The following is a 115343-nucleotide window of genomic DNA, read 5'->3' on the forward strand; positions in this document are numbered from 1 at the left end:
GTAAAAAAGAATTTTTGTAATTTAGGCGATGTTGCTGTGAAAGCGGATGCGGTGAAATCTACGCCGGCGCGTTCAGGTAAGGAAGGTGTGTAATGAAAGGCCAAGAAGAGCAATTGTCAGCAGAATTAGACTCCGATCAGACGGCCGCTCGACGACGTTTGCGCACCCGTTTATTTATGGTTGTTCCCGTCGTTGGGCTTTTTATTGCCGTGTATTTATTTATGTTCGGTGGGCGCTATATCACAACTGATAATGCTTATATTAAGGCAGACGTGGTGAATGTTGGCTCTGAGATTAGCGGCAATATTGCGTCGGTTCGTGTTAAGGAAAACCAATATGTCGAGGCTGGCGATATTTTATTGACGATTGACGCACGGGCTTTTGAGGTTGAATTACATGATGCGCAAGCAGAGCTTGAGCAGGCTTTTATGCGCATTGATTCCTTAAAGGCGGCGTATATTCAGAAGCAAGCTGCGCTGGCTGCAGCTAAAGATGATTTTGAGTTTGCGTCAAAGCAACAGCAACGGATTAACGACCTGCATAAGCGTGGGATGGCATCGGGGACTTCTTTAGACCAAGCCCAGCGCGACCTTAATGTGGCGCGAAATACCGTCAGTAAATTAATGAGTGATAGCGCTGAAACATTGGCGCAACTCGGTGGTAAATATGAGTTGGATATTGCGCATCATCCCGCGGTAATGGCCGCGCAGGCCGAGCTTGAGCGCGCAGAGTTAAATGTTGAGCGCTGTGTTCTGCGCGCGCCGATTGCGGGTGTTGCATCTAAGGTGCCGCAGCGCGGACAGTACGCGATGCCGGGGTTGCCGCTAATTAGTGTTGTCGCAAATAGTGACCCTTGGATAGTGGTGAATTTTAAAGAGGATCAGCTTGCTAAGTTGGCGCTGGGCGCAGAGGTGGCGGTAGAAATTGATGCTTACCCAGGGGAGCTATGGACTGCGACGGTAGACAGTATTGCGCAGGCTACCGGAGCGGAATTTGCGTTGCTACCGCCTCAAAATGCAACGGGTAACTGGGTGAAGATCGTCCAGCGTTTACCGGTGCGTCTTGCGATTGATCACCATGAGAATGAATCGCCATTACGTGCAGGATTGAGTGCTAGCGTAGAGGTTGACACTGGCGTGCCCGAGAGAATGAAAGCGATATTGGCTTTCTTTGGTGGAAATAGCGATAAGCTCTCTACTGCGAATAATTCCCGCGATAGTGCGTTGATTGCAGGCCAGTTATAAATGCGTGGTGACGCGCTAAAGGCTAGTGCTCCCGCAGTTGCTCTTGGCGCGACGGGCCTGATTACCTTTGGCACCCTTTCTGCAACCATGATGCAGGCGTTGGACACCACCATTGCAAATGTCGCTCTGCCACATATGCAGGGTAGTTTGTCGGCGTCGCAGGAACAGGTGGCGTGGGTGTTAACTTCTTATATTGTCGCTTCGGCCATCGCGACAACACCTACTGGCTATTTAGCTAATCGCTACGGCGTTAAGCGAATATTTTTGATCGCTGTAGCGGGCTTTACTATCGCATCTATGCTTTGTGGGGTGGCGAGTAGTCTTACTGAAATTGTATTTTTTCGTTTACTGCAGGGCGTATTTGGTGCGGCTTTAGTACCGCTTTCACAAACAACATTGTTAGATACATACCCACCAGATAAGCAAGGTTCTGCGATGGCGGCGTGGGGCGTTGGCGTAATGATTGGCCCGATTATTGGCCCCGCCTTAGGTGGTTGGCTAACGGAGTATTATAGTTGGCGCTGGGTTTTTTATATTAATTTGCCGATCGGTATTGCCACCTTTTTTGCATTAAAAACAGCTTTGCCTGACGCGGAGCCGCGCCGTTCTGCGCCGATGGATTTTACCGGGTTTTTATTCCTCAGTGTTGCGATTGCATCGCTGCAATTAATGTTGGATCGCGGCCAAAGTTTGGATTGGTTTCAGTCTACCGAGATCATGGTGGAGTGTGGTTTAGCCATTGCTGCGATGTATTTGTTTGTCGCTCATACCATGACGACAGACAGGCCGTTTATATCGCCTAGCTTATTTAAAGACCGAAATTTAGTGGGCGGCTTGGTCATTATTGCAATGCTGGGCATTGTGTTGTTTTCTACCTTCGCACTATTGCCGCCATTTTTACAAAGACTGCAAGGCTATCCAGTGATTACTGCGGGTTTGGTTATGGCGCCGCGTGGCATAGGCACCATGATCGCTATGCAGATTTCAGGTCATATTTTAAACCGCGTCGACGCTCGACTTCCCATTCTGGCCGGCATGTTGCTTTTGGCTTACGCCCTGTATTGGATGTCGACCTTTAGTGCTGACGTGGGAGCGCAAGAGATTGTGCTCAGTGGCATGGTGCAGGGGCTGGGTTTGGGTTTTATATTTGTACCCTTATCGGCGGTTACCTTTTCAACGCTAGCGCCTGAATTTCGTGGTGATGGCACATCACTGTATAGCTTGCTGCGTAATGTTGGTAGTAGCGTGGGGATTGCGCTTGCCTTTGCCTATCAAGACTACGGTACGAAAATGGCGCACTCGGTATTGGCAGAAAATGTGAATGCCTTTAATCCCGCGCTGATTGAATATGTGAATTCCTCGAATGGCCTTAATGGTGTGAATGCCTTGCTGGGCGTCGAAAGCGAATTGCAGCGCCAGTCTGCAGTTATAGGCATGCTTGGCGATTTCCACTATATGGCTTTGGGTGTCTTGTGCGCTATACCCATGCTTCTGTTACTGCGCCCCGGAAAGGTGGGTGAAAGCAGCCACGATGCCGTAATGGATTAATTGCTTTTTTAAAGCTCTTGCTCTTGCAATGCTTGGCCCTTGATGTTTTTGCATCAGGGGCTTTTTTGTGCATTATTTTAAGCCATTTATAGCCAGTATTTACTGTGGTGCGACGATTTGTCGCATTGGTTATTTGAGCCTTAAGCTCTAAAATTCAGCCACTTTTCTCTGTGGTTTACTAGCTTATGAAACAACTCCCATTTGTGTATATGACGGGCCTATTGGCTGTGCTTCCTGTGGGCGCATTTGCTGATCATGCCGCAAAGCAAATGGAAGAAATGCTAGTGCAGGGGCAGGAGCTAAAGTCTACGCTTCAGGCCGAACAAGTATTAACGCCGGGTGGAGTGTCTATTTTAGATAGCGCATCGCTTATGGAGCGCAATACGGCGAACCTGTCCGACGCCCTGCGTTATATCCCTGGCGTTTGGTCAATGAGCACCAGTGGCAGCGACAGTATTTTCTTTTCTAGCCGCGGTTCAAATCTCGATGCTACGAACTACGACATGAACGGCATCAAACTATTACAAGATGGTCTTCCCGTTACCACCGCCGATGGTAATAACCATAATCGCGTGATCGACCCCTTAGCTAGCCGTTACGCTACCATTGCACGTGGCGCCAACGCTTTAAAATATGGCGCGAGTACGCTGGGTGGTGCGATAGATTTTGTGACGCCCACGGCGCGTAATACTGAGAAAAATGAATTTTTTGTAGGCGCGGGGAGCTTTGGTCAGCAACAGCTTCGGCTAACGTTGAGTTCTGTTTTAAGCGAGTCTTTGGATGGGCTTGTTACTGTAGAGAAAAAGCAGCGCGACGGCTATCGTGATCACAATGAAAGTGAGCGCGAAGGTGTCTATGCCAATCTTGGTTGGCAGCTTAGCGACAATATTGAATCACGTTTCTTTTTTACGTATATCGCCAATGACGAAGAGTTGGCGGGTGCGCTTACCGAGGCCGAGTTAGCTGCTGACCCAGATCAAGCGGGTGCTACCGCTGAATCAGGTAATTTTCAGGTTGATGTGGATACGCGACGTTTTGCGAATAAAACCACCTTCACGCTAAGCGAAAGCAGCAGTATCGAGGTGGGTGTCTATCAGGAAAACCAACATTTGTATCACCCGATTGTTGATAAGGTATTGGTCGACTTCGATGGTGATGGTCCTGATGCTCCAGTTGAAGTTTTCAGTTTATTGATTGATACCGATCACCAGGATCGCGGCGCGATGCTTCGTTACAAACACTCGATGGGTGAACACGCAATTTTGGCTGGTATTAACTGGGGTGAGAACAAGGTTGAAGGTGGTAATTATCGCAACGACGGCGGTTTTAGAAATGGACTCACTACGGTTGTTGATAATAGCGCTGAAAGTCTTGAAATTTTTGTGATGGATCGTTGGCAGTTTAGCGAGCGCTGGACATTGGTCTACGGTGTTCAATCTATCTCAACAGCGCGCGATGTACGCAACACTACGGTAAGTAGTGGCGCCCTGCGTAATCCCTCTGCGGATTACGACAGTATTAATCCGCGTGCGGGTGTTATCTATCAGTTGAGCGACAGTATCGACGTGTTTGCTAATGTCAGCAAGCTCTATGAGGCGCCCACTAATTTTGAATTAGAAGATGAGGCCAGTGCGACAAGCGCGACCTTAAGCCCTATGCAGGGGCAGGTGTTTGAAGTGGGAAGTCGTGGACGTTATGAGTTTACGAGCGGTGGCTTTTGGCGCTGGGATGTGTCGCTGTACTATGCGTTGATTCAAGATGAAATCTTGTCGCAGGATGATCCTTCTGCACCGGGAACCAGCTTAACAAGCAATGTGGACGATACCATCCATGCAGGAATAGAGGCGCTGATAGACGCGAGCTTTGCTGTTTCTCACACGGCCCGGATAGAACCTCTGCTCAGTATTACATTCAATGAATTTTCCTTTGATGGCGATGCAAGCTATGGCGACAATAGCTTTCCCGCTGCGCCGTCCTACGTGGTTCACGGTGAAATAGTGTATCGTCACGACAACGGCTTTTACGCGGGCCCGACCTTTGACATAGTCGATGAGCGCTATGCAGATTTTTCTAACTCCTACACCATTGACGGTTACAATTTGCTGGGCTTCCGTCTTGGCTTAAATCGAGAAGCGTGGCAGGTGTATCTCGATATTCGTAATATCACCGGCGAAGATTATGTATCAGTTCACAGCGTTGTTGACACAGTAGCGGCTAATTCAGCCATTTTTAATGCCGGAGAACCCCGATCAGCCTATGCGGGATTTGTATTCCGTTTCTAACTCTCTGTTAAGAGCACAAGCTAGCCCCCGTATTCTGGATTTTTTGCGCGGGGAGTGGCGCCTAAAACCAAAACCCGCGAACTTCGACGGTTCCCTAAATCAAGCTGAACGTGCAAAATAGCGCGGTGCTTGGCTTGGGGGCAATTGCGTCCATGCTGCAATGAAAAATAGTTGGCGGTAGCTAACATACAATAATCGGCTAATAGCCGAACCTCACTGACAATGAATACACAGGAAGAGATATGGGACCACTTGCAGGAATACGAATTATAGAGCTTGAGGGGCTGGGGCCAGCTCCGTTTGCGGGAATGATGTTTGCTGATATGGGCGCGGAAGTGATCTCCATCACCCGCAAATCAGCCGCCGCAGATGCGCCAGTTGCCAATGTGATTAGTGAGCGCGGGAAAAAATCGATAGCGCTTAATCTAAAAGATCCACGCGGCGTTGAAGCTGTTTTAAAACTCTGTGAATCTGCAGATGCCTTAATAGAAGGCTTTCGCCCCGGTGTGGCGGAGCGTTTGGGTATTGGCCCAGAAGACTGCGCGGCGCGCAATCCCAAACTAGTATACGGCCGCATGACTGGCTGGGGACAAACTGGCCCGCTGGCGCACGCGGCTGGTCACGATATTAATTATATTTCGCTATCTGGCGCGCTCCATGCGATGGGGCGCGATGGCGACAAGCCAGTACCGCCGATAAATTTAGTCGGTGACTTTGGTGGCGGCGGTATGTTTTTAGCATTTGGTGTGGTGTCTGCCATATTAGAAGCAACTCGCAGCGGTAAAGGCCAAGTGGTCGACACCTCTATGGTAGAAGGTTCTGCAGCCTTAATGCACATGGTGTACTGCTTCTTTAATCAGAAGCAATGGAGTGATCAGCGCGGTGTTAACCTCTTGGACACCGGCGCCCATTTCTATGAAACCTACGAAACCAGTGATGGTAAGCATGTTTCTATCGGGCCAATTGAACCGCAGTTCTATCACATATTAAAAGAAAAATTAGCGCTAGATGAAAGCTTTGAAGCGCAAATGGATACCGCGCGCTGGCCTGAGCTGAAAGAAAAGCTAGTCGTTATTTTTAAAACCAAAACCCGCGACGAGTGGTGTGAGGTGTTTGAGGGTACGGATGCGTGTTTCGCACCTATATTGTCGATGACGGAAGCACCAACACATCCGCATAACGTGGCTCGTAACTCCTTTATTAAAGTGAATGGCGAAATTCAGCCAGGCCCTGCACCTAAGTTCAGTCGCACTGTGCCTGCGGTGCAAGCCGGTGCGCCGCGGCCCGGTAGTCATACTGACGACGTACTGTCGTCGGTTGCTGGTTACGATAGCGATACACTAGCCGCGTTGCGTGCAGATGGCGTATTAAGCTAAGTTGCTGCAGTGATTATCAAGGGCCGCTTTTGCGGCCCTTTTTTTGTCTAAAATTTGCTATTGCCAAGATCTGTATTCCGCTTCGAATCGTAATGAGCCTAAGTAAAACGAATCGCTCAGCGACGGAGTTAATCATGATAGATCCAATCGTACTTGCCGAACGTGGTTTGGTGCCAGACGCACTGCTACGTAGGGGTATTCGCCGAGAACTTGCCGACCGTTTGGTACAAGAAGGTGGCGGTGATTTAAGTAATAATGAGGCTCGTCGTAGACAATTTCGAGACGAACTACGCAACTCTAAAATCGCAATTAACACCGGCGAAGCCAATGCCCAGCACTACGAAGTACCGGCTGAGTTATTCGAATTAATGTTGGGGCCTTGTCTGAAATATAGCAGCTGCTGGTGGGGCGAAAATTGCGAAAGCCTAGCCGATGCTGAGCAGGCCATGTTGGAGATATACGCCGAGCGGGCGCAGTTAATTGATGGGCAAAAGGTTTTAGATCTCGGTTGTGGATGGGGCAGCTTTACCCTCTGGGCCGCCGCCCGTTATCCCACATCGCATATTACGGCGGTATCGAATTCATCTGGGCAGCGTTTATTTATAGAAGAGCAGGCTAGGCAACGCGGTTTAAGCAATATTGAAGTCATCACCTGTAATGTAGGTGAACTTAGTCTTATCGAGCGCTTTGACCGCGTAGTTACCGTCGAAATGCTCGAGCACGTTCGTAACTACCGAGACTTGCTAGCCAATGTCTCGCAGTGGCTAGAGCCAAACGGCCTTATGTTTGTGCATATATTCTGTCATGCCTACCTGCATTATCCCTTTGATGGCGGTTGGATGACCGATAATTTTTTCAGCGGTGGTCAAATGCCCGCATTCGACACACTCATGCATTTCTCAGAACATATGCGTATGGTCGACAGCTGGCGAGTAAACGGCGAACACTACTCTAAAACCTTAGAAGCTTGGCTAGAGAAATTAGATGACAACAAAGCGCAGGCGCTAGCGATCCTAAAAGACGCGCCCAACCCTAAAGTGCAATACCACCGCTGGCGCATGTTCATGCTGGCCTGTTCTGAATTGTTTGCATACCGAGGCGGGCAAGAATGGTTTGTTGGTCACTACCTACTAACCCCGGGTCAATTGGCAGATTAAATCAGTACTTTTGGCGTGGAGTGGAATCTGTAATCGGCTTGAATATCAATATGTTGGCGATTTTTTGAACAACTAAATGAAATTCATAATATATTGCTAGAAGTCGTTGACAGGGCAAGCCTGCTTCCATATAGTACGCAGCCTGAAGCGCCCGTAGCTCAGCTGGATAGAGTACCTGGCTACGAACCAGGCGGTCGCACGTTCGAATCGTGCCGGGCGCACCAAACATAAGTCTTTGACTTATATAAAAAAACCCAGATCTTAGGTCTGGGTTTTTTTATGCCTGAAATTTGGCTGTGCCCAAATCGTGCCCATCCAATATTCAAAACTCCCAAATTTGACCGCTTAGCTGCATAATTCGAATGTCCGTAGGCGCTGGTGCCAAGTGGGGCTGGCTCTAAAACATAGTCGGGGGACGGCACTCGTCGGCTCTACCCAATTAACGGGGGATGGCACTCATTAAACCCTGTTAATCACACCGTCCCACCCACAATGGGCTAGAACGCGTAATCTGTAATTTTCAAAGTTTCTAAAACCATACGCTCGTCGTGTCATCATTTCCATTTTGTTGTGGAAGCCCTCAGTTATTCCGTTACTTTTACTAAATCGCCACATGGCCACAATGGGCTTCAACCATGAGCGCAATGTGTTAGCTAGCGATCTTAGCGGGCTCTCAGCTAACTCATCAAGCAATCTCATAAATACCGGCAACTTGATGCTGGCTTTCTTGCGCGTTAGGGTCTTGAGCAACACAAACCGGATCAACCGTTGTTTGGCCACATACAGTGCTTGCAGCACAGGGTAATCAGCCAAATAGTGCATAAGGTTGGCATGCTGCTCATCGCGCAAATTCCACTGATGGCGGCGCATTAAACTGATTAAGCCACGGTTCTTTCTTCCCTCGGGGTCATGCTGCTTCCAGACATTTAAAAAGTGCTGGTTAATAAGTCTGACCACATGGAATCGGTCAGCCACGATCGTGGCATTGGGAAAGTAACGGCGGGCAATGCTGCGGTACGTTTCAGAGAGATCCATCACCACAACCTGAACGCGCTCTCGCCCCTCAAGAGCCTTTAAATAGCGACGCAAACTCAGTTCTGATCGTCCTAGCTAAACATCAAATACATTGTGGTTTTTAAGATCGGTAAGTGTGGTTGCATAGCCCTTTTTATGGATAAAGAAATGCTCGTCAATCCCTAAGGCGCGAGGGCAAAATCGCCGGTCGCCCTCAGAGAGCTTCTGGTTGATATGGTGCTGATACCAACGCTCTAGTTGCCGGACTGATCTGATGGGTTAGAGATAGCTTACGCTCAGTGACGCCCCCATCGTGGGTTTCGAACACTTCCAGCCGATAGGCTTCTGAGGCGCGATAACGGGGACGAATACCGGTAAAAGCGTGACGGAAATAACGCTTGCAAGAGATACAGTGGTACTTGGGTACCCGCAGGTGCAAGGTCATCACTTGATTCCCCTGACGGGTGTGTTTCACCGTCCTGAGATACGTAGCCTTAATCCTCAGTCCATCGCCCTGGCAATGCTTACAAGGCGGCCTGTGCACAGGCTTTGCCCAGACTTCGATCCCTTTCCTGCGAACTACCCGTTCAATCTCAAGGCCAGGTATGCCTATAATTCTTCCTGCGTGGGACATCGGTACTCTCCATTAAATTGATCTTCGCAAAATCATTTTAATGAATGCCGGTGTCCCCCGTTAATGATGAAGAGCCAAAACCTGCCATTTCTGGGGCTAGAAGAATGCCCAGCCTTTGTCGCCTCGTACGCAGGCTTCGTAAGCATCGGGTTCTAGGGGTTGAAGAATTCCAGTGCTGATTTCGTCGCCGCAGCGGATAACGCAGTGGTGCTCGTTAAGGCCAGCCAGCGCGATACGGTTTTGGGGATCATTAAGATCGTATTTATCCCCTTCAACTATGTCGTCGCCGACATACTCGCCTTGGAATACCCCGTTGGGGCTACCTCCGTAGAGTCCGCATTTCATGAATGCGGTTTGCTGTCCGAGCTTACTAAAGTGCACTCGTTTTATCTCGCCGCTGTCTAGTGTGTAGTCTATTTCCGCTTCGCACATCAGCTTGGTGTTGTCCTCAAAGCGTATGCGACGCTCGGTTTTGATAACTTTACCGTAGCCGGTGCGGGCATCGCCGTAGCGATACAATACAATATTTCCCCATATGGCAAAGTCTTGAAACTGAATCCAGTTACCGCCGATCCAGCCTGCTTTGGGGGCTTTGCCGTTGGCTTGGTATTTGGGGCCGCCCACGCCGCGGCCTATTCCCCAGTGGCGGTCGCGAGTGCCGCGCCCAAGGTGCCGAGGCAGTTCAATGCGCTTACCGTCAAATTCAACCCAACCTGCAACTTCGCCAAAGCTCTCGAAGCCCGAGGTTACATGGCGTTGGCTGCCTGGTAGCTCGCCCTTGGTCAGCGAGCTGTGGGAGGCTCGGTACATTTGCCGGTGGGTGTCGTACCAGTCTAGTTCGTAGCGTATACCCCAGTCGTTTTCCTCTAGGCTGTGGTGCCAGTGGCGCAGGCCGGAGACGATGGACGGTTTGATAGGGCCCGCGTGAATATTGCTGCGATCTTGACCAATGCGGCGAAAGGCCCGCACGGAGCGCTGTACGCCTTTATGGGTAACAATCGCAAAGGCTTCCATGGTGTCGAGATTGGGGTAAATGCTACCGCCAGTGACGACGAGCAGCTCTCCTGCTTGGTCATGGAAGACGTTCCAGTGGCGCTCGAAGAAGCGTGGGTCAGTGGTGTAAGCCACCCTGACGGGGTCTGGGGTTTGGTGAATGAGATAGTCGTCGACCGGCGCCAGCGGAAATTGCTCAATGAGGAAGTCGTCATTTTCAGGCATGGCGCTATTTCAACTTAATCGGTAGGCGGGTGGGGCCGCGAGTTACCATGGAGTTTATCCACGGAATATTGTTTACGTCTTCTTGCAGTTCAATGCTAGTGAAGTGCTGCAAAAGTTCCTCAAATGCAACCTGCGCCTCAATACGTGCCAGCGGGCCGCCCATACAAAAGTGTCCGCCCTTGCCGAAGGCCATGTGGGGGTTGTCTGTTCGGGTAATGTCGAGGCTGTTGGGCTTGTCAAAAATTTCTTCGTCGCGGTTGGCTGCCACGAGCATGGTGAAAACTCGCTCACCTTTAGTGAGCTGCTTGTCGCCGAGCTCTACGTCTTCGGTAACAATGCGCCCCAGAGAGAGAACCGGGCTGTCGTAGCGCAAAAACTCATCTACCGCACTCGGTACAAGGTCGTGATTATTGACGAGTAGTTTAGCTTGCTCGGGATTTTGGGCTAAGGCTAGCATCGAGTTGCTGAGGAGGTTAGCGGTGGTTTCGTGGCCACCGTTAAGCACCATCATCATGCTGCCCACTAGCTCTTCATCGCTCATGCCTTCGCCGTTGATTTTCGATTGAATTAACTGCGACAGTATATCGCCGTTGGGCTCGCGGCGGCGGTCGGCAACAAGATTTTGAAACAGAGTGCCCATTTCTCTTGCCCCGCGTTTGGCGCGTTCATATTTGTTTTCTACGCCACGCGATGAGCCAATGAACAGCATCATGTCATCTGACCAGCCTTTCACTTCAAGCAGGCGGCTGCGATCAATACCAAACAGATCCATAATTACCATGCCCGGCAGCATGATGGCGAAGTCTTTCACAAAATCGAAGGTTTCGCCTTTGGGCAGTTCGTTGATCAGTATGCGGGTGATGTCTCGGACGCTCTCGCGCATGGCCTCAAACACTTTGGCATTAAGCACCGTGGCCATATGGCGGCGTAGGCGAGTGTGGTCAGGTGGGTCTCTGAATACCATCCAGTGATCTAACCATTTCAATATTTCTTTGGCGGTGTCGGCGGCGCCGATGGGAATGTGGTTGCGGATTGGTGCAAGGCGCTCGGCTGAATAAATGTCGCTGCTAATCAATACTTCGGTAGATAAATCGTAACTGGTCACAATCCATGCAGACATTGCCTCGCTCCAGTGAACGGGGTCTTCGACCCGTAGTCTGGCGAATATTGCATGCGGGTTTCGCAGTATGTCTGGGTTGCTGGGGTCGTATATTAATTCGCTGATTATTGCTTGATTATTCATATCGGCTCCGATATTTGGTCATGGTCCGAGGGCGCAGCTTCACTGCTGGGCTCTGCTAGCTGTCCTAGTTTTGCTCTTTTCTCAGTCGGAAAAAAATAAGTTTGAGGTGTTCCTCAAGCACTGTTGCCTTGTCCATATCTTTCATAACGTGGCCCTTGAGTGCGCGCATATGGGCGAGCAGTACAATTTCGTAAGCCAGTAATTTCTCGTCGACTGGTCGGAAGGTATCAATAAGTACGCCAGCCCGTATGATGTCGCCAAAGAAGGAGGCAATTTTCTTTTCTTGGTTTTTGTAACGTTCTTTTGCCTCTTCGGACAAAGATTGGTACTCCCTGTAAGCGATAATGATTGCGGGAGCTACGTCCCAATGTCGCTCCCAGTAGACCCGTATTGCCGCGTCGAGCTTGCCTTCGATACCACTGTGTTTGGCGCTAACTTCTTGGATTTCTTCCAAGAGATCCAAGTTGATCTCGTCGCAAACCATCTCAAGTAAATCGCTTTTGGTTTCGATATGTCGATATAGGCCGCCAACGCTCATCGATGCTCGTTTAGCGACTTCATTAACAGAGACCGCGTCGAAACCCTTCTCTTGAACCAGCTGAACAACAACATTAGAAAGATGCTGCCGACGTTTAATAGACCGAGCTTGGCGTGGGCGCTTTAGGCCAGAAACTTTCTCTTGAGGTATGTCAGTCATGTGGGTGAGTGTTCCTATTGCTGGGGTGGAGTTCTTGGTGCGTGCAATGAGTGGTTGCTCGCTTTATGTGGGAATGTTCTCAGAAATAGGGTGGTCAGTCAAGGCGGCATTGTCGAGGTGGTTCTTATTATATGGTGCTATAAGTGGATGGATAAAACACTTAGGCGTTCTTGACAAGCTTTGCTGAGAGGCGTAATAATTAGCGAATGTTCACTCGCTTTTGTTTGAAAAATAATAAGGATGGAGACTGAGATGTCTGTAGTACCGCTATACGAGCATGATCATTTGTGCGCACACGTGATATCTAAAAATGCTGCTCTGTATAAAAACCGTACTGCCGTTGTGTGTGGGGCAAGCAGGCTCACCTGGCAGGAGCTGGATCTTAAGACGAACCGTGTAGCTAATGCGTTGCTCGGTTTGGGGTTGAGAAAAGGCGATAAAGTTTGCACCTTTATGCCTAATTCCATAGAGGCCTTTTTACTCTTCTGGGGAGCTATTAAAGCGGGCTGCGTTATCGTACCCCTTAACGTGATGTTGGATGCGTCTACCTTGGCTCGTCTGACTGTAGCATCTGATGGAGTCATTTTTTTTGCGGCGCCAGAAACTATGAGTACTGTGGCTGAAGCGCGATCGCTGATTTCCTCTATTAATGAGGGTCGTTACTACCTGAGTGGTGATGCTCAGTCTGGCTGGAAGAGTTTGGAGATGTTTGTTGGGGAGGCGAGTGATGCGCCGCCGGCAGTGTCGTTGAGTCCCGAAGATACTATGACGGTGATTTATACGTCGGGAACAACCGGTACGCCAAAAGGAATAGAGCACAGTCATTTTGGTCGTCTGAACTATTGCTATGGCTTTGGTGCCGGTCTTGGCATCAATCGTTATTCGGTAGCGGTGTGCGCTACGCCGATATACGCCTCTGGGACTTGGATTACGATGCTGCCCACTATGTATTACGGTGGAAAGGTTGTATTACTGCCTAAATTTTCGCCTGAAATATTTCTGGCTGCGGTGGCGGAAGAAGGGGGGACGCATACCTTTATGGTGCCAACTCAGTACATTGCCATTCTACAAGCTCCGCAAGATGCACGTTCAAGCGACTCCCTTCAAGTTATGGTCAGTGCGGGGCAATTATTGAGTCCAGTCACCCGTAAGGCCTTGGCGACTAAATTTACACAATCAGCTTTGTACGAAGTGTATGGCATGACCGAAGGCTTCTTCACTATTGCCATCCCTAAAGATCGTGAAAGCGGCAAAGACAATACCGTGGGTAAACCGGGATTTCTTGAAGACATTCGAATCGTTGGCGACAGTGACGAGGAGTTGGCTGTCGGTGAGATTGGTGAAATTGTTGCGTATGGCGCAGGCATGATGAAGGGTTATTACAATCGACCTGACCTTACCAGCGAAACGGTCTGGCAAGCGCCTAGCGGTCGTACATATTTGCGCAGTGGAGATCTGGGGCATGTGGATGAGGATGGCTTTCTTTACGTCAATGGCCGTAAAAAAGACATGATTAAGTCCGGTGGCATTAATATTTTTGCCGTAGATATTGAAGATGAGCTTATGAAACATTCCGCTGTGAGTGAGGTGGCGGTAATTGGTCGTCACGATCCTAAGTGGGGGGAGACCCCTATCGGTATCGTGATTTTAAAGAGTGGAAGCGCTGTGACGCCAGAAGAGTTGAAAGTTTGGGTTAATGAGCGAGTCGCAAAATATCAGCGCTTAACTGATCTTATTGTTCTGGAAGATTTTCCTCGTGCAACCTATGGAAAAATACAGAAAGAGGCACTGAGAAAAATTTACTCGGGTGAGCCGATAGCTTGATTGGGTAGGAAAAAATAACGTCCAGAAATACCGGTCGGATAATAAAAAATGAAGCAAACAGGTGGTGAAAGGCAGGTTTTTGTGTGAGAAGGGTTCGATAGAAGCCCTCCCGCGAGCGCCGTGAATTTGTTGCTGATAAATATAAAAAGGTGATTTATGGAATTAAAATATAAAGTGGTAGGAGCCTTGTTAGTAAGTTTGGCTTTGCCCTTTGCGGGTACTGTACTTGCCCAGTCGGAAGAGGGGGCGAGTAATAAAAGAGCAAGTAGTCGAATGCTTGAGGAGGTAGTTGTTGTTGCTCAACGTCGCGAGCAGTCAATTAACGATGTGCCTATTGCAGTATCGGCCTTGAGTGGCGAGAAAATGAAGAATCTCGGGATTGTTAGTCCGAAGGATCTCAATACCGTGGTGCCGGGTTTTACTTCTTCTGATGGTGGTTATGGTACGCCGGTATATACCTTGCGTGGCGTGGGTTTTAATGACAATAGTCACTTTGCGACGCCAGCAGTCGCGGTTTATCTAAATGAAATTAATTTACCTTATTCCATTATGAGTAAGGGGCCTAGTTTTGATATGGATCGATTGGAGGTGCTAAAGGGGCCGCAAGGAACATTGTTTGGTCGCAGTAGTACTGGTGGCGCAATTAATTTTATAGCCAAAACACCTAGCGAAGAATTTGAGGCTGGGTTTACTACTTCTTACGGTCGATTTGAAACGGTGGACGTAGAAGGTTATGTGAGTGGCCCGATTAGCGATACTCTACGTTATAGGGTGTCGGGACGTACTATTCAGCGAAATGAGGGCTGGCAAAACAGCGTTACCGATGATCGAACGCTGGGTGAAAAGCATTTGTCTGGTTTGCGAGGCATTTTCGATATAGATGCATCTGAGGATCTGACATTTNAAGTCATCCTAAATGGTTGGGAAGATACTAGTGACGCGCAGGCGGGGCAGCCAACAACATTCTTGCCGAATAATCCCTTTGCTAACGACGGCTTTATACCTGGCTCAACGGCAGCGCTATCGTCAGAGAAAGTGCGTAACTACCCGTTTATTCCAAATACAGATGACCCTCGAGCTGCAGAGTGGTGTAAGGGTGATCCAAGTTGCACGGACATTAATGGTAACCCCTTGGATTTTAAAGTAAACGATTCACTTTTGCAGGCGGCTTTAAAATCAAAGTGGATACTTGGCGAACGTATGGAAGCCAATTTTCTTGCATCGATAACTAAGTTCAAATCTGATGACTCACAGTTTCCCACTGGTGCGCAGCCTGAGAAACATTCAGAGTTGCAGGTCACAATGGAAATGACAGTGATCGATCTTGAGGCGAGGCTTAGTGGGAGTAGTGAGAGCGAAGACGTTCATTGGTTGGTGGGCTTGCATGCCACGCCGAAGGATAGCGCTGAGCAATTGTTGATGATTAATTATGGTGAGTCCGCTAGCGTTTTATTCCCGATAAATATTCCGTTGATCGGTGATCTGGGGATATCGGCATTCGGGCAGTATTTCCCCTCTCCCGGTGAGACCGAATACCAGTCTATTGCGCCTTACTTTAATGCTGATTGGCAGTTTTCTGAAGAGTTTAAGCTAACAGTCGGTGCCCGTTATACGGAGGAGGAGCGCGAGTATTCGGGCTGCTCGGAAGCGGAGGCGGGTAATCCAATATTTTTAGTATTTGAAGCTTATGCTCGATTACGTAACCCGTTGACTACTCAAGGTGCGCCAATTCTTGAGGGTGGGTGCTTGACTGTGTCGCCAGAGGGTAATATTGGTCGCCATAATGAAACCTTGAAGGAGGATAGCTTTTCTTACCGCGTGGTGTTGGATTGGGCGCCCAATGATGATTGGTTGTTCTACCTCTCGCAGAGTCGAGGCTTTAAATCTGGTAGCTTTCCTATCAACTCAGCATCTGATACGCGTCAGTTGGCTGGCGTAAAGCAGGAGCAGGTTGATGCCTTTGAGGTTGGTGCCAAGATGGATTTTTTGGACGGCACTCTTCATGTGAATACAGCGGCATTTTATTATGACTACAAAGATAAGCAGTTGCTTTCTCGTTATGACGATCCCGTTTTCGGGCCACTTCCCGCATTAGCTAACGCGCCTGAGTCTGCGGTTCAAGGTGTTGAAATGGACTTTAATATTATTCCCATTGACGGTTTATATCTAAGCGGCGCGATCGCTTACATTGAAACTGAAATTAAGGAATTTATTGGTTTTGATGTTGAAGGGAATCAAGCTGATTTTGCCGGTAATGAATTTAATTTCTCTCCAAATTTAACCTACTCTTTGCTAGCTGATTACAGCATTCCAATTGGCGATGATTACGAAGTCGGCATTGCGATGGATTATAGCTATAAAGGCGAAACTAACTCTTCCTTGGATAATGATCCGCGATTCGCTCATAACGATTTTGCCTTTACTAATGCGCGGCTGCGTTTTGGTAGTGCAGATGGTAACTGGACGCTGACGGCCTGGGGTAAAAACATCACCAATGAATACGCCATCGATAGTGTTTCTCCTTCGGTGGGTGATGTTAAGTATCGCTATGCACTGATGCCGGCGACCTATGGGCTTAGCTTTGATTATAAGTACTTTTAATAGCGAGGAATCTCGCAGCAATATTTCCTTTTGGAAATTTTTAGGAGAAGTATCATGTTAATAAGAACTGTTTTGCTGATTGTATTGGGGTTTTCTAGTGCCGGGCTTCGGGCTCAGTCTCTTACCCTTATTGCGCCGGGCTATTTTGATTCATTGGGACTGAATGTGTTGTCAACGGCGGTATTGCTGCCAGTGGGTATTGCGGGTGATGCGCCGGTGCCCGGCATTGATGTTGTTGTGGGCGGTATTACCCAGATTTTTGGCGTAGGCGGGCCGATTGAAAGTTTAGGGGTGGCTGTTCAAGGGCTAACTACGGGCGGGCCGCTCGACCAAGGGCTAGATCAAGTTTATGCGTTACTGGGCGGTGACGGGATATTTAGTTTATTGCTAGCGCAGAGCCCGATTCCATTTCCGTTATCTGATCAGTCAGTATTGGGTGTGGTCGGCTTAGATAGTTTGTTTTCTGTGGATACGCTCACCTCGCCGCTGTCTGGCTTGCCTAGCTTACCAGGCTTGCCTGGGGTCGGTATTTAGCTATTTGCCCTCACGGCGAGGGCTATGTGGTCACTACCTTTGGGGCCTTGCGGCCCCTTTTTTTACCCCGCAGACCAGCCGCCGTCGATTAACAGGTCTATTCCGGTAACAAATTTGGCTTCGTCGCTCGCTAAATACAGTGCGCCGTAGGCGATGTCGTTAGGTTCGCCAATTCGGCCTAGGGGCGTGGCTTCGCCAATGGCGAGGGCTTGTTCTGGGGTGATACGGGCTAGCATTTGGGTCTGGATCTGACCGGGAAGAATGGTATTTACCCGTACATTGCTGCCCGCTAACTCAAGCGCTGCAGCCTTGGTCATGTGTCGAACTGCGGCCTTGGTGGCGTGATAGCTGATGGCGTTGGGGCTGCCCACCCAGCCGTAGAGTGAAGAAATGTTTACTATGCTCGCGCTCTCTGATTTCGCCAGCTCGGCTTGCATCGACTTCATGCCAAAAAACACGCTGCTTTGATTAACGGCAAGCATCTTGTTCCACCCCTCTAAGCTCTCGCTGGCGAGGTTGCTGGGATGGTACATACCTGCGTTATTTACCAAGGTATTGATGCCACCAAAGTGGCTAATGGCGGTTTCTTTTATGGCTTGCCAATTGTCGTAGTTGCTCACGTCGAGGTGGGCGAACTCGGCGCTGCCGCCGGCATTGCGAAGTGCTTGGGCTAGCGATGTCCCCATTTCCTCGTTGATGTCAGTAATTAATACCTTTGCGCCGTGTTGGGCGAATAACGTTGCTATGGCTGCGCCAATACCGTTAGCGCCGCCGGTAATGATTGCTGTTTTGTTGTGTAGGCGTTTCATACTATCTCTCCTTATTGTGGTCTTCGTTGTGTATTGATTTATTACGCGAGTAATCAATCGCTTTTAACTTTAATTGAATGTACCGAAAAAGTCGCCTGTTGGGCCCTTAATTTCTGATGAATTTTGGTATCTTATCGCTTTTAAATAGACGTTATTCCAGTATTTCTCCTTATTGTTGGGTGCTGGAATTAGTTGTTGACAGCTATCGGTGAAGTTGGTAAATTTTATTGCGAGTGATTACTCGCAATAAAGATTTCGAATCACTCGAGTCAGTGTCACACATAAAAATTAATAAGGAGGTCGGTGATGTCGTCATCAGTCAAACCCAGCGCGGCTGGTCAGCACGATGAAGCCCATTTTGATGTTCTCGTTGTGGGCGCCGGTTTTGGTGGCTTGCGCATGCTTCACGAGGCTCGGGAACTGGGTTTGTCGGTAAAAGTACTGGAGTCCGGCGGCGATGTCGGTGGCACGTGGTATTGGAATCGCTACCCTGGTGCGCGCACCGATACCGAATCTTGGGGTTACTGCTTTTTCTTTTCCAAAGTGCTCAATGATGAGTGGAATTGGCCAGAGCGTATGCCAGGTTGGGAGCAGGTTTATCAATACATGCGCTTTGTGGTTGATCGTCTCGATATGCGCAAAGACATTCAGTTTGAAACGCGGGTGACTGCAGCCCATTACGATGAGCGTAAAAAGCGCTGGCAAATTACTACCGCGGCGGGCGAGCATTTTACGTGTAAGTATTTTTGCAGCGCGGTGGGCTGGTTTGAAGTTCCCTCCAAACCAGAGTTTAAGGGTATCGATAACTTCCGCGGGGAATGGTACCTGCCTAGCCGCTGGCCAAATGAAGCAGTTGATTTTGCCGGCAAGCGGGTTGGGATTGTCGGTTGTGGATCGACGGGGGCGCAAATACTGACGGCTGTTGCGCATTTGGCCGAGCACGTTAGCGTTTTTCAGCGCACGCCAAATTATGTTCTTCCTGGTCGCAATTACCCCGTTGATGAATTTGAAAATAGCAGTAAAAAAGCCAATTTTGAGGCAATGATTGAGCAAATTCGGAATCAGGTTTACGCCTTCCCCATGCAAGACTCCACCTTGATGTTCAACGACCTAACGCCTGCAGAGCAGCAGCAGGTTTTGGAAGCGGGTTGGGAGGCGGGTGGCTTCCGTTATATTTTCCAAACCTTTGCCGACATTCTCGTCACCAAAGAGGCTAATGAAGCTGCCTGTGAGTTTGCGCGCAATAAAATTCGCAGCATTGTGAACGATCCCGCCACTGCCGAGCTTATGTGCCCGAATTACCCCATAGCTTTGAAACGCCCGCCAGTGTGTAACTTCTATTACGAAAGCTTTAACCGGCCAAACGTTGAGTTGGTTGATGTGAAAACTACGCCAATCAGCGAAGTTACCGCAGACGGTCTGCGTGTGGGTGAGCAGGAATACCAGTTCGATATTCTTATTTTTGCAATGGGTTACGACGCCGTGACTGGCCCATTAATGGCCATGGATATTCGTGGCCGCAATGGTCAGCGCATTCAGGATAAATGGGCAGCTGGGCCGCGCACCAATTTTGGTATTGGCATGGATGGCTTCCCCAATATGTTCATGATCACTGGCCCGCAGACGCCATTTGCCAATGTGCCCCCTGTTGTTGAAGCGTCAACAACGTGGATTGGTCAGGCGATTCGCTACATGCAGGCAGAAGGCTACGATGAAATAGAAGCCGATGCAGAGGCTGTTGATGCGTATTGCGGGCAAATGAAAGAACTCGTCGATGCAACTTTAATTCGCGACGCGGCATCGCAGGGGGCATGGTTTATGGGTGCCAATATTCCAGGCAAGCCAGTAGCGGTGCTATTCCATTTTGGTGGTGCGCCCAGTTATTTCAATGCGCTTGCCGAAAATGCCGACACCGGTTTTGCTGGTTTCAAATTTTTTAGTATGGCTCAGAGCAATCAGGTCGCAACTGCTTAACAACCCTTTTTTAATTTTGCGCGAAGCTGCTGGCTATCTAGCAGCTTCGCCGTGCGGAGAGTTTCTGTGACGAAAGAATTTGAATACCCCAATTACACATCTTTGAAACTAGATTGGCCGCTTGAGGGCGTGCTCCGGGTGACTATTGCGCGGGGCGAGATGAACTCGATGGACTACGAATTACATCATGATCTCGGTGGTATTTGGCGCTTGATTGATGCCGACGATCGCGTGAGTGCGGTCATTATTACAGGGCAGGGGCGGGCATTCTCTGCGGGTGGTGATTTTGACATGGTGGATCAAATCATTAACGACCACGAGTTTCGTATGAAAATGTGGAAGGACGGTCGCCAGCTGGTTGAGAACATGCTGAGCTGCGGCAAGCCGGTGATCTCGGCGATTAACGGCGCGGCGGCCGGCGGTGGCCTTGCCATAGCCCTGCTGGCAGATATTTCTATTGCCGCCAAAACCGCTAAATTGGTGGATGGTCACACCGCCCTAGGTGTGGCGGCAGACGATCACGCGGTGGCGATTTGGCCATTGCTGATTGGCATGGCCAAAACCAAATATTTTCTCATGACTAATGAACCCATCACCGGCGAGCTGGCAGAAAAAATGGGCATGGTTAGTCTTTGTGTTGAAAAAGATCAGCTCATGGAAACCGCATTGCGGGTGGCCGGCAAAGTAGCTAACGGTGCACCTGAGGCGATTCGTTTTACCAAACACTCACTCAATAACTGGGTTCGCAGTGCATGGCCAGCGTTTGAGGCCTCACTAGCCTTCGGCATTCTCGGCTTTTGTGGGCCAGAAGCGAAAGAAGGTTTGGCGGCGCTTAGAGAAAAGCGTGCGCCTAATTTCCCTAAAAAATCTGCTGTATAAACATTTGGAAGCGCAATTATGAACAATGAAACACGAACCTATATTGTAACCGGCGCCGCTGGCGGCATTGGCGGCGCAACCGCGCGGCGGCTATTGGCAAAGGGTGCCAATGTACTTGGCGTTGATATTAGCGCTCGTCGCTTAGAAGCGCTGCAGGCGAATTGCGCAGAGCTGCCTGGCAAATTAGAAGTTTGCCGAGCAGACCTGTCCTCTGAAGAAGCGGCCCAGGGTGTGGTCGAAAAATGCTTGGCAGTATTCGGTGAGCTACACGGCATCGCCAATGTTGCTGGCGGCATGGTGGATATCGAGGCCGATTCTATGGACAGGCCGCTGGCGCAGATTGGTCTCGATTATTTCCGTCGTACTTTTGCGTTAAACGTAGACACTGCCTTTTTAATGGCGAAGCACGCCGAGCCGCATTTTGAAGCTAAGGGATACGGCAAAATAGTGAATGTAGCTTCCTTGGCTGCTTTTGCCAATCGCCACGAGCTTGGCGATACCGCTTATAACCCCGCTAAAGCGGCCGTAGTTGGCTTAACCCAAACGCTGAGTTTACTGCTCGGCCGCAAAGGTATTCGCGTTAATGCAATTGCACCGGGCTTGGTCATGAGTGACAAAGTTCAGGAAACTTTTGGTAAGGCGTATGTAGACCGCCACCTAGCAGCGACCGCCTTAGGTAAATTAGCGCGAGTGGAAGACGAGGCCGAGGCCATCGCCTTTCTTTTGGAGCCCCAGTCCGACGCCATCAGTGGCGAAGTGCTGCGCGTGGCGGCAGGGGTTAGGTAATGAGCGCTGGCGAGAATGACGCAGCAATTCAGCCGCGAATTGTCGAATGGCTCTGCGATGTAATGCCGCAAGCGACGGCGTTAAGCATCAGCGGTTTCAGTCGAATTTTCGGTGGTAATGCGCGTATCGCTTGGGCGTTTGACTTGCACTGGACTGAAGCAGGTCAGAGCAAATTTATGCCCTGCATTATGCTTAGTCAGGTAGCGGGTCGTCATGTTGATTCCGACGTAACCGCGGAATACCGCCTGCTTAAAGCCATTACGGGTTGCGGTTCTCGGGCGCCAGCGGCGTTGGCACTGGATGCGGAGGGCCGCGTGAGTGGCGGCCCAGCGATTGTTTTGCAGCGCCTAGAGGGCGAAGCCAGCGCGGTGGCATTTCTTAATCATGCAAATGAAGAAGAGGCTCAGCAGCGTTGCCGCGATCTGGCTGTTGCCAGTGCCGAGCTGCATCGTATTGAGGTGGCGCAAGTAGGCTTGTTTACCGGTATAGCGCCGCGTCAGGCGGCGCTAGATCAGATTTCTCATTGGGAACAGCAATTCTTGGATCATCGCCAAGAGCCCTTGCCGGTCGTGGTCCATTTGTTTTCTTGGCTCAAGCGCCATTGCCCAACGCCGACGCGCTTATGTTTAGTACATGGTGATCTTCGCCCAGGTAACTTTCTGTATCGCGGCGCCGACGTGACGGCCTTACTTGACTGGGAAATGGCCCACGCGGGTGATCCGGCAGAAGACATTGCCTGGATATATCGGCCGCTTTGGAGCCCAGAAAAGTTTATGCCCATAGAGGAGTTTGTGCGGGTTTATCGCGAGCGCGCCGGCTTTGATATTGGCATGGAGAACCTGCGCTTTTATCAGGTTTTTAGTGAGATGAAGTTTGCAGCGCTGTCGCTAACCGCCTCGCATTCTGCGCTTAGCGGGCAGAGTGATAATTTGCGCCATTTAGATCGGGCGGCAAAGGTAGCGGCGAGCCTAGCGCGTTGCTTTGAATTGATAGATGGGCTTTATCGGGAGGCAGTCGATGTTAGTGCCTAATACGGGGGTTTTATTGGGGCGTTTACGCGGCATTCTTAAAGAGAATGTGCTCACAGCGCTGCCCGCCGGTGGTCCTCAGCGGCAGCTTAAAGCGGCGCTGCACTTGCTTGGCCGCTTGGAAAAAAGTTGGGACATCATGCCATTTTATGTGCAGGCCGATAACCGCGATATCGAATCGGTGTTGGCTGAGATTGGCAGCGCTTGGCAGGGGTCAGCGCAGGCGCTGGGAGACTGGCAGGCGAGGCTTGCCGCGTCGCCGCATACTGAGCGGCTGGCGGGCGTGAACAGTTTGGAACTGAGCGCCTTGATGAATCGCAATCAGTTATTACAGCAAGTGTTGCTAGAAGTAGATGGCCTGCTTGGGGCTATGGCGCCGTCGTCGGTGGTGGAGGCGCAGCTGGCCTGCTTGGCGGCGCTGTACCGGCGAATGGCTGGGCGGCAATCGGTATTGGTGGGCGATTGCCCAGTAACGGCGCAGTCTTTCGCTGTTGATGGAATATGAGGTAGATAAAATGACATCAGAATCTTCTGCAGTTATCTCTGATGCGGCGCCGCTTACCGCGCCGGTTATGGAAGAAATTCGCGCTAGGGTCAGCTTGGTGTGTACCGAAGCCGAGGGCGTGGTGTCGCTGGAATTTGTGCCAGAAGATGCCGACACGTTTCCCGACTGGCAAGCGGGTGCACATATCGACGTAGTTATGGGTCCCGAGCTGGTGCGTCAGTACTCATTGTGCAGCGATCCCGCCGACCGGCACCACTGGCGGATCGCCGTATTGCGCGAGCCGAAAAGCCGAGGTGGCTCTGAATTTATTCACACCCAAATAAACGTCGGCGACGTGCTGGTGTTGCGGGGGCCGCGCAATCATTTCCCGCTGCTGCCGGCGCAGGAATATGTGCTGGTTGCTGGTGGAATTGGCATCACGCCAATACTAACAATGGCAGAAGAGCTTGAGCGCCAAGGTAAAAATTGGAAGTTGCTCTATGGTGGTCGCAGTGAAAATTCGATGGCCTTTACCAAGCTGCTAAAGCGCCATGGCGAGCGAGTGTGTATACGCCCAGAAGACCGTTTCGGTTTGCTTGATTTAAAGTCTTGGGTTGGCGAGTCGCGGGCTGAGTGCCTAGTGTATTGCTGTGGGCCTGAACGCTTATTGCAAGCGCTTGAACAAGTGTGTGCAGACTGGCCCGAAGAGTCGGTGCAAATAGAGCGCTTTAGAGCTGCGGATGAAGCCGCACTGGTTCAAGATGGCAGTTTTGATGTGATTTTGGCCAAGTCTAATATGACGGTGCATATTGACGAGGGTAGGGCTATTGCCGATGTCTTGGAAGAGGCCGGCGTGTACATTCCTCGATCCTGCAATGAAGGCAGCTGCGGCACCTGTATTACTAAAGTGCTTGACGGTGAGCCAGATCATCGCGACTCTTTCCTTAGAGGAAAAATGCGCGAAAATAATAAGCACATTATGGTGTGCTGTTCGCGCGCTAAAACAAAAACAATAACACTGAACGTTTGAGGGATTTTTATGATGAAGGCTAGGGATCGCTTGGGGCAGTCTGGTCGTGAAATTGACGTAAAGCAGGGGTGGTCGATCGCAGCGTTGGTGGACGCTAGTCGTTTAGTCGGGGCCAATGGTATTCGCTGCGCGGCCGACGGTCACCTTTATGTTGCCCAGGCCTTTGGCGGACAGCTCAGCCGAGTAGATCTTAGCGACGGATCAACGTCGATAGTGTCTCCTGCAGATGGCCACATTGTTGCACCCGACGACTTGGCCTTTGACTCCAAGGGCAATATGTTTGTCACCGAAGTGATGAGCGCCCGCGTGAGTTGTTTGCGGCCCAATGGCCGAGTAGACGTGATTGCCGGTGACGTGCCAATTGCCAACGGCGTGACCGTACATCACGACCGTATTTTTATGAGCGAATTTCGCGCCGACGGCAGAATTCTAGAACTCTATGACGATGGTCGCTCGCCTCGGCTTATTGCCGATCAAGTCGTTGCGCCCAATGCGCTATCGATGGGCCCCGACGCCTGTTTGTATTTTCCGCTGGTGCCCTTAGGCGAAGTGTGGCGGGTGGCCGTTGATGGCGGCGCAGCAGAAAAAGTGGCAGAGGGCTTCGCCATTCCCACCGCCGTTAAATTCGATCCGCGTAAACCGGAAAGCTTGGTGGTAGTGGAATCGGGAAGTGGTGCAGTGACTCGGCTCAATATTGTCACTGGCCACAAAGAGCTTATCGCTCGCCTCCCGATTGGTATCGATAACTTGGCTTTTGCAGATGATGGCCGTCTGTTTATCTCGTATTTCACCGATGGCAGCATTATTGAAATATCGCCAGATGGCAGTACTCGCCCGCTGCTTGAGGGGGCTATGCTCGGTCCCTTTGGCTTGGCGGTAGATAACAATGGGAGCTTGGTGGTGGCCGATGGCATGAGTCTCGCCACCATTGATCGCGGCGGCCTAGTGCGGCGACCTGCCATGCTCTTAGAACACGGCTTTCCTGGCTATGTACGTGGTGTCGCGGTGGCTGCAGATGGCAGTTTAATTTGCAGCAATAGTGCGGGCGTACTTGCCCGCTATACCCCAAAGGGTGAGGCAGAAGTGATTGCCGATGGCCTGAATCAGTTAATGGGTATTAAGCTCACCGCCCAAGGCGACATTTTAGTTTGCGAAGCCGGTGAAGGCCGCTTGCTGTCGATCACTCCCGAGGGCGATATCACCGTTCTGGCCAGTGATTTATCCTTTCCAACCGGCTTATGTGTGGCCGAGGATGGCAGCGCCATTGTTACCGAGGCAGGGGCAGGTCGAGTGCGGCGGATTGCCAAAGGGCGGAGCGAGGTACTGATCAGTGGGCTTACTGAACCCGCCGGTGTGGCGCTGCAAAATGGCGATTTATATGTGCTAGATCGCGGTAGCCACAGTTTATTCTGTCTTGAGAAAGGCCGTAGCGTGCCAGTTGTTGTCGCCACTCAGTTACCGGTGGGTGGGTGGGAGGTTCGTGCCAATACTCTGCCAGGCATTGCCGACCTAATGGATGGGCCGCTGTTGCCCTTTGCCGATCTTGTGGCACTGCCAGATGGGCGTCTGTGTTTTTCCTGTGATGTTGATGGCAGTCTGCGGATATTGAGTAGGCTCTAGTCGCGGGTGCATTTAAGCCATCGGTTTCTTGCCGTTCGGTTAAGTGAAGCTTTGGTAGTTCTATTGGTTTAAATTAGGGGGCACGTAAGTGCAACGCAAGATATTTTCGGAAGAGCATGAACAATTTAGAGAGGCTTACCGTCGGTTTTTAGAGCGCGAGGTTCTGCCGTACCGCGAGCAATGGCGAGCAGCTGGGTTTGTGCCCCGAGACATGTTTAAAAAAATGGGTGAGCAGGGTTTTTTAATGACCTGGGCGCCCGAGGAGTTTGGCGGTTTGGGGCTGCGCGATTTTTGCTTTCAGCAAATCATGATCGAGGAAGATGCGCAGTATGGTGAAGTAGGATTTTTCCATACTGTCCACAGTCGATTGATTGGCCCCTATCTACAGCATGTAGGTTCGCCTGAACAGCAGGCGCGGTTTATTCCTAAATGCGTTAGTGGTGAGAATATACTCGCTATCGCCATGACCGAGCCGGATGCGGGTAGCGACGTGGCGGGCATAAAAACCCGCGCGGTGCGCGACGGCGACGATTGGTTACTGAACGGCTCCAAGACCTATATCTCTAATGGTATTCAAGCGGATCTTATTATTGTTGCCGCTAAAACCGATGCAGAAAATCCCCGTAAAATAGGTTTGTTTGTTGTTGAAGCAGGCATGGACGGATTTGCTCGTGGTCGCAACTTAAGCAAGTTAGGGCTTAAAGCGCAGGACACCGCCGAACTGTTTTTTAATAATGTGCGTATCCCCGCCAAGAATGTGTTGGGCGACCCAAGCAAGGGCATGCATTACTTAATGCAGGGTTTGGTCGAGGAGCGCCTGATTGCCGCATGTATATCTTTGGCAGCGGCGCAGCGCGCTTTTGATGTTACTCGCAATTATGTAAGCGAGCGTCAGGTGTTTGGGCAGAGCTTGTCGCATATGCAAAATACCCGTTTTAAAATGGCCGGCCTGCGTGCCGAGCTGAATGCCCTGCAAGTATTTGTGGACTACTGTGTTACGGCGCATAACGACGGCGAGTTGACCGTGAGCCAAGCGGCCGAAGCCAAGTTATTAACTTCTGAACTTGAGGGGCGAATGGTCGATGAAGGCGTTCAACTACATGGCGGTGCTGGTTATATGACGGAATACGAAATATGTAATCTATACGCCAATGCGCGAGTTGCCCGAATTTTAGCCGGTAGCTCAGAAATCATGAAAGAGATCATCGCGCGCAATGTGTTTGATGCCTAATTAATGTGATGCTGTGCGCAGCCCCTGATAATGAAGGGGTTGTGGTATTACAACTGCTTAGTTGAGTGAGTTAGTATGGCCCGCGTTCACATTCCACTTCCCGACCAGTTTATGTTTTCAACCGATATTGCACTGCATGTTAGTCATATGAATTGGGGCGGTCATCTGGATAGTGCCCAATTGCTTGTCGTCGTTTCCGAAGCAAGGGAGCGATTTTTTGTTTCGCTTGGTTATTCCCAAACCAATATAGAAGGTTTTAGCCTTGTGATGGCCGATGCTGCGCAACGCTATTTGTCAGAGGCTTTTTACGGCGACGTGATGATTGTGGAGATTGGAATTACTGAATGGTTTGATAAAGGCTTTGACCTAAGCTGGCGAATGATAAATGGAAGCAACGATTCTGTTGTTGCTTTGGGTAAGTCGGCGATGTTGTTTATGGATATGACAGTAGGCAAGCCGCAATCCACTCCCTTAGCATTTCGTGAGAGATTGTCACTGCATGCTCTTCTTTAAACTCACTTCGCCGCCACCACTCAATATTATGACCAAACTTATAGTGTTGATCGTATATTGTCGGGTATCCATACTGTTTAGTTTAGTCGAATACTAATAAATTCAGGCTGAATATTTGCCATCGCCTGGCCATATTGTTTTTCGAATTCGTCTGGCATTCAATATTTCAATTCAAGCAGTGGTATATTGGTTGGATTTACGCTAACCATGGGTAGAGTTGAATGATTGATGTAAGTTCTGCGCGGCTGACGCATATTGCAGTGCATCGGGTGGGAAGCAAGGCGCGTGAAGAGGGGATGCGTCTTGCTGAGAAGGAGTCGACGGCTGATGAGTCTTTGAGTGAGTTGCTTATTAAGCACTACTTACTCCCGCTTTCTAAGCAAAGCGAGATATACGATTTTTTTCATGAGTCAGATATTTCCTTGAATACTGTGGCAAATATTGCTGGAAAAATATTCAATGCATCTGGTGAATTTTTGAACAGCACTCAGGCTATTGCAAAGCATTTGTATGCCACGTCTACCCACCAAAACATTTCGGGCGGTGATCTGATTTTTTTGCAGTTTGCTGGGATAAAGTATAATGAGATTGAGTTGAATGCACTTGTCTTACTAAAGGTTGAGAATAAGGACAATTTTATCGAAATTGTGGAGTCATCAGATTCATTTGATATGTTTGAGCGCAGCGGTATCTCTCTAAATAAGATACAAAAGGGCGCATTAATACTTCCCAATGCTCAAGGCGTGTTTGTTGTCGATAATCTTGGTCAAAAAACAAAGTATTGGATAGAGTCGTTTTTGAAAGTATCGCCAAGGGCAACATCAAAATCTTATGCAAAGTTGAGCGGCTTAATTTTGAAGGGGGTCAGTTCCAAAATAGAAGATACCCAAGATATTGCCGAGCTGAATAAGGAGATTACCGAAAAAATAAAGTCTGCGGAACTTACCTCGATAGCTGAGCTTAAAAATATCTCCTCGCAGTATATTGATTCTGAAGCGCTGTCTGAGGTGATATCTGGCGTGGCTAGTAGCACTGGGGTTGATATAGTCGACGATTATCAAATTAAGCCAAAGGATTTTGCAAAGCAGGCAAAGCCGATAACCAGCCGAGTGAGAGTGAGAGCGGGTGTGGGCTTGGTGATTAGTGATGCTAAGTATTCGGTATCTGATATGTCGATTACCGACAATCAGGATGGATTTCAGGCGGTGGTGAACATTAAAATGAGAAAAGAGAAGTAGAAGTTTGTCGCTTTGATTTTATCTGGAGATTTAATAATGTAAAAAGCCGCGCTGAAGTCATTCAGTGCGGCTTTTTTTATTGCTCGAACCTTAACTTGCCATACGTTCCGCGTTTGCAGTGATGTTTGTAGCTTGTACTGAGGCATTTAGCACTGCCTGTAGTGAAGCTGAAATAACATCGCGGTGTTTGGCAACACCAATATAGCGTTGGTTATTAATCGACAGGTGAACGTAGGCGATAGCCTGTGAGTCTGTGCCTGTACCTAGCGCATGTTCGCGGTAGTCCAGTATTTCAATTTTGTCACCAAACTCGTTTTGCCATGCATCAACCAAGGCGCTGATGGCGCCGTCGCCACGCCCTTTGAGTGTGGTGCTACCTCGCTGGTCGTTAAAACTCAGGCTTAATACGTCCTGACCAGCATTTTCAGAATTATCCTGACTGACTGAAAAATTCTGAATACGAATATGCTGGTTTGCCTGGAGATAGTGGGCGTCGAATAAATCCCATATTTGCGCGGACGTCACCTCACCAGAAATTTCTTCTGCTCGAGCTTGCACCATACGGCTGGCGTCTATTTGTAGCCAGCGCGGCAGTTGCAGGCCGTAATCATTTTCTAATACCCAGCTAACGCCGCCTTTACCGGACTGGCTATTGATGCGAATAACCGCCTCGTAGCTGCGTCCCAAATCAGCGGGGTCAATCGGCAGATAGGCGACCTGCCAGTGCTCATCATCCTGCTGCTTGCTCAAGCATTTCCGAATAGCGTCTTGGTGACTGCCCGAAAACGCCGTAAAGACCAGTTCGCCCGCGTAAGGGTGACGAGGGTGCAGTGGAATGGCGGTGCAGTGTTCTACCACGGCAATGATTTCATCCATATCTGCCAGATTCAGACCGGGGTCTACGCCTTGGCTGTAAAGATTCATCGCCATGGTGACAATATCCATATTGCCGGTGCGTTCGCCATTACCCAGCAACGTACCTTCAACCCGATCTGCGCCCGCCATTACCGCCAGTTCGCCAGCGGCGACACCGCAGCCGCGATCATTGTGGGTATGCACAGACACGGTGATGTCTTTGCGGTAGCGAGTGTTGCCGCAGAACCACTCAACTTGGTCTGCAAATACATTGGGGCTAGCGCACTCTACCGTTGCGGGCAGATTAATAATGATGGGGTTGCCGCTGTCGCGCCATTCGGCAATGACGGCGTCGCTAATTTCTACTGCAAACTCAATTTCAGTGCTGCTAAAACTCTCTGGTGAATATTGGAAAGACCAGTTGGTTTCTGGCTGGCGAGCCGCGTACTCCTTCACCCATTTCGCGCCTTGCACGGCAATGTCGACAATGCCTTGTTTGTCTAGGCCGAACACCCGTTCGCGCTGTACTGGGCTGGTGGAGTTGTATACGTGCACAATGGCATTTTTCGCGCCTTTCAGTGATTCATAGCTGCGGGCAATCAATTCCTCACGGGCTTGGGTCAGCACTTGAATGGTGACGTTGTCGGGAATGCGATTGCCGTTAATCAGTTCGCGAACAAAGTCGAAGTCCGGCTGTGAGGCGGCGGGAAAACCCACCTCAATTTGGGTGAAACCGAGTTTGACTAATAGGTCCCACATACGCAGCTTTTGCTGCACGTTCATGGGCTCAACCAAAGCCTGATTGCCGTCGCGTAAATCGACTGAGCACCATTGTGGTGTTTGCTCGATAGCGTTGTTGGGCCACTGACGGTCTGGGATGGCGATGACCGGCGTGGGTCGATATTTACTGTGGTTGAACTCGCCCATGATCTGATTTTCCTTAGTCTTTAATTGTGTTGTTGAGGGTAGGGCCCGGGGTGCCGGGCGTTTTACCGTGTGTCTGTGCTTCCCTTTTTATAAAAGTTGCTGCATTTGTGCGTCCTGATCGCGGGGTGTTGCGGTCGTTTCGACAAAGGTAGTGGAGTGGTAACTCCACGGTTCCCAGTATAGGGGGGGAGGGCTGGCATAAGATTGCGAAGTTTGGCTTGAATTTGGCTTTACATGGATTTTTATTGCTTATAATTTATATTTAATGGCATATTATGCCTTTAATATCTGCATGGTTGAAATTTAAATGAACTTAGACGGCTATGATAGACGAATTCTAGAAGCCCTACAGGAAGATGGTCGCTTAAGTAATCAGGACCTGGCGGACCGCATCGGATTGTCGCCGTCACCGTGCTTGCGACGGGTTCGCCGCTTGGAAGAGGCGGGGTTAATTGGGGCTTATCGGGCCGTACTTAACGCCCGCGCGCTGGGTTTGAATTTAATGGCGTTTATTCAAATTAGCATGGACAGGCACACGCCGGAGCGCTTTGAAAATTTTGAGCGTCATGTGGGTGACTATCCAGAAGTGTTGGAGTGCCATTTGATCACGGGCCAGTCGGCGGATTATTTGCTGAAAGTGATTGTTGCCGATATGGACGGCTTTCAGGCTTTGTTGCTTAACAAGATCACTCGAATAGATGGCGTTACCGGCGTACACTCTAGCTTTGTGATGAAGTCTCCGGTGAGTAAAACCTCGCTGCCCTTGTTGTCGTCACAAAATGCTTGAGGATGTTAATAACTGACGAACTGGGGGCGACAATGGAAAGGATTTTTGCAGCAAATCTAGACGAAATTCAAAACGACACCTTACTAAGTAAAACCGTTAATGGCACTAAAGTATTATTGAGCCGAGTGAATGGGCAGCTTTGTGCGGTAGAGAATCGCTGTCCCCACTTGGGCTTGCCACTGGCTAAGGGCAAGGTTTGTGACGGCGCAGTGGTGTGCCCTTTCCACGGCTCCAGTTTTGATTTATTGAACGGCGAGAATATTGATTGGACTAATGCATTTATTGGAATGCCAATGCCGACCTGGACCCACAAATTAATTGCTTTGGGAAAATCACCCCAGGCATTAAAAACCTTCAAAGTAGAGTGTGACGACGAACAAGTTTTTTTACATCTGTAAGGCCTGCTATAGACGGCCTTAAATTAGGGAATAAAATGGCAGTAGATATTGAGGTCGTCACCATTACCCACGCCATACAGCAGGCGGTTGCACCGGTATTCTTGCTGGCGGGTATTGGTGGAATTTTAAATGTATTGACTAATCGTTTAGCCAGAATTATTGATCGCAGTCGCAATCTGCATCATCGGCTAGAGACAGTAAGCGAAGAGCGGAGTATGGTGATTCGCGATGAATTAAGCATGCTTACCCGCAGGGCGCGAGTGGTGCACCGAGCAATAGGTTTTAGCACTGCCAGTGCGCTGTTAGTTTGCGTGGTTATTGCGTTGTTGTTTTTGAGTGCGGTTGTCGGTTGGAATAGCAGCCTTGTGGTGGCGGCTTTATTTGTACTGGCAATGTGTTTTTTGATTGTGGCGTTAAGTGGCTTTTTACGTGAAGTCCAGTTGGCAACGCGGATCATGTTAAACGGGCCTTAACAATGTGCATAGGTGATTTGCCACGGAGGCAATATGATTACCTTATATGGATTTGGGGAAGGCTTTGGGCTAGTAGATGCTAGCCCCTTCGTTTTAAAAATTGATGTTTATTTGCGCATTGCGGGCTTGGAGTTTGAGCGCAAGTCTGAAATTGCAAACCTGCGTACCGCCCCTAAGGGCAAACTGCCGTATATTGTTGAGGGTGGTAAAACCATCGCTGATTCGGCCTTTATACTTGACTACCTAAATAGCAAACCCGGCGTGAGCTTGAGTTCAGATTTAAGTCCAGAGCAGCGCGCTCAGGCGTATTTAATTGCTAAATCGCTAGACGAGAATTTATATTGGTGTTTGCTCTATTCACGCTGGATTAGTGATCAAACATGGCCACTGACTAAGACAACATTTTTTGGCTCATTGCCATTTCCAATGAACCATATTGTGCCGACTATAGTACGTAGGAGTGTGCGTTCGGCGGTTTTTAAGCAGGGCCTAGGCCGACATTCCGACTCAGAGATTCAGCAAATATTTATATATAGCCTCGACAGCCTCTCGGTCCTTTTAGGGAATAAAAGCTATTTCTTTAACGATAAGCCGAGCGTGCTTGACGTATGCGTTTTTGGCTTTTTAGCGCAGTTTATTTTGGCTGATATTGATAATGACTTTAATGATATTGCGCGGCGTTATGAAAATCTCGCTAGTTTTTGTCGCAATATCCATAAACGTTATTACAGTCAGGCGTAGTGGTACGGCTTATGAATATTGGTATTTACTGTTATGACAATGCCGAAATTTTAGATTTCGCGGGCCCCTTTGAAGTGTTTTCTACGGCATCCCGCGTGAGCGATGATCAGCCGTTTACTGTGTTTTTAGTTTCTGAAACGGATGGCCCTGTATGCGCTCGCGCAGGGTTCACGGTTATTCCCAATTACCACTTTGGCAACCATCCACAAATAGATGTGCTTATTGTCGTGGGCGGCGTCCATAACCGTGAGATATCTAAGCCCGCGGTGTTGTCGTGGATTAGCAGGCAGGCCAAGCAGGCGAGCTTGACGGTATCGGTTTGCACTGGCGTATTTTTACTTGCCGCTGCAGGTGTTGTTAGCGACCACAAAGTCACTACTCACTGGGAAGATATTCCGAGTCTTAAGGAGTGTTTTCCGTCGTTACAGGTGTGCGAGAAGCTGCGCTGGGTAGACAGCGGGGGAGTGGTCAGCTCCGGCGGAATTTCTGCCGGTATCGACATGAGCTTATACTTAGTGGCACGTTTGCATAGCGTAGATTTGGCAATCCGAACGGCTCGGCAAATGGAGTTTGATTGGTCTATGTCGATGGACAAAACATAGCCTTGAAAATAGAGTATTTTCCGAATTTTTTAAGCTAAACGCTGGCGCTGACAGGCTGCTAGCGTTACCCTTAGTAACATGTTTTCCGCTTATTATTCCTGACACCCCGCAGTGGCTCAAGTCGCTTACATACATTTTTTGGGCTAGCTAATCCTGCTGTCTGCCAGAGTCGAATTGCGTTCTCATTTCTGTATCAGAAAGACGAGAGAAGTCGTTTATGAGTACTCCCAACTTCGTCGGATTTTGGATGCGTATTGACGCGTTATATTCCGCCCCCATCATATCTGATCGTACTTATCTCTTGTTAGCTTTACAAAATGCCGGTGTCGGATGGGTGACGGATCAAAAGAATTAATGTTATGTAAATGAGGTGTATATGAATATTGTGGTTGTTGGTGGCGGTGCAGGAGGCTTACCGCTGGTTACGAAATTAGGAAAACGTTTAGGTAAACGCGGCTTGGCAAATATTACTTTGGTGGATGCGAGTGCGAGTCATATTTGGAAACCGCGATTTCATGAAGTCGCCACCGGTGCAATAGATTCAGATTTGGATGCGGTAGATTACCGTGCTCATGCCCACCAAAATTATTATAATTTTTCTAAAGGTCGTATGAGCGGCTTAGATCGCGACAAGAAAGAAATTATTCTTGAGCCCGCAATCGGCTCTGGCGGAAAAGAAATACTTCCTGAGCGCCGTATTCCTTACGACTACCTTGTTATTACAGTGGGTAGCCTAGGTAACGATTTTAACACCGAGGGTGTGCGTGATCATTGCTTATTCCTAGATACAAGGGAGCAGGCAGATCGTTTTCACGAGCGCTTTTTAAATCATTGTCTCAGCGCAGATTTTTATCGTGACACGGTTTCGGTTGCCATTGTGGGCGGCGGTGCAACCGGCGTAGAGTTGGCGGCAGAAATCCATCATGCGATAGCACTCCTTAAATTATATGGACACAAGGAACTAGATCGCAGTCGTTTACAAGTACACGTTATAGAGGCGGGGCCACGCCTGTTACCCGCCTTGAGCGAACAAATTGCGAGCGCAGCGCAGACTGAATTAGAAAACATGGGCGTAAAAGTGCATACCGGTACCATGGTTAAACAAGCCGATGAACAGGGTTTTATCACCGGTGACGGCGAGCGGATTGACGCTGAGTTACTGGTATGGGCCGCCGGAATAAAAGCACCCGATGTGTTAGGAAAGTGGGGGCTAGAAGTGAATCGGATCAACCAATTATTGGTTAATCCCAATTTACAAACCGCAGACAGTGCCATTTTTGCGATCGGCGATTGCTGCGCCTGTGAACTTACTGAGGGCAAAAACGTACCGCCCCGAGCGCAATCTGCTCAGCAAATGGCAAATCATACCGCCGCCAATTTACAGCGCATGGTGAAGGGGCAGCCCTTAAAGCCCTTTAAATATCGTGACCACGGCTCCCTAGTTTCCCTCTCTGAATACTCAGCGCTGGGTAATTTAATGGGCAGCGTTCGCGGTGGCAGCTTCTTTATCGAAGGCTGGATGGCGCGGATGATGTACGTCAGCCTATATCGTCTACATCAAGCGGCGATCTATGGCTGGCTGCGTACTTTAATGCTGCTAATGGCTGGTCGGTTTAACCGCTTATTACGACCTAGGCTGAAATTGCATTAAGGGATTACCCCAGCCGAGTATTGTTGGCATATTCGATTGGGCATCTATTTTGACTTCTTATGAATTCTGCGTTGTTTATAGTAGCCATTTGCGTTTTCGCATAGATTTATTGTGTGCTTGAATAGTTTAAAGTGCGTGAGGGAAAACCTTGAGAATAAATAAGCCCTAGGAGGGTGGATGTCGTCAGTTGAGCTTGAGTTTCACGCGATTAATGATTGCGTAAATCAAATTATTCATCGCCTAGGCAAAGATTTGCGCGTCGCTATGCCACTGGGTTTGGGTAAGCCCGTAGAGCTGATCGATGCCTTGTATCGCCGAGCGTGCGAGGATCCTAGTCTTTCATTGACGATTTTTACCGCGCTTAGTTTAGAGCGCCCGCGTGAGAGCGACCCTATTCGCGGGCGCTTGCTTAATCCAGTTTTTGACAGATTGTATGATAATTACAGTGAACCGCTGTATCTGCAGGATGAGCGTAAAGGTGATATGCCGGCGAATATATCTCTCTGCGAGTTTTACTTTAAAGCGGGGAGCCGTTTAGGTCATGCTGCGGCGCAGCAGAATTACATTAGTTCTAATTACACCCATGCCGCGCGTGATGTGGTCGCCAGAGGTAGCAACCTTGTTATTCAATTACTAGCGCGTGAGGGTAATAAGCTTAGTATGAGCTGTAATCCCGACACGTCAGCGGAGGTGATTGCGCGTTTAAAAGACGAGGGTCGAGATTATGTGGCGGTGGGGGTGGTGCACTCCGATTTGCCCTTTATGTATGGCGACGCTGAAGTTGATGCTGATCGGTTTGATTTTTTAGCGACAACAGATAGTGGGCTGCACGGTCTATTCCAAGTGCCGCGTTTGCCGCCGATTCCTGATACTGACTACGCTATTGGTTTACGGGCGAGTGCGTTAATTGCCGATGGCGGAACCTTGCAGCTTGGTATCGGCGCAATGGGCGATGCGATAGTTCAATCAGTATTGCTCCGGCATCAGCGCAATGAAGACTATCGCGAGTTATTGAAAAGATTTGATGTTGATGAGCACTGCGCGCAGTTAGTAGAAACCGTTGGCGGACGCGGTGTATTTGAAAAGGGCTTGTATGGCGCGACTGAAATGTTTGTAGAGGGATTTCTGCATTTATTTCAGGGTGGCATTCTACGCCGTCCGGTCTATGATTTTTGGGCCTTGCAGCAACTTATCAATCTCGGCCAGTGCAATCCAGATCAACTAAAGCCAGAGTGCTTAGTGGCAATGGCAGAGCTGGGAGTGCGTGAGCTTAGGGGTAAAGACTTTGATGTCTTGCAGTATCACGGATTTTTTAGAGACGATTGTAATTATAAAGAAGGGCAGTTGTTTTCGTCGTTAGGTACATCTTGTCCTGCAAATATGGCTAACCCCACTAGCCAGAAGTTTATGGCAACGCATTGTTTAGGGTCGCAGTTACGTAATGGCAAAGTCATGCATGGCGGTTTCTTTTTGGGGAGTGATGCATTTTATCGTGCGCTTCGCGATATGCCAGAAGACGATCGCCGCAAATTAGCTATGTGCGGCGTCGATAAAATTAATCAGCTAGATCAAAATCCACGCTTGTATAAGGCGCAGCGCCAAACAGCTCGGTTTATTAATACCGGTCTGAATGTAAGTCTAAACGGCGCAGTAGCATCCGATACTTTGGAGAATGGCCAAGTATTGTCCGGTGTAGGAGGGCAGTATAATTTTGTGGCGATGGCGCATCAGCTTGAGGGCGGGCGCTCGGTATTGATGATTCGCGCTAGTCGCGTACAGGGTGGGAAGGCGCTATCTAATATTGTCGCTAGCTACGGCGCATGCACTATTCCTCGTCATTTACGGGATATTGTCGTCACTGAGTATGGCATTGCAGATTTGCGATCTAAAACCGACGAAGAAGTTTGTATCGCCCTAATAAATATTGCTGATTCGCGTTTTCAAGATGAATTGCTGGCGGGGGCGAAAGCCTCAGGAAAACTATCAATGTCATACAAAGTGCCATTGCAGTTTAGGAATAATCTTCCCCATGTAGTCAGTGCCAACGTTGCATGGGCGAGAACAAACGGTATGATGCCGGCATATCCTTTTGGCTGTGATTTTAGCGACGTAGAATTAGAGGCGGCGAAATGCTTAAAAGCAGTCGCGGATTTGAGCTTTACTCGGAAGTTAACCGCCATATTTAAGGGTGGCGATACAGCGGAATCGGGGAGCCGTATTCTGTCGGTATTAGGGTTTAATGAACCCTTGNGCTTCAAGGATAAATTGATAAAACGCCTAATACAGAGCGTGGCAAGATAATAATTTCAATTGAATGGTGTCTAACGACTTAAATATATTGCGATGACTGTCACAAAATGAGTTATTTGTTCGTCTTGTCAATATGCTAAAAAATATCGATATGTCTTTGTTTTAATTGATAATAAAAATATGTTCTGCTGTTGTATAGGGGATATACGCACTCCCAATTTGAGTGATTATTAACTATTGTACATGTCAGGGTTAATGTTACCTCTGTATTTGGATCAGTATTTTGAGCCATTTGGCGGTGACGCATTTAGTGCAATAGGTGTAACGTGAATAAAAAATTAGCAAGCTATGCATTCTGTTCAATATTTTGCGCGTCGGCATCCTCGGTGTTTGCAGAGTCAGAAAGTTGTTTAGATTGGGACGTACAGACTTTTCCCGCTAGCTCAGAAAATTCCAGCTGTTCTTACTTTAACCACGATAAAGTATCAACACGATTTACCGTTCATAATGTGTGCGATACCAAGGTGAGTGGCGTCTTTAGTTACTACAAAGAAGATATGAATAATAAATCTGTGATGAGCGTGCAGTCCTTTGCTGTCAATCCTGGCGCTAGCCAAGAAATTGCCAACCCTTGTGGCTTGCAAAGTAGCGCGGCTTATCAAGTGTCGCAAGTTACTTCTTTTGAACGTGATTTGAGCGTTAAATAACTACGCCATATTATGCGCATGTTTTTAGATATTGATGAGGGGTGGGCCGGAACTAGGTATCGCTCCGGCCCACCTGCTTAGTTACCAATCACATTGTTGCCGTTAATTGACAGGCTAACGATGACGTTCTCGGTGTCGCCCGCAACAGATTTAACAAAGAACCCATGATCAACTGAAATCCACGTTGTACTCATATCGCCATTGTTTCCATCGAAGCTGGTCGATTCCGTAAATTTACATGTTTCAAATGTTCCCGCCGGTACGGTAATAGACTCACGGCCTACGTAAGTACGATTATCTACTACGTTCGACGTGATCGTTTGCGTAGGCAATGGCGTGCCGCCAAACGAAGATTTGATTTCCGTAGTTTGTTCATAGCTGTAAGAGTAACTTTGCCCAGTCGTAAGATTAAAACGATCTTCTATTGGAGGGTTTTGCGAGATAGTCGACTGCACTGTTACCCCGCTTTCTGTTGTTGCATCGGTTACAACGCCGTACACCAGTGCGGTGGTGTTATTGTCAGTCAGTCCGGTATAAGTATAGGTAACTGAGTCGGAGTTAATCTCAGGATTAGTTGCTGAGCGAGCCTGCACAACCGATTTGCTTTCAGTTGCTTGGTGTCCTTTGAATGTCACCTTTCCAAGTACGTCTGTAACCGCTGTTGTCAGCAATGTTACGCCCTGCGAATTATTCGTTGAGTTGTAAACGTGCTCAACATGTGTGCCGGTCTTATCAATTAGTGGGTTTAAGCAGGCTACCGCAGAACCGCCGCTGCTAACGCCACCGTTATCACCACCGGTATCTCCACCCGTGTCTCCGCCAGTATCGCCACCGGTATCACCACCCATGTCTCCGCCAGTATCGCCACCAGTATCACCACCCGTGTCTCCGCCAGTGTCGCCACCGGTATCACCACCCGTGTNTCCGCCAGTATCGCCACCGGTATCACCGCCTGTGTCTCCGTCAGTATCGCCGCCTGTGTCTCCACCGGTATCGCCGCCTGTGTCTCCACCGGTATCACCACCCGTGTCTCCGCCAGTATCGCCACCTGTGTCTCCACCGCCTGTGTCTCCGCCAGTATCACCACCGGTGTCGCCTTCGTCAGCTCCACTTAAATTTGTGGTGCTTGGGTTGTTGTCAGCCGCATTCCCTTCATAGCCGTAATCATTTGCAGCACTTGATAGTGCCGCACTCATGTCGCTGATAAAGTTAGTGTAAGGAGTAATGATGTCTACTCCGTTCGCTTTACCGTCGATTTTTCCATCAACTAAGTCTTCAACTAGCTTCTTGGTGATCGCCAGTGCCGGAGTGCCCGATACGTCATCTTTTCCGAGTTCTGCCAGTGCAGCAAGAGTTAAGGCGTAGTTGCCTGCGGCATTTGTTGGTATTGAGCTTGTAGAACCGTCAAGTAAAAGAGGCGCAGCTAATATGCTAGTAAGGTTGGGAGCAAGCGCTGCTTTAACTTTATTATTTATGTCAATTACAGCTGAGCTTGTTAAGGGTAAGGTGGTTTGCTGGATAGCTAATTGGTAAGCAATTTCGGTCAAGGGAGTGATTGCCAATGCCTTAACACTTTCAGCTATTGCGTGGAGTTTTGTCCCAGCTGGAACGCTAACAAATGTGCCGAGAGCTTCATCGTAATAGGTGGTTTCTGCAGTTGCGGTGAGCACAGCGATAATAGGACCAGTATATCCGTCTATTGCAATATCGAGTAAACCACTGTCGCCAATTGTTCCGCTGGCTAATTTTGTAGTGCCATTGGCTGCAAAAATTTCTGCTGCCGCATTCATTACAAGACCTAGTGAAGGTGTGACGGCAATGGTTGATGTCGGTGCGGGGTTTGGAATTGGTGAAGCGGTGTTCGCGGCCTCGTCCTCAAAACATGCAACTAATAAACTTGCACTTACCACGGGGACTAGTGTTTTAACTATCCATTTCATTTGAAGCACTCCTGAGATCAATTTTTGATTTCTAATAATTGGCATAGCTACGTCTCATCGCGTAATACGCATCCTAGTGATGTCACTGCACGTCAGATTCTCAGGCCTTATTTCAGTTAGAAGAGCCCTGATTTGATGACGTCCCATTTTGTGACAATGGAAAAAGTATTACGGAGATGTTTTGCTTTTAATACGTAAAGTTTGAGCCAAGGAGCAGTATTTATGAATGGCGATATGCTCGCTACCCCCTGAATAGGGGGTGATTGTGCGATGAGGTGCTACTGATATGGGATGTGCGCGGTAAAGCCGGTAGATAAGGCCCCACAGCAAACTTGCTTGTGGGGCGAACTTGCTTAACGCGCGGTAAAGCGATCTAACGACATGGCCATTACGCTGTCGGTGCTGCTATTCATGCAGCCAGCGTGACCTTTGGCGCGGGGCAGTAGGCGAGAGAAGTAGAACTCAGCGGTTTCTAGCTTCGCTTCATAAAATGCCTTGTCCTCTCCACCTTCAGCCAGTTTATTTGCAGCGACTTCGGCCATCATTGCCCAGTAGTAGGCCATAGACAAATAGCCGCTGTACATCAAGAAGTCATAAGACGCAGCGCCAACGGCGTCGCGGTTTCTTGAGGCGCGGGCAACCATTTTTACGGTGTGCCAATTCCAGGCCAAGGTGTAGCCGATTAATTTGGCTGAATAGCAGCGGCGCTTACCACTGATTAAATTCTTAAAGCCGAATTTATATAATTTTTTGCAGAAACCGCCGTAGAGTTTGAATCCATCTAGTACAACTTTGCGACCGATAAGATCCATGGCTTGAATGCCGGTCGTACCTTCATACATGGTGGCAATACGGGCGTCGCGATAAATTTGCTCCATGCCGTGTTCTTTAATAAAGCCGTGGCCGCCAAATACCTGCATAGCATTGCTGGCAGACTCTAGGCCGGTTTCGGTTAAGAAGGCTTTTAGGATGGGAGTTAAAAATCCAAGCTCGTTTTCTGCAGCGTCGCGATCTTCCTGTGACTCTGCTTGTACCATACGGTCTGAATATTTTGCTGCATCGTAAATCATGGCGCGCCCACCTTCCGCAAAGGCTCTTGCGGTTAGTAACATGCGACGCACATCGGGGTGGTGAATGATTGCGTCGCCCGCTTTATCTGGGTTTTTTACGCCAGAGAGCGAGCGCATTGAGTAGCGGTCTAGCGCATAGGGCAGGGCATTTTGATACGCCAATTCAGACGCTGCCAAACCTTGAATAGCAGTACCGATACGGGCGGTGTTCATGAAGGTGAACATCGCATTCAGGCCTTCGTTCTCTTGACCAAGCATATAGCCGGTTGCATCGTCGAAGTTGATAACGCAGGTTGCGTTACCGTGAATACCCATTTTATGTTCAATGCTGCCACACTTCACACCGTTGCGGTCGGTGATCGTGCCGTCTTCGGTGGTGTTGAATTTGGGGACGATGAATAGCGAAATCCCTTTGGTGCCTTCTGGTGCACCAGGGGTACGGGCGAGCACAATGTGGATAATGTTTTCGGCTAGATCGTGTTCACCTGCAGAAATAAAAATCTTGCTGCCAGTAAGTTTATAGCTGCCATCAGCTTGGGGCTCGGCTTTGCTGCGCATTTGGCCGAGGTCAGAGCCGCAGTGGGCTTCTGTCAAACACATGGTGCCGGTCCACGTTCCTTCGCATAATTTGCTTAAATAAAGCTGCTTTTGCGCTTCGGTGCCGTGCACATAAAGGGTGTTCATCGCGCCTAGGCTAAGACCGGGATACATTCCCCAAGACCAGTTAGCGGTGCCGACTAGTTCAGATTTAATTAGGCCCATAGACATAGGTAGACCTTGGCCGCCGTATTCAACGGGGTGAGACAGACCTTGCCAGCCGCCTTCAACCCACATTTGGTAGGCCTCTTTAAAGCCCTCTGGCGTAGTCACTTCACCATCATTCCATTGGCAGCCTTGCTCGTCGCCAACTTGGTTTAGTGGTGATAGGACTTCTTCTGCGAATTTTGCCGCCTCGAGGGTAATGGCTTCTACCATGTCGGGCGTTGCTTCAGCGCCAGCGGGGATGGTCTGGTAGTGGGCGTTGAAGTCCAGTAATTCGTTAATGACGAAATTGATGTCGCGTACCGGAGCTTTATAAGTAGTCATAATGTGCCTCTGCTGTTCCCGTTTATCGGGGATCAATTACGGATTGAAGCATAACGGATGCATGTAAGGGGTAAATTGGCCGCTTTGAGTCAGAAAGATGACGATTCGGTCAATGCCTCTACGGCACAAGCATGTGCAACAGGGTAGCGCTATCACTTGTCAGAGTTGTTACGTTCAATCTCAGGCTGTGCAGTAGTTGACGCAAAGGCTTGAGCCACATGCGCTGCAGCGCGATACTGGACCTCGTCCGCAAGGAGAATGCTATGCAAGTTGAATACGCCGTATGTTTTGAAAGGCACCCCTTACCAGCGGGTGGGTATTTAGCCCAGCTTACACTGAATGTGCCAGGTCGTTTGAACGCATTAAGCCTTGAAATGGTGACCTTGCTTCATCGCTTACTATTAGAGATTCGAGATGATTCTGAAGCCGTGGCGGTATTTCTAGACGGCGCCGGTGAGCGGGGCTTTTGCGTAGGCGCCGATACCCTGCGACTTCGTGAATCGGCCCTTGCCAACCCTGGTGGTGCGGCGGTCGAGGCAGATGCATTCTTCGCCTATGAATATGCTGCGGCACATTTAATACACCGATTTCCCAAACCCGTGATTTGCTGGGGCGGAGGGATTGTGATGGGCGCGGGGCTGGGGCTCATGGTCGGTGGTAGTCATCGTATTGTTACTAATAGCAGCGTACTGGCCATGCCAGAAATCAGCATAGGTTTATTTCCCAATGTAGGCGCCAGTTGGTTTTTGGGGCAAATGCCGGGTGTGACGGGCTTGTTTACCGCCTTAACGGGTGCGCATTTGTCGTCGGCCGATGCCTTGTATGCGGGGTTGTCGGATTATTGCTTGCGCGACAACAGTAAAGAACAGGTTTTGCGCAGAGTTATAAATTTGGACTGGTGCGATGATCCTGAGTGGAACGCCGAGCATTTAACCGAGCTTCTTACCGATATTGAAGCCGAGCAGGGTGTGATACTGCAGCAAGCGTCACTGAAAGATCACCGAACATGGATAGATGATATTTGCAGCCTAGCGTCGCCATCGCTTGTAGAGAAGGGCATTTGTGGCTATTCCGGCAATGCCGAGTGGCTGCAGCTAGCCGCGCAGGGTTTGGCGCGGGGGGCATCGAGCACCGCAAAACTTATCTTTAGGCAGCTAGCTGTGGGGCGCGGTTTAAGTTTGGCTGATGTGTTTAAGATGGAATTGGTATTGTCATCGAATAGGGTGCGAGACCCCGAGTTTGCCGAGGGCGTGCGAGCACGCTTAATCGATCGAGACCGCGATCCGCACTGGTGCTATAAGAGTATTGCAGAGGTACCCGACTCAGAAACCGATGCATTATTTTTGTCGCCGTGGCCGCAAAGCCCCTTGGATGATTTGTTTGAATTGTAGGTTTCTTTCACTATAAATAGATCGCGTTAAGTTTTTCAGCCACTGTGCTGTTTGGGGTTCTATTTAATTTAGCGAAGGCAAAATATCGCAAATATCTACAGCAGTTCGTCTAGAAATGCATCTAGCTTCGGGTGCTCATGTTGTACACGCCTGACGCCGCTGGCGAGAATTTTGTCGGCGCGTACGGGGCCGATATTTTCGCAGAGCAAGACGTAGTATTGGTTTAGTAATTTTTGTAGCAATGCCGGAGAGGCATTGCCCAACTCTAGGGCTTGGCGGTTACCCAGCCAACGCTGCAAGGCCTCTAAGATGGGAAGCGGCAATTGCCGCTGGCGTAATGCGGCAAACAGATCGATACGCAGTTTGTGCTGCAGTTCGTCATCTAATTGGCTCATCATTGCCAGCATTAATTCTGCGAAGGCTTGGCTGGCGGAAACGGGGTTTATGGTCATATTTTCCGCATTACTACCGCGAGGATCGGCTAATAGCGTGGCGCTGTCTTGGCTCATCGCCTTGATTAAACTGCGTAAAATAGCCGAGCGCTTTTCCTTAAGATCCTGCGTCTGGCAAATATCTGCTACAAAGCGCTGTAACGCTAAACTTGGTTGATCGATATAACGGTTTTCCCAATGTTTTACCGCTTTTAATACCGTCGTTTCGTCCATAAATTCCTGTAGGCCGGTGTATATAGCGCGCCGGCGGTCACTGACGCTGCGCTGATTCATCGCTGTAGATCCATATTGCTGGCGCGATCTGCGGTATAGGCAATATCGCCGGAGTTAAATTCTGGATAGCCAATTTCGGCGTGTTCGCTTAGATCCAGCCCCCGTTGTTCGTGCTGGGCGGGTGCGCGTAAGCCCATGAATATATCAATGACAAAGTACATGATTAAGGCGCAGCTAAAAGTCCAAATAAAACAGGCGCCAATGCCGATGAGTTGAACGGTAATTAATTTTCCATCAAACATATTTCCCGTGAAAAACATGCCGGCAGCGAGGGTGCCCCATGCTCCGGCAAAGCCGTGTACCGAAACTGCGCCCACCACATCGTCAAGTCGCATTTTTAGCATCACTTGGCTACCTAACATACAAATAATGCCGCCAATACCACCGGTAACGACAGCGTACAGCGGTAGCATTGAGGCGCAACCCGCCGTAATAGCGACGAGGCCCGCAAGGCTGCCGTTAATCGTATCGGTTAGCAGGATAGGTTTGCGCATGAGCACGGCCAATAGCATGCTAGCGCAGGCGCCTGCAGCAGCGGCAAGTTGGGTATTTAAATTGATTAGGCCAATATCGACTGAGGCGCTTAAGGTCGAACCGCCGTTAAAACCAAACCAGCCGAACCACAATATGAAGCCGCCCAAAGCGACGAGGGTGAGGCTGTGGCCCCGCAGCTCGCGGGGTTTGCCGCTTCTATCAAATCGTCCCAGTCGGGGGCCAAGTATGATGACGCCCGCAAGCGCGCACCAAGCTCCAACAGAGTGAACGACGGTAGAGCCTGCAAAATCTATGAAGCCCATTTTTGCGAGCCAGCCATCGGCGTTCCATACCCAGCTGCCAAAGATGGGGTAGATAGCGGCGGTGATAATTACTGCACCAACTAAGTAAGCGTCAAAGCGAGTTCGCTCTGCCATTGCGCCACTGGCAATGGTGACCGCAGTGGCGGCAAACATGGTTTGAAATAATAGGGTGCCGTAGGTTGTGGGGTCGCTGTCGTTAATTAAAAACAAATCGGTGCCAATCAAACCACTGGGATTGCTCCCGAACATGAGACCGTAGCCCAGTGCCCAGAAAATAAGGGTGCCGATGCACACATCCATATAGTTTTTCATCACCACGTTTAGGGAGTTTTTGCTCCGCGACATGCCAGACTCTAATAGGGCAAAACCAGCCTGCATAAGAAAAACTAAGGCGCTAGCCGTGACTAACCAAACCATATTGGTGGCGGCGCTTAAGTCGGCAATGTCGTCGGCAAACGCTAGCGAGGAAAAGAGAAGCGCAGAGAGCGTTAGGGTAATGCGTGCTGTTTTCATTCGGACCCTTCGTCTAATTATGGCGGCGCACTGAATCGGCGCAGCGCTAAGGTCCAGTGTGCAACTGCTGTGCCATAAGTGGATGATTAAATATAAGGAGTCCTAAATATGGCGCTGGAATTTGAAGGCCTGTAGGAGATTTGAAATAAGTGAAGCACCGAATTGGTTCTTGGCAGTAATTTGTGATCTTTGGTGGTGCGTTTTAATGGCGTTGATAGGTAGTTTTTGTGATAGCTAAAATCAATTGATGTAAGTGGAACAATTAATTTTATATATCAAATAGTAATCATTATCATTTGCTGTAAATCGCTTAGCAGCTCATAGGGGGCTCGCCGCGAAAACAAACCATGTGTGAATGAAATGACCGAGGAGGCCATTATGAAAAAGACAATCAGTTTCGCCGTGATGCATTTCTGTGTGGCTTTTTCCGTTGCTTATATTATGACCGGTAGTGTGGTGGTAGGTGGGATGCTGGCTTTGATAGAGCCAGCAGTGAATACGGTGGTGTTCTACTTCCACGAGAAAGCCTGGACACGCTTTGATCGTCCGCCACGTGCTTTGCGTGAAGATGCTGCAATGGCGGTGATGTGAATAAGCCCTGCATAGCAAAAATCGCTACTAGGTATTGCTCATTGCTCTAAGTTGGGACTTGCGTGGCGACATCCACAGAAAAACTGCGGCGGCGACCAGCAGGCTGATGTTGATACCTAATGGCGCGGCTTGAAATGATTTGCTGCCGAACAGTATGCCGTAGGCAAGTACCAGCCCAATCAAGCTTGCGGCATTGAGTTTTAACAGCAGCGTTTTTGCCAATAAATCATTATTGATTGTTTGAGCCAATGCGGAGCAGGCGACCAAGCTCAGCCAAAACAAGCCCAAAGAGTGGAATTGAAACAGTAGTTGAATGATGGCGCTTGCGCTGAGTGCCAGTGGTGTGCCCCATACCAAGCCCAGCCACAGGTTGTTGAGGGCGTCGCGACTTTTGCGGCGGGCAAACCAAATATTAATCCCGCTGACAGAGACAACGGTAAGCGCTAAACCAAAGATGCCGTACAAGACTTTTACGAAAAACCCACCGTAATGCCCAAAATGCAAACGGTACACCGAGAAAATTGCTTGGCTGCCAACTTCGCCATCTGAAAAGCCTACTTTATCAAGGTAGTTGCCGCTGCCGTCGAAATGATATTGTTCAGAATAAATCAGCCGATCGTGATGTTGGGCGCCCACCACAATGTATTGTTGTGCACTGCCAACGTCTTCCACGGTGATATAAAACGGGCTGGCTTCAGGCGCGATGCTCGGCATTTGCGCAAGGGCTTTAGCAACTTCGGCGGTATGCAATGTCTGATCTAATTCCGGTTCAGCGCCAAATATGGCCGGAATAATGGCCTTGGTGTCGCCGTCAAAGAAAGCGGGGGAAACAACTAGGCTGATTAATAAGGCAAGGCCGAAATAAGCGCCGGTAATGGCAATCATTAAATGAAAAGGGGCGCCCCACACGCTTAAGCGATTGTGAATATCAGCTTGTTCTAAGTGTTTGGAGCCTTTTAATCGCAGAATAAAAGCGTCGCGGAATATACGCGGATGGGCGAAAAAGCCAGAGATAATGAGACCACACAATAGTGCGCCCAGAATACTAACGACGATTACCCCAAAGTCTTCAGGCAGGTGCAAGAAGATATGCAATTCCGTTAAAAGATGGGTCCATTCATGACTTACTTTTTCCCCCAATGAACCGTCGCTATTTAAGAACCAACCGCCGTCGTCATTCGAAATCGATACCCGCGGCATACTTTCTGACGGCAGTGAAATATACATGTGATGGGTGTCACCACTTTTGGCTAACACCTCCTCGTAGGCGCTCTGCAATGAATCTTGTGGTAAGGCCTGAAACTCATCTACCAGCGGTTGTTCCCAGCGCTCAAATTCCTGATAAAACACCGCCAAGGTGCCAGACAGACAAACTAGGTACATCATGACGCCAACTAAAAGGCCTAGCCAAGAGTGGCTGGACAGTGAGTTTTTAACCAGCGTGGGTGACAGTAGTTGCTTCATGATTCTGCTCTGTTTTGAGTTTGTTATGGCAAAGAGGTTATACAACTTGGGGCTGCAAACTTAATTACTGGCTATACACAATAGCGGCACCGATGAGTCCGGCAATGCTAATCCCCAGTGTCGGGCGGTAGCGGGTTGGGTCGGCGCAGGCCCACCACGCGGCTAAGCCCCACACCAGCGGAGCAATCATCACCACCAATACCACGGCATTGACTCTAGACCAGGGTAGGAATGTGGCTAGGGCCACACTTATATAAGCGGAGGCCGCGCCGGAGAGTGGAACAACAATAAAAAATAACGCTATATGCCGGAGCATCGTTCGAGTCGCAGGCACAACAAATACAACATTTTCCGTGGCCCGTTGATTTTTGCGCTTAATTTCTAAATTGAATAACACCATTAGCCAGGCCAGTAGTGGTAGCAACATCAATCCATAAGCGACACCAAACTCGCCGCCGTAGCCGCGAATTAATAACACACAGGACGCTAGGTTCAGCAGCCATCCCATCGGCATTAGCCAGACTTGGCTTTGGGAGCGCTTTTGCCAAGAGAGGTATAGGCAAGTGATACCGGCAATAGCTGTAGCAATACCTAGAAGTCCATTTATCATGTTTTGTTATCCAGCACTTTTTGCGTGTTTTTTTGAGATTAAGCGTTTAGTGGGTGTCGGCCTTTGCGATTAAGGAGGTACTTCTACGAGCAAATAGCCGATGCTAAGAAAACGTGTTTTGGTATCTCGCCAAAGAGACGGTATGTATTTTTCAAGGCCTCGATGCATGACGCTGCGAGGATAGGTCGTCCTAGATATTTGTCTAGCGTGGGTGGAGAAATACGGGGTAAATACTAATGAGAGCGATTCTTAAATGCAAGTGAAGCTGCTGTAACAATTGGCATCATCCTACTGTTAGGGCAGGAGGGGTCGGCATTTATGTGTTTGATTTATGCTCGGTTCCTTCACCGGGGGTAATGAATAGAACCTTGGCTAACGCACTGGTTCGAGCGGTATGCCATGTATTTTTGGGGATCACAATGTAGTCGCCAGCGTCACTTAAGTGCTGGCTTTGTTCACCCGCTGCAGTGTCCAGCACCAGTGTGATTTCACCTTCGATCAGCATGACCATTTCGTCACCCTTGGGGTGAATCTCCCAGCTCGTCCAGTCACTCTCAAAGGTATACATGGCTACTAGGCTGTGTTGCTTAAATTGATTAAAGCGCGAATCTAAATCTTGATATAGCGACGGACTTACCGCGACAGGTGTTGCCGTTTGATCTGGGCAGAGCACTAAAAACTCATTAGTTATTTGGTGTTTTTTCGTCATGCTCGACCTCGCTTCTGAGGAAGTGAAATTTACGACATAAAGGATTTAAACAGCGCCAGAATCAACAATAAGCCGACCAGCGGTAAAATCCAACGCCTAATTTTAGACTGTTGTTCTGGTGAGGGCCGCGGGCCGAATTTTTCTATGAGTGGTACTAATACAATCAATGCAATAAATAGGAAGGCCAGTATTGTTAGCAGATTTCCCATGGGGCAGTGCTCCGTATATAAAGTTTGAACCGCCGAGGTCTTAGCTGATGTGTGCTGAGAGAACAGGGGCTGATGAGCATCAGCCCCATATTAACAATTAACAGTGAGGATTGCTGTGTACTGAAATCTCCAGCGCGGTGACCGCATAGCTCTCGCTGCAGTTTACCCGCACAGTAGCCTGCTTAGATCGAAAATCGTTGCAAGCATGTGTGCGGGTGGCCAATAAATAAATTTAAAAAAATCTGAAAACTAACAAAACGGCAAGTAAGGTCACCACCAAAGCTACCATACTGCTGATTGAGATGGCGCGGGAGAAAATTCCGTTGCCGCTATGAAGAGTGGCTAAGCGCTGCTCAAATGTATGGCCCATGACGGCGATGCGACGGCGTAGGGCTTCATCTGTCTGGCGCACAATGGAGCCACAAGCTTTAATGAGGCGAGGAAGCGGACGCCGATACAGCCAATCGACGTCTAGGTTGGTTGAGGGTAGTTCCGGTGGGTACAGGCCTTTCAGATTTAGCCAAACAAATGCCAATGCCGAGAAAAACAGCAACTGTGTTTGGGTGAGAATATGGCTCACATCATAGGCGCTGTAGTCGGTCGCAAAGGGCAGGTGTTGATAGAGTAGTTCTGGGAATATGCCAATCGTCAGGCATAGGGCGGCTGCTATAGACATTGCCAGTAGCATATTCCAAGGCGCCTCTTTACAGCGTATACCCGAGTCGTGTGCAAAAAAGGCGAAGTAGGGAATTTTAATACCTGCGTGATGGAAAACCCCAGCCGAGGCGAACAGCAATAGTAGCCATACCACATCAAAATTGTCTTTGAGTGCTGCTGACATGATCATCGATTTACTAACAAAGCCACTGAACAGCGGGAAGGCTGATATAGACGCTGCGCCGATGATACAGAGCACTGCCGTCTTGGGCATTGATTTATAAAGCCCGCCGAGCTCTGAGCCGTTGATACGGCCGGTGCGGTATAGCACAGCCCCCATCGACATAAACAATAAGCCTTTAAAAATAACGTCATTGAAGGCGTGCGCGACGGCACCATTGATACCTAGTTCGGTGCCGATACCAATGCCCACCATCATAAATCCGATCTGGTTGATTAAACTGTAGGCAAGAACTCGGCGCAGGTCATTTTCAATGACCGCAAAGAAAATGGGGAAGCAAGCCATTGTAGCGCCGATATAAACCAGCATTTCGGTACCCGGGAAGCCTCTGGCCATGGCGTATACCGCCACTTTTGTGGTGAAGGCGCTGAGGAATACGGTGCCCGTTGGTGTCGCTTCGGGATAGGCGTCTGTCAGCCAGTTGTGGAAAAATGGAAATGCGCACTTGATGCCAAATGCGATAAAAATAAACCAACTGGCGACGGAGTCTAGGCCGATTTCGGTAAACATCAGGCTGGACTGATGTTGGTAATATAAAATGACGCCCACTAACAGCAGCATTCCCGAGATGACCTGAGTCATCAAGTAGCGCATCCCGGCGTGGTAGGCCATGTCACTGCGCCGCGCCCAAATTAAAAAGACCGACGTCACCGCCAGCATTTCCCAAAAAACAAACAAGGTTAGTAAATCACCGGCGAAGACTGCACCCAAGGCACTGCCTGCATAAAGCATGGCTGCAACTTGCTGCATTTTATCTTTGACGTGTAGGGAATAAATTACGCTGATGAGCGCGGCAATATGAAACAAATAGCCGAACAACAGGCTTAGCCTATCAATGTGGATGGGCTTAAGATCCATGCCCATTAACTGCGTTTCGACGCCGTAGAACGCCGGTAGCTGCCAGAGGTTTAGTGCACTCAATACAATGACCACAATCATTGCAGGCCCGCGCCAAGTCGCGCCACCAAGCAGGGCGATTACAGCTCCTAGATAAAAGAGCAGGAAGGGCGGCAGTTCAATCCCCACCATTGGCATTCTCCGTCTTGGTTTCGCGAGCTTGCTGATAGTAGTCTTCTTCGCGCATTAAGATTTTGCGCATCCACTTAGCAACCAGTACTAAAATCACACAGCCGATAAATCCGTAAATAGGATAGAAGCCATACAGGCCCTCCCAGGGGTGTTCGGTGTGCCGATGGATCACAAAGTCCAAGCCAACTAACAGCGCGCAAATGACGTAAAGACTGTTGAGAATAAGGCGCAGTGTTGCGGGGCGATCAAAAAAGTCTTGGGATTGGCTCATGGCGTTCCCTCGGTAAAAATCTGCGAGACCAGCTCAAATAGCGGGTTTGGAAAGAAAAATAGCAATACGCATGCGCTAGCAGTGGCGCATATTGCAATGAGTGCCGCCGGTGGCGCCTCGTGAATAGCCGTAGCTTGCGCGTCAGCTTGTTTTCCTGGGAAGAAGGCGCGCAACGGGATTGGTAGTAAGTAGGCGATATTTAGCAGCGAGCTGAGTATTAGTACTGCCATTAAAATCAGGTGGTCCGTCTCTAAAGTGGCGGTTAGTAGCCACCACTTACTCCACGTTCCCGCGGTGGGCGGTAGCCCGATAATACTGAGTGAGGCGATAAAAAATGCTGCCATGGTGATTGGCATGCTTCGACCCAGACCGGCCATCGAACTAATCTCACTCTTGTGGCTAGCCACGAGTATTGCGCCAGCGCAGAAGAATAGGGTGATCTTGCCTAGCGCATGGGTCGCGATATGCATTGCGCTGCCCATTACACCGCTTTCAACGGCAAGCAAGGTTCCCAAGGTGATATAGCCGAGTTGGCTAATGGTGGAGTAGGCGAGGCGGGCTTTGAGATTGTCTTGGCGTAGTGCTACTAGTGAGGCGAGCACTACACCGGCGCCGGCTAGATAAAGGAGATAGTCGGTCGCAGGTATTTGTTGCAGCGTATCTAGGCCAAAGATAAAGACCAGAATCTTGATCAAGCTGAATACCCCAGCTTTCACCACCGCTACGGCGTGGAGTAGCGCGCTAACCGGAGTAGGAGCCACCATCGCCGCCGGTAGCCAGCGGTGAAATGGCATGACCGCTGCTTTGGCGACACCAAACACAAATAGCACCAACAATAGTGACAGCAGTGCTATAGGTGTTTGCTCAGGGAAAATACCACCTTGTTGGAAGTCTAAGCTACCCGCTACCAGCCACGTTACGATAATGGCCGGCAAAAAAAAGGCAATTGACGTACCCATCAATATTCCTAGGTAGACCCTGCCGCCCTGTTTGGCTTTTTCGGTACCCGCGTGAGTGACGAGGGGATAGGTACACAGTGAAAGTACTTCGTAAAAAACAAACAGCGTGAACAAGTTCTCTGCGTAGGCGATAGCCATTACCGCTGCGATTGCAATGGCAAAACAAACGTAGAAGCGAGTTTGCTTGTCCTCCTTATGGCCGCGCATGTAACCAATGGCGTATAAGGTTGTTACCGGCCAGAGCAGGCTAGCCACTAAGCCAAATAGCAGACCTAGGGCATCGACTCTGAAGCTCAAATTAAGTCCGGGTAGTATCTCTAACCAGTGTCGAGACAGTGCTTCACCCTGATTAAAACTGGCGTACAGTTTTAAATTGATCAATAAGAGAACCGCACCGGCGATGAGGGATACCGCCTCGCGCATATTTGGTTTCCGGCTGAACGCAAGTACGCCGACTATTGCAATAAGAGGCGTGAGTATGGCGACGTCAATAAGCGAAGTTGTATTCATTAGGGACGTCCCTCCACTAATGCTGTCGCTGCTTCAGAGCTGATCGATACCGGTAAACGAGTATCGATACCGAAATAAACATTGCCTAACACCAGCAACCAGAGAGCCAGCAACATTGCAAATGGGGCTTCTTTCACGGGAGAGTTATCTGCGGCAGGTTTGAAGTAAAGCGCTTCTACCACTCGCCATATATAGACGATAGCAAGCAGTGAACCTAATAGAATTAAAAATACCAATGGCCAGCGGCCCGTTAAAGCGGCGGCTGATACCAGATACCACTTGCTGATAAAGCCAGCAGTTAGGGGAACGCCAATTAAGCTGAGTCCACCGACGACAAAACCAAAGCTGGTCCAGGGCATTTTTCTACCCAGCCCCTGCATCGAAGTTAGGGTAGTGGCGCCTACGCGAGCAGCAATTGCGGCCAGAGCCATAAATAGGGTGGCTTTCATTAGTGCGTGGTTAAAAACATGAATCAAGGTCGCTTGCAGCCCCAACACACCGCCAATCCCCAAGCCGATAACCATATAGCCAATCTGGGCGATACTGGAATAGGCGATGGCGCGTTTTATTTCTTCTTGATAAATCGCCACAATCGACGCGCTGAATACTGAGAGAACGCCTAAGGCAACAAAGATATCCGCCAGTGGTATAACGAGCTGGCTAAACTCGCTTGGGAAAATGGTGTAGGTAAAGCGGATTAATAGATAAAGGGCTACCTTGGTGGCGCTGGCGGCCAGGAAGGTTGTCACAATCGATGGTGCTTGGCTGTAAGCGTTCGGCAACCACAGATGCAGTGGAAATAGCGCGAGTTTTAAACTGATACCGACCAGAATAAACGCATAGGCGGCAAATACAGTAGAAGACTCGCTCGCTGGCGGCAGGCGTTGCGCGAGATCCTGCATATTGAGGGTGCCGGTCATGATATACATGAGGCCGATACCGATAAGGATAAAGGTCGCGCCAATCGTGCCCATAATTAGGTAGCGAAATGCAGCCCATAAACTTTTTCTATTGGGTCCTAAGGAAATAAGTGTGTAGGTCGACAGCGATGAAACTTCCAAAAAAACAAAGACGTTAAACGCATCTCCTGTTGCTAAAATTCCCAGCAAACCGGCGAGACAGAGTAGCCACGCCACATAAAATAAGCCCTGCTTATCTAAAGAAATCTCGGTGCTAATACTGCTCTGCGCCGCTAGTAGAGAAACCGTACTACTGGCAGAAACAATGACGAGCAACCACGCATTGAGCAGATCAATTCTGTACTCAATTCCCCAAGGCGCTTGCCAGCCACCTAAGGCATAGCTAATTACGCCATGATTGTAGACCGTAGTTAGCAGTATGGCGGCGATGCAAAAACTAAGGGCGCTGACAAGCAGGGCGAATAGCCATGCCAGTTTGCCCCTGCCTAAGATAAGACAGGCAGGTGCCCCGAGCAGGGGCAGAATAACTTGTAAGATCGGTAAATGGCTTAACACGTATGGTCTCGCTGCTGAATTTCGGACTCTTCAATTGTGCCGTAGGCTTTTTTGATTCTTATTACCAATGCAAGTCCTAATGCCGTGGTAGCGATGCCGACAACGATTGCGGTGAGAATCAGTACATGGGGTAGGGGGTTAGAATAGATCGTGATCCCGTCTTGTAGAATCGGGGCGCTACCGCCAGTAACTTTTCCAGAACTGATATAAAGTATAAAAACCGAGGTCTGAAAAATATTTAGTCCCACCAGCTTTTTCACCAGATTGCCCTGTGCAATCACGATGAAAAAGCCGATCATCATCAGCGCGACAACAATCCAATAGTTGTAATGGCTAAGTAGCAGCGTCATTCGTCAGTCTCCGCTGAGTTGTTCACCTGACTAGCGAAGCAGTAGAAGATCATTACCATGACGGCTGCAACAGTGATTCCCACACCAAGCTCAATAATAATAATGCCGATGTGTTGGCCGGTAACTGGATTTTCTGCCAATACTGAATAGTCAAGGAAATCGCCGCCGTTAAGCATTGATACCAGACCTACTGACCCGTAAAGCAATACACCGAAGGCGGCGAGGATTCTGAGTAAGGCTGAGCTCACTACTTGTTGCGCGAGATCGACGCCGAAAAACATGGTGTACAAAATAATTGCTGCAGCAAAAATCACCCCTGCTTGAAAACCGCCACCGGGCCCATATTCCCCATGAAACTGCACATAAAGTGCAAATAAGAGAATGGGAGGGATTAAAATTTTACTGACGATGCGAAGAATTTTGTGCTTGTGCGCGCCGCTGATCACGGGCGTTTGACTGCCGCTAGGTTTTAGCATGAGCAATGTTAAAACACCGATACCGGCGGTGAAAACGACCGCCACTTCGCCGAAGGTATCGAAGCCACGGTAACTGGCTAGTACCGAGGTCACAATATTTGGAATGCCGATCTCGTCAGCGGATTGCCCTATATAGCGCGGGCTCACATGGGTGTTGGCAGGCGCATTGGCAGAGCCAAATTCGGGCATGCTGAGTGTGCCGATCACTAACAGCGCACCGGTAATTGTCACCAATATTAAAGCGGGAATATTTCGGCTGGGACTGTGCTTTTCCCTGCGTCCCACCAGTGCCACCGTTAGTAGCATCAGCAGGGGAGAAATTCCCGACCCCACGGCGGCTTCGGTAAACGCGACGTCTACCGCGTCCATCAGTACAAAAAAACTCGCTGACAAGAATCCATAAATTCCACTGAGCATGATCACGGCAAGTAGGTCGCGGCTTAATACGATTCCCAATGCGGTGGCTAGCAGCAGGCTTAGCAGGCTGATATTGATAAAGAATTCTATGGCGATATCCTCCCCGCTGTATACTCATAGCGGTCACGTTTAGGCGTCATGGGATTCCTCCCTGAGCGTCTCGTGTTGTTGATGGCGCCAAACGGCTTTTGCCAAAGCGTGGCTTGCCGTGGGACTGGTGAACAATATAAACAGTAAAATCATGATCAGTTTGAGAAGAACCAAACTCCATCCGGCCAGTAACATTAGTCCAGAAAGAAGTAGGGTCGTCGCGAGGGTTTCAGTCACTCCCGCAGCATGCATACGGCTGTAGATATCTGGAAATCGCAAGACCCCGAGTGTGCCGGTGAAAATCAAGCCGCTGCCGGTCAGCAACAGAATGCCGCTAAGAACTTCCAGCAAATTACTCATGAGTAGAGCTACCTTTCTCCGCTTTTTGGGTGTGCTCAAAGTATCTTAGAAGTGCGATCACGCTGATGAAATTCATTAGGGCATAGATCAGCGCAATATCTAAAAATTCAGGTCTGCCGAATAAAAAACCAAGGACAGCAATAAGCAAAACAGTTTTGGTTCCAAATAAGTTAGCGGCTAGTACTCGGTCGAATATCGTAGGGCCAGCAAAGCCCCTGACCATTGCCATGGCCATAACAACTAATAGGGCAAAGGTAGTGACAGCGAGCATCATTACTCCAGTCTATTTACTCGACGGCTCATCGCACCTGCGTCGAGATCGTCGAGATTGGATTGGGTGAGGCCATGTACGAGCACCTCGTTGTCTGAAAGCTCTACCGCAATAGTTCCAGGGGTGAGGTTGATTGAGTTGGCGTAGATAACCCGACCGATATCGGTTTTCTGACTCACCGGAAAACGCCGCATTCCAGGGCTAATTGTGCTGTTGCCAGACCAAATACGTTTGGCCACATCTATGTTGCTGACAATGATTTGTGCCGTTAACCAAGCATAATATCGAGGGAGATGACGAGTTAAGTGGATGGGCTGGGATTCATGATCTACGACGTCCATTCGGTGACTGATCCATACAACTAGTGCAACCGATGCAGCGCCAAAGCCTAGCAATAGGCCAGAATAGTGCCCCGAGTTGGCTAACCAAATAATGGCTAAAAGGGCAGAAATACTAAAAGTGTGCTTCATAAGTTTCTCTGCTAGGTTTGCTGTAATTTGCTATGCATACTTGTTGGCGTCGATAACACACTCACGCTACTGAAGGCGGCCCACTATCAGCATTGATAATGTGCTTTTAGAACCTGCTTCATCAGGGCGCTTGCCAATTGATCTTTCTTTGTAACGCTGGCATTGGCAATTTGACCGGCAAGTTGCTCAATACTGGTATTGGCGGGGAGGCAATAACGTGCACCTTTTAATGAGTCGATTTCAATACTCCCACCAGGGGCTCGGGTTCTGATAGCACGCTGCGTGAAGTCAGATTGCTCGTCATTGGCTAACACTATTTGGCTGCTGCCTGACACAAAGCCCTGCAGATAGGCACTGCAAATTGTGGCGTCTCTATTTGCGGTTTCTGTAATATATTCGACACAACTACGTTGCAGTTTATTGGTGTTTAGTGTTTCCACGGCAACGGCTGTGGTGCTGCCCAAAAATCCGCAACAGACTGCCAGAGTTAGCTTAAAGTACCGTTTATAAACAAGCATTTGCCCTCTCCATTTATCTGTATTATTGGGCTTACTTTCGCATCTAAAGTGTGAAAAGTGTTGTCAGAAATGTAAAAAAGTGTGTCAGTCATGTGTTGATTTATCAGGTTATTAAATTAATTCTTGCCAAGCTGTCGCAATGTTCGCGAGAGTGTGACAAGAATTTACATTCTGATTTTGTGCTGCGTGAAACTTCTGCTGTTCTGAATGAATTGCGCTGTTATAGTTTGGTGGCGCTGAAATGCTGCAATGTGACGTGGGAGTCTTTAATTGAGACGTGTGAGCTCGGTCATTAGTGGTTTTAAGGAAGCGCGCGTGGACTTCGAATCGTATAGAAATTGGTGGTAAACATAATGGTAATAGACGCAAGGCTATGTATTCTTGTTGTCGACGATAACGAAGATATATTGCAGTTGGTGTCTGAACTGTTGACGGCAGAGGGCTATCAGAGTTTGTCCGCCGCAAACGGCGAAGAGATGTACGCGGCACTCACTCAGCAACGGCCAGATTTGATTTTGTTAGATGTGATGCTGCCCGGACGCGATGGCTTTGAGTTGTGTCGCCAGCTTCGTGCAGATCCCGAAAGCCCGCCGGTTATTATGCTTAGCGCCAAAGATCAGGAAATAGATCGGGTGGTGGGGCTAGAGTTAGGTGCGGATGACTACATTGTTAAGCCGTTTGGGCGGCGGGAGCTGATTGCTCGCATAAAAGCCGTTTTACGTCGTAGTGGAAATGTTGCGGGACGGCGAGCTCAAGGAGTTTACTGTTTTGACGGGTGGCGATTCAAACCGGCGAGAATGGAGCTTATCGACAGTAATTCTACTGTTATTCCTCTGTCTACTAGCGAGTCTGATTTATTGTTGGTTTTTGTACAAAACCCTCAAATTCCAATGTCGAGAGATCGTCTGTTGGCTATGACGAAGGGCCGCAATAGCGCTGCTTTTGATCGAAGTATCGATTCTCATATTAGTCGTTTGCGGCGCAAACTAGGAGATAGTGCCAAGGCCCCAGAAATCATTAAGACTGCATGGGGTGCCGGTTACCAGTTTACATGTGCCGTCGATCTGATATGAAACGAATGCTGCCAGATACCTTGAAGGCAAGAGCCATACTGTTGCTTACTTTAGTTTTTATTGTCTCTCACACCCTGAGCTTAATGATTTATAAAGCAAACCGTGATCAGAGTGTTCTTCTTATTGAAGCCTCTGATTTGGCTGAAAGAATCATTGGTATTGTTGATTTGGCTTATAAATTTCCCGCCGACCAGCGCGAGAAAATTTTGAGCGCGGCGCAAACACAATTCTTAACTAGCTATCCTGACTTGGTGCCTTTAGATGTGGTCGCGTGCCAGGATGGCGATGTTTTGGCAGAGATATCGCAGCGTATTCTTGATCTTTTTCAGCAGCGTCCGGCTTACCAAATCGATGTTTGCGTTCGTCGTTTTGGCGGTTTTCAACGACTTCTTGATCAGCGCTCAGATAACAGTGTGGATATGCTGGTCAATATTCACTTTCCAGATGATGAGACTGCCTCTTTCCATGCGGAGCTACCTGAGGCCAGTTCTCTGCTTTATGAGGCCGCCACACTTTACCTATTGGCCGTTATCACTATGGCGTTACTCATTGCTTGGTATCTCATTACTAAACTGATTTCACCCATTGATAAATTAGCAAAAGCTGCGGAACAAATTGGGGTTAATCTCGACGTTAAAGCTCTTGATGAAATAGGGCCGAAGGAGGCTCGTGTTGCTGCCCGTGCATTTAATGAAATGCAGGCGCGATTACAGCGCTTATTGCATGGTCAAACGGAAATGTTTGCAGCGATTTCCCATGACTTAAAATCGGCTGTAACTCGCCTACAATTACGCTGTGATCTTTTAACTGATCAAAAAGAGCGAGAGGGCTTGCAACGAGTCGTGCAGGATATGCGAGCTATGATTGCGTCTATTATTGATTTTGTCCGCGGTGATGGTTCAGATGAACCGCTGCGACGAATTAGTATCGGCGATCTGCTCGAAAGCCTGTGTGAAGATTTAATTGAAGAAGCTTTACCCATTGAATACCAGGTTGATCAAACGGCGTATGTGCAGGCGCGACCCGCGCAATTGCGGCGCGCCATACAAAATTTAATTGATAATGCTTGCAAGCACGCTGAAGGTGCATTTGTTCATTTGCAGGTAGAGGAGTCAGGGGTATTAATTAATGTGGATGATAACGGGCCCGGTATCCCAGATGGTCAGTTAGAGGCGGTTATTCGGCCATTCGTGACGGTTGATCAGTCACGTAGCCATTCAGGAGGTGGGATGGGGCTTGGATTAGCAATCACGCAAAAAATCATTCTCAGTCATGGCGGTACACTTACCTTGAGTAATATACCTAATGGAGGTCTACGCGCGCAGCTGTGGTGCCCCTTTGGGTCTTTTTAAAAAGCCACTTCAATGAAATTCAGTTTTTCAGGTCTTTGTTTGAATATTTGCCATGCTTTGTTTATAGAATTTAGTTGCTGGTTTACGTGCGGACATTTTTAAGAGCTTGGGGCTGATAGTTGTCAGCCCCAAGTTGAATAATTGGCGGCTATTTTTTCAGAATTACCGAGGAACCGTGACCAAACAGGCCTTGGTTGGCGGTAATGCCTACCTTTGCATTCGCTATTTGGCGCTCACCCGCTTGGCCGCGCAACTGCCACGTTAACTCGCAGACCTGCGCTATAGCCTGTGCCGGCACGGCTTCGCCAAAGCAAGCTAGGCCACCGGAGGTGTTTACCGGCAGGCGGCCGCCAAGTTTGGTGGCGCCTTCACGAACCATTTGAGCTGCTTCGCCGCGTGGGCACAGCATGAGGTCTTCATACCAATCTAGCTCCAGTGCCGATGACAGGTCGTAAACCTCGGCGAGACTAACGTCCTCTGGTCCAATACCGGCTTGTTCATAGGCTTTTTTCGGTAGTGCTGCGCGAAAGCTGTGGGCCTCAACGCCTGCAGCGGCGGCCGAGTCAGTGGCGATGTCTGGCATTTCAACGACGGCACTGGCGAAGGTGGGGGTTACCGTTGAAACCGCCGCGACCTTCACCGCATTGGCTTTACCGATACGCTTTGCGTATTCCATGCTAGACACAATCATTGCCGCGCCACCGTCGGAGGTTGCGCAAATTTGTAATAGGCGCAGTGGATCGGCGACCATGGCAGAATTTAAAATTTCTTCCATGGTGAATTTCTTTTTATAGCGGGCATTGGGATTGGTAAATCCGTTTTCGCTATTTTTAATTTTTACCAAACCAAAATCTTCTTCGGTGTCGCCATATAAATCCATGCGGCGACGGGCATACAGTGCAAAATAAGTGGGGTTGGTGATGCCTAGATAGAAGCGCAGCCAATCTGGATCTTCTGGGCGGAAGCCCTTGGCGGGGGCTAAAAATCCCTTGGGCGTCGTGTCGGCGCCAACAACCAAGGCCACTTCACATTCACCGGCTAAGATCTTTGCTCGTGCTGCCGCTAGAGCTTGTGATCCTGAGGCGCAGGCGGCGTAAGAGGTGTTAACTTGCGCGCCTTGCCAGCCCAAGGCTTGAGCGATGGTGGCACCCGCCACGTAACCGGGGTAGCCGCAGCGCATGGTAGCCGCGCCAGAGACAAATTGTACGTCTTGCCATGGAATACCCGCGTCTTTGAGTGCTTCTCGCGCCGCGTAAACGCCGTACTCGCTAAAATTGCGGCCCCATTTCCCCCAAGGATGCATGCCGACGCCCAATACTGCAATATCCTGACTCATGCTGATTCTCCCTGAGCAATGGGTTGCCATTTCCAAGTGACTTTTATGGCATCGTCGTCTTCGTGCAGGGTTTCTAGCACGAGCGTGGCGGTTTTCCCCACTTTCATCTGATCAACATCCACGCCTTTTACAACTTGTCCGAGAATGATCATCTGCTCCTTTTCTAATTCCACTGCCGCAATGGCATAAGGTACAAAGGGTTCGTCGGCCACAAAGGGCTCTGGTGGCTTATAGCAGGCATTGGTGTAAGACCAGATTTTTCCTTGGCGGCTAAGTTCTACTTCATTAAACGTAGTGCTGTCACACGCGGGGTTTTTGCAGAAGCTAAGTGTTTTAGGAAAGTAGTAAGTCCCGCATTTCTCGCAGCAGGCGCCGATGAGATGCGGGGTATCCGTGTCGAGTGTGAACCAGCCTTCTATGGCGGCTTGCACGGGCTTGTTGTTCATTGTGAATCTCCACCGAATGGACGGGCGACGCCGAAATTAGTTAAATCTTATGGGGCGAATCGCTCTTATATAAGGGCTAAATCATCGCAAGATCAGCTACTTACTACTATCGTCTGAATGGCTGATAAGTGCTGGCGACAGCACCTAGCGAGTGACGTGAAACCCTGATTGCAATTGTCACTGGGGTGAGTGAATTTGCAATTGTTGTCACAGGGTCAAAGCCTATGATTAGCATTAGCAAAACCCATTATTTAGACCACGACCTTAGGGGATGGCAATGAAAGTTGAGTTTACCGCGGCGCAAGATGCCCTGCGCAAAGAACTGCGGACCTATTTTGAAAATCTGATGACCCCAGATTTGAAAGCCGAGTGCGACGAAGCGATGGGCGAGGGTGGTGGTCCACTCTGGCGAGAAGCCCTAAAAAAGATGGGTAAAGACGGCTGGATAGGCGTGGGATGGCCAAAAGAACTGGGGGGGCGTGGTATGAGTCCCATCGAACAATTCATTTTTGTTGAAGAGGTGATGCGAGCCGGTTACCCATTTCCTTTTCTTACCACCGAATCTGTCGGCCCGCAGTTGGCTGAACACGGCAATGAGCGCCAGAAGCGGGAGATCGTCCCCAAGATACTTGCCGGCGAATGTTTAATTGCCATCGGTTATTCCGAGCCCGGTGCAGGTACCGATCTTGCCAGCTTAAAAACCACCGCAGTGAAGGATGGCGACGGCTGGCTAATTAACGGCCAGAAAATGTGGACCAGTCTCGCGCATTTTTGTGACTACGTGTGGCTGGCCTGTCGCACAGATCCTGAGGCCGCAAAACCCCATAAAGGTATTTCTATGTTTATGGTGCCGACTAGCGATCCGGGTTGGAGCTGTAGTCCCGTACATACCTTGGGTGAAGTGCGAACCAATGCGACTTTTTACGACAATATTCGCGTCGCCGACGATGCCATGGTCGGCGAATTACACGGCGGTTGGAAGCTCATTACCAGCCAGTTAAACCGCGAACGTTTGAGCTTGGTCAACTTCGGCCCTACTGCGGAGATGTTCAACAATGTGGTGCGCTGGGCGCAGAAACTAGATTTGCCCGACGGCGGGAAATTAATCGACGAAGCGTGGGTGCAAATCAATCTTGCCAAGGTGCGCGCCGGTGTCGAGGCCCTAAAGCTGGTTTGTTACAAGCAAGCGTGGGCAATGACCGAGGGCAATCTTGAAATGGCCGACGCCTCTGCAGCAAAAGTATATGGCTCGGAGTTTTTTATTGAAGTGTATCGCCTCTTGGGTGAGGTGATTGGCGAGGCATCTTTAATTAGTCGGAGAACCGAGGGCGCGAACCCTATTGCCTCGCGTATCGAACGCCTATACCGCACCGCATCCATTATTACCTTTGGTGGCGGCACCAATGAAATACAGCGCGATATTATTTCTGCTGCGGGCCTGTGGATGCCCCGTGCATCACGCTAAATCTGCCATTACGAATTAGAGGATTAGATCATGGATTTTGGATTTTCTGAGCAGCAGCGCGATGTGCAGAATTTGGCGCGGCAGATTTTGAGCGACAATGTTACTGCAGAAAAACTTAGCCAGTATGACGATTACAAAGCTGAGCGCTTTGATCGGGAACTGTGGCAAAAACTTGCTGATGCAGGCTTGTTGGGTGTGGCCATTGATGAAGAATTTGGCGGTATGGGGTTTGGGTTTTTTGAGCTTGGACTGTTGGTAGAGGAAGCGGGGCGAACCATCGCGCCGCTGCCTTTGATATCTCATCTCATTTCTGCGGCGTTGCCTATTCAGCAATTTGCTAGTCAGACGCAAAAGCAGGTGTGGCTGCCGAAAGTCGCCAGCGGTGAGATTTTGCTGACAGCGGCATTAAGTGAAGCCTATAACGATGACCCCGCGCAACCATATCTAACATTGGCAAAGGCGGATGGCAGCGATCTACTGCTTAGCGGAGAGAAAACCAATGTGCCCTTTGCGCACATTGCCGATCGAATATTATTGGCGGCAAAAACCAGCGATGGTGTTGCTGTGGTATTACTTGATCCTAAAGCAGATGGCGTTAGTCTTAGCGCTCAGCAGGTCACAACCTATGAGCCGCAGTATGTGGTGAGCTTAAACAATGTACGCATTGGGGCGGGCGATATTTTGGCAAGCGGCACTGAGGGGCAGGCGTTGATGCAATGGATTGCCGAGCGCACTACCGTCGCATTGTGCGCGCATCAGTTGGGCACGAGTGATAAGGCCATGCGGATGTCGGCGTCTTACACCGCGGAGCGTAAACAATTTGGGGTGTTAATATCGACTTTTCAGGCCGTCGGGCATCGCGCCGCCAATTGTTTTATCGATGTTGAATGCCTGCGCTTGAATACTTATCAAGCGATTAGCCGCTTAGATGGTGGTTTAGATGCCACCAATGAAGTGCAGATCGCCAAGATTTGGGCCGGTGATGTGGGGCACCGTGTGAGTTACGCGGCCCAGCATTTGCACGGCGGCACCGGCATCGATCGCGATTACCCGCTGTGGCGCTACTGCACCTGGCTGCGTCACAACGAAATGGCCTTGGGTAGCTCTGCAAAGACCTTGGCCAAGCTGGGTAAACGCATTGCAGCCGGCGAGGCGTTTTGTAGTTAGCGAAGAAAAATACCTAGATATGAAGCCGCCTCCGGGCGGCTTTTTTGTTGTGGCTATTTGAGTGACAGAACACTAAAGCTATCTATACTAAATATCATGAAGTCGGATCTACTTAACAAGCATAGATAATGGGTGTTAGCATCGCGCTTATAAAACGTGGGCAGCACTAGCTTAGCTCGGACTAAAATAAAAATAGGATAAGAGCAATGACTTCAATACGAACTATTGCCGCATGTCTGTTTGCCGGCGGTTTTATCAGTATGGCGGCTGCCACTGAGACGGGCAATATTCGCGGTGAAGTTGGCTTTGTGGACGAAGAAACTGGTGTCACGGTTGAGTCTGTAGAGCGTGGCGAAAAATCGGGTGAATATCGCGTGTTAATCTCGGTGCCACGTAAAGGGGATTCACCCGCGATGGAGATTGAGGAAGTTCTGGTTACCGCGCCGGAATTAAAACCGGATGATGAAGCTGTTCCCTCGCGTTACGAATTTGTAAAAGACTATAGCAAAGATCGCTACGGTTTTTATGTCTACATTGGTAAAAGCCGTGATTGGCCTTTCCGCATTTATTTTAAAGATCATGACAGCGATGTACTTCATAACCGCTAGTTCAACCGTATCGAATTTCGCCGGCTACGTTCTCAATAATTTAAACTTTCAATAGTGGTCGATCCAACACCATTTTCTGTTATAACACGTTAAACCACGTTTAAGGTGTTAATTGCATGGAATGGACACGCGACCGAATTGCGGTAAATGAGGGTGTAGAACTCGCCTATGAAGAAATCGGTGCGCCAGATGCGCCGGTCATTCTCCTCATCATGGGCTATGCCAGTCAGTTAATTGTATGGCCGGAATCATTTTGCCAACGTCTAGCCGACGCCGGCTATCGCGTTATTCGTTTTGATAATCGCGATGTGGGTTTGTCGAGCCAAATTGATGCTGGTGTGCCAAATATAATTGGTTTGAGTCTGCGTCAAAAACTTAAATTACCGCTAAACGTGGCTTATACCTTAGACGATATGACGGCCGACTCAGTGGCATTGCTAGACGCACTCAGTGTCGCTAGCGCCCATATTGTTGGTGCGTCTATGGGAGGTATGATCGCGCAGCTAATGGCGGCAAATTATCCGGAACGGGTGCGTTCCTTAGTGTCGCTGATGTCTAGCTCTAGCTACGGAGGAATGAAGCCTAAGATCCTCTGGCATATTTTGAATAAAGCGCCACCACAGCGCGATGCGCAGATAGCCCATTCCTTAAAAACCTGGCAGTTAATATCTAGCCCTGAATTGGGTGATCCAGATCAACAGTTGCGTGCACGCATTGAAGCCGCGTATGACCGTGGTAATTATCCAGCGGGTAAAGCACGGCAAATGGCGGCGATAATGGCCAGTGGCAGTCGTCAAAAATTACTGCCTAAAATTAAGGCGCCAACCCTAGTCATACACGGTGATCAAGACCCGATGTTGCCGTTAAAAGGCGCTAAAGACACGGCTCGCCGTATCCCGAATGCACGCTTGGAAGTGGTGGCCGGTATGGGGCACGACATTCCGGAGGCGTTGCTAGATGAATTAGTGGGGCTGATTTTGGGGCACGTCGGCGGGAAAACCAATAAATAGCGTAAGCACAATTAGTTCTCGCGCTTTTATAGCAGGCCTTTTTCTACTTGTCGCTTAATCCACCTTGCCGAATTCGCCGTCGCGTTTGCGCCGGTTTGCTCGGCTACTAAATCTGCAGCGAGTACGAGCTTGGCTAAGTCGATACCGGTTTCAAAGCCCATTTGATTGAGCATTAGCACCACGTCTTCGGTGGCGACATTACCAGAGGCGCCCGGCGCGAAGGGGCAGCCACCAAGGCCGCCGATGGAGGAGTCGAATTTACGTATTCCGCATTCGACTGCGGCGAATACATTGGCGACACCCATGCCGCGGGTGTCGTGAAAATGACATGACAAACGCTGTGCGCCAAATTCTGCAACAAGCTTGCTTATTAATGATTTCACTTGTGCTGGCGATGCCGCGCCAATGGTGTCTGCCAGTACCACTTCTGGTGCACCAGCGGCGAGTAGTTCACCGCATAAGTCGATGACGGTTTTTTCTGGGATCAGGCCTTCAAAAGGACATTCCCACGCTGTGGCAATACAGGCGAGGGTGGTGAAGTTGTCTGCTTGGCCGCGGCCCAATACGTCTTTTGCAAAGCTGAGAACTTGAGCATTGGTCATGCGGATATTTTGTTCGTTCATGCTATTGCTGGCGGCGATGACAATACTCACTGTGTCGATGCCAGACTCTTTTGCTAGCTCATAACCTTTGAGGTTTGGGATGAGTGCAGAAAAGTGATAATCGCCCTTGGGTAGCGCCGCGACGACAAGATCGGTGCCGCGCATTGCCGGCACGGCGACGGGCGACACAAACGAACCCACTTCAATATGCTTCACACCCGCATCTATTAAGGCATTAATCAGGGCAAGACGTTGCTGTGGCTCTAAAATGACAGTTTGATTTTGTAAGCCATCGCGCGGGCCAACGTCGTTGATAATGATTTTCTCAGCCATAGCTTTTCCGTCGTTTAATCATTTTTTAAGGCATTTCAGGCAATGATACCAGCGGCTCTCAGTCTAGTGGTATCTGCGGTGGAATAGTTGCTTAATTCCGCCATAAGTTCGTCGGTGTTTTGACCGAGTAGCGGCGCAGGGGAGAAGGATTCTTCATTGCTACGCGATAGCTTGATGGGGTTGCCCGGCCCCTTAGTGCTTTTACCTGAGGGGTGTTTAAGCTCAACTACCATATTGCGGTGCTGTACCTGCGGGTCGTTTAAGGCTTGTTCAAAGTTATTGACGGGCGCTACGGGAATTCTTGCCGCGTTTAATTTGGCCAGCCAGTTTTTAGTAGAGTCTAGGCGGAAAATATCTGCCAAGGTTTGGTCAATAAACGCCTTGTCCGCTAGGCGGCCAGGCTGGGTGTCGTATTCAGATTTATTTAAGACGGGGCAGTTCACCAAGCCTTTTAAATTGTGCCAAAAGTTATCGGTGAGCACGCAAATAACAATATGGCCGTCGGCAGTGGGATAGCTATTGTAGGGTACATGCACAAAATGGCTATTGCCGATGGGGTGGGGATTCTGCCCCGACAAAAAGTGCATTGTCGCCATATAATTTAATAGCGATATTTGTACGTCGAGCATCGATATATCGACGTGCTGACCAATTCCTGATGTGCCCCGTTCGATGATGGCACTTAGCACACCCATAATGCCAAACATGCCGCCGCCGAGATCGCCAATAGGAATACCTGCACGCATCGGTTGGCTGGCGTCGGTGCCGGTGATCGACATGCCACCACCGTAGGCTTGAGCTACTTGGTCAAAGGCAGGGCGGTTTGCGCCGGGGCCGTCTTCACCGAATCCGGTGATTGAACAGGTAATGATACGTGGGTTTACGTTGGCTAAATGCGCGTAATCGATTTTTAGCTTGGCGGGAACACCAGCGGCAAAGTTATTAATCACCACGTCTGCGGTTTTAACTAAGTCATAGAAAACAGCCAGTCCTTCGGCGTTTTTTAAATCGATAGCAATGCTGCGTTTATTGCGGTTTAAGGTAATGAAATACGCGCCCATGCCAGCTAAAGAATTACTGGGATCATTGGCGAGTAGTTTACGGGTGCCTTCACCACGTAGCGGTTCAACTTTAACTAAGTCTGCGCCTAAGTCCGCCAGCGTCATGGTGCAAAAGGGGCCAGACAGCATATGAGTTAAATCTAGTATGCGAATGCCCTTAAGAGGTTTGTTCATAGCTGGCTCTTATTATTTTGGGGATGGGCAGATTTATCCGGCGCTGATGACCGATCCGCCATCAATAACTAATAGTCCGCCCGTCATATACGATGAGGCGCGTGAGCATAAATAAATAACTGTGCCGGCGGCGTCCTCCAATGACCCGACGCGGCCCATGGGAATGCTGTTGTTTAGGGCTTCTTCGTCTTCCATTAAGAAAGCGGTCATGCTGCTGGGAAACATGCCGGGTGCAATGGCGTTTACATTAATATGATCTTTAATCAAGCTGGCGGCTAATTGTTGAGTAAGCTGTATGACGGCGGCTTTGCTGGCTGAGTAAGAAAAAGTGGGTTGTTGTGAATAGCGCAGCGCATAAACCGAGGATAGATTAACGATGCGCGCGGGATCGTTTTTTGTACCAGATTGCCGCAACAGTGGTAGTAGCTTCTGGCTTAGGAAAAAGACGGACTTAACGTTCAGGTCCATCACTTTATCCCAGCCACTTTCTGGGAATTCGTCGATGGGTGCACCCCATGTTGCGCCGGCATTATTGATGAGAATATCGAGTTTGCTTTCTCTGTTTGCCAATTCCGCTGCGAGCTGATTAATGCCTTCCAATTGTGATAGGTCAGAGGGTATAGCAATACATTCCCCCAGCTCAGATAGCCGTTGCTGTGTCTCTTCAAGCTCTTTAACTTTGCGTGAAGTGATATAAACCTTGGCGCCTGATCGTAGAAAACCCTCGGCAATCATAGCGCCAATACCACGAGAGCCGCCGGTGACTAGGGCTACCTTGCCGGCAACGGAAAATAAGTTCTGCATAAAACCTCCTATTCGCGATCTGGATTAGCGTTTGCGATATTGCTCTTCGCCAAAGGAATAAGACCATGTTTTTTCGTCTAACTCCATTTTGAAGTTAGGCGGCAATTGGTAAACCCAGCCATGAATTAAATCTTTACCGCGCTGCACAGCTGACCGCTGTTCTATGCGTTGAAACCACGCATAAAGATTGGGAAAGTCTTTATCTAAATGAATGTCGATTAAGGGCAGGGCGCGCAGCCAAGGCCAGCAGGCGATGTCGGCAATTGAATAGTCGCCGGCGAGGTAGTCCTTTCCTTGCAATTGGCCTTCTAATACGCGGCATTGGCGCAGGCTTTCATTTACATAGCGTTCGCGTGCGTAATTCTGTTCAACTCGCGCATAGCGAATAAAGTGATGTGCTTGGCCTTGTAAGGGGCCAACACTGGCGACCTGAAACATTAACCACTGAATTTGTTGAAAGCGAATACTGATGTCATTCGATATTAGTTTGCCAGTTTTCTCGGTCAGATAGAGCAGTATGGCGCCGGTTTCAAAAATCACCATGGGCTCGCCGCCTGAAATGGGGTCGTGGTCGACAATTACTGGCAATTTATTGTTTGGATTTAGCGCAAGTAACTCCGGTTTAAATTGATCGCCGACGCTGATGTCATAAGGAATAACATTATATTCAAGCCCCAGCTCTTCTAAGGCTATCGATATTTTATGGCCATTCGGGGTGGGTACGGTATGCAGGTCGATCATGGCGCAACGCTCCTTATGTTATTGTCAATTATGTTGACATTTTAAGGCGGGGCTTGTCCAGCGTAATTTCTCAGCTTTACCGTGTGATTACAGCGTTCAGACAGCACTTGACGGGGGCTGGGTGACGCGCTAATAATGTAAACATAATTGACAATATGGCGGCGTGTGACAATTTGGGTTTCGCGCAGGCCAACAGCCGGTGGCATACTTTGTGTCGGCTATAAATAATAATAAATATAAGGTGATAGAAATGCTGTTCGCTCAAAAGAGAACTTTACTGGCTACTGCGCTATTGGCTTGCACGGCGCAAATAGCCTATGCAGAAGTTACTGAAAGCGCGGTGAATAACGAATCGACATCTCGCCGGATACTAGAGGAGGTGGTGGTCAGCGCGCAGAAAGTAGAGCAGTCTTCACAAGATGTTCCGATCTCTTTAACCGCAGTAAGCGGTGATTTTATGCGCGAGGTCGGCGCGACAGGTTTGCAAGATATTGCGCCGTATATTCCAAATGTGCGCTTCTCTTCAGATACAGATCCGGCATTGGCGCAAATTAATATCCGTGGTTTTGGCTCTAATCCGCTTAATTCGGCCTTCGATAGTTCCGTTGGCTTTGTTCAAGATGAAATATTCTTCAATCGCCCCTCTTACTACAACGAGGCGATGTTCGATATTGCTAGGGTTGAAGTACTGCGCGGCCCGCAGGGTACCTTGTTTGGGAAAAACACCATTGCAGGGGTGTTTAATGTGACGACCAAGGGGCCAACAGAGGAGCTGGCAGCGGATTTTCGTATCAATAAAACTGACCCCGATGAAGTGAGTTATGAGGGTGGCATTGGTGGCATGGTCACGGACTGGTTTGGCGTGCGTATTGCTGCGCAGGATATTAGCCGCGACGGCCAGCTGCATAATCAGTTTTTGAATCGTCAAGATGACGAGCATGAGCAAAATGCGCAGCGTATTAAATTATTGTTTCTACCGACAGAGAACCTGTCAGTAGAATTGATGGGCGTGGCCTCAGAAACCTCAGCAAATTACTGGGGCCTGCAGTTAATGAATCTGGACGAAGGCTCTAGCGCATTTTTGAGGAATTACGACGCTAATATCGAAGACGATCCCTATAATTTTACGAGCTCCTATGATCAGGATGGATTTTTAGATAAAACCTCTGACACCCTTGGTCTTAAGACAGATTGGGATATCGGCCCGGTTGGCGCTTTGAATAATCTGAATATGGTTTTGGTTTTGGCTGATACTTCCTTAACCATCGATAGCTTGGTTGATTTAGATACCTCACCAGCCGATCTCGCCGCGCTAGAAGTCGTATCAGACTACGAACAACAATCTGCAGAGCTACGTTTTACAGGAACGGCAGACAGCTTGTTCGGCATTGGCACGGGGGTCGAGTTTGTGGTCGGTGCGTATGTATTTGACTCACGTTTTAGCCAGCGTACACAAATCACAGCGGGCAGTGACTTTGGCGCTTACTTGACGACCGACGACGCCTTGCAATTGGTCTCAGGGCAAACCAGTGTATCGAGCGGTGGTTTACTCGGTGGTTTGAATTTAGCTGGTATTGGATTAATCAGCGATATCACTGGCGCGGCAATTGGTGACGATTACTTACAGCTAGATTATCTTTTAAATGTAGACGCGCAGGCTATTTTTGCGCAAATGAGCTGGGCGCTAACAGATCAGTTTATTATCACTCCGGGTATTCGTTTTAGCAGAGAACATAAAGTGGCCGACGCCAGCGGAAAAGGGGTTTGCCAGACTGCCGTATTAGGTACACCTTGTTTAATGGAGTTGGCGCTTAGCGCCGAAGATTATGACGAACGCGGACTTAGTCGCAAAGAGACTGATGTCTCGCCAAAGCTGTCATTTCAGTATTATTTGAATAGCGATAGTAATATCTTTTTGACTTATTCGCGGGGCTATAAAAGCGGTGGATTCAACGCCTCGTCTTTTGGTGGTGAAGACTTGAGCTTTGAGCCGGAAGAAGCGGCGACGGTTGAAGCGGGTTTTAAAGGTGAGTTTTTTGATAACACCTTGCGCTTGAATGCCGCGGTGTATCAAACCCAATTTGATAATTTACAGGTGCTCGCGTTTAACGGCGCCTTCTTTGATGTAACAAACGCCGCGTCGGCGATATCTCGCGGTTTGGAAATGGATTTTATGTGGTTAACGCCGTTTGAACCGCTAAGTGTTGCGGGTTCTTTGGGCTTACTTGATGCCAAATACGATAGCTACCCAAATGCGCCGGCGCCGGTCACCAGTGGTTTAAATTCTAATCAGGACTTGAGCGGTAAGCGCATTGCCTTTGCGCCGGAACAAAGCGCAAGCCTTACGCCGACCTTAACACTGCCAGTATTCGGCTTGGCCATGCGTGCCAGCGTAGATTTTCTGTATCAGGGTAATCAGTATACCGACGGTGATTTAGACCCTAATAGCTATTTGAAGGGCTTCTCGCAAGTGTCTGCACGAATCAGCGTGGGGGCGTGGGATCAGCGTTGGGCGCTAACATTGGGCGGTAGTAATTTGACCGATGAGAAAGTCTTGAATCAGGTCTTAGATACCGTGTTTTTCCCTGGCTCATATAACGCGCGGCAAAAGTCTGGCCGTAAAGTCTTCGCGTCTTTGTCGTTTGCTTGGTAAAGAGATTGAGGGGATAAGCGCATCCCCTCAATCTTTTTCGTTAGTGATATTAGGCGCGTTTAATAAGCCGAATAATATAAATTAAAATAACGGCGCCGGCGGTCGAGGTGATAATAGAGCCAATTAAACCGCCAGCTGCAATCCCTAAAAAGCTAAATACATAACCGCCGACAACGGCACCGACGACACCGACAATAATATTGCCGACTAAGCCAAAGCCGCCGCCTTTCATGATCTTGCCTGCTAGCCAACCCGCTAACGCACCAATCGCTAAGAAAATAATCAATCCCTGTGCATCCATTGTGTCACCTCTGGTTTTTGTGATTTTGCTAAACACGCTCGTAGTGTTAGGTTTCTAAATACAATTTTTGTTCAACATTATGATTAGTCTAAAAAGCCACTTTACGCTATTTAGGCTTGTTTTGTTTTTTAGCATGTCCATCTTTTGCCGATTCTAAGATTGATGAATCTACCTAACTGCTGGAATCTGAATTGCAGTGGCTGCATTTAGCCCACTCTTCTTGAACGACGTTTTCCAGTAAATCACGGAGCCAAATTAAGCCGGGATCTCGATCTAATCGCGTGTGCCATACAAGGTAGACGGGGCTAGGCTCGATGCTCAGCGGCGGATCAGTTATCCAAAGTTCTGAACTAAAATGCGTGCCACCGGCCACCATTTGAGGAACCACCGCGATTAAATCACTGTGACTTAACAGCTTGGGAACAGCGGAGAAATGATTAACGGTCATCGCCACTCGCCGGCGTTTCTCTAAGCGCTGCAGAGCTTGGTCAACATTGCCCCGTGGGTCACCAGACTGAGAAACCAGTAAATGCTTGGCCGCGAGGAAATCATCCATAGTGATTGGCTTGCCTGCCAAGGGGTGGTTTTTGCGCATAACCAGTTTGTAGCTGTTTTGATATAACGGAATTGAGCGCAGGCTGCGGTCGTGTTGGCTTAATGGGCCCAGGCCAATATCAATGCGCGCTTCGCGCAATTGTTCGATGACACCCATACGCGTGTAGGGCACCGCATATAAATCAACATGCGGTGCCTGCTCCGCGACCTGACAGCTAAACGGTAGCCAGTATAGGTCGACAGATAAATCGGCAATGGCAATACGGAACTGGCGGTGGGATTGTGCTGGGTCAAAGCCGCGTAACTCAAGCGCCGACGCGAGTTGCTGCATAGGGTCGCGCACTTGAGCCCACAAACTTTGGGCAAAGGCGGTGGGCTCAATCTGGCGTCCTTTCTTTATAAAAACGGGGTCTTTCCAAATATCGCGCATCCGTGCAATCGCATTCGATACCGCAGGTTGGGACATGGCCAAACGATGACCGGCTTGGGTCACCGAGCCTTCGGTCATAATGGCGTCGAAGACTTGTAGCAGCGTGAGTTCTTGGCTTTTCATCCTGACGGCTCTTAGCGGGTGATTGCTCTACTGTAACTCATCACAATTTATGATGTTTAGTATATCTAGAGACAATTTTTCTTCTGTGCGGTGGGCGCCCATAGTTAATCCCGTCAGCAAAGACCTTAAATAACGGCAGGAGAAATACAATGTCATTAATACAAAAGCTGCAAGAACAGAACTTTAACGAGGCGATCAGCAATACTAAAGGCCCAGTGCTAGTCGATTTTTGGGCGGAGTGGTGCGGGCCGTGCAAAATGATGAATCCCGTACTTGAGAACTTGGCTGGCGAACTGGACGGTAGTGTCGCTATTGCGAAGCTCAATGTAGATGAGAGCCCAGATATTGCCCAACGCTATAATGTCCGCGGTATTCCGACTCTATTGCTGTTTAATAACGGTGAGCTTGTTGCGCAGCGCACGGGTGCGGCATCGCAACAGCAAGTGAAGGCGTTTATTGAGCAGTCTTTATAATGGATCAGCTATTAGGGCCTGTTCACACTAATCGGATTAGTGTGAACAGGCCCTAGGTCGCAAAACGACCTAATAGCTGTATGCAAAATTATTCCCCAATCAGAATCAGTTTGCCGGTCTCTGGATCGCGGTAAACCTGTCCCAATGCTTCATAGCCATCGCCGCTTTTTAGTTTGTCTTGCACGGTTTTTGGCACTGTTGGCAGTTCTTTACCTAAGCGAATATCTTTATTGATTTTTTCGGTGCTGAAATGTTGCTGTAAATCTGGGCTAAACGACACCAGGGCGGCAATTAGACCGCAGGCAAATACCAAGATGATATCGACCAAATTTGCCATTGGGCCGAGTGGGTCTTCGTCGGATTCGAGAAATTCACTATCGCGCCATTTGTCCATATTAGCGACTCTCCCCTTGGGATAGAGCACTGAGCTGCTGAATAGCTTGGTCGTACCAGCGTCTGCGCAGGCGACCTAATACAAAGCCGATCATCCCCGCCAGCAAGCCGATGACGGTGGTGTCGAAGGCGACTGTCATGGCGGTGGTGAGTATGCGTAACTCACCGTCGCCTAGCGCGGCGAGTCCGGGGCCGAGGGGGATTAGTGTTCCCATCAGGCCTAGCATGGGCGCTAGACGGGTGAGGAAATCAGCGCGTTCTATGCGGCGCTTGCCTGCATGTATTAGTGCATCACGATTTCCGGCGTCGCGTAGATGACGAATTCCGCCAAAGCGTTCGCCAATGCTAATGCCAATTTCGTATATGGCGAGACCGACAAAAAACAGCAGTGCCCAAATAACCGGCGTTAAAAGTAGCGAGGTAATCTGGTGCATGATGCCCAGAGAAATTCCTGAAAACATTATTTGCTCTCCTTATGTGGTCGCCGTATAGCTATTTATTTGCCAGCTTGGCGACCGCGCCATAAACCACCGAGCATAATTAAAATACCAAAAGCGATAAGCCACGGCAGATAATTTGATATCTCGGTTTGGGTGGATTCGGCACTGCTTTCGGCGTCGTTGTTTGTTGCAGAAGAATTTTGCGCCGCAGTCTTGGTGTTACTGTCTGCATTCACCGCGTCTAGTGAAATCTCTTGTATGTGGCTCGGCGATGTTTCACTGCTGTTAGTCGCATTGATGTCGGCGTCGGCCATGCGGCTTTTGGCTAATACAGATTCTAACTGCGCGGCTTTCTCGGCAGACAGTTGTGACTTCACAAGAGCATACATAGGATGACGAGCGTGGGTGTGACCGCTGCCGGGGTTGCCGTGCTCTATAATATTGTCGGCAAATTGCTGGGCCAGTTGCTTGGTGGTTTCTGCGTCGGCTTGCCAAAAATCTTTGTCGATGGCGACTAACATCACCGCTAAAATATTGGTTTGCACGTAGCGGTTATTGTCATCTGCGAGAAAGTTATCTAAGCCAAGGTTTTGGGCGTCGTCGATGTAAACGGATTTCACTTCTTCCCACACGCGGTCATTGATAATGTTTGGGCTTGTTACCTGCCAGCCCCACAAATACTCAATAAATTCGCTACCCATGGTGCGCGCACCGGAATAGCCTTCATCCATTAAGGGTTTGATCCACTGCGGGTTAAAAAAGCGACCGCGCAGTTCAGAGAGTAAGGCATCGTGAAGTGCGTCGATTTGCAAATTGCGATTATCGGCGTGATTGATGACCGCGCTGGCCGGTACTTTGCCGCTGACGGTTTCTACTGCCAGATTAAAGCCGCCTAAATAGTCAAAGGCATCGTTATTGTCGATTAAGCCATAGAGGTTGCTGGCGCGACCCAAAAAGGTTTGCGACACGCTTTTAAGTTGGCGTTGAAACACATCTTGGGCAGATTCGCCCTGCATCCCTGCGCCGTAGGCGTGGCCCATACGCTTTATAAATACCTCGGCCAATTCACTGCGGTCTTGCCACGCGCCGCTGCGTTCCACTAAGCGGTTAATTCCTGCGCCGTAGCCGCCGGGGGCAATACCGAAGACCCGCAGGCTGGCTTGGCGACCCAGTTGCTCGGGCTGCATGGTCGGGTTGGCGGCCAGTAATTCGCGGGCCTCGTTAGCCCAGTTATTAGCAAATTGGTTTTGTTCTAGGGGTTCTTTACCGCCTTGCTCATCTGAACCGAGCGGGGCGAGTGCTTCATGCAAAGCCAAGCTAAGGGCGGGGTAGTCGTGACTAATGCGATCACGACTGGCGTCCAGCGCCATTAGGCCGGCTTTATCAAGCAATAATAAATGTTCGCCGTAAAGGTCTCTGAATAGGCCCGAGGTGGTAAATACCACGTCTAAACGTGTCGGCTGATCTGGGCCAAGCGGTATGCGCTCTAATCCTTTGATTATGCCGCGACTATTCCATATTGGTTTTACGCCGAGCAGCTTCATACCAAAGGCAATCATGGCGCCTTCGTCGCGCACCGCGTCAGAGGCCCACAAAATAATTCCCTGCTTGTTACTGCTGGTATCCACATTGGCAATCGCCACGCCAGACTCGCCGCTAAGTACTTTGGCTGCCAGCGCATTGCCCACATCGAAGCCCACACGGGTTGGCAATAGGCTGCCGTCTAGCGCATAAAAATTGCGACCAGTGGGTAGCGACTCCGGCGTACGAATGGGGTCATTGCCCTTGCCGGGCGCGACAAAATGCCCGTTAAGGCCGTTGAGTAATGCACGCATTTCTGCGGCGGGTGAGGCGACGAGCTTTTTACGCCAGTCGATTTCACGCTGTTTAATTTCTTGGGTATTGCCGTTGTTGTCACCCTGCAGCATGGAGCTAATCATGGTGTCGACGGCGTCGCCTTGCCAGTCGCGACCAAATACATGCAGGCCGAGTGGCATAAAGTTTTCTTGTAATTTGGTGAGATAGTGACCCACCTCATGGAGCAGGAAACCGTCGTCGGTTTCTTCAAAGCCAATGCCGCGCACTTTTAATTCTTCGTCCATGCTGGCGATGAGCTCGTCGCGCAAATTGGTCTCGTCGATTTTTTCGCGCAGTGCTTTTACGGCGCGGGCGCGGGTGTCGGCGTCGCTGGCGGCTTCGGCACTTTCTATAAGTTGGCGTATTTCTAATAAGGCATCGTAAAGCTCGGTGGCGGCCAGTGGTGGAGTGAGGTGGTCTACCATTACCGCAAGGCCGCGGCGTTTAGCTTGTATGCCTTCGCCAACGCCATCGACGATATACGGGTAGACACTGGGCAAGTCGCCAACGGCAATACTCGGGTAGTCGTTTTCGCTTAGGCCCACGCTGCGCTTTGGCAGAAATTCGTAGGTGGAGTGACGGCCAACGTGGACCAAGGCATCGGCTTTAAACACGTCTTTTAAATAATGGTAAAAGCCTAAATATTGGTGTGGCGGCGGGAAGGACATATTGGCATGCAATAGCTCTTCGTTAATTTCCCAGCCGCGCGGTGGCTGCGGGCCTAAAAATACATTGCCGAATTGCACACCGGGAATCAGCATTTTATCTTGCCAAACCATTACCCGCCCCGGTGCATCACCCCAACCGCGAATACCTTCAATGCCCATATTAATTAAGGCTTTTACCAGCGTCTGGCTTGCCTGCCAATCGGGTTTGCTGCCGTCGGCACTGCGGCTAATAAGCGCGGTATATTCAGCTTCGGTTTGTGCAAGTAAATCTAAAGCTCTAACACGGCCGGCGTCGCGCACACCGTCGAGGGCGTGTTTTAAATCGCTGATGGTGTTGCTCATACGGGCGCTAATTAATGCTAGTTGGGATTGGCGTTCTGTTACCGAGGGCAGGGCAGTCGCTGCGCCGATTTGCTCTTGCAGCCATGCCTGCAGTTCACCCAAGGGGCCGTTGACCATTTCAGCTTGCACACGCTTCGGTAAAGTGGCGAACCAACGCTGGTAGTCTTGGGCGTTGATTGTGTTGATCTGCGTAGACATGGCCGCCATTGCAGCGCGGTCATCCGGCAGGTTCACGCCTTTTGCTTGTAATAGATCTAGAAGTTCGGCGGCGTCTTTAGGTAGAGGGCCGGTTTTATATCCTGCGGCTTTCATCGCCCGCAGCATTTCCAATAAGCTTTCGGGTACATTGAGATTATCGGCACCGATATTGTGGCGACCCGGAGGGTGATTGTAATACACCACGCCAATGCGTTTTTCGGCATTGGATTTTTTTTGCAGATCCATCCAGCGCGCTAGGCGTTGGGTTTGGCGTTTGACTTCGCTGCTGAGTGGTTTGCTGCGGTACACGCTGCCGCCGGTGAGCGGGTCTATGCCGCTAGGTTCAGCTAGGGCTAATACTTGGGGTTGGGACACACCTTGAAGCTCTGGCATGGCCACGCGGTAGTGAACGGAGTCTCTGGGAATACCTTCGGGCGATAAATCCCACTCAGCCTCTGACCATTCACTTAGGCGAATGGCTTTTAATATTGGTAAGTTCAATTCGCCCAGTAATTGAGTGACGGCCTCGCGACCTTCGCCGCCGCCAATAACAAAATCTTGTATCGCAACAATGGCTGCTGGTGTGCCCGCCAAGGGGCCGCGCATAATGCCATGAATCTCCTGTACGGCATTCACGCTTGGCTCACCCCAGCCGGCGAGAATAGATACGCACTGCCAATGCTTGGCTTGGCAAAGTTGTTGATGTAATTCCCAGTCGCCAGAAATATCGCCACCGTCGTGATCGAGAATCCATAGTGTGCGGCGCATAGGCTTTAATGCTTTGCTGAGTGCCTCGGCACTGAGCCAATGTGCTGCTTTATTTTGATATAGGGCGAAACGTACCGGAGCGACTTCTCTTACCGGCGCGATCTCTTTGCCGCCGCTGAGAATAAAATTGAACAAGCTTGCGGTGTTGTCCACCGAGCGATTAACCCAGTAGGAACGCGCTTGCAGCCAGTCTGCATAGCGTGGTGCAGATTTTTGTTTGGCGGCCAATGAGGCGGCGTCAATCACACCGTCGCGGTCACCAACGATTTCCTCTGGCATATTCTTGGCAAAAATAGCGCCGTTGCGATCCCGTTGCAGTGCCATTAACTTGCGGTCGCTGTGGAGTACGGTACGCATTTGGGTGGCGGGAAAACGCTGGCTTAAAAGGCGGTCTACTGCTTCGCCAAAAACCGCGATCATTACCAGGCTTTGGCTGCTGCTGATAAGGCTTTGCAGCTGCTCGTCATCCATCGCGATAACTTGGCTGACAGTGCGAATTCGAATTTCTATGTCTTTATGTTGCTGCAGTAGTTGGTGAGCACCGGCAATTAAGGTCGGGGCCGAGCGGTCAGACACAATCGCAGTAAGTGCGTTAACCTTACTTGCAGCTTGAGCAACGCTGGCACCGAGTAAGCTAAAAAAGGCGCTTAGCAAAAATACAATGGAGTAGAGCTTGGATCGTGCAGCAAAGGGCTTTGCTGTCGCTAACAAAGTAAACATAGAGTGCTTCCCGCCGCTGCTCGCCCGCATACGGCTAATATGGCCATTGACTAATAAATGCGGGAAGGTGCAGGCTCAGCCGTGGCTGAACAAAGCGTCGACACCCCGTCGCGTTTATCTTGCTATTTCAGGCCGGTCTCCGGACTCACAGAGTGCTAATGACATCAGCACGATCAATTCGCCTTCCCACGTAAAACGCAGTGGCTGCTCGCTTTGCTAAAAGCTAGCGGAACGATCATCTCTGTTTACCGTTGCGGGGGCAGTACAGGCATTGCAATGCTGATTAGCAGCGCGCACCTGTTTCCCGTTTCACCTCTGTGTGCAGAAACACACGCGGGCACCTGAAACATCGGCGCAAAGCATACCCGCTGGGGGTGTGGAGTCAAGGATTTCGGGGTTTTACCCATAACGTGGCTACTGTTTTACCAATGTATCGCCAGAACGTCACAAGAGCGGTCAATCGCAACTTTCGCGTAGTCGAAACAAGTGAACAAAAGCGTGCTTCCCATTAACACTTGGGGAAGCACTTAAGCGATTGAAATTTATAAAAAACGAGATATGATCAAGAGAAGGGAATATCTGGCAGAAATAAAGGAAATTAGTCTTCGTTTGTAGGGCGCTCGCGAATGGCGAGGTCGCTGTATCATTGAATTTCCTCGAAGCGCCCAGACAGCGTAAAAGCCATTTCCTTTATAAGTGGGCCAAAGAGATATGTGGCCAGTGTCGTTATAACTACACTGTTAGGCTCGTTTTAAATCATAAATATGGAAATTGATATGGATAAAGTAGAATGTCGTTCCTGTGGAAAAAGCTGTATTCCTAGGTTATGGAATATAAAACCTTTTTTATCTAACTTATCATTTATTCCTTTACGATACTTAAAATCTCAACATGTGTGTCCATTTTGTGGAATTTGTATGTATGAGACTGGAGGAGAGCTCACAGTTTGGGCAAAGTTGCTTTTAGGTTTGGTTGTACTGCCAATCATTTTTGTGACAGTTATTCTTGGTGACCCTCCAATGAGAAAAGTAGAAAAATATATGTTCTTGTATTACATATATGCGGTCATATTTTTGTGGTTTTTGTTGAAGAACAAAATATCGAACTGGTCTAGTAAGTAGTGCTGATGATAGGCCTAACAATCGCGGCAATCGTTCCCGTTGGTCACTGGGGAAATTACTCGCTGCGCGCGTAATTTCCCCTGCGCTCAGCGTTAAAGCACACTAGGAGATCGAGTGGCTAAGAAGAAAAAAGATGACATGGATGCTTTGCTATTTATTGATACAAATATCCTTCTAGATTTTTACAGGGATAGAAAATCAGATATAAGCTTAAAGTTCCTAGAACAAATAGAAGTGTTTCTTGCGTAGTTAAATATTCTTGTATTAAATATTGGCCGTTACAGATTTTTACCACAAGCTGCCCTAAGCGCGCAGCGTCGGAGTGAGTCGTCACAAGGAGTAGCTATGCTAAATGGAGTTAAGGTAGGAATACGGCCAGTGCGATCAGCTGACTTGCCTTTCTTGTATGAGAAGTTAAATGATTTAGAGTCAATTGGTGATTATCTGCCCGGTGTTTTTAAATCTTATCCTGAGCTTGTTTCCGAGTACGAGCAGGGCGGATTTTTAAGTGAGTCATTGTCGAGATTGTTAGTGGTAGACGAAAAAGGTGATGTTATTGGTCTAGCATGGTTTTTTACGTCAGTTCCGTATTTTGATGCGCTTGAAGTCGGTTATAGAATTTTTGATGTTAGTCATCGGCGGAAGGGCTACGCAACCGAGGCTCTAGGTCTATTGTGTAAATATATTTTCGAAGGCTTTAGGGTGAATCGGATAGAAATACGTGTTGCTACAGAAAATACAAGCTCAAAGAAAGTGGCGATTAAGTGTGGTTTTGAGCTAGAGGGAACCCACCGACAGGCCGCTTTTTCGAAAGGGAGCTTACATGATATGTATAGTTTTGCACTTCTGCGGGACGACTGGGCTAGTGGTAAATAGCGATCTCGAAAAATAAACGGGCATATTTTTAACCTTATAAAATTACTCTGATAAAGCGAGTCCTCAGCTAAGCCAGTTTACTTACCCACACCCCTACATCGAGCGTCGATTCCGGCTCCCCGATGAATGATCCAGCAATGGGTGGCACTGATTTAGACAGTCGCGCTACCGCAACGGGAATATGATCTGTGCCAGCCATTTCTCCGATGGTGGGGTCGAAGCCTTTCCAGCCTGCACCGGGTAAATAGACCTCTGCCCATGCGTGGGTTGCGCCAGCAGCATCTAGTCCCGGTGCGTGTAAATAGCCGGTAACGAAACGTGCGGCAAGTCCCATGCATTTTGCCGCGTCCATAAATAATTGGGCAAAGTCACGGCAGGAGCCGGTATTGCACGCCAGTGTTTCTTTGGCGGTTTGTACGCCGGGCTCTTCCCTTAATTTGTAGGTGAAGCTTTTATAAATGTGGCTGGCGATGCGTTGCAGGGCGGTATAGGTCTGAATGTTGTCGTCTGTTTGCCAGAGCTGCTGTGTCCATCGTTTGATTTGTTGTTGGGTGTCTTGGTCGGGTAATTGCATATAGGGATTGAGCAAGACTTGATCGTCTTGGGTGTAGTTAAACGGGTAGTGAACAGCGTAATCGGCAACCATAAAATTAAGCGGCGCTTCATTGTATTGCTGAATGATGAGTTCACTTTCAAATATCAGTTGCTGGGTGGTTTGCTCGAAGGTCGCGGTGGCGACGGAATTGCCCTCGGCGTCGCGGTGCCAGAGTAGGGTGGCATTGGGTGTGATATTGAGCGAAAAGGATTCTATGCGCAGCTCGTAATCTTCGCGTGGTCGCAGGCGCAGAAAATGTGGCCCAAGCGTTACCGTGGACGAAAAATTATAATATGTGCGGTGGAGAATTTTATAACGCTGCATAGTGTGCCCAGTATTGGATCGAACCTAGAGGTTTTGATTAATTGACGACGGAGCTTTCGCTAATGCGCTCTACGCTAACCACTTGGCTGGACGGATATACCCCGGGGCCGAATTGATTGTAAACCGCAACGTCGGCGGCATCGCGGCCGTAGCCAATGGCGACGTAACCGCCTTTTAAACTAGGCTGAGTTGCGTCAAAGGTATACCAGCGGTCGCCCACATAGGCTTCAAACCACGCGTGTAAATCCATGGGTTGTAGACCGTATAAATAACCAACCACCATCCGGGCGGGAATACTTAGGCTTCGGCACAGGGCGATGCCAAGGTGGGCCATGTCGCGGCATACTCCCCACTGTCTGGTGTTGATTTCTATGGCGGTCACTTGCACGTCGTTGGCGCCTGGGGTGTAGCTAATTGTATTGCGCAACCAGTTTTCAATGGCGGCGACTTGGTCGTAGCCCAAATATTGACCGTAGGTGATTTCTAGCGCTAGTTGACCGAATCGGTCGGATTCGCAGTAGCGGCTAGGCAGTAAATAATTAAGTACCGAATCCGGCAGGTTTTGAATTTCTACAAAGGGCGCGCCGGGAGCTTGGTCTAAAAAGTCGGCGGTCTTGGCTTCTGCGCGGGTATGAATTGAAAAGTAACCGGGCTGAGCAACTAATCGCTGACAAAGGTTGCCGTAGCCATCGGTAAATTCGAAGGCAGGTACGCTGGGCGCTAATTTGTATTGCTCGCTGGCTATCCATTGTTGAGCGCCGCTGCGGGGTCTAAGCATTAATACAAAGGGTGTTGGGACTTCGATATTAAAGGATAAATCGCAGCTCGTTTTTAACCACATACGTCTACTCCTGTTGGATGAACGGCCTGCAGAGCCGTATATATCAATTTCGACTTGGGTTTTACGTTTGCGTCGTCGGATTGGGAGCGTGTTGTGTTTGGTTTAGGGCTTGTTTGAGATGTGTCGCGCTTTGTTACAAAGGTATACCACGATTACGACGCTATTGTGAAACTGATAGCGCTTCCGCGTAGTAATTCACACACGCCTAGGTTTACGACCAGAATGAGGCATTTAAGTTTATGTCTAATTCGTTTTTGCTGACGGGGTGGGTAAAACGTAAGCGCGATGCGTGTAGTAGGAGTCGGCCGGCGGCCGCCTTCGCCTTGGGGTGGGCGTAAAATTCGCAGCCCAATATGGGGTGGCCAATACTCGCGGTGTGTACCCTAAGCTGGTGGGAACGACCGGTGATGGGAATTAATAAGAGTTTACTGTGGCCATCTTCTGTCAGGCCGCAATTTTCAAAATGAGTTTGGGCGTGTTTGCCGTAGTCAAAATTGAGTTCTTGGCGGGGGCGATTGGGCCAGTCGCAGGCAAGGGGCAGGTCGATAAAGCCTTCTCTGCTAGTGACGTTGCCGAACACCACGGCTTGGTATTCTTTATAAATTTTACGGTCTTGGAATAGCCGGCTCAGGGCGCGATGGCTATCAGCGTGGCAGGCAATAATCATGAGGCCTGAGGTCGCCATGTCTAGACGATGAACAATGCTGGCGCCGGGGTAGTCTTCGTTGATGCGGCTAATCAAGCAGTCTTTATTGTCGGGGTGGCGGCCGGGGACCGAGAGCAGACCAGCGGGCTTGCTTACGATCAGTAAATCCTCGTCGCGATGCAGATAGCGAATGGCTTCAGCGCAATAGGGCACAATAAAATCGGCGCCGGTGCTTGGCGGGTTTTCTGTTGAGCTATCTGACATAAACGCGATTTGGCTGCGGCAATAGTGGGGCGCAAGTATACCGGATATTTGCGCCTTAATTTTTGCTGCGTAAAGAACTGGGTATTAACGCAAAGAAGGAGTCGAGGCGGTCGTTTTCATAATACCAGCCGAGTTGCTCTGTGCAGTGTTCGCAGTGGGCGTATTGCCAGCGATAGCCCTGAAACCAGCAGTATTGCGCGGTGGCTCCGCCATTGATGATGGTGCCGGGTGCAGAATGGAAACAGCATACATCGTAAATAACGCCATCGGGATTGACGAAACGGTGGTGGTGTTGGTCGTTAATGCGGGTGCGGTAATTATTGGCGGTAATGGCCTGGCGGCAGTTGAGGCAAGAGATAAGTTCAGAAGGCTCGCTGTCTTCAAGCTGAAATAAAACGTCGTGTACCAACTGCTTAATGGGCAAATTACTCATAGGCTTCTCCGATTCTATTTGGCGCAGATAAGGGCGTGCGCCGAAAAATCCAGTAAAATGCTGAGCTTCACGGGTTTAACATATAAGGGTTCCGGCTTTGCAGCAAGTGCTTTCATCCATCGAGAATGAACATTCCCTCGGTAGTTTATTACAAGAGTTTTTACCTTCAGCAAAGGTGGTGAGTACGGCCTTGCCCTTGGTGCCAGAAATGCAGTTATTTCTGTTGAGCGCCGATTTTCCTCAGCACGATTTAAGCCCTGAGCAAACTCAGCGGATTATGAATTACCCCGCGTACTGGTGTTTTTGCTGGGCCAGTGGGCAGGTGATAGCGCGCCATATTTTTGATAATCCAGAGTTGGTTCGCGGTAAACGAGTCTTGGATTTTGGCTGCGGTTCTGGTGTCGCTGCTATTGCAGCTAAGCTGGCGGGCGCTGCCGAGGTGATTGCTTGTGATCTTGATGAAGACGCGATTAAAGCCAGTCGGGCGAACGCCCAGTTAAATAGTGTGGTGTTGGATTACAGCGGGGATTTTTTCGCCAGCGACGAGCAATACGATGTGATTTTGGTGGCAGACGTTTTGTATGATCGCGCAAATTTGCCTTTGTTAGATGCGTTTTTACGCCGCGCGCCGGCGGTGTTGGTGGCAGATTCACGGGTAAAGGATTTTCAGGTAGATGGCTACCGTTGGCTGGCTTTTCAGCGCGCCACCACGGTGCCGGATCTCGCAGAGTCTGAGGAGTTCTCTCGGGTTAATCTTTATCTTGCTGGGCCTTAGCCAATTTGTCGCTGATGGGTTTGGGTGGTAGCAGCGCCAAGAAATTATCGCGGGCGACTTTACGTGCAGTCTCCTTGCTTAAGGCGTCTAAAAAGGGCGCGTATTCATTTAAGGTTTTGGCCATTTTGTCATAGCTGCCTAGGGCGTCTGAGCCGATCATAAACTGGCTTGGGTATTGTTCTACTAGCGCAACCCAGCCCGCCACGGCTTTATGGTCTTTATTCAGTAAATAGGGTTCGAGCACCGTCCACGATAAATCGATATAGAGGTTTTTGTGGCTAGCCAAGAGTTTTTCGAGTTCTGTTAATAAGAAATCCAATTTGTCTTGATAGCGATGAAGCGTAGCGCTGGTGCCGGCGTGGGCCCAAATAAAATCCACATCGGTGTGAGCGGCAAGGGCGTCTTTAATTTCGCTAATGTAAAGTGGATTGCGTTCGCGCTTTGAGGTGATATTGCTGTGCAGCAATACCGGCAAACCGAATTCTGCCGCCACCCGATAAACACGGTACATGGCCTCGTTGTTGGCTCTTGGGGTGTNGTCTTGGGTGAGGGCGGTAAGATCGTCGTGACGTGTTAATACTTCGCCTATGCCCTGCCAAACATCGGGGTAGGTTTCTAGCATTTGCCGCAAATGTTTGTCGGCATTTTTGTCGGTGGGATTAAAGCCGCATAAAAAGGGATGTAGCCGCGCTTGCTGGTCTTTGGGGAGTTTACGATAGGCTTCGGCCACGTAGCTGTCGGTGGCGCTATACCAATACATACCGGCGTCGTCGCCTGCGTAGTAGCGTGGCCGCTTGGGTTCGCTCTCATGCCATTTTTTCATGAGCGGAATGCCGCTGATCATGGCGTGGCCAATATTGCCCTTGTCCATGGCGCGAATAAGTTCTGGCAACGGTTCGCCTTCTTGGAAAAAATCGACCACGTGGACGTGGGCATCACTGTAATCGTAGTTATTCGCGCTTGGCTTTTGTGGCGATTCTGCCATCGACCACGGTGTGTGTAATGTCAGTAAAAGACAGGTGATTAGGCTAAAGCGGGCGCTAGGACGGCCTTGTCGTAGTTGATCCATTGTATCCTCGGTAGCGGTATTGCCTGCTTTCTGACCGGCACTTGCCGCTGAGGTTCATTGCGAGTGTTGCCCGTGTGTTAGCCCGCTCGATGTAAAAGATCGTGAAAGGCCTTGGTTAGCGGATTGAGATGTTTGCCACGCGGGTGAACTGTGCACCAAGAACGCCGAATGGGAAAACCTAGAACGGGTAGCGAGATTAGGGTGCCTGCGGCGACCGCGTCACTAATCATCGCGGTAGGTAGTACCGCACAATTAATGCCGCTATTAAGCGCGTGTTGAATGGCGGTATTGCTACCCATTTGCCGAATATGTTGAATGACGCAGCTCTGTTGCTGGCAAAAGTGCTCAAAGATTTGGCGGGTGCCTGAGCCGGATTCTCGCAGCAAGACCGGATATTCCAATAACTCTATTAAGGTGATGCTGCTTTTTTGGCTGAGTGGGTGGCTTGGGTTTGCGACGAGCGAGAGTTTATGTTCCGCAAAGGGGGTGTAGGTGAGTGCACGACCATCCGGTACTTGGGTCATGATGGCGAGGTCGTCGAGATTATCCCTTAGCCTTTCCAGTAAGCGCTGATGATTGACGACGTGGAGCACCACTTCAACGTCGGGGTGCTGTTCGCAAAAAGCATTGATATACGGCGGTAGAAGGTGTTCGGCGCTGGATTCAATCGCGATATTCAGACTGCCTTGAAGGCGGCCGTGTAAGTCGGTGAGTTCGATTTCTAGGTGAACTAGACGCTGTTTTAACTCGCGGGCCGCCCGCAGCATCACATCGCCGGCGGCGGTAAGGAATAGCTGTTTGCCGATGTAATCAAATAAGGCTTGGCCGACGACCTCTTCCAAACTGCGTATTTGCGAGCTAACGGCGGGCTGGGTAAGTGACAGCTGTTCGGCTGCTTTTGAATAGCTGCGATGCAGGCATACCGCGAGAAATACGTCTATTTGACGCAGGGTGAGGCGGTTTAAATAGCTGACTTCCATGCGGGGCCTTGGCAAAATTTAATCATGTATAAGTAATACCTTATTCTGACTAAAATAAATATTAATTTTTTATTGTTGGTGTTTTTCTGTACGGTTGCGAAGTAGCTGTTTACAGGCTGGATGGCCTGAGCGGAACTGGGCGAACTGCCCCTCATGGAGATTCACGATGCTGAAGAAAATCCTGATCGCCAACCGCGGTGAAATTGCGGTGCGAATAGTGCGGGCCTGTGCCGAGATGGGCATACGGTCGGCGGCTGTTTACACCGAGCCAGACCGGTTTTCGTTGCACGTTAAGCGCGCTGATGAGGCCTATAACGTCGGTGCCGATCCGTTGGAGGGGTATTTAAACCCTCGTAAATTAGTGGCCTTGGCGGTAGAAACTGGTTGCGACGGTTTACATCCGGGCTACGGATTTTTGTCTGAGAACGCAGAATTGGCGGAAATATGCGTTCAGCGTGGGATTACCTTCATTGGGCCCAGCGCAGAAGTTATTCGTCGCATGGGAGATAAAACCGAAGCCCGCCGTGCGATGACAGCTGCTGGCGTGCCGGTAACGCCCGGTACAGAAGACAATTTGAAGGGTATTGAAGACGCCGTTACCGTTGCCGAAGGTATTGGCTATCCAGTGATGCTAAAAGCAACCTCTGGTGGCGGCGGCCGTGGGATTCGGCGTTGCGATAGTGAAGCGGATCTGCGGCGCCAGTATGATCGCGTGGTATCCGAGGCGACCAAGGCGTTTGGTCGTGCCGAGGTTTTTCTTGAAAAATGCATAGTGAATCCACGCCACATAGAGGCGCAGATTCTGGCCGACAGCCACGGTAATGTGATTCATTTATTCGAGCGCGATTGCTCAATCCAACGCCGCAACCAAAAGCTGATTGAGATCGCGCCATCGCCACAATTAACGCCGGAACAGCGTGCTTATATCGGTGAGATGTCGGTGCGCGCTGCCGAAGCCGTTGGCTATGAAAATGCCGGCACGGTGGAATTCTTACTCGCCGACAATCAAATCTACTTCATGGAAATGAACACGCGGGTTCAGGTCGAACACACCATCACCGAGCAAATCACGGGGGTGGATATTGTTCGTGAGCAAATACGCATCGCCTCTGGCTTGCCGCTGGGTTATCGCCAACAGGATATTTCCTATCGCGGTTTTGCCATGCAGTTTCGGGTTAATGCGGAAGATCCTAAAAACGACTTTCTACCCAGTTTCGGTAAAATTAGCCGTTACTACGCACCGGGTGGTCCCGGCGTACGGGTTGATACCGCTATTTATACCGGCTATACGATTCCGCCGTATTTCGATTCTATGTGTCTCAAATTAATTGTTTGGGGTTTGACCTGGGAGGACGTGCTGGATCGTGGGGTGCGGGCGCTAAACGATATGCGCTTGCAGGGCGTGAAAACCACAGCGACCTATTACCAACAAATTTTAAAACACCCTGATTTCCGTTCCGGTCATTTTGATACCAGCTTTGTAGAAAGCCATCCCGAATTGACCCAATACTCGGATAAAAGTCGCCCTGAAGATATCGCACTCGCGGTGGCTGCTGCCATTGCTGCCCACGCTGGTTTGTAAGAAAAAGGATTAGATGATGAGCCAAGAAAAAGCTGTTCTGATTACTGATGTCACTCTGCGTGATGGTCACCAATCGCTACTCGCAACACGTATGCGTACCGACGATATGTTGCCGGTTTGCGCCCAGCTCGATGCCATTGGATTTTGGTCTTTAGAGGTTTGGGGGGGCGCGACCTTTGACGCTTGCGTGCGTTTTCTAAAAGAAGATCCGTGGGAGCGTTTGCGCAAATTGCGTGAAGCGCTGCCAAACACCAAATTACAAATGTTGGTGCGGGGCCAAAACCTACTGGGTTACCGTCATTATGCCGACGATGTGGTTGAGGCGTTTATTCAAAAATCCGCCGATAACGGCATGGATATATTCCGCGTATTTGACGCGATGAACGACGTGCGCAATTTACAAACCGCAGTTGCTGCAGTTAAAAAATCTGGTAAGCATGCGCAGGGCACAATTTGTTATACCACCAGCCCAGTGCATACCACGGCCAAATTTGTACAACAGGCCAAGGACATGGTGGCGCTTGGGGTAGACTCCATTGCGATAAAAGATATGGCCGGTCTGTTAACGCCAACGGCGACGTCTGAGCTGGTCAGGGCGCTAAAAGATACCGTCGATGTTCCGCTGGCTTTGCACTCCCATATGACTTCGGGTCTTGCCGGCTTGTGTCAGTTAAAAGCCATAGAAGCAGGTATCGATATTATCGACACCGCCATGTCGGCCTTTGCCAACGGCACTAGTCACCCAGCCACCGAAACCATGGTTGCCGCACTTAAAGGCACGCCCAGAGATTCGGGTTTAGATTTGCCAGCATTACAAGAAATTGCGGCTAAGCTCTGGGAAGTGCGTAAAAAATATCACCAATTTGAAAGTGAATTTACCCGCGAAGACGTGAGCGTACAGATTAACCAAGTGCCCGGCGGCATGATGTCTAATCTGGCTAACCAGCTAAAAGAGCAGGGCGCGTTGAATCGCATTGGCGATGTATTTGCTGAAATTCCTGCGGTCCGCAAAGACCTGGGTTATCCGCCCTTGGTAACGCCAACCTCACAAATCGTTGGCACCCAAGCGGTGATGAATATTCTAGCCGACAAGCGCTATACCACCATTACCAACGAAGTGAAGCGCTACCTGCAAGGCCATTATGGCGCGGCACCGGCTGAGGTAGACAAAGACCTACGGGCCCGCGCGATTGGTAGCGAAGACGTCATCGACGTACGCCCTGCAGATTTACTGGCACCAGAATTGGCGAAGCTCCGCAAGGAAGTTGGCGAGTTGGCTAAATCAGAAGAAGACGTACTGACCTATGCCATGTTCCCAGATTTAGGGCGCGCATTCTTAAGCGAGCGCGAAGCGGGCACTCTGGTTCCCGAAGTTCTTGAGCCTATTGGGCAATCTGCCCGGCCTGTGAGTGAAGGCGGGGTGCCCACTGAGTTTGTTATCGACGTGCACGGCGAGAGTTACCAAGTTGCGATTACCGGTGTGGGTATTAAAGGCACTGGCAAGCGCCACGTGTATATGACGCTGGATGGTATGCCCGAAGAAGTGGTGTTTGAAGCCCTGAATGAATACAAGGCTGACGGCGCGAGTGGTCGCAAATCCGCCAGCAAACCAGGCCATGTCAGCACCAATATGCCGGGTAATATTGTCGAAGTGTTGGTTGCTGTCGGTGATACCGTTACAGCGGGGCAGCCAGTATTAGTCACCGAAGCTATGAAAATGGAAGCCGAGGTGCAGGCGCCAATTAGCGGCAAAGTCGTCGAGATCTTTGTTAAGAAAGGTGACCGTGTGACTCCGGGTGAGGTGCTTGTAGAAATTGAGGCGGGTGTATAAACATTGGGTTTATATTTTTAAAGAAAGTCTTGTGTTTTTAACTGATAATCATTATCATTTAAATCAAGTCAGAGCGGTGCTCAATGTGAGCCCCCATTTACACAGTGCCTCCCTGATTCTCTCCGATTTGCCCCGCATTCTGCAGTGAATGCGGGGTTTTTTTATGCTCATTATTTTTGACGGTTATGAGTTTATGCATGTTCGCTAAAGATTAAAATTGTTCAGCCCATTAATCGAAACCGTAAACCACGTTTCATTCCAGCGTATCCGTTTATCGTTACGACTTAAATTCTTAGGAGATACGTCTACTGCTACTTGCAGTAATTTAGGGTTAGCGAGCAGCGCGGTATTGATGGCACCTTTGAGGCCGGTGGGGAATGCGTAAACAACGGCAATTAAGGCTTGGCAGTGGGGGCAGCTTAAAAATGACGCTTGCTCTGAACCTTGTTTACTAGCTCTTAGCGTTACTGAGGAGGTGATATCAAGGCGGCCATTTGGGTCAGACAGGTAAGATGCATTGTGATGCCTACAAAAATCGCAATCACATTTTCGAGGACGATAGTGTTCTAGAGCTTGTGGCAGTGTCACAGAGAAATTTACGTTTTCGCAGGGGCAGGAACCTAAGCTCTTATAGCTCACTGTAAAGACTTCCCTAGGTGCTTCGTATGGTGGCGAGGAACTGCGTTCCTCGCTGCACTTGGATTAGTTGCGGTAAATAGTTTGGATGAGGTGGTAGCCAAACTGGGTCTTAACGGGGCCATGGACGTCTAAAACAGATTCCTTAAACACCACGTCGTCAAAGGGTTTTACCATTTGGCCGGGGCGGAATTCGCCGAGATCGCCACCTTTTTTGCCTGATGGGCAGTCAGAGAATTTCTTAGCTAAATCACCGAAATCAGCGCCTTTGGCAATTTGGTTTTTTAAGTCTTGGGCTTGTTCTTGAGTTTTTACCAGAATGTGGCGTGCACTAGCGACGGTCATATTGGAGTCCTTGTTAGGTGGTTTTTGGCGATTATAGCAGGGCTTATTCGCAATCGTGTAGGTAATGACTTTCACTGTGCAAGGCGTGTTTACTTACCGGGACTGCCTCAGCTATTGAAGTGCCTTGTATACGGTTGGCTTAGTGTACGTTATTACTTAATTCAGGCCTGCTGCAATTTGGGGGCTCAAATGCGAGTCTTAATTGCTGTAGTGGATAAGGGGTGTTTTTGTGATGTTGATCATGCTTACTATATGCAAGGTTGTGTATTATGATAATCATCTCAATGGTCAACAATCTTAGTTGAGCTTAGGGAGCAATAATTTTAAAACATCAATATGTGGGGAAAGTGATGATTAAGAATAAAGTTAAGAAATTTGCGGTAGCGGCGGCGTTACTGTCGTTGTCTTCGTTAAGTGTGGCCCAAGGGCCTTTGGCACCTGTAACTGGTCTTTTGGGCGGAGTGGGTGGAGTTGGTGGAGGAATGTCGGGTTTAGACTCCTTACCGATAAACGTCTCGGCATTGCTTGGAGGTGGTGGGAATTTGGTCAGCCTTAGCTCCTTACCGGTTAGCCCATTCGATTTAATTAGTGCATTTCAAATGATTCCGGTACAGCCGGTATTGGATTTGTTAGATGTCTTGCCTCTTTCCCCTGTGATTTCATTAGTAGGTGGTTTTGCGGACGTGAATTCTTTGCCAATTAACCCACTTGCCTTGCTTTCTGGAGGCGGCTTGACAGGTGTTCCTGAGTTTCCGTCGTTATTATTAGTGGGTGGCGGCGGATTACCTGGTCTAGGGATAATTCCCGTTGACGCTCTTGATCCGATCTTAGGCGCTTTGCCGATAAATATATTAAGCATTATTCCTATTTAACGACGTATAGTGGAAAGCATTATTGCGATGTTAGCCTGAACACGTATGTTAAGGATTTTTGATTGGAGCGGCTGCCTAGGCAGCCGCTTTTCTATGCATAAATTAGACGTTTGCCTAGCAAGGATTAAGTACGGTTTTAAACGATTGTCAGCATGAGTGGGTTCTGCCCTGTCCTGAAAAAGGGCTGCATACTGGAGGTTTATCAACGGGTGTCTCTGTAATCTTGTATCGTTAGCCATCCAATGTCATAACTTATTGAATTTTGCATCTTAGTTTTTGACGCATCGAAAAGGAATTTACCCTACCTGTTATTTTCTCCTGCATAGGGAGTTGCGCAGTAGTGAAGGGGCGTCCACCTAAAACTTGTCGTCGTTATGGCATATAGCAAGTGCTAATACCTGCCAAGGTAATGATGTTCGAGTCGGTTTGTTTCATAGGAGGCGTTGGCTTGCTGCTGATGTAAGGTGGGTGGTTTAAATTAGCAGTGATATTTTAACGAGAATTAGACTCTGACTTTTATTGCGTCATTCGTTATCGAGGCAAGCTTATTTCTGCGCAAACACCGCCAAGAACAGAGTCTTTAAAATCAATTCTCCCGTCATGGCTGTGAATAATGTCACCGACAATGGCTAGCCCTAATCCTTGACCTTGTCCATATTGGTCACCGCGCATTCCCCGTTGTAAAAGTTGTTCACGACTTTCCGCCGAAATTCCGGGGCCGTCATCTTCTATATAAATAAGGGAATGTTTTTCTTTGTTTTCTGCGCGGATACGTATTTTACTTTTACAGGCCTTGCTGGCGTTGTCGAGTAAGTTTCCAAACAGCTCCATAGCGTCTTGCTCGTCTATGGCGATGAGGTCTTGGGCATTTAGCGAAATGTCGAAAACAAGAGCTTTGTCTCGGTATACCTTGGTCAGCGTATTACATAAGCGTTCAATGATTCCCTGTAGGGGAATGCGTTGATTAAGGTTTTGTTTACCGCTGCTTACTGCTCGTTTTAGCTGATAGTTGATGATGTTGTCCATGCGGGTGATTTGCTCAGCCACCGCCATATCGTCGGTGCTACTGCCTTTAAGTATCGCAAGCGGGGTTTTTAAGCTATGGGCAAGGTCGGCTAGCGTATTTCTATATCGTTCGCGCTGTTTTTTTTCTTTTTCCAAAAGTTGGTTTAGATTGCGGGTGATGCCCTGTAGTTCGCGGGGGTAATCTGGGCGTAGTTTTCCGGTGTCGCCGCGCTCTAATTGTTCCAAATCGCTCGCCAGATCTCGCAGAGGCCGCAATCCCCAAAATAAAATCAGTGCGGTAACAAAAAGTGAAATCGTCAGAACCAAGCCTAGCCACAGACTAAGTTGATGTTGAAATTTATTAAGCTCGTTAAGAAGAGGCGTTTGACTAGAATATAAAGAAAAGATGAGGGGGATTTCTCTATCGTCGTCGGTTTCCCATATAGCGTGATACTGGAAAACAAAAAAGGGCTCCTTATCTACCTTAATTTCGCTAAATAATTCCTGTCCGCCGCGGGGGGTATTTTTGGGGATGGGCAGTGGTATGGTTTCACTGGATACCGACTGCCACAGTGGCGTAGCGTTCCGCAGTCTAATTTGGGCATATAACCCGGAGCGAAATTGCCAGAAGCGCGGTTCTTTTAAACGATCCCCCATATCAACGCCGCCGTCTTGCCACTCCATTGCGCCTAGCAGGCCAAAAAACTGCAGGCGCAGTTGGTCTTGCTCAGCGCTGATGAGGCTGGAGGTATGCGCTTTGTCTATCGCAATGCCCGTTGCCGCTAACAGCAGTGCCATTAAGCTAAGGCTGGCGATGGTGAGCCGCCTAGTGATTGATTTGCTGCGCGGTGCTCGCATAGTCAGTGTTGGGTTTCGCTTAACTCAAAGCGGTAGCCGCGGCCGCGCAAGGTGGAGATAGGCTTTAATTTGTTTTCGGGGTCGAGCTTTTTGCGTAAGCGGGCAATAAATACTTCGATAACATTGCTGTCTCTATCAAAATCCTGATCGTAAAGATGTTCGGTAAGATCGGTTTTTGACACCACTTGGCCACTGCGCATGGCAAGATACTCGAGGGCATTGTATTCGTAGGCGGTTAGATCGATTGGGTTGTTGTTTAGTGACGCGCGTTTTGCGCCGGTGTCGATGGTGACGTATCCAAACTGCAAGAGCGGGCTGGCGAAGCCGGCAGAGCGGCGAATAAGGGCATTGGCCCGCGCCATGACTTCTTCAATTTGAAAGGGTTTGGCGACGTAGTCGTCTGCTCCGGCTTCAAGTCCTTCAACCTTGTCTTGCCAGCGGTCGCGCGCGGTAAGTATTAAAACGGGAAACTTGCGACCTTCGCTACGCCACTGTTTGATGACACTAATACCGTCAAGGCTGGGTAAGCCTAAGTCTACGACGGCGAGGTCGTAGGGATTTTCTTGGCCGAGGTACAAGCCCTCGCGGCCGTCGGTCGCGGAGTCGCAGGCATAACCTGACTCGCTAAAACTGCGATGTAATTGCTCAAGTAAAAGGCTTTCGTCTTCAATTAGCAGTATGCGCATAGGGAAATTCGCTCAATCATTAATAATGACGTTTTTAATTTTGCCGTTGTCTTGCAGTATGCGCACGCTGTAAGCCGAGCCATTGCCGCTACGAATTTTCTTTGCGCCTACTGCGCGGCCGCCGTAGCGTCGCTCGGCGATAGAAATCGCTTCGTTGACGCTCAGGTTGCTGCGGGCGCGGTTATCTAAACGCTGTTCGGGCAGGGAACGATCGGGCAGACTAATGCGCCCGCCAGATAAATTACCTAGCGGGTTAGCATGGCTCTGCACTGCAACGCTGGTAGCGAACACTAAGATTAATACTCGAAGTAGGGCGCTAAATTGCGAAGTAAGCTTCATAGAACTCCCGGATATCTGCATTAACCACGAGGTGTGACGTTGACCTCAATTTCAATTTCCTTACCCGGATTATAGGGTAAGCGAGTGTGATAAATCTCGCCCTGATAACGATAGCTTACATCATAGCCAACTACTTCATCTCGCCATTCTTGCCTTTGCTGCACTTCGCAGCGATTTACCGTTTCGTAATGGCCGGAGCTGCGTTGGCGAGATATATCAGCGGCAACGGTTGCGCCAAGTACCGCACCGACCACGGTACCGACTCGCTTATTGCTTTTGCGATGACCCAGTTCATTACCTAATGCGCCACCAAGGATGGCGCCGAATACTGGCACGGAGCTGTTACGCTGGCGAGACACAGTTTCTTGCCAACATTGTTCGACAGGTGCGTTGAAGGCAATGCGTTCGTAAATTGGCTGAACATGGGTAACCTTTGCATACTGCGTGTGGCTAAAGCTGCTGCCACGGTGATCAGCAAACGCTGCCGAAGAGCAGGCTAGTGTTAGCGGTAATATGACGTGTTTCAACATAGCTTATACTCCTAAACTATTGGTAGTATCTAGTTTATGAGTTTGTGCCTTAACTAAAGCTGAACCATGTGAGCGGCGCGATAATTTAAATAATCTTGAGGAAAATGCGGTGAAATTATATACCTATGCTGTAGCGCCAAACCCACGTCGAGTGGGCCTGTTGATGAAGCACAAGGGGATTGAGTTAGAATCTCAAGAAATTGATTTGGCGGCTAAAGAGCAATTCTCTCCTGCGTTTAGTGCGATAAATCCGCGATTAACTTTGCCGGTCTTAGTTTTGGCAGATGGAACGGTGTTAACGGATACGATTGCTATTTGTGTGTATTTGGATGAAATTTTTCCTGAAAAGCCGATGTTTGGTAAGACCGCTTTAGAGCGCGCACAGATCATTAGTTATTGCCATCGTATATTTTTTGAGGGTTTTAGCGCGGTAGCTGAAGTGCTTAGGAATAAAGGTGAGGCATTTAAAGACAGTCCTATTCCTGGCCCCTTAAAAATGCCGCAAATTCCAGAGTTGGTTGAACGCGGAAATTTGCGGATACGCGCATTTTATGCGGCGATGGATGCGGAAGTGGCGGGCAAGCAATTTTTAGTGGGTGATAGCTTGTCGCAGGCTGACATCGATTTATATGTGGTGTTCGGATTTTGTGGTTGGGTTCGCCACTCTATTCCTAAAGAGTGCGTGGCATTGCAGGGCTGGTTCGACGGTATAAAATTGGTGTTGGGAGAATAAACTCGCAACACACTTTTTAAAAAGGCGGAGCTTTAACACTCCGCCTTTTTATTTTACAGACCAAGAAACACCTTCACACGGGTATTATACGCGGGCTGATAGTGGTGGCCGCAGTGGCGATCATGCACATGGCGAGCATAGTAATGTTGGTCATAATGCCTATTGTTCTGTCTTGTGTAGTAGTTGCTGTAGTAGCGGTCGTAGTCTCGATGTTTATTAACATGCTTGCGATGATTTTGGTGCGCGTTGTGATGCTTGTGATAATGAGCGTCGACGTGCTTAGCACTGCGATGGTCGGCATAGGCACCACTTGCGGCAAGGCCAAGGCTAGCGAGTAGAATCAAAGTTTTGCTCAGTTTCATGATGACACTCCTATAGTGAATACGCTGTCATGGTTACATGACTAGCCTGAACGACTCCTTAATATGGGGGATGGTAAATATGGGATTGCTCCGCAATAATAGTCACGCTATAAAAATAAGGATAAGTTCATCATGCAGCGTGTGGCCCATGTAAATATTTCTCGGTGTTTTTCTGTGTTTTTGAAGGGCTTCGGCGGTGCTTTTTGCTTGGTCGTTGCTACCACGGTATATGCCGCTACAGAGCAGGATTCTGCTCTTAAAGCGTCGGTTTTTGAGGAGCATCGGGAACCCTGCGCAAATACAAATTCCCAGCGCCAGGTATTTTTTGGCGATACCCATGTTCATACCAAATACTCCTTAGACGCGAGTACTCAGGGCACTCGTACTTCACCAGCTGACGCATATCGTTTTGCCCGCGGCGCTGAAATTGGTGTGCAGCCGTGGACCTCCGACGGTCAGCCACTGCGTTATTTACGTTTAGATCGCCCCCTGGATTTTGCTGTGGTGACAGACCACGCGGAATTGTTTGGCGAAGTGGAAATGTGTCAAACACCAGGCATGGAAGGCTACGATACGTGGCAGTGTAAAATTTATCGCAAACTTCCCCGCGCGGCGTTCTTCTTGTTCAATACCCAGTCTTCGCGGGCGAAGCGATTGGGTATGTGCGGTGATGATGGCGAGCTGTGCCGAGAGGCAAGTTTGCGGCCGTGGCAGGAAATTCAGCAGGCCGCAGAAGAGGCCTATGATCGAACGGGTGACTGTGAGTTTACGACGTTTATTGCCTATGAGTGGACTGGGGCCGCCGCTAACTTAGCGAACCTGCACCGGAATATCATTTTTAAAAACACTCAGGTGCCTAAATTACCGCTTAGTTTTATAGAGACGCCGTCGGCGCCGTTATTGTGGGATGCCCTAGATCGCGATTGTGTTAATGCGGGAACCGGTTGTGAAGTGCTGGTGATTCCCCATAACTCTAATTTGAGCGATGGCTATATGTTTAGTTTGGCGCGGGATGATGGAGAGCCAATCAGTGCAGAAGATGCAAGCCAGCGCGCCAGATTAGAGAGATTGGTCGAGGTAATGCAGCACAAGGGAAGTTCGGAGTGTTTTTACGATCCCTTGAATAGTGCGGATGAGCTGTGCGGATTTGAACAGCTACCCTATAGCAGTTTTACAGATAAATTTGTCGGCAAGATTCTGCCCTTTATGAGCAAGCCCGCTGGGCCCAAGTCGGGTTTTATTCGCGATGTCCTCCGCGACGGCCTGGAGCAAGAGCAGAAGCTTGGTGTAAACCCCTTTAAATTGGGTTTTATCGCTAGTTCCGATACCCATATTGGCGCGCCAGGTGCGGTATCTGAAAGTGGGTTTTTGGGACACGGTGGTGCAGGGGTGCCAGTTGGTGACACGGTGCCAGAAGGTTTGTCCGATGATTTGGAATTTAATCCGGGAGGTCTGGCCGCAGTTTGGGCGGAGGCAAATAATCGCACGGCCTTGTTTGATGCTATGCAGCGCCGCGAAACCTACGGCAGCAGTGGGCCGCGTATTACACTACGCTTTTTTGGTGGCGATGAATCATTACCTGAAGATATTTGTGAGCGCACAGATTATGTGGCGCTGGGTTATGAACACGGGGTGCCGATGGGGGGCGATTTAGCACTTATAGAAGAGGGGGCTTCGCCGGTGTTTACGGCGTTCGCAAAAATGGATGGCGGGCGCAGCGGTCATTCCGGTATGCCTTTGCAGCGTATACAAATTATTAAAGGTAGTGTTGATGAAAATGGTAAGCGCGCCGAAAAAGTCATCGATATTGCCGGCGACTCAGGCAGTGAAGCAGGGGTAGACCTAAACACCTGCGAAACCTTTGGCAGTGGTTACCCGCAGTTGTGTGGTCGTTGGCAAGACCCACACTTTGACCCAAAGGAGCATGCATATTATTACGCGCGGGTATTAGAAAACCCCAGCTGTCGCTGGAGTCAGCAAATTTGTGTGGCGGCTAAGGTTGATTGCGACAATCCCGAAGCCATAAAACCCGGCTACGAACAGTGCTGTAGCGCGGCACATCGCCCAAGTATTCAGGAGCGGGCGTGGTCATCGCCAATTTGGTATTCACCTGCCACTAATTCTGTTGGCGGGTTATTACCTTGAGGCGTTTTTTATCGTCGCGGCTGCTGCATTTCTTTTTGCTTGGGCTAATGCTGTATGGCATTAATGTGCGCTATGAAAGATATCAGCAGCGCGTTGTTAGTTGCTTAAGCCAGTCTCAGCTGCAGGTTTTGGCAGCCGATTGGGCGCGCAGCACTGGTCGTGTGGCAACATCAATAGAGTTAAGTCGCTTGACGGATGCCGCATTAGATGATCAGCGACTTGTAACAGAAGCTATGCTGCAGGGACTGCATAAATCCGATCCCGTCATTATTCAACGCTTGTTGCGAGATGCAGAGTTTTTGGGATTTGAGGGCAGTGCCNGCGAAAAAATTGACGCGGTTTTGACAATGGATATTGCAGCGGGTGATGAGGTTATTCGGCGTCGATTAATACAAATATTGCAGCATAATGTTGCTAATGCTGATGACAAAATCGACGCTAGTGCTGATCAATTACAGGCGATCTTTACTGAAAATATAAATATTGGTGCAGTACCCGCCCGCCTTAGTTTTGAACATGTTTTTTTCGATGTGAGAAAGGCAGACGCCAAAGCGCGTGCTGATTACGCTTTGCAGGAGAAGTTATTTGATGCATCTACGAGTGATGTGTTTTTAGAGGGCAATCATTTTTTTGCGCTAACGCCAAGCTCATTAAGTTCGAAGTTTGGTCACGATTTTAGTGTAGCGCTGAATCAAAAAGATACGCCGATAGGGGAGTGGTTCGGTCCGCTGCAATCGGCTTACGGTTTTCATTTGGTTCGTCTTACTGAACGGCAAGCTGCTTACCGGCGGCCTGTTGCTGAACTTGGCCCAGAGCTTGATTCTATTTGGAAAAAAGGGCAGCAAGCACAACATTGGCAAGATTATCTTGAAGACCTGCGTCATCAATATCGAGTGGAATGCCATGCGCCTAATTAGTAGCTTGTTACTATTGCTATGCCTGAGTAGCGTGGCCAGCGCTCATAAATTAGCGCCATCATTGCTTGAGTTACGAGAGCTACCCAGCGGTGTATTCAGTGTGATGTGGCGAACACCTTTGTTGGCGCCTACACCGCCGACGGTGGTATTCCCCGCAAGCTGCCATGAGATGGGTCAGCTAGAACAAACCGTGCAAGAGGGGGCAATTGAACAGCGCTACTCAATGTTATGTGCGGGGGTGGGGGATAAATTAAGTGTGTCTTTTAATAATTTAAGCGCTTCCCGTTCTGTCGCATTACTGCGTTGGTATGGTGTTGAGGGTAGTGAACAGCAGGTCTTACTCAGTTCAGATGAGGACACATTTTCACCAAGGGGACAGGCAAGCGGGCAGAGCCCCATTTTGCAATTTACCGGCTTGGGCATTAAGCATATTTTGATCGGTAGCGATCATTTGCTGTTTGTTTTAGGTTTGCTGCTCATAGCTGCAAGCCGCAATCGCCTACTTGTGTGGATTAGTGCATTCACCGTGGGGCACAGTATTACGCTGATGCTAGTGAGTATTGGTGTGATTCCACGCTGGCCTGCTTTGGCGGAGTTATTAATTGCCGCCAGTGTGTTGGTTATGGCGCTATATGCAGATCGGCAGGGGCAGCGAGTACAGGGCAAGGCGTTTGTGGTCTTGGTGGCGGCTTTTGGTTTGCTACATGGTTTAGGGTTTGCCTCAGTATTAGATGAGCTTATGGTCACCAGAGGTAATCTTTTGCCAGCGCTGCTTGGTTTTAATGTTGGGATTGAATTAGGGCAAATAGTATTTATTGCGGTGATTGTTTTGTTGCTAATGGCGGTGAATCGCATGTTGGCGTCCCAGCCAAATTGGCGGGTACCTTGTCTACTAGCGGCGCGCACTGCAACGATTTATGTGATGGGCGCAGCGTCGACGTATTGGATGATTGATCGTGGCCTCACGTTATTTGAGGCCACGTTTCGCGGTGTGTACTAGAACTACTGAGCGGCGTCTACCTCAGGGGCCTTTGTCGTAGACGGTGCCTTGCCTGGATAGTTTTTCATGTTGATTAGCGGGTGAAATGCGATCTCAATCCCTTCTTCAATATTGTTTTCACGGCTGAGGATCTTTTTACGTCTAACGAAGCTGTTATCAGATTTACGTGAATCAATGCCGTGTAAGGTATCTATGCCGCCACGGCTAGAGAATAGCGGCTTACCTTCAGTGGTGTAAATTGTCACCAGCAGTGATGCGCCCTTAATAATTTGCGTCCAGTTGAAATCGACTGGTACGCTGGATGTTGTACCTTCGGTAGCGGGTTCACGGGTTACACCGTACCAGCGCGCATAATGTTTCATGCCTGGGCTGTGCTGCACATCGTGCTCGATGAGATCGGTAAAAACGACGGCATCAATGTCCTTCTGAGCTTGTAAGCTCGACAGGGTTAAGGACATCACTTTTTGCCAGCCAACACGGTCAACTTTGCCGGTAGTTGGATCGTAAAAATTGCCATGGGTTAGCAGTGCTTGCTGCCAGGCATTATTGAATAAATGGTTTGGTGCAATGCTAATGCCGTTTGATTTTAAGTAGTCTGCGACCATGCCGTCGACTTTGTCGACACTGTCACGCAGCACGGAACGAGTGGGTTCGCCGCTGACATTGACGGTGGCAATAATGACTTTTTTAAGTGGTTTTTGTTGTATGTCTTCACGACTGATAAAATAGTCGTAGGCTGTTGGGTTGTAGCCAGTTGAGCTACAAGCAGTAGTAAGTACCGCACCAATTAACGTCAAGATAAGCAGAGAAAGTCGCACAATAACTCCTTTTTTATTGAAAATGCCAGCGCATTCTAGCAACGGCTATAGATGATGAGAAGCAAACATATGCCCAGAACAGTGAGATTGCATACGGAAGTCAGTGGTAGCGGGCCTATTAGCGTGATTTTATTACATGGTTTGTTTGGCTCCGCCAGTAATTTAATGTCGGTGGCGCGCAGCTTAGAAAGTCATTTTACCGTGATTCGTATGGATCTTCGGAATCATGGGAAATCTGCCCATAGCGATCAAATGGATATTTCGGTCATGGCGGAAGATGTCGTTGCTGCAATGGACGAGTTAAATATTGCTAAAGCACATATGCTTGGTCACTCGCTTGGGGGAAAAGTTGCTATGCAAGTGGCCATCACCCAGCCAGAGCGTGTTAAGCGTTTAATCGTGGCGGATATAGCGCCTGTTCGTTATGGTCGTGGTCATGACGCTATTATTACTGGTTTATTAGATTTGGAGTTGCGCTCATTAAAGAGCCGAGAGCAGGCGGATCAGCTACTAATGAAGGCGGTACCGGAAATTGCAATTCGCCAATTTCTTCTTAAAAACCTTATGCGCGACGGCAAAGACGGTTGGGCTTGGCGAATGAACTTGGCCGTGATTGCGGAGCTTTACGACAATCTTCGGGATGCACCTTCGTCAGACTCCTTCAGTGGGCCTACCTTGTTTATTCGCGGTGAAACTTCTGGCTATATTCGTGATGAAAATCGCGCGCCCATGATGCGCCAATTCCCTGATATGTATTTTGAAACTATCCTCAAGGCCGGCCATTGGCTGCACGCAGAATACCCGACGATTTTTAATGATCTGGTTGGCGAGTTTTTGCGTGCTGATAAGGGCGTCTGAAAGGGGGCGTAATTAAGGGTAAGATAGTTTCGGTGAAGGAGTATTGTCATCGACCTGTGGTAAATATGGCGGATGTTGAGGAGTTATTATGATAAGTACCATCACTGAAGCCTTGTTTTCTGAACCACCACAAGAAACCTTATACCACTACACCTCCTTAAGCGGCGTGCTTGGCATTATTGGTAGTCGCACCCTTTGGGCCAGCGATATTCGTTATATGAACGATTCCGCTGAGCTACGCCACACCGCCGACCTCGTCGCCGACGAGGTCGCCAAACGGATAAATGAAGGGCATTCGCGGCCGCACTTACTGACCTGTTTTTTAGATTGGGTAAAACACCGTATTACTAATGGCCATATATTGTTTGGCGCCTCGTTTCGCGCTAACGGCAATTTATTGAGCCAGTGGCGTGGTTATAGCTCGGTGGGTAAGGGGGCGAGTTTGGGTTTTAATCCCCGTACGGTTGTTGCCTGTGCCGAGAAGCAGCACTTTAGAATGGGACGCTGTATATACGATCGCGTGGAACAGCAGGCCTTAATTGCGCAAGTAATTGATTCGGTCGAAGTGTTGGCGGAGGCCATTGAGGACGGTGTTGAGCGGGCGATTTATCATCAGCTTTTTGAACATCTCGAAAGTGATTTACTGCGCTTGGCGGCGATTTTGAAGCACCCCTCTTTTGAGGAGGAGCAGGAGTGGCGCTTAGTCTCGCCGGTGGTTTCTGACTACCGCCACGCTGGGGTAAATTTCCGCGAGGGGCGCAGCATGTTGGTTCCCTATATGCGGTTTTCGCTGGTTGCTGAGGATAAGGACGCCGTCGATTTAGATCATGTTTATTTGGGGCCGACGCCCAATATTAGTTTGTCTATGAACTCTATGAAAATGTGTTTAGCCAAACATAATATTCGCCCTGTTAATGGCATAGAGTATTGCCAAATTCCGTATCGGCAAAATTAAACGCTGATTCTTTTTCTTTGAGTTTTTAAGACCCAGCCTCGTTTTCACCCAATATAAAATCTGCGCAGCGCTCTCCTATAAGTACCGCTGTTGCATTGGTATTTCCTGAAATAAGGCTAGGCATAATGGATGCGTCCGCGACCCTTAAGCCCTCAATGCCGTGTACTTTTAGTCGGTCATCGACAACGGCCATATCGTCATTACCCATTTTGCAGGTGCCGACGGGGTGATAAACCGATTCCCCAGTGTTGCGAATAAATTCTAAAATATCCTCATCGCTCTGTACTTCGGCGCCAGGAACGAGTTCTTCGCGACGGTTATTATCAAAGACCGGAGACTCAAAAATAGCGCGGGTTTTACGCACGGCAGCGATCATTCGTTTGCGGTCTTCTTCCTCTGCCAAATAATTGTGGATAAATGCCGGTGCGTCATTGGGATCATTACTGCGAATATGCACATAGCCACGACTTTTAGGACGCAAAAAGCACACGGTGGCGGTGGTGCCCGGGACGGTAATCATTCGTCCTTTTTCATCTTGGGTACCTGCGGCAGGGGTGAAATGAATTTGCGCATCGGCTCGGGTTTCGGCAGGGTCAGTTTTAAAGAATACCCCTACCTGTGAAGCGGGGTGCACCATCATACCTTTGCGTTTAAAAGCGAGTTTTGCAAAGGTAGCTAACATCGCGAGAGGGCGGGAATCTTCGTAGAAAGTTTTCAATCCCTCGAAGGAACGCTGAGTATTCACCGTGAGGTGATCTTGTAAGTTTTCGCCCACACCCTTTAGTGCGGTGTGAACCTTAATGCTGTGTTTCTGTAATATTTCGGGATTGCCAATACCCGACAGTTCTAATAACTGCGGCGAGTTAATTGTGCCGCCACATAAAATAATTTCATGTCGGCAGCGGGCAGTGAATTGTTTGCCGTTCTGGGTGTAGCGCAGGGCAATGGCGCGATTCCCTTGAAACTCAATTCGGCTCGCTAGCGCGCGGGTAAGCACCTTTAGATTAGGGCGTTGCATGGCGGGCTTTAGATAGGTTTTTGCCGTGCTTTGACGTAGACCATTGCGAATATTAACCTGATAGAAGCCCGCACCTTCTTGGCTTTCGCCATTGAAATCATTATTTGCTGGAATACCAGATTCTATCGCCGCCTGAATATACATGCCTGAAAGGTCGTATTTATCGCCTACATTATCAACCCAGAGCTGGCCCTCACTGCCGTGGTAATCGCTTTCACCACCGGTATTGTGTTCGCAACGCTTAAAGATGGGAAGTAGGTCGTCATAGCCCCAGCCGCGGTTGCCTAAAGCGGCCCAGTGATCGTAGTCTTCACGTTGGCCGCGGATGTACACCATGCCATTGATCGAGCTAGAACCGCCTAAGAGCTTGCCTCTAGGTTGGTCGATGCAGCGATTATTCATGTGTGGTTCGGGATCGCTTTTATAGCACCAGCTAAATTGTGGATTCTTCATGGTGAAGACAAAGCCGAGGGGAATGTGAACCATTGGGTGGCTGTCTTTGCCTCCGGCCTCTAGCAGGAGTACCGAGTGCTCACCGCTTGCCGTGAGGCGACTGGCTAGCGCGCAGCCAGCGGAGCCCGCGCCAACAATGATGTAATCGTAATGAGTGGCCATACTTAATCTTCCGCTTTAGCCCGTGTGGCAGCGACTGCGCTACGGGTATCTTGTTATTGCGCCTACCATACGATTCAGCGGAGAGAGATGTAAGTTATAATTTTGTAACCTTTTTAAAGCCCCATTCCAGAGGAAGTAAGTCCTGCCAAGAAAAGCGCTGTAGCAAACCGGCAAAACAGGCGTCTATAGGCGCATTGATGCAGAGCTCGGCGCCGCTTACCGGGTGTTTAAAGCGTTGTTGCGCGGCGTGTAGCAGCAATCTTGGGCATTCAAGTTGTTCAGCAAAATAACGATTATGGCGGCCACGACCGTATTTTGCGTCGCCAATAATGGGGTGCGAAATGTGCTTTAAGTGTCGCCGCAGCTGGTGGCGACGGCCAGTGTGGGGCTGTAGGGTTAGTAGTGAGTAACGAGACTGTGGGTAGGTTTCGATCTCAACATCGAGTTGGTGCTGGCCCAGTAGTTGAAAGTCGGTGACGGCGGATTGGGCGGCCGCAGTTTGGCTTTTGACAATGCGCTGATCGGTGACCTCGGTTAAGGCGTGGTCGATATGGCCGTGGCTTGGGCAGTAGCCTCGAACAACCGCAATATAGGATTTTTTGATGTTGTGATTGCTAAAGGTTTGCCCTAATTCGGCGGCGACTTGCGCACTTAATCCAAATAACAAAACCCCAGAGGTTGGTTTGTCTAAGCGATGGGCAGGGTAGACGTATTGGCCGATTTGATCGCGGAGCAATTGAATGGCAAAGCGGGTTTCGTGGCGGTCAATGGGGCTGCGGTGAACCAGTAGGCCGCTGGGCTTGTTGATGGCGATAATGTGTTCATCCTGGTACAGAACGTCTAGTGTCTCAGGTATCGCTGTCGGTGTGTCGCTAGATTGCATTTATCTTATGGCCTTAGATGAAGACTTTGTCATATTCACGTTCTTACCTTGTTTGAGAATTATCGAGGGTGTTAGATTCCCGCCTATAGGTATAACAAGCCAGACTAGTGAGAGATCACTTTATTGGAGAGTCAGCGTGGCAAATAAGTATCCTTGTAAAACCGTCGATATGACATTTTTTGATTCTGCCCCCTTTCGCTACATCGCTGAGGTTGAAGTGAACGCTAGTGCGGCGGCGGTATTTGCGTCTTTTGAAAATGCCGACGACTGGCCGCGCTGGGCAATGCCCATTCAAAAAGTAGAGTGGACAGCGCCAAAGCCATTTGGAATCGGCACGACGCGAACAGTCAGTATGGTCGGCGGTCTCATTGGCTATGAGGAGTTTATCGCGTGGGAGCGTGGTCGGGAAATGGCTTTTTGCTTTACGCATGGCAGCAAAGACAATATTGAGTCATTTGCTGAGCGTTACGAAGTTGACCTTATCGACGAGCAGCGCTGCCGAGTACGCTGGACTATGGCAATGAAGCCAAAGGGCTTCAGCAAGTATTTTTTACCGGTGTTTAGTCCCGTGATGCATTTAGGTGTAAAAATGATGCTGCGCAAATTTGCCAGCATTGTTGAGGGCCGACGCTGTTGAGAAGCGTGACCCTCACTAGGTCTTAACTTTTACTGCGTGTTATTTCTTCGTCTAGTAGCGCAATAATAGTATTTACATCATCCGCAGATAATTTCCCTTCTTTTAAGTAGCGAATCTTGCCGTTGTGATCCACTAAGATAAACGCGACGGTTCCCTTTTTTAGTTGCCAGGCGTCAATGCCGCTGCCTTTTTCATCAGCAACGAGAATGGCTTCGGGGTGCTCACGTTTGTTTTTTTCTAGCTCGCTACTGACTAATCCAGCCGTGCCCCAAAGCGCGTCGTTAAGATTAATTACGCTGATAGATTGGAAACTGCCTGGCTCATAATTACCTTGAGCTAAACGTTCTTTGATAGGCGCGATAATGCCATCTGAGGACATTCTTGCCGCGACATGAAATATTAAGGCAGGGCTGCCAGTGCTAATTTGCGCGGTAGACCAAGCTTGGTGACGGACTTTGTCTCCGTCTAGAATTAACTCACCCTTAGATGGAACGGCAAAGCTGGGTAAAGTGCCGCCTAGCTCTATCGCCGCACAAAAAGCAGAAGCGCCAATAAGAGAAAGACCGAGTACAATATTTTTAATATTTATCATGTGTGTCGCACCTAGATAATTAGGGGATGGTCAAAATTCCGGCTCAGAATAGCACAGCCTATTGGGCGTAAAGATGACGCTTAGTTCATGTTTGTACTGTGGTCAAAAGAGTAATTATTCTACAAACTTAAGATGAACCTAAACTGAACATCCTTGAATTAGATGGTTAAGATTCAGAATATAAGAACGTGTAAAACTCTAGAGGACTGAGGAGTTTTTTAGCTTGTTTAGGGGTAAATATATGCCAAGTAAGTGAAATGTGCGGCGAGTCCGGCGCAAAGAATCACTAATATTAGAGTTCCCCACCCGTATGCTGCGGGGCGCTGGGTAAAATTGGTGTAGCAGGCGCCGATCATTACGCTACTAAGGACTATGGCGCCTAGTGCGCCATAGATTGGGCTCCAAAAACCTGCGACTAAGAGTGGTGCGGCAAGTATTTCTAATATGCCTGCAAGTCGCATCAGCCAGTGTGGATAGCCAAAATTATCAAATTCTTCAATCATATGGTGATGAGAAAATAGCTTCATTGCACCGGTAATACTGAAAAATGCGATGAATATTATTTGAAGTCCTGTTATTGCAATGTTCATTCGTTAGCTCCTGCATACATTGCTGCGCCGTGATCGTTCTTTATTTTAGTGCTGAAATATTTTNCCCACGCGATAAGCGCAATGGGCCCCATTGTGAATATACCGATAATAATTGGCATGTAGAGTTCGTAAAGCAGTAGGGTGTTTATAGAGCCAAGAAACATGGAGGTATACATGGCGCTGGCGAAGAGTAAATTGTTCTCATTTTGCTCTACTGAATCGGATGGCTTGTTAAACATAATGCGATAGAGGAAGCTAATTAAGAACACTGCCCCCACCCATCCCCAGAAATTACTGAACGGGATGCCGTTGTCAATTTCTGGTAAATAGGCGCCACCGAAATCCCAAATCCACCATTTTTCGGTAACGGCAATCGGGTCAGTCATTAAGTCCCAGCTTGTCGCAAGTAAGGCAGTAACGAGTGAAGCTAAGCTCGTATTTAACAGCCAGCGCGATGAAGTTTGGCGGCCGTGCTTGCTAATTAGCTCGTCTGCTAATAGATGTGACGGATAAATAATGGTTTCCCACGATACAACAACTAGCAGTGGCACATTGCCAATTGCGATGCCTAGAAGAGCCGTGTATTCGTAGTCGCCAAACCACCAGCCATAATTGCAACCAATAAATTCTACAAACCAAGAAATTGCAAAAGATAAGGCGGAAAATCCAAGGGCTTTTTTGATACCTTTTGTCGCAGCCGCGTGAAGGATGCATACCACTAAGGTAAATAAAATAATGACGGTTACTTCGGTGGTGGTTGATAACTTTCCAGTGAAAAATATTGTATTTGCCAGTATAAGGAGCGAAACAGCACACATAATAACGGCGATAACTTCGGTGGTTTTCTTAAGCATATTTGACTTTCCTATTGTTATTCTTGGTTAAATATTGGCTTATAAATTGACGCTAAATTCTGCGCTTATCATTCTTGGTGGCATTAAAAAACCCATGTGCGAACCTTCAAATATCGGTAAATCGGCTGTGAATTGACGAATGGCTTTATCTTCTAAGTTTTTAATGTGAACAATAAAGCGCCAGCGCTCCTGCGGATCGACCAAGCCTAGATGTATATTCACAAGCGAATACGCAGATTGGGTGTCTATGGGATCTAAATCGAGATCAAAGAAAATATCATCTCGCCAGCTATAGTCTGCGCCCAATACCAGTGCAAGCTTGTTCTCAACAATGGGTAGCGCGGTGTGAAAACCTAGGTTAGCACTGTGTTTTGGTGCGCGTGGAAGTTGTTTGCCGCTAAGATCGCAGGTGTCGCTTGATGATCCTGCAGAGCAGGGGCCATCGGGGTATTTGTCAAATAGAGCATTGGTATAGCCAGCGCTAGCAAATAAGGTTGTGCCGCGCCAGGGTTGGTAATTTATATCAAGTTCTAGGCCTTTAGTTGTGGCTTCGGCGGCGTTACTGACAATAAAGCCATTGCCAATAAATGCTTGAATTTGCATGTCACTGAATTGAGATTGGAAAGCTGCCGCATTTGCGGTTAATGCGCCGTCTAGTGCAGTCAGCTTGTAACCAAGTTCATACGCAATCGCGGTTTCTTGATTAAAGCCTGATTCCTCTGCTGTACGCGCTAGCGGATTGTAGCCTCCGGCTTTAAACCCCTCAGAATATGAGGCATATATCATTTGATCATCCCACGCGTATTTTATCGATAGCTTAGGGGCGAAGTTCGATTCATTGCGTTTGTCACGTAAGGTGTATTCGGTCACGCCAAATGCGCTTTGCAGCAGCAGACCGGTTTGCTCGTAATCTTGTACTAAGTCGACTTCTTTGGTTTCTTGTGACGCGCGCAGCCCCAGTACCGCAGTAAGGCGGTCGCTTATATTCCAGCTAATTTGGGTAAACAGAGCGTAGGTGGCTGTGTTTTGCTGAAACATTTGCTGTAGCGAGTCTGTCGTGGCGTTGAAGAGTAGCGGATCCAGTATATTGCCTAATGGGTCAGTAATGGGGGAAAGACTGCTTGCTAGGCTGCTAGACAGTGCATTTAATAGCATTGCCGACACCTCAGGTTCAGGCAACATACGCAAGTCGCCAACGAGATGACTGTCGGAGAGAAATCCAAATGCACCGACAATGTATTCTATTTTTCCCGGTGCCGACGCAAAGCGAATTTCCATCATTTGTTGATCGTAGTCAGTTTTCCGATCCCAGTCGGCAATAGGGGCGGGGCCAGTGTCGGCGTCGAGATATAGAGACTCGCTTAGTTCTGCGTGACTGGCGACGATGGTGAGTAAATTTTCGTTAAATTCCCAGTTGGTTTCTATATTGATAACGGTAGATTTGCTGCTGCTGGCATTGTTGCTGTTTGCGTGGCTATTGTAGTCAAATTGATCTTCTAGAGTAGGATCAAACAGGCTGTGCACGGTGGCAGCATCTGTCTGTAATACAAAGGGTTCCCAGCCCTGACCGTTGTCGCTGGCTTCCCCGCGGTAAAGGGTCAGTATAAAATTGAGATCGTCGGTAGCGTCGAAAAGCAGTTTGCTGCGAATCCCTTTTTTATCAATCTGTTTTTCATCGACATTGCGCACACTATTGTGAACAAAGCCGTCTTGGCTGTGTTTGGTTGCTGCGATACGCAATGCTAATTTGTCGCGAATCAGTGGCGCATTTATCATCGCGCTGATTTCTTCATTGTTAAAATCCCCCGAGGTCACAGTCGCGCTTGTCTGCCATTCATGGGCAGGGTTGGCGCTAGTGACATTTATAGCGCCGGCGACAGTGTTTTTTCCGAACAGNGTGCCTTGCGGACCTTTTAGTAGTTCAACACGAGACAAGTCAAGAAACGCGTCTTGTAAAAACGCAGCCTTACCAAAATAAATGCCATCTACATAAAAGCCTACAGACTGTTCCATGCCATCATTGATTGGTGAAATGAGGCCTCGCATCCCCACTTGTACGTAGCCTGGCGTCATATTAATGTTTGTGTTTGGGCTGGCAAGCGCGATGTCTTCAAAGGATTTGATTGCCGAGGCTTGCATCCGTTCGACACTCATTACAGATACCGAGAGTGGTACATCTTGTGCAGATTCCGAACGTTTTTGGGCTGTAACAATCACCTCTTCTATATAGTCGCGACGCTTTCTTTCACTAAGGTCTGCCCATGTTGCGGTTGATGCGATGATTGTGGAAAGTAGTAGTAATTTTTTCATTATTATTATCCGTATCGAGGCATTAATTATATTAAGTATTGTGGCTGTATAAGCAAAGTCGTCCCATTTGCCAGTTTGCGTATAGTGAAAAGGCGGTTGCTACGATTGCTGCTGTGATTGCGCGTTGTGCTGAAAATGCGTGGGGGTCGTTTGCATATATAAGGCGGCAGAGATCAAATGCCGGCCATAAAATAAGGAGAATATAAAAGCCCATCGCTGCAGCGATAAGACGTATTTTTTTCGGGTTAACTGAAAAGTGATGTGATATTGAGTGTGCATTCATAATTATGTAGCCCTCATTTACATTGGTTTAACAATAGCGAGATAGAGCACGGTAACGCCTGCGATAGCGATGATTGGAGTTGTAATAATGAGGAACCACCAATGAAAATGAATTGCGCGCTCATAGCGAGGTGAGTTCAAGCTATCGCCATTAGTAATGTTTTTACGGATTTTGGCCTTATTTCCGCCGAAATGTGAGAGCCAGTAGTCGAAGCATTCAATTGGCAGGAAGACCAACACCACGATGACAAGCTTCATGGCGAGCCAGTAAGATTGGGGGCCCCAACCGCCGACTAAAAATAAGCTTAAGCCGGTAATGAGTACGGCTGGAAAGGCAATATGTTCAAGAATGACACCTTCGTCAAAGCGTTCCATTACCCAGTTTCGTTTTTTTATTAGGTCGATGTCCTCGGGATTTTCCTGCCAAGCACGAAAGACCGGTACCAAGTAATTTAAGTAGGCTACCGATGTGCTCCAAAGCCACATAGTGGCAAATCCGACATGAATAAATTTAATTTGTAAGTAGTGGCTTGCCAGCCACTGTGTGAGTACGTCGATGCTCATTGATAGATTAGCCTCTAATCGTCAATTATTATTGTGTTTTCTAAACCGTACTATACGGTATGGTATGGTGTGCTTGGGTGTCAAGATTTTGATGCCAGTATTCGTTGTTTTTGGAATTATTTAGGGTGATTTCCGGTCCTGAAATTCGTCGGGGTAGTACCAAATAGCGGAGCTTATCGCTCGTTCTTGAATTGAGGTCGGTGCAGTGGGTGTCACGCCTAACTGTGCAGCGTCATAGGTCGACCACCTTGGGGTTGGAATCTCTAGTACTCGTGCGTAGTACACCGCTTGCTCCTCGGGATTAAAATCCGAGTCGCGCCAAATTGCACTTAATTGCGTATCACCAATTGTATTTTTGTAGGTTGCAGCACTCGGATCTACAGTATTGCCAACATCTGCTACTCGGCCAGTTATTGGATCTGGCTTTCTCCCAGAAGATAATGCAACGTCAAATATCTTTTCATGACCCACGCCAGCCACGTCTACCCAACTTTTTACAACTTGTATGCGATCCAAATTACCGCTTTCGACATCCTTCATTGCCCACACCGCAAAAGTAGGGCTGATTTCTTCAGGTGCTCTGGCAGGTAGTACTCCCCCCATTGCAACACCACGTTGCTCAGCTATTGTTGCTCGGTCATTTCGGCTAATTAAATCGTCTGGAAATGACCAGCCGCCAAAGAATCTAAGCATGATGCGTGGTCCCGATGTAGCGTAGGTTTCGCGCCGACGGAGAGATGAAAAAATTTCTTCGCGGGTGTTGGCTTTTGCCCAAACAGCGGTTAAGCCTGCGGAACTCCATTTTCGTCCAATTAGGTATTCATCGGGAAGAAAGATGCTCTTTCCAAGGCGGAGCCCAGCGCTACCATCCATTATTGGTAGTTTTCCGAAGTAGGCATTTTCGTCTGCAGCTGTCGCTGCATTATGACTGTCGCTTCCCCCAACTACCCCAAACTCAAAGGGGTTGAAGCCTTCGTTATGCGAAAACAGTAAGCCGGTGCGCAGCGCTAATCGTGTATAGCTTCCTTTCGGCTGAGACTTGATGGTTTTGGTGGCGAGTAGTTGATCATAGATCTCGAAACCCGCAAATTCATCATCGGGGGACAGCTCAGGGTGTGTCTCTGATGCGCCCTTACTCTGAAATATTTCGCTGACGGGTTCATTTTGATTTCTGAGTTTGGCGTAAGCAGCGTTAAACGAGCTGCCATCAAAGGCGATCTCATCGTACATTCGTCCGCCACTAGCGTTACCGTTATGGGGAATGGCTAGCAAATCGTATCCCGCGCTGCGCTGCTCGTTCATCCACGCCCATAGCTCTCGAGGATCCTCGGAGTCTAGAGAACTGAATGGCGAGGATGGCACGTCGCTGCCACGGAATATGATATTGCGATGCAAATTTTTACTTTCCGGCATAGATGTCCATTCATAGCCGATAAATGTGGTGAATGTCCCAGGGCTGTAATGGCGTTCTGCTGTGTCGATAACTTGCTGCCACGCGAGCGATGAGCTTGTGTTTATCTTGGTGTCATCGACGTCTTTAACTTTAACGCTATAGCCTATCATTGTACGAATAAACGCAACTGTATAGCTGAGCGGGCCGTCCTGGAGCAAGCGTTCGCGAAGGTTCCGTTTCTTCAGGGGGGAGTCGGGATTTATCTCCCGTAACACGCCGAGGTATTCCGCGTGATCTGTTACCGCGGCGAAATCAAGTGGTCTTCGAATGCGAATACCGTAGCCCATGGCATGTTCGATTTCACCGCCTTTCGCAAAAATATATGCCTGCTCAGGAAGGCTTCGGTTGCCGACGTTAAAGGCATCGACGGAAAGACTGGTATGGATATGAAGATCGCCCCAAAAGAGGTTCCGTTCTTCGTTGAATGGCACTTCTTCACGAGTAGGGGCTGGAATAGCGTGTTGCGCGTCGTATGCTGGGCCGATACTCGGGTCGTCAATCGGGCTACATGCCATTAATAGAAGGAGTAAGAATGCCATTCCGGTGCTACGTGAATGAATCATAATTTCTCCCGAAAGAAGATGCATGTATATGTCTCTATCGATATTGAGGAGAATGAAACGTTGTTATAAGCGAATGCTTCCATCTGGCAGGGGTCGCGAGATATCCAGCCGTTGTATGGGGAAAGTTCCGAGCCTTGTTCTGGTGAGTACAGGTACATTGCGGCCTAGACCCCAGTTGTCATTTATTATTGTTGTGGTATTTCGGGTTAAACTTCACGACAATACTATATGGTATGGTGATATGTAGTCAATTTTGTTGACTATAAATTGAGGCGGATATGGGTTCGAGTGTTGCAGCGTCTGCGAAGGTTCGCAGGTCGAAAGAAGATTTTATTGATGAAGCCTTCGCGCTAATTGCCGAGTCGGGAACAGCTGAAGCGCTTACGATAGATAGCTTGTGTTTGCGGTTAGGTGTGTCTAAAGGGAGTTTCTATTGGCATTTTAAAGGCCGGAATCCCTTAATTGACGCTCTGGTTGAGGCTTGGTCTGGTAATTTTCATCTAGCAATTCACCGCGCTATTGAGGCGCAGACAGCTGATAATGGCCGCACTGTAATCGAAGAGATTAGCTATTACTGGCTGAGTAGTAATATGTCTAAACTTGATCAGGTGATGCGACATTGGGCGCAGCACGATGACCGTGTTCATAAAGCCGTATGTCGTGCCGACGAGCTGCTACTAAGCTTCCTAAAAAGTAATATTGAAAACTTGGGCTACAACGAGAGTGATGCCCACCGGCGCGCACGCTTGATGATGGCTATTGGTATTGCTGAGCCAACATTGGCGCACCTGCCTAAAGCGGGCACAGATGAAGTGGAGTTGACGTGGATTCTTGACCGCTTACTGGGTTTGAAAAACTAATGAAGTGTTTATCACTCACGGCTTTGCTGTTTTATTTTCTCGGCATTTTCTTTGCTGATTGGGTAGAAGTGGCCTAAGC

General features: G+C 49.1%; 108 protein-coding genes, 1 tRNA gene, 1 pseudogene and 1 riboswitch (2 of these 111 running past the window's edge). Of the genes and pseudogenes, 53 read left to right on the forward strand and 57 right to left on the reverse strand.

The window, feature by feature from the left end; genetic code table 11:
* From GVJ32_RS10415 to GVJ32_RS10445, 7 genes are all read left to right on the forward strand, one after another.
* Positions 1–93: the 3' end of a MarR family winged helix-turn-helix transcriptional regulator gene (locus tag GVJ32_RS10415; protein WP_159240000.1), read on the forward strand. The gene continues 408 nt to the left of window position 1, outside the view; only the last 93 of its 501 coding nucleotides appear in the window; its start codon lies beyond the left edge, outside the window; it ends in the stop codon at positions 91–93.
* Positions 93–1244: an HlyD family secretion protein gene (locus GVJ32_RS10420; RefSeq protein WP_159240001.1), complete on the forward strand. Its 1152-nt coding sequence runs from the start codon at positions 93–95 to the stop codon at positions 1242–1244. Before GVJ32_RS10415 ends, GVJ32_RS10420 begins: the two co-directional genes overlap by 1 nt.
* Positions 1245–2792 carry a DHA2 family efflux MFS transporter permease subunit gene (locus GVJ32_RS10425; protein ID WP_159240002.1) on the forward strand — a complete coding sequence of 516 codons (1548 nt, stop codon included), beginning with the start codon at positions 1245–1247 and terminating at the stop codon, positions 2790–2792. It begins immediately after the preceding gene.
* A 185-nt stretch (positions 2793–2977) separates the two neighbouring features.
* Positions 2978–5074, forward strand: a complete 2097-nt coding sequence (locus GVJ32_RS10430) for a TonB-dependent receptor family protein (RefSeq protein WP_159240003.1) — start codon at positions 2978–2980, stop codon at positions 5072–5074.
* Positions 5075–5316: 242 nt separating this feature from the next.
* Positions 5317–6450 (forward strand): CaiB/BaiF CoA transferase family protein, encoded by a 1134-nt coding sequence (locus tag GVJ32_RS10435; protein WP_159240004.1) that lies wholly within the window; start codon positions 5317–5319, stop codon positions 6448–6450.
* Between the two features lie 134 nt (positions 6451–6584).
* On the forward strand, positions 6585–7607 hold the full coding sequence (locus GVJ32_RS10440) for an SAM-dependent methyltransferase (RefSeq protein ID WP_159240005.1): 1023 nt from the start codon (positions 6585–6587) through the stop codon (positions 7605–7607).
* Positions 7608–7754: 147 nt separating this feature from the next.
* Positions 7755–7831 (forward strand) — tRNA-Arg (locus GVJ32_RS10445).
* A gap of 235 nt (positions 7832–8066) precedes the next feature.
* Here GVJ32_RS10445 and GVJ32_RS18545 read toward each other — a convergent pair.
* The 4 genes and pseudogenes from GVJ32_RS18545 to GVJ32_RS10465 form a co-directional block, all read right to left on the reverse strand.
* Positions 8067–9255, reverse strand: a pseudogene (locus tag GVJ32_RS18545) (ISL3 family transposase).
* Positions 9256–9351: 96 nt separating this feature from the next.
* Positions 9352–10473, reverse strand: a complete 1122-nt coding sequence (locus GVJ32_RS10455) for a hypothetical protein (RefSeq protein ID WP_159240006.1) — start codon at positions 10471–10473, stop codon at positions 9352–9354.
* A 4-nt stretch (positions 10474–10477) separates the two neighbouring features.
* Positions 10478–11716: a cytochrome P450 gene (locus GVJ32_RS10460; RefSeq protein WP_159240007.1), complete on the reverse strand. Its 1239-nt coding sequence runs from the start codon at positions 11714–11716 to the stop codon at positions 10478–10480.
* A 64-nt stretch (positions 11717–11780) separates the two neighbouring features.
* Complete coding sequence (locus GVJ32_RS10465; protein WP_159240008.1) at positions 11781–12413, reverse strand: TetR/AcrR family transcriptional regulator; 633 nt, start codon at positions 12411–12413, stop codon at positions 11781–11783.
* 252 nt (positions 12414–12665) lie between these two features.
* Between GVJ32_RS10465 and GVJ32_RS10470 the strand changes: the two genes are divergently transcribed.
* From GVJ32_RS10470 to GVJ32_RS10480, 3 genes are all read left to right on the forward strand, one after another.
* Positions 12666–14237, forward strand: coding sequence for a class I adenylate-forming enzyme family protein (locus GVJ32_RS10470; protein ID WP_159240009.1), 1572 nt, complete (start codon positions 12666–12668; stop codon positions 14235–14237).
* A gap of 273 nt (positions 14238–14510) precedes the next feature.
* Positions 14511–16838: a TonB-dependent receptor gene (locus tag GVJ32_RS10475; RefSeq protein ID WP_435808079.1), complete on the forward strand. Its 2328-nt coding sequence runs from the start codon at positions 14511–14513 to the stop codon at positions 16836–16838.
* A gap of 54 nt (positions 16839–16892) precedes the next feature.
* Positions 16893–17372, forward strand: a complete 480-nt coding sequence (locus tag GVJ32_RS10480; RefSeq protein ID WP_159240011.1) for a hypothetical protein — start codon at positions 16893–16895, stop codon at positions 17370–17372.
* Positions 17373–17434: 62 nt separating this feature from the next.
* Here the strand turns inward: GVJ32_RS10480 and GVJ32_RS10485 are convergent, their stop codons facing one another.
* The gene (locus tag GVJ32_RS10485; protein WP_159240012.1) at positions 17435–18181 is read right to left on the reverse strand and encodes an SDR family NAD(P)-dependent oxidoreductase; all 747 of its coding nucleotides are present in this window, start codon (positions 18179–18181) and stop codon (positions 17435–17437) included.
* A gap of 306 nt (positions 18182–18487) precedes the next feature.
* Here GVJ32_RS10485 and GVJ32_RS10490 point away from each other — a divergent pair, with 306 nt between their 5' ends.
* The 10 genes from GVJ32_RS10490 to GVJ32_RS10535 all read left to right on the forward strand — a co-directional run bounded on the left by GVJ32_RS10490 (position 18488) and on the right by GVJ32_RS10535 (position 28964).
* On the forward strand, positions 18488–20155 hold the full coding sequence (locus tag GVJ32_RS10490) for a flavin-containing monooxygenase (protein ID WP_159240013.1): 1668 nt from the start codon (positions 18488–18490) through the stop codon (positions 20153–20155).
* A 66-nt stretch (positions 20156–20221) separates the two neighbouring features.
* Positions 20222–21034: an enoyl-CoA hydratase/isomerase family protein gene (locus GVJ32_RS10495; RefSeq protein WP_159240014.1), complete on the forward strand. Its 813-nt coding sequence runs from the start codon at positions 20222–20224 to the stop codon at positions 21032–21034.
* An 18-nt stretch (positions 21035–21052) separates the two neighbouring features.
* Positions 21053–21820, forward strand: coding sequence for an SDR family NAD(P)-dependent oxidoreductase (locus GVJ32_RS10500; protein ID WP_159240015.1), 768 nt, complete (start codon positions 21053–21055; stop codon positions 21818–21820).
* Positions 21820–22851: a phosphotransferase family protein gene (locus GVJ32_RS10505; RefSeq protein WP_159240016.1), complete on the forward strand. Its 1032-nt coding sequence runs from the start codon at positions 21820–21822 to the stop codon at positions 22849–22851. Before GVJ32_RS10500 ends, GVJ32_RS10505 begins: the two co-directional genes overlap by 1 nt.
* Complete coding sequence (locus GVJ32_RS10510; RefSeq protein ID WP_159240017.1) at positions 22838–23353, forward strand: hypothetical protein; 516 nt, start codon at positions 22838–22840, stop codon at positions 23351–23353. Before GVJ32_RS10505 ends, GVJ32_RS10510 begins: the two co-directional genes overlap by 14 nt.
* 10 nt (positions 23354–23363) lie before the next feature.
* Positions 23364–24362: a PDR/VanB family oxidoreductase gene (locus GVJ32_RS10515; protein ID WP_159240018.1), complete on the forward strand. Its 999-nt coding sequence runs from the start codon at positions 23364–23366 to the stop codon at positions 24360–24362.
* Between the two features lie 9 nt (positions 24363–24371).
* Entirely contained in the window at positions 24372–25982 is a 1611-nt protein-coding gene (locus GVJ32_RS10520; RefSeq protein WP_159240019.1) for a gluconolaconase, read from the forward strand.
* A gap of 88 nt (positions 25983–26070) precedes the next feature.
* Positions 26071–27213, forward strand: a complete 1143-nt coding sequence (locus GVJ32_RS10525) for an acyl-CoA dehydrogenase family protein (protein ID WP_159240020.1) — start codon at positions 26071–26073, stop codon at positions 27211–27213.
* A gap of 75 nt (positions 27214–27288) precedes the next feature.
* Positions 27289–27726: an acyl-CoA thioesterase gene (locus tag GVJ32_RS10530; protein ID WP_159240021.1), complete on the forward strand. Its 438-nt coding sequence runs from the start codon at positions 27289–27291 to the stop codon at positions 27724–27726.
* A gap of 221 nt (positions 27727–27947) precedes the next feature.
* On the forward strand, positions 27948–28964 hold the full coding sequence (locus GVJ32_RS10535) for a nucleoid-associated protein (protein WP_159240022.1): 1017 nt from the start codon (positions 27948–27950) through the stop codon (positions 28962–28964).
* A 90-nt stretch (positions 28965–29054) separates the two neighbouring features.
* Here GVJ32_RS10535 and leuA read toward each other — a convergent pair whose 3' ends face one another.
* Complete coding sequence (leuA, locus tag GVJ32_RS10540; RefSeq protein ID WP_159240023.1) at positions 29055–30746, reverse strand: 2-isopropylmalate synthase; 1692 nt, start codon at positions 30744–30746, stop codon at positions 29055–29057.
* A 307-nt stretch (positions 30747–31053) separates the two neighbouring features.
* Between leuA and GVJ32_RS10545 the strand changes: the two genes are divergently transcribed.
* From GVJ32_RS10545 to GVJ32_RS10580, 8 genes are all read left to right on the forward strand, one after another.
* Complete coding sequence (locus GVJ32_RS10545) at positions 31054–31533, forward strand: Lrp/AsnC family transcriptional regulator (protein WP_103685694.1); 480 nt, start codon at positions 31054–31056, stop codon at positions 31531–31533.
* Positions 31534–31565: 32 nt separating this feature from the next.
* A complete protein-coding gene (locus GVJ32_RS10550; RefSeq protein ID WP_159240024.1) occupies positions 31566–31931 on the forward strand; it encodes a Rieske (2Fe-2S) protein in 366 nt (121 codons plus the stop codon).
* A 35-nt stretch (positions 31932–31966) separates the two neighbouring features.
* Positions 31967–32404: a DUF2721 domain-containing protein gene (locus tag GVJ32_RS10555; RefSeq protein WP_103685693.1), complete on the forward strand. Its 438-nt coding sequence runs from the start codon at positions 31967–31969 to the stop codon at positions 32402–32404.
* A gap of 33 nt (positions 32405–32437) precedes the next feature.
* Positions 32438–33145, forward strand: coding sequence for a glutathione S-transferase family protein (locus tag GVJ32_RS10560; protein ID WP_159240025.1), 708 nt, complete (start codon positions 32438–32440; stop codon positions 33143–33145).
* Between the two features lie 11 nt (positions 33146–33156).
* Positions 33157–33747, forward strand: a complete 591-nt coding sequence (locus GVJ32_RS10565) for a DJ-1/PfpI family protein (protein ID WP_159240026.1) — start codon at positions 33157–33159, stop codon at positions 33745–33747.
* 376 nt (positions 33748–34123) lie between these two features.
* Positions 34124–35398 carry an NAD(P)/FAD-dependent oxidoreductase gene (locus GVJ32_RS10570; RefSeq protein ID WP_159240027.1) on the forward strand — a complete coding sequence of 425 codons (1275 nt, stop codon included), beginning with the start codon at positions 34124–34126 and terminating at the stop codon, positions 35396–35398.
* 1452 nt (positions 35399–36850) lie between these two features.
* The gene (locus tag GVJ32_RS18550; RefSeq protein WP_435808080.1) at positions 36851–37699 is read left to right on the forward strand and encodes an acetyl-CoA hydrolase/transferase C-terminal domain-containing protein; all 849 of its coding nucleotides are present in this window, start codon (positions 36851–36853) and stop codon (positions 37697–37699) included.
* Positions 37700–37974: 275 nt separating this feature from the next.
* Positions 37975–38355, forward strand: a complete 381-nt coding sequence (locus GVJ32_RS10580; RefSeq protein WP_159240029.1) for a hypothetical protein — start codon at positions 37975–37977, stop codon at positions 38353–38355.
* A 2293-nt stretch (positions 38356–40648) separates the two neighbouring features.
* On the opposite strand, the gene GVJ32_RS10590 is transcribed toward GVJ32_RS10580, so the two are convergent.
* Positions 40649–42451, reverse strand: coding sequence for an acyl-CoA dehydrogenase C-terminal domain-containing protein (locus GVJ32_RS10590; protein ID WP_159240030.1), 1803 nt, complete (start codon positions 42449–42451; stop codon positions 40649–40651).
* A 263-nt stretch (positions 42452–42714) separates the two neighbouring features.
* Between GVJ32_RS10590 and GVJ32_RS10595 the strand changes: the two genes are divergently transcribed.
* Positions 42715–43842 (forward strand): enoyl-CoA hydratase/isomerase family protein, encoded by a 1128-nt coding sequence (locus GVJ32_RS10595; protein ID WP_159240031.1) that lies wholly within the window; start codon positions 42715–42717, stop codon positions 43840–43842.
* Between the two features lie 95 nt (positions 43843–43937).
* Here GVJ32_RS10595 and GVJ32_RS10600 read toward each other — a convergent pair whose 3' ends face one another.
* Together GVJ32_RS10600 and GVJ32_RS10605 are read right to left on the reverse strand one after the other, a co-directional pair.
* On the reverse strand, positions 43938–44567 hold the full coding sequence (locus tag GVJ32_RS10600; RefSeq protein WP_159240032.1) for a hypothetical protein: 630 nt from the start codon (positions 44565–44567) through the stop codon (positions 43938–43940).
* Positions 44564–45877: an ammonium transporter gene (locus GVJ32_RS10605; RefSeq protein WP_159240033.1), complete on the reverse strand. Its 1314-nt coding sequence runs from the start codon at positions 45875–45877 to the stop codon at positions 44564–44566. Before GVJ32_RS10605 ends, GVJ32_RS10600 begins: the two co-directional genes overlap by 4 nt.
* A gap of 378 nt (positions 45878–46255) precedes the next feature.
* On the opposite strand from GVJ32_RS10605, the gene GVJ32_RS10610 reads away from it, so the two are divergent.
* Complete coding sequence (locus tag GVJ32_RS10610; RefSeq protein WP_159240034.1) at positions 46256–46468, forward strand: DUF2061 domain-containing protein; 213 nt, start codon at positions 46256–46258, stop codon at positions 46466–46468.
* 27 nt (positions 46469–46495) lie between these two features.
* Here the strand turns inward: GVJ32_RS10610 and GVJ32_RS10615 are convergent, their stop codons facing one another.
* From GVJ32_RS10615 to GVJ32_RS10680, 14 genes are all read right to left on the reverse strand, one after another.
* Positions 46496–47932 carry a PepSY-associated TM helix domain-containing protein gene (locus GVJ32_RS10615; RefSeq protein ID WP_159240035.1) on the reverse strand — a complete coding sequence of 479 codons (1437 nt, stop codon included), beginning with the start codon at positions 47930–47932 and terminating at the stop codon, positions 46496–46498.
* A gap of 64 nt (positions 47933–47996) precedes the next feature.
* The gene (locus tag GVJ32_RS10620) at positions 47997–48542 is read right to left on the reverse strand and encodes a hypothetical protein (RefSeq protein ID WP_159240036.1); all 546 of its coding nucleotides are present in this window, start codon (positions 48540–48542) and stop codon (positions 47997–47999) included.
* A gap of 316 nt (positions 48543–48858) precedes the next feature.
* Positions 48859–49251 carry a cupin domain-containing protein gene (locus tag GVJ32_RS10625; RefSeq protein ID WP_159240037.1) on the reverse strand — a complete coding sequence of 131 codons (393 nt, stop codon included), beginning with the start codon at positions 49249–49251 and terminating at the stop codon, positions 48859–48861.
* A 29-nt stretch (positions 49252–49280) separates the two neighbouring features.
* Positions 49281–49460, reverse strand: a complete 180-nt coding sequence (locus GVJ32_RS10630; protein ID WP_159240038.1) for a hypothetical protein — start codon at positions 49458–49460, stop codon at positions 49281–49283.
* Positions 49461–49692: 232 nt separating this feature from the next.
* A complete protein-coding gene (locus tag GVJ32_RS10635) occupies positions 49693–51387 on the reverse strand; it encodes a Na(+)/H(+) antiporter subunit D (protein WP_159240039.1) in 1695 nt (564 codons plus the stop codon).
* Positions 51374–51658, reverse strand: a complete 285-nt coding sequence (locus GVJ32_RS10640) for a hypothetical protein (protein WP_159240040.1) — start codon at positions 51656–51658, stop codon at positions 51374–51376. Before GVJ32_RS10640 ends, GVJ32_RS10635 begins: the two co-directional genes overlap by 14 nt.
* Positions 51655–53127: a proton-conducting transporter transmembrane domain-containing protein gene (locus GVJ32_RS10645; RefSeq protein WP_159240041.1), complete on the reverse strand. Its 1473-nt coding sequence runs from the start codon at positions 53125–53127 to the stop codon at positions 51655–51657. The genes GVJ32_RS10640 and GVJ32_RS10645 overlap by 4 nt, the downstream gene beginning before the upstream one ends.
* On the reverse strand, positions 53127–54602 hold the full coding sequence (locus tag GVJ32_RS10650; protein ID WP_159240042.1) for a monovalent cation/H+ antiporter subunit D family protein: 1476 nt from the start codon (positions 54600–54602) through the stop codon (positions 53127–53129). Before GVJ32_RS10650 ends, GVJ32_RS10645 begins: the two co-directional genes overlap by 1 nt.
* The gene (locus tag GVJ32_RS10655; RefSeq protein ID WP_159240043.1) at positions 54596–54952 is read right to left on the reverse strand and encodes a cation:proton antiporter subunit C; all 357 of its coding nucleotides are present in this window, start codon (positions 54950–54952) and stop codon (positions 54596–54598) included. The genes GVJ32_RS10650 and GVJ32_RS10655 overlap by 7 nt, the downstream gene beginning before the upstream one ends.
* Entirely contained in the window at positions 54949–55941 is a 993-nt protein-coding gene (locus tag GVJ32_RS10660; RefSeq protein ID WP_353652905.1) for a DUF4040 domain-containing protein, read from the reverse strand. The genes GVJ32_RS10655 and GVJ32_RS10660 overlap by 4 nt, the downstream gene beginning before the upstream one ends.
* Before the next feature lie 33 nt (positions 55942–55974).
* Positions 55975–56295, reverse strand: a complete 321-nt coding sequence (gene mnhG / locus GVJ32_RS10665; RefSeq protein ID WP_159240044.1) for a monovalent cation/H(+) antiporter subunit G — start codon at positions 56293–56295, stop codon at positions 55975–55977.
* Complete coding sequence (locus GVJ32_RS10670; RefSeq protein WP_235035112.1) at positions 56288–56566, reverse strand: monovalent cation/H+ antiporter complex subunit F; 279 nt, start codon at positions 56564–56566, stop codon at positions 56288–56290. The genes mnhG and GVJ32_RS10670 overlap by 8 nt, the downstream gene beginning before the upstream one ends.
* A gap of 2 nt (positions 56567–56568) precedes the next feature.
* Positions 56569–57036 carry a Na+/H+ antiporter subunit E gene (locus tag GVJ32_RS10675; RefSeq protein ID WP_159240046.1) on the reverse strand — a complete coding sequence of 156 codons (468 nt, stop codon included), beginning with the start codon at positions 57034–57036 and terminating at the stop codon, positions 56569–56571.
* An 86-nt stretch (positions 57037–57122) separates the two neighbouring features.
* Positions 57123–57554 carry a Rap1a/Tai family immunity protein gene (locus GVJ32_RS10680; protein ID WP_159240047.1) on the reverse strand — a complete coding sequence of 144 codons (432 nt, stop codon included), beginning with the start codon at positions 57552–57554 and terminating at the stop codon, positions 57123–57125.
* 353 nt (positions 57555–57907) lie between these two features.
* Here GVJ32_RS10680 and GVJ32_RS10685 point away from each other — a divergent pair, with 353 nt between their 5' ends.
* Together GVJ32_RS10685 and GVJ32_RS10690 are read left to right on the forward strand one after the other, a co-directional pair.
* On the forward strand, positions 57908–58627 hold the full coding sequence (locus tag GVJ32_RS10685) for a response regulator (protein WP_159240048.1): 720 nt from the start codon (positions 57908–57910) through the stop codon (positions 58625–58627).
* Complete coding sequence (locus GVJ32_RS10690; protein ID WP_159240049.1) at positions 58624–59979, forward strand: ATP-binding protein; 1356 nt, start codon at positions 58624–58626, stop codon at positions 59977–59979. Before GVJ32_RS10685 ends, GVJ32_RS10690 begins: the two co-directional genes overlap by 4 nt.
* A 148-nt stretch (positions 59980–60127) precedes the next feature.
* On the opposite strand, the gene GVJ32_RS10695 is transcribed toward GVJ32_RS10690, so the two are convergent.
* Positions 60128–61315, reverse strand: coding sequence for a lipid-transfer protein (locus tag GVJ32_RS10695; RefSeq protein ID WP_159240050.1), 1188 nt, complete (start codon positions 61313–61315; stop codon positions 60128–60130).
* The gene (locus GVJ32_RS10700; RefSeq protein ID WP_159240051.1) at positions 61312–61761 is read right to left on the reverse strand and encodes a Zn-ribbon domain-containing OB-fold protein; all 450 of its coding nucleotides are present in this window, start codon (positions 61759–61761) and stop codon (positions 61312–61314) included. Before GVJ32_RS10700 ends, GVJ32_RS10695 begins: the two co-directional genes overlap by 4 nt.
* A gap of 277 nt (positions 61762–62038) precedes the next feature.
* Here GVJ32_RS10700 and GVJ32_RS10705 point away from each other — a divergent pair, with 277 nt between their 5' ends.
* From GVJ32_RS10705 to GVJ32_RS10720, 4 genes are all read left to right on the forward strand, one after another.
* Positions 62039–63226: an acyl-CoA dehydrogenase family protein gene (locus tag GVJ32_RS10705; RefSeq protein WP_159240052.1), complete on the forward strand. Its 1188-nt coding sequence runs from the start codon at positions 62039–62041 to the stop codon at positions 63224–63226.
* Positions 63227–63256: 30 nt separating this feature from the next.
* Positions 63257–64393 (forward strand): acyl-CoA dehydrogenase family protein, encoded by a 1137-nt coding sequence (locus tag GVJ32_RS10710; RefSeq protein ID WP_159240053.1) that lies wholly within the window; start codon positions 63257–63259, stop codon positions 64391–64393.
* Between the two features lie 206 nt (positions 64394–64599).
* Positions 64600–65001: a hypothetical protein gene (locus GVJ32_RS10715; RefSeq protein WP_159240054.1), complete on the forward strand. Its 402-nt coding sequence runs from the start codon at positions 64600–64602 to the stop codon at positions 64999–65001.
* A gap of 116 nt (positions 65002–65117) precedes the next feature.
* A complete protein-coding gene (locus GVJ32_RS10720) occupies positions 65118–66011 on the forward strand; it encodes an alpha/beta fold hydrolase (RefSeq protein ID WP_159240055.1) in 894 nt (297 codons plus the stop codon).
* A gap of 26 nt (positions 66012–66037) precedes the next feature.
* Here the strand turns inward: GVJ32_RS10720 and GVJ32_RS10725 are convergent, their stop codons facing one another.
* Genes GVJ32_RS10725 through GVJ32_RS10740 form a run of 4 tightly spaced genes read right to left on the reverse strand, consistent with a single transcriptional unit; the run spans position 66038 to position 69726 of the window.
* On the reverse strand, positions 66038–66946 hold the full coding sequence (locus tag GVJ32_RS10725) for a hydroxymethylglutaryl-CoA lyase (protein WP_159240056.1): 909 nt from the start codon (positions 66944–66946) through the stop codon (positions 66038–66040).
* A 35-nt stretch (positions 66947–66981) separates the two neighbouring features.
* Complete coding sequence (locus tag GVJ32_RS10730) at positions 66982–68181, reverse strand: CaiB/BaiF CoA transferase family protein (RefSeq protein ID WP_159240057.1); 1200 nt, start codon at positions 68179–68181, stop codon at positions 66982–66984.
* A gap of 33 nt (positions 68182–68214) precedes the next feature.
* Positions 68215–68985, reverse strand: coding sequence for an SDR family oxidoreductase (locus GVJ32_RS10735; RefSeq protein ID WP_159240058.1), 771 nt, complete (start codon positions 68983–68985; stop codon positions 68215–68217).
* Positions 68986–69009: 24 nt separating this feature from the next.
* Complete coding sequence (locus tag GVJ32_RS10740; RefSeq protein WP_159240059.1) at positions 69010–69726, reverse strand: glutathione binding-like protein; 717 nt, start codon at positions 69724–69726, stop codon at positions 69010–69012.
* A gap of 250 nt (positions 69727–69976) precedes the next feature.
* Between GVJ32_RS10740 and GVJ32_RS10745 the strand changes: the two genes are divergently transcribed.
* Positions 69977–72379 carry a TonB-dependent receptor gene (locus GVJ32_RS10745; RefSeq protein ID WP_159240060.1) on the forward strand — a complete coding sequence of 801 codons (2403 nt, stop codon included), beginning with the start codon at positions 69977–69979 and terminating at the stop codon, positions 72377–72379.
* 49 nt (positions 72380–72428) lie between these two features.
* Here the strand turns inward: GVJ32_RS10745 and GVJ32_RS10750 are convergent, their stop codons facing one another.
* Complete coding sequence (locus GVJ32_RS10750; protein WP_159240061.1) at positions 72429–72680, reverse strand: GlsB/YeaQ/YmgE family stress response membrane protein; 252 nt, start codon at positions 72678–72680, stop codon at positions 72429–72431.
* A gap of 172 nt (positions 72681–72852) precedes the next feature.
* On the reverse strand, positions 72853–73788 hold the full coding sequence (locus GVJ32_RS10755; protein ID WP_159240062.1) for a LysR family transcriptional regulator: 936 nt from the start codon (positions 73786–73788) through the stop codon (positions 72853–72855).
* 149 nt (positions 73789–73937) lie between these two features.
* Here GVJ32_RS10755 and trxA point away from each other — a divergent pair, with 149 nt between their 5' ends.
* A complete protein-coding gene (gene trxA / locus GVJ32_RS10760) occupies positions 73938–74261 on the forward strand; it encodes a thioredoxin (protein ID WP_159240063.1) in 324 nt (107 codons plus the stop codon).
* 88 nt (positions 74262–74349) lie between these two features.
* Here the strand turns inward: trxA and GVJ32_RS10765 are convergent, their stop codons facing one another.
* The 3 genes from GVJ32_RS10765 to GVJ32_RS10775 are packed head-to-tail and all read right to left on the reverse strand — an operon-like array spanning position 74350 to position 79647.
* The gene (locus GVJ32_RS10765; protein ID WP_103685639.1) at positions 74350–74655 is read right to left on the reverse strand and encodes a DUF2149 domain-containing protein; all 306 of its coding nucleotides are present in this window, start codon (positions 74653–74655) and stop codon (positions 74350–74352) included.
* A 1-nt stretch (position 74656) separates the two neighbouring features.
* The gene (locus GVJ32_RS10770; protein ID WP_159240064.1) at positions 74657–75115 is read right to left on the reverse strand and encodes a MotA/TolQ/ExbB proton channel family protein; all 459 of its coding nucleotides are present in this window, start codon (positions 75113–75115) and stop codon (positions 74657–74659) included.
* Positions 75116–75150: 35 nt separating this feature from the next.
* Positions 75151–79647, reverse strand: a complete 4497-nt coding sequence (locus GVJ32_RS10775) for a cobaltochelatase subunit CobN (protein ID WP_159240065.1) — start codon at positions 79645–79647, stop codon at positions 75151–75153.
* 113 nt (positions 79648–79760) lie between these two features.
* Positions 79761–80007: riboswitch (cobalamin riboswitch) on the reverse strand.
* Between the two features lie 416 nt (positions 80008–80423).
* On the opposite strand from GVJ32_RS10775, the gene GVJ32_RS10780 reads away from it, so the two are divergent.
* From GVJ32_RS10780 to GVJ32_RS10785, 3 genes are all read left to right on the forward strand, one after another.
* Positions 80424–80768, forward strand: a complete 345-nt coding sequence (locus tag GVJ32_RS10780) for a hypothetical protein (protein WP_159240066.1) — start codon at positions 80424–80426, stop codon at positions 80766–80768.
* A 114-nt stretch (positions 80769–80882) separates the two neighbouring features.
* A complete protein-coding gene (locus tag GVJ32_RS18410; protein WP_286187613.1) occupies positions 80883–81017 on the forward strand; it encodes a hypothetical protein in 135 nt (44 codons plus the stop codon).
* Between the two features lie 96 nt (positions 81018–81113).
* Entirely contained in the window at positions 81114–81644 is a 531-nt protein-coding gene (locus GVJ32_RS10785; protein WP_159240067.1) for a GNAT family N-acetyltransferase, read from the forward strand.
* A 67-nt stretch (positions 81645–81711) separates the two neighbouring features.
* Here the strand turns inward: GVJ32_RS10785 and GVJ32_RS10790 are convergent, their stop codons facing one another.
* From GVJ32_RS10790 to GVJ32_RS10805, 4 genes are all read right to left on the reverse strand, one after another.
* On the reverse strand, positions 81712–82563 hold the full coding sequence (locus tag GVJ32_RS10790; RefSeq protein ID WP_159240068.1) for a transglutaminase family protein: 852 nt from the start codon (positions 82561–82563) through the stop codon (positions 81712–81714).
* 37 nt (positions 82564–82600) lie between these two features.
* Positions 82601–83404 (reverse strand): transglutaminase-like domain-containing protein, encoded by an 804-nt coding sequence (locus GVJ32_RS10795; protein WP_159240069.1) that lies wholly within the window; start codon positions 83402–83404, stop codon positions 82601–82603.
* Positions 83405–83615: 211 nt separating this feature from the next.
* Positions 83616–84314, reverse strand: a complete 699-nt coding sequence (locus tag GVJ32_RS10800) for a pseudouridine synthase (protein WP_159240070.1) — start codon at positions 84312–84314, stop codon at positions 83616–83618.
* A gap of 55 nt (positions 84315–84369) precedes the next feature.
* Complete coding sequence (locus GVJ32_RS10805; RefSeq protein ID WP_159240071.1) at positions 84370–84747, reverse strand: cereblon family protein; 378 nt, start codon at positions 84745–84747, stop codon at positions 84370–84372.
* A 106-nt stretch (positions 84748–84853) separates the two neighbouring features.
* On the opposite strand from GVJ32_RS10805, the gene GVJ32_RS10810 reads away from it, so the two are divergent.
* Positions 84854–85522, forward strand: a complete 669-nt coding sequence (locus GVJ32_RS10810) for a class I SAM-dependent methyltransferase (RefSeq protein WP_235035122.1) — start codon at positions 84854–84856, stop codon at positions 85520–85522.
* Here GVJ32_RS10810 and GVJ32_RS10815 read toward each other — a convergent pair.
* A complete protein-coding gene (locus GVJ32_RS10815) occupies positions 85497–86591 on the reverse strand; it encodes an amidohydrolase family protein (protein ID WP_200841403.1) in 1095 nt (364 codons plus the stop codon). The two genes, GVJ32_RS10810 and GVJ32_RS10815, sit on opposite strands and share 26 nt — an antisense overlap.
* Positions 86592–86668: 77 nt before the next feature.
* On the reverse strand, positions 86669–87571 hold the full coding sequence (locus GVJ32_RS10820; protein ID WP_159240072.1) for a LysR family transcriptional regulator: 903 nt from the start codon (positions 87569–87571) through the stop codon (positions 86669–86671).
* A gap of 166 nt (positions 87572–87737) precedes the next feature.
* On the opposite strand from GVJ32_RS10820, the gene GVJ32_RS10825 reads away from it, so the two are divergent.
* Together GVJ32_RS10825 and oadA are read left to right on the forward strand one after the other, a co-directional pair.
* Complete coding sequence (locus GVJ32_RS10825) at positions 87738–89153, forward strand: acetyl-CoA carboxylase biotin carboxylase subunit (RefSeq protein ID WP_159240073.1); 1416 nt, start codon at positions 87738–87740, stop codon at positions 89151–89153.
* Between the two features lie 16 nt (positions 89154–89169).
* Positions 89170–90984, forward strand: a complete 1815-nt coding sequence (gene oadA / locus GVJ32_RS10830; protein WP_159240074.1) for a sodium-extruding oxaloacetate decarboxylase subunit alpha — start codon at positions 89170–89172, stop codon at positions 90982–90984.
* A 204-nt stretch (positions 90985–91188) separates the two neighbouring features.
* Here oadA and GVJ32_RS10835 read toward each other — a convergent pair whose 3' ends face one another.
* Both GVJ32_RS10835 and GVJ32_RS10840 read right to left on the reverse strand, forming a co-directional pair.
* Positions 91189–91623 carry a GFA family protein gene (locus GVJ32_RS10835; protein WP_159240075.1) on the reverse strand — a complete coding sequence of 145 codons (435 nt, stop codon included), beginning with the start codon at positions 91621–91623 and terminating at the stop codon, positions 91189–91191.
* Positions 91624–91686: 63 nt separating this feature from the next.
* Positions 91687–91965 carry a peptidylprolyl isomerase gene (locus GVJ32_RS10840; protein WP_159240076.1) on the reverse strand — a complete coding sequence of 93 codons (279 nt, stop codon included), beginning with the start codon at positions 91963–91965 and terminating at the stop codon, positions 91687–91689.
* A 350-nt stretch (positions 91966–92315) separates the two neighbouring features.
* Between GVJ32_RS10840 and GVJ32_RS10845 the strand changes: the two genes are divergently transcribed.
* Complete coding sequence (locus GVJ32_RS10845) at positions 92316–92837, forward strand: hypothetical protein (protein ID WP_159240077.1); 522 nt, start codon at positions 92316–92318, stop codon at positions 92835–92837.
* Between the two features lie 531 nt (positions 92838–93368).
* Here the strand turns inward: GVJ32_RS10845 and GVJ32_RS10850 are convergent.
* The 4 genes from GVJ32_RS10850 to GVJ32_RS10865 form a co-directional block, all read right to left on the reverse strand.
* Entirely contained in the window at positions 93369–94640 is a 1272-nt protein-coding gene (locus tag GVJ32_RS10850) for an ATP-binding protein (protein ID WP_159240078.1), read from the reverse strand.
* 62 nt (positions 94641–94702) lie between these two features.
* Complete coding sequence (locus GVJ32_RS10855; protein ID WP_159240079.1) at positions 94703–95386, reverse strand: response regulator transcription factor; 684 nt, start codon at positions 95384–95386, stop codon at positions 94703–94705.
* Between the two features lie 12 nt (positions 95387–95398).
* On the reverse strand, positions 95399–95725 hold the full coding sequence (locus tag GVJ32_RS10860) for a PepSY domain-containing protein (protein ID WP_159240080.1): 327 nt from the start codon (positions 95723–95725) through the stop codon (positions 95399–95401).
* A gap of 20 nt (positions 95726–95745) precedes the next feature.
* Positions 95746–96255 carry a glycine zipper 2TM domain-containing protein gene (locus tag GVJ32_RS10865; protein ID WP_159240081.1) on the reverse strand — a complete coding sequence of 170 codons (510 nt, stop codon included), beginning with the start codon at positions 96253–96255 and terminating at the stop codon, positions 95746–95748.
* Between the two features lie 109 nt (positions 96256–96364).
* Between GVJ32_RS10865 and GVJ32_RS10870 the strand changes: the two genes are divergently transcribed.
* Positions 96365–96988, forward strand: a complete 624-nt coding sequence (locus GVJ32_RS10870) for a glutathione S-transferase family protein (RefSeq protein ID WP_159240082.1) — start codon at positions 96365–96367, stop codon at positions 96986–96988.
* Positions 96989–97041: 53 nt separating this feature from the next.
* Here the strand turns inward: GVJ32_RS10870 and GVJ32_RS10875 are convergent, their stop codons facing one another.
* Positions 97042–97350 carry a hypothetical protein gene (locus GVJ32_RS10875; RefSeq protein ID WP_159240083.1) on the reverse strand — a complete coding sequence of 103 codons (309 nt, stop codon included), beginning with the start codon at positions 97348–97350 and terminating at the stop codon, positions 97042–97044.
* Positions 97351–97482: 132 nt separating this feature from the next.
* On the opposite strand from GVJ32_RS10875, the gene GVJ32_RS10880 reads away from it, so the two are divergent.
* The 3 genes from GVJ32_RS10880 to GVJ32_RS10890 all read left to right on the forward strand — a co-directional run bounded on the left by GVJ32_RS10880 (position 97483) and on the right by GVJ32_RS10890 (position 101412).
* Positions 97483–99495, forward strand: a complete 2013-nt coding sequence (locus GVJ32_RS10880; RefSeq protein ID WP_159240084.1) for a DUF3604 domain-containing protein — start codon at positions 97483–97485, stop codon at positions 99493–99495.
* A gap of 347 nt (positions 99496–99842) precedes the next feature.
* Positions 99843–100412, forward strand: a complete 570-nt coding sequence (locus GVJ32_RS10885) for a peptidyl-prolyl cis-trans isomerase (protein ID WP_435808081.1) — start codon at positions 99843–99845, stop codon at positions 100410–100412.
* Positions 100399–101412 carry a HupE/UreJ family protein gene (locus GVJ32_RS10890; RefSeq protein ID WP_159240086.1) on the forward strand — a complete coding sequence of 338 codons (1014 nt, stop codon included), beginning with the start codon at positions 100399–100401 and terminating at the stop codon, positions 101410–101412. The genes GVJ32_RS10885 and GVJ32_RS10890 overlap by 14 nt, the downstream gene beginning before the upstream one ends.
* A 2-nt stretch (positions 101413–101414) precedes the next feature.
* Here GVJ32_RS10890 and GVJ32_RS10895 read toward each other — a convergent pair whose 3' ends face one another.
* Positions 101415–102230 (reverse strand): hypothetical protein, encoded by an 816-nt coding sequence (locus GVJ32_RS10895; protein WP_159240087.1) that lies wholly within the window; start codon positions 102228–102230, stop codon positions 101415–101417.
* Positions 102231–102299: 69 nt separating this feature from the next.
* Between GVJ32_RS10895 and GVJ32_RS10900 the strand changes: the two genes are divergently transcribed.
* Together GVJ32_RS10900 and GVJ32_RS10905 are read left to right on the forward strand one after the other, a co-directional pair.
* Positions 102300–103088 carry an alpha/beta fold hydrolase gene (locus GVJ32_RS10900; RefSeq protein WP_159240088.1) on the forward strand — a complete coding sequence of 263 codons (789 nt, stop codon included), beginning with the start codon at positions 102300–102302 and terminating at the stop codon, positions 103086–103088.
* Between the two features lie 88 nt (positions 103089–103176).
* Positions 103177–104043 carry a DUF2971 domain-containing protein gene (locus GVJ32_RS10905; protein ID WP_159240089.1) on the forward strand — a complete coding sequence of 289 codons (867 nt, stop codon included), beginning with the start codon at positions 103177–103179 and terminating at the stop codon, positions 104041–104043.
* 25 nt (positions 104044–104068) lie between these two features.
* Here the strand turns inward: GVJ32_RS10905 and GVJ32_RS10910 are convergent, their stop codons facing one another.
* On the reverse strand, positions 104069–105676 hold the full coding sequence (locus GVJ32_RS10910; RefSeq protein WP_159240090.1) for a GMC family oxidoreductase: 1608 nt from the start codon (positions 105674–105676) through the stop codon (positions 104069–104071).
* 94 nt (positions 105677–105770) lie between these two features.
* Positions 105771–106559, reverse strand: coding sequence for a pseudouridine synthase (locus tag GVJ32_RS10915; protein WP_159240091.1), 789 nt, complete (start codon positions 106557–106559; stop codon positions 105771–105773).
* Positions 106560–106695: 136 nt separating this feature from the next.
* Between GVJ32_RS10915 and GVJ32_RS10920 the strand changes: the two genes are divergently transcribed.
* Positions 106696–107196, forward strand: coding sequence for an SRPBCC family protein (locus tag GVJ32_RS10920; RefSeq protein WP_159240092.1), 501 nt, complete (start codon positions 106696–106698; stop codon positions 107194–107196).
* Between the two features lie 22 nt (positions 107197–107218).
* Here the strand turns inward: GVJ32_RS10920 and GVJ32_RS10925 are convergent, their stop codons facing one another.
* From GVJ32_RS10925 to GVJ32_RS10950, 6 genes are all read right to left on the reverse strand, one after another.
* Entirely contained in the window at positions 107219–107788 is a 570-nt protein-coding gene (locus GVJ32_RS10925) for a YtfJ family protein (RefSeq protein ID WP_159240093.1), read from the reverse strand.
* 227 nt (positions 107789–108015) lie between these two features.
* On the reverse strand, positions 108016–108378 hold the full coding sequence (locus GVJ32_RS10930) for a DoxX family protein (RefSeq protein ID WP_159240094.1): 363 nt from the start codon (positions 108376–108378) through the stop codon (positions 108016–108018).
* Positions 108375–109232 carry a carotenoid biosynthesis protein gene (locus GVJ32_RS10935; protein ID WP_159240095.1) on the reverse strand — a complete coding sequence of 286 codons (858 nt, stop codon included), beginning with the start codon at positions 109230–109232 and terminating at the stop codon, positions 108375–108377. Before GVJ32_RS10935 ends, GVJ32_RS10930 begins: the two co-directional genes overlap by 4 nt.
* Positions 109233–109271: 39 nt before the next feature.
* Positions 109272–111542 carry a TonB-dependent receptor gene (locus GVJ32_RS10940; RefSeq protein WP_159240096.1) on the reverse strand — a complete coding sequence of 757 codons (2271 nt, stop codon included), beginning with the start codon at positions 111540–111542 and terminating at the stop codon, positions 109272–109274.
* Positions 111543–111842: 300 nt separating this feature from the next.
* Positions 111843–112388: a hypothetical protein gene (locus GVJ32_RS10945; protein ID WP_159240097.1), complete on the reverse strand. Its 546-nt coding sequence runs from the start codon at positions 112386–112388 to the stop codon at positions 111843–111845.
* 120 nt (positions 112389–112508) lie between these two features.
* Entirely contained in the window at positions 112509–114404 is a 1896-nt protein-coding gene (locus GVJ32_RS10950) for a DUF3604 domain-containing protein (protein WP_235035113.1), read from the reverse strand.
* A gap of 278 nt (positions 114405–114682) precedes the next feature.
* Between GVJ32_RS10950 and GVJ32_RS10955 the strand changes: the two genes are divergently transcribed.
* A complete protein-coding gene (locus GVJ32_RS10955) occupies positions 114683–115264 on the forward strand; it encodes a TetR/AcrR family transcriptional regulator (RefSeq protein WP_159240098.1) in 582 nt (193 codons plus the stop codon).
* A gap of 11 nt (positions 115265–115275) precedes the next feature.
* Here GVJ32_RS10955 and GVJ32_RS10960 read toward each other — a convergent pair whose 3' ends face one another.
* Positions 115276–115343, reverse strand: the final stretch of a protein-coding gene (locus tag GVJ32_RS10960; protein WP_159240099.1) for a DUF6491 family protein. The gene runs 346 nt beyond the window's last position; 68 of the gene's 414 nt are visible here — the last part of the coding sequence; the start codon falls outside the window, past its right edge — the gene reads right to left on this strand; it ends in the stop codon at positions 115276–115278.

The sequence above is a fragment of the Zhongshania aliphaticivorans genome (assembly GCF_902705855.1).
In the GTDB taxonomy this organism is placed as follows: Bacteria; Pseudomonadota; Gammaproteobacteria; order Pseudomonadales; family Spongiibacteraceae; genus Spongiibacter; species Spongiibacter aliphaticivorans_B.

Excerpts from the sequence above, each read along its gene's own strand:
- GVJ32_RS10420 (WP_159240001.1), top strand. The coding sequence starts at position 93 with ATGAAAGGCCAAGAAGAGCAATTGTCAGCAGAATTAGACTCCGATCAG.
- GVJ32_RS10425 (WP_159240002.1), top strand. The coding sequence starts at position 1,245 with ATGCGTGGTGACGCGCTAAAGGCTAGTGCTCCCGCAGTTGCTCTTGGC.
- GVJ32_RS10430 (WP_159240003.1), top strand. The coding sequence starts at position 2,978 with ATGAAACAACTCCCATTTGTGTATATGACGGGCCTATTGGCTGTGCTT.
- GVJ32_RS10435 (WP_159240004.1), top strand. The coding sequence starts at position 5,317 with ATGGGACCACTTGCAGGAATACGAATTATAGAGCTTGAGGGGCTGGGG.
- GVJ32_RS10440 (WP_159240005.1), top strand. The coding sequence starts at position 6,585 with ATGATAGATCCAATCGTACTTGCCGAACGTGGTTTGGTGCCAGACGCA.
- GVJ32_RS10455 (WP_159240006.1), bottom strand. The coding sequence starts at position 10,473 with ATGCCTGAAAATGACGACTTCCTCATTGAGCAATTTCCGCTGGCGCCG.
- GVJ32_RS10460 (WP_159240007.1), bottom strand. The coding sequence starts at position 11,716 with ATGAATAATCAAGCAATAATCAGCGAATTAATATACGACCCCAGCAAC.
- GVJ32_RS10465 (WP_159240008.1), bottom strand. The coding sequence starts at position 12,413 with ATGACTGACATACCTCAAGAGAAAGTTTCTGGCCTAAAGCGCCCACGC.
- GVJ32_RS10470 (WP_159240009.1), top strand. The coding sequence starts at position 12,666 with ATGTCTGTAGTACCGCTATACGAGCATGATCATTTGTGCGCACACGTG.
- GVJ32_RS10480 (WP_159240011.1), top strand. The coding sequence starts at position 16,893 with ATGTTAATAAGAACTGTTTTGCTGATTGTATTGGGGTTTTCTAGTGCC.
- GVJ32_RS10485 (WP_159240012.1), bottom strand. The coding sequence starts at position 18,181 with ATGAAACGCCTACACAACAAAACAGCAATCATTACCGGCGGCGCTAAC.
- GVJ32_RS10490 (WP_159240013.1), top strand. The coding sequence starts at position 18,488 with ATGTCGTCATCAGTCAAACCCAGCGCGGCTGGTCAGCACGATGAAGCC.
- GVJ32_RS10500 (WP_159240015.1), top strand. The coding sequence starts at position 21,053 with ATGAACAATGAAACACGAACCTATATTGTAACCGGCGCCGCTGGCGGC.
- GVJ32_RS10505 (WP_159240016.1), top strand. The coding sequence starts at position 21,820 with ATGAGCGCTGGCGAGAATGACGCAGCAATTCAGCCGCGAATTGTCGAA.
- GVJ32_RS10510 (WP_159240017.1), top strand. The coding sequence starts at position 22,838 with ATGTTAGTGCCTAATACGGGGGTTTTATTGGGGCGTTTACGCGGCATT.
- GVJ32_RS10515 (WP_159240018.1), top strand. The coding sequence starts at position 23,364 with ATGACATCAGAATCTTCTGCAGTTATCTCTGATGCGGCGCCGCTTACC.
- GVJ32_RS10520 (WP_159240019.1), top strand. The coding sequence starts at position 24,372 with ATGATGAAGGCTAGGGATCGCTTGGGGCAGTCTGGTCGTGAAATTGAC.
- GVJ32_RS10530 (WP_159240021.1), top strand. The coding sequence starts at position 27,289 with ATGGCCCGCGTTCACATTCCACTTCCCGACCAGTTTATGTTTTCAACC.
- GVJ32_RS10535 (WP_159240022.1), top strand. The coding sequence starts at position 27,948 with ATGATTGATGTAAGTTCTGCGCGGCTGACGCATATTGCAGTGCATCGG.
- leuA (WP_159240023.1), bottom strand. The coding sequence starts at position 30,746 with ATGGGCGAGTTCAACCACAGTAAATATCGACCCACGCCGGTCATCGCC.
- GVJ32_RS10545 (WP_103685694.1), top strand. The coding sequence starts at position 31,054 with ATGAACTTAGACGGCTATGATAGACGAATTCTAGAAGCCCTACAGGAA.
- GVJ32_RS10550 (WP_159240024.1), top strand. The coding sequence starts at position 31,566 with ATGGAAAGGATTTTTGCAGCAAATCTAGACGAAATTCAAAACGACACC.
- GVJ32_RS10555 (WP_103685693.1), top strand. The coding sequence starts at position 31,967 with ATGGCAGTAGATATTGAGGTCGTCACCATTACCCACGCCATACAGCAG.
- GVJ32_RS10560 (WP_159240025.1), top strand. The coding sequence starts at position 32,438 with ATGATTACCTTATATGGATTTGGGGAAGGCTTTGGGCTAGTAGATGCT.
- GVJ32_RS10565 (WP_159240026.1), top strand. The coding sequence starts at position 33,157 with ATGAATATTGGTATTTACTGTTATGACAATGCCGAAATTTTAGATTTC.
- GVJ32_RS10570 (WP_159240027.1), top strand. The coding sequence starts at position 34,124 with ATGAATATTGTGGTTGTTGGTGGCGGTGCAGGAGGCTTACCGCTGGTT.
- GVJ32_RS10590 (WP_159240030.1), bottom strand. The coding sequence starts at position 42,451 with ATGACTACTTATAAAGCTCCGGTACGCGACATCAATTTCGTCATTAAC.
- GVJ32_RS10595 (WP_159240031.1), top strand. The coding sequence starts at position 42,715 with ATGCAAGTTGAATACGCCGTATGTTTTGAAAGGCACCCCTTACCAGCG.
- GVJ32_RS10600 (WP_159240032.1), bottom strand. The coding sequence starts at position 44,567 with ATGAATCAGCGCAGCGTCAGTGACCGCCGGCGCGCTATATACACCGGC.
- GVJ32_RS10605 (WP_159240033.1), bottom strand. The coding sequence starts at position 45,877 with ATGAAAACAGCACGCATTACCCTAACGCTCTCTGCGCTTCTCTTTTCC.
- GVJ32_RS10610 (WP_159240034.1), top strand. The coding sequence starts at position 46,256 with ATGAAAAAGACAATCAGTTTCGCCGTGATGCATTTCTGTGTGGCTTTT.
- GVJ32_RS10615 (WP_159240035.1), bottom strand. The coding sequence starts at position 47,932 with ATGAAGCAACTACTGTCACCCACGCTGGTTAAAAACTCACTGTCCAGC.
- GVJ32_RS10620 (WP_159240036.1), bottom strand. The coding sequence starts at position 48,542 with ATGATAAATGGACTTCTAGGTATTGCTACAGCTATTGCCGGTATCACT.
- GVJ32_RS10625 (WP_159240037.1), bottom strand. The coding sequence starts at position 49,251 with ATGACGAAAAAACACCAAATAACTAATGAGTTTTTAGTGCTCTGCCCA.
- GVJ32_RS10630 (WP_159240038.1), bottom strand. The coding sequence starts at position 49,460 with ATGGGAAATCTGCTAACAATACTGGCCTTCCTATTTATTGCATTGATT.
- GVJ32_RS10635 (WP_159240039.1), bottom strand. The coding sequence starts at position 51,387 with ATGGTGGGGATTGAACTGCCGCCCTTCCTGCTCTTTTATCTAGGAGCT.
- GVJ32_RS10640 (WP_159240040.1), bottom strand. The coding sequence starts at position 51,658 with ATGAGCCAATCCCAAGACTTTTTTGATCGCCCCGCAACACTGCGCCTT.
- GVJ32_RS10645 (WP_159240041.1), bottom strand. The coding sequence starts at position 53,127 with ATGAATACAACTTCGCTTATTGACGTCGCCATACTCACGCCTCTTATT.
- GVJ32_RS10655 (WP_159240043.1), bottom strand. The coding sequence starts at position 54,952 with ATGACGCTGCTACTTAGCCATTACAACTATTGGATTGTTGTCGCGCTG.
- mnhG (WP_159240044.1), bottom strand. The coding sequence starts at position 56,295 with ATGAGTAATTTGCTGGAAGTTCTTAGCGGCATTCTGTTGCTGACCGGC.
- GVJ32_RS10670 (WP_235035112.1), bottom strand. The coding sequence starts at position 56,566 with ATGCTCGCTGTCACTACCTTTGCCCTATTAGTTGTTATGGCCATGGCA.
- GVJ32_RS10675 (WP_159240046.1), bottom strand. The coding sequence starts at position 57,036 with ATGAAGCACACTTTTAGTATTTCTGCCCTTTTAGCCATTATTTGGTTA.
- GVJ32_RS10680 (WP_159240047.1), bottom strand. The coding sequence starts at position 57,554 with ATGCTTGTTTATAAACGGTACTTTAAGCTAACTCTGGCAGTCTGTTGC.
- GVJ32_RS10685 (WP_159240048.1), top strand. The coding sequence starts at position 57,908 with ATGGTAATAGACGCAAGGCTATGTATTCTTGTTGTCGACGATAACGAA.
- GVJ32_RS10690 (WP_159240049.1), top strand. The coding sequence starts at position 58,624 with ATGAAACGAATGCTGCCAGATACCTTGAAGGCAAGAGCCATACTGTTG.
- GVJ32_RS10695 (WP_159240050.1), bottom strand. The coding sequence starts at position 61,315 with ATGAGTCAGGATATTGCAGTATTGGGCGTCGGCATGCATCCTTGGGGG.
- GVJ32_RS10700 (WP_159240051.1), bottom strand. The coding sequence starts at position 61,761 with ATGAACAACAAGCCCGTGCAAGCCGCCATAGAAGGCTGGTTCACACTC.
- GVJ32_RS10705 (WP_159240052.1), top strand. The coding sequence starts at position 62,039 with ATGAAAGTTGAGTTTACCGCGGCGCAAGATGCCCTGCGCAAAGAACTG.
- GVJ32_RS10710 (WP_159240053.1), top strand. The coding sequence starts at position 63,257 with ATGGATTTTGGATTTTCTGAGCAGCAGCGCGATGTGCAGAATTTGGCG.
- GVJ32_RS10715 (WP_159240054.1), top strand. The coding sequence starts at position 64,600 with ATGACTTCAATACGAACTATTGCCGCATGTCTGTTTGCCGGCGGTTTT.
- GVJ32_RS10720 (WP_159240055.1), top strand. The coding sequence starts at position 65,118 with ATGGAATGGACACGCGACCGAATTGCGGTAAATGAGGGTGTAGAACTC.
- GVJ32_RS10725 (WP_159240056.1), bottom strand. The coding sequence starts at position 66,946 with ATGGCTGAGAAAATCATTATCAACGACGTTGGCCCGCGCGATGGCTTA.
- GVJ32_RS10730 (WP_159240057.1), bottom strand. The coding sequence starts at position 68,181 with ATGAACAAACCTCTTAAGGGCATTCGCATACTAGATTTAACTCATATG.
- GVJ32_RS10735 (WP_159240058.1), bottom strand. The coding sequence starts at position 68,985 with ATGCAGAACTTATTTTCCGTTGCCGGCAAGGTAGCCCTAGTCACCGGC.
- GVJ32_RS10740 (WP_159240059.1), bottom strand. The coding sequence starts at position 69,726 with ATGATCGACCTGCATACCGTACCCACCCCGAATGGCCATAAAATATCG.
- GVJ32_RS10745 (WP_159240060.1), top strand. The coding sequence starts at position 69,977 with ATGCTGTTCGCTCAAAAGAGAACTTTACTGGCTACTGCGCTATTGGCT.
- GVJ32_RS10750 (WP_159240061.1), bottom strand. The coding sequence starts at position 72,680 with ATGGATGCACAGGGATTGATTATTTTCTTAGCGATTGGTGCGTTAGCG.
- GVJ32_RS10755 (WP_159240062.1), bottom strand. The coding sequence starts at position 73,788 with ATGAAAAGCCAAGAACTCACGCTGCTACAAGTCTTCGACGCCATTATG.
- trxA (WP_159240063.1), top strand. The coding sequence starts at position 73,938 with ATGTCATTAATACAAAAGCTGCAAGAACAGAACTTTAACGAGGCGATC.
- GVJ32_RS10765 (WP_103685639.1), bottom strand. The coding sequence starts at position 74,655 with ATGGACAAATGGCGCGATAGTGAATTTCTCGAATCCGACGAAGACCCA.
- GVJ32_RS10770 (WP_159240064.1), bottom strand. The coding sequence starts at position 75,115 with ATGTTTTCAGGAATTTCTCTGGGCATCATGCACCAGATTACCTCGCTA.
- GVJ32_RS10775 (WP_159240065.1), bottom strand. The coding sequence starts at position 79,647 with ATGTTTACTTTGTTAGCGACAGCAAAGCCCTTTGCTGCACGATCCAAG.
- GVJ32_RS10780 (WP_159240066.1), top strand. The coding sequence starts at position 80,424 with ATGGATAAAGTAGAATGTCGTTCCTGTGGAAAAAGCTGTATTCCTAGG.
- GVJ32_RS10785 (WP_159240067.1), top strand. The coding sequence starts at position 81,114 with ATGCTAAATGGAGTTAAGGTAGGAATACGGCCAGTGCGATCAGCTGAC.
- GVJ32_RS10790 (WP_159240068.1), bottom strand. The coding sequence starts at position 82,563 with ATGCAGCGTTATAAAATTCTCCACCGCACATATTATAATTTTTCGTCC.
- GVJ32_RS10795 (WP_159240069.1), bottom strand. The coding sequence starts at position 83,404 with ATGTGGTTAAAAACGAGCTGCGATTTATCCTTTAATATCGAAGTCCCA.
- GVJ32_RS10800 (WP_159240070.1), bottom strand. The coding sequence starts at position 84,314 with ATGTCAGATAGCTCAACAGAAAACCCGCCAAGCACCGGCGCCGATTTT.
- GVJ32_RS10805 (WP_159240071.1), bottom strand. The coding sequence starts at position 84,747 with ATGAGTAATTTGCCCATTAAGCAGTTGGTACACGACGTTTTATTTCAG.
- GVJ32_RS10820 (WP_159240072.1), bottom strand. The coding sequence starts at position 87,571 with ATGGAAGTCAGCTATTTAAACCGCCTCACCCTGCGTCAAATAGACGTA.
- GVJ32_RS10825 (WP_159240073.1), top strand. The coding sequence starts at position 87,738 with ATGCTGAAGAAAATCCTGATCGCCAACCGCGGTGAAATTGCGGTGCGA.
- oadA (WP_159240074.1), top strand. The coding sequence starts at position 89,170 with ATGAGCCAAGAAAAAGCTGTTCTGATTACTGATGTCACTCTGCGTGAT.
- GVJ32_RS10840 (WP_159240076.1), bottom strand. The coding sequence starts at position 91,965 with ATGACCGTCGCTAGTGCACGCCACATTCTGGTAAAAACTCAAGAACAA.
- GVJ32_RS10845 (WP_159240077.1), top strand. The coding sequence starts at position 92,316 with ATGATTAAGAATAAAGTTAAGAAATTTGCGGTAGCGGCGGCGTTACTG.
- GVJ32_RS10850 (WP_159240078.1), bottom strand. The coding sequence starts at position 94,640 with ATGGCACTGCTGTTAGCGGCAACGGGCATTGCGATAGACAAAGCGCAT.
- GVJ32_RS10855 (WP_159240079.1), bottom strand. The coding sequence starts at position 95,386 with ATGCGCATACTGCTAATTGAAGACGAAAGCCTTTTACTTGAGCAATTA.
- GVJ32_RS10860 (WP_159240080.1), bottom strand. The coding sequence starts at position 95,725 with ATGAAGCTTACTTCGCAATTTAGCGCCCTACTTCGAGTATTAATCTTA.
- GVJ32_RS10865 (WP_159240081.1), bottom strand. The coding sequence starts at position 96,255 with ATGTTGAAACACGTCATATTACCGCTAACACTAGCCTGCTCTTCGGCA.
- GVJ32_RS10875 (WP_159240083.1), bottom strand. The coding sequence starts at position 97,350 with ATGAAACTGAGCAAAACTTTGATTCTACTCGCTAGCCTTGGCCTTGCC.
- GVJ32_RS10880 (WP_159240084.1), top strand. The coding sequence starts at position 97,483 with ATGCAGCGTGTGGCCCATGTAAATATTTCTCGGTGTTTTTCTGTGTTT.
- GVJ32_RS10885 (WP_435808081.1), top strand. The coding sequence starts at position 99,843 with ATGGATATTGCAGCGGGTGATGAGGTTATTCGGCGTCGATTAATACAA.
- GVJ32_RS10890 (WP_159240086.1), top strand. The coding sequence starts at position 100,399 with ATGCGCCTAATTAGTAGCTTGTTACTATTGCTATGCCTGAGTAGCGTG.
- GVJ32_RS10900 (WP_159240088.1), top strand. The coding sequence starts at position 102,300 with ATGCCCAGAACAGTGAGATTGCATACGGAAGTCAGTGGTAGCGGGCCT.
- GVJ32_RS10905 (WP_159240089.1), top strand. The coding sequence starts at position 103,177 with ATGATAAGTACCATCACTGAAGCCTTGTTTTCTGAACCACCACAAGAA.
- GVJ32_RS10910 (WP_159240090.1), bottom strand. The coding sequence starts at position 105,676 with ATGGCCACTCATTACGATTACATCATTGTTGGCGCGGGCTCCGCTGGC.
- GVJ32_RS10915 (WP_159240091.1), bottom strand. The coding sequence starts at position 106,559 with ATGCAATCTAGCGACACACCGACAGCGATACCTGAGACACTAGACGTT.
- GVJ32_RS10925 (WP_159240093.1), bottom strand. The coding sequence starts at position 107,788 with ATGATAAATATTAAAAATATTGTACTCGGTCTTTCTCTTATTGGCGCT.
- GVJ32_RS10930 (WP_159240094.1), bottom strand. The coding sequence starts at position 108,378 with ATGAACATTGCAATAACAGGACTTCAAATAATATTCATCGCATTTTTC.
- GVJ32_RS10945 (WP_159240097.1), bottom strand. The coding sequence starts at position 112,388 with ATGAGCATCGACGTACTCACACAGTGGCTGGCAAGCCACTACTTACAA.
- GVJ32_RS10950 (WP_235035113.1), bottom strand. The coding sequence starts at position 114,404 with ATGATTCATTCACGTAGCACCGGAATGGCATTCTTACTCCTTCTATTA.
- GVJ32_RS10955 (WP_159240098.1), top strand. The coding sequence starts at position 114,683 with ATGGGTTCGAGTGTTGCAGCGTCTGCGAAGGTTCGCAGGTCGAAAGAA.